General features: G+C 68.3%; 80 protein-coding genes, 1 rRNA gene and 5 pseudogenes. 43 read left to right on the plus strand and 43 right to left on the minus strand.

The genetic code is table 11. The features are described 5' to 3' along the window. Positions 1-75, plus strand: a 5S ribosomal RNA gene (rrf, locus tag G4D85_RS13335); the annotation flags it as partial. Between the two features lie 140 nt (positions 76-215). Here the strand turns inward: rrf and G4D85_RS13340 are convergent. Beyond that, the gene (locus G4D85_RS13340) at positions 216-1,184 is read right to left on the minus strand and encodes a quinone oxidoreductase family protein (protein ID WP_164011836.1); all 969 of its coding nucleotides are present in this window, start codon (positions 1,182-1,184) and stop codon (positions 216-218) included. A 274-nt stretch (positions 1,185-1,458) separates the two neighbouring features. Here G4D85_RS13340 and G4D85_RS13345 point away from each other — a divergent pair, with 274 nt between their 5' ends. Next, a complete protein-coding gene (locus G4D85_RS13345; protein WP_164011838.1) occupies positions 1,459-1,911 on the plus strand; it encodes a hypothetical protein in 453 nt (150 codons plus the stop codon). 3 nt (positions 1,912-1,914) lie between these two features. On the opposite strand, the gene G4D85_RS13350 is transcribed toward G4D85_RS13345, so the two are convergent. Beyond that, on the minus strand, positions 1,915-2,115 hold the full coding sequence (locus G4D85_RS13350; RefSeq protein ID WP_164011841.1) for a SlyX family protein: 201 nt from the start codon (positions 2,113-2,115) through the stop codon (positions 1,915-1,917). Between the two features lie 65 nt (positions 2,116-2,180). Between G4D85_RS13350 and G4D85_RS13355 the strand changes: the two genes are divergently transcribed. Further along, a complete protein-coding gene (locus G4D85_RS13355; protein WP_164011843.1) occupies positions 2,181-2,480 on the plus strand; it encodes a hypothetical protein in 300 nt (99 codons plus the stop codon). A gap of 13 nt (positions 2,481-2,493) precedes the next feature. On the opposite strand, the gene G4D85_RS13360 is transcribed toward G4D85_RS13355, so the two are convergent. The 3 genes from G4D85_RS13360 to G4D85_RS13370 all read right to left on the minus strand — a co-directional run bounded on the left by G4D85_RS13360 (position 2,494) and on the right by G4D85_RS13370 (position 4,453). Further along, positions 2,494-3,522 carry a tetratricopeptide repeat protein gene (locus G4D85_RS13360; RefSeq protein WP_164011845.1) on the minus strand — a complete coding sequence of 343 codons (1,029 nt, stop codon included), beginning with the start codon at positions 3,520-3,522 and terminating at the stop codon, positions 2,494-2,496. Positions 3,523-3,568: 46 nt separating this feature from the next. Next, complete coding sequence (locus tag G4D85_RS13365; protein ID WP_164011847.1) at positions 3,569-3,913, minus strand: putative signal transducing protein; 345 nt, start codon at positions 3,911-3,913, stop codon at positions 3,569-3,571. Between the two features lie 114 nt (positions 3,914-4,027). Beyond that, a complete protein-coding gene (locus G4D85_RS13370) occupies positions 4,028-4,453 on the minus strand; it encodes a hypothetical protein (RefSeq protein ID WP_164011849.1) in 426 nt (141 codons plus the stop codon). A gap of 204 nt (positions 4,454-4,657) precedes the next feature. Here G4D85_RS13370 and G4D85_RS13375 point away from each other — a divergent pair, with 204 nt between their 5' ends. After that, positions 4,658-4,870 carry a hypothetical protein gene (locus G4D85_RS13375; protein ID WP_164011851.1) on the plus strand — a complete coding sequence of 71 codons (213 nt, stop codon included), beginning with the start codon at positions 4,658-4,660 and terminating at the stop codon, positions 4,868-4,870. A gap of 129 nt (positions 4,871-4,999) precedes the next feature. Here the strand turns inward: G4D85_RS13375 and G4D85_RS13380 are convergent, their stop codons facing one another. From G4D85_RS13380 to G4D85_RS13395, 4 genes are all read right to left on the minus strand, one after another. After that, complete coding sequence (locus tag G4D85_RS13380) at positions 5,000-5,839, minus strand: hypothetical protein (protein WP_164011853.1); 840 nt, start codon at positions 5,837-5,839, stop codon at positions 5,000-5,002. Further along, complete coding sequence (locus G4D85_RS13385; RefSeq protein ID WP_164011855.1) at positions 5,836-6,606, minus strand: hypothetical protein; 771 nt, start codon at positions 6,604-6,606, stop codon at positions 5,836-5,838. The genes G4D85_RS13380 and G4D85_RS13385 overlap by 4 nt, the downstream gene beginning before the upstream one ends. Then, positions 6,603-8,753 carry a TonB-dependent receptor gene (locus tag G4D85_RS13390; protein WP_420821705.1) on the minus strand — a complete coding sequence of 717 codons (2,151 nt, stop codon included), beginning with the start codon at positions 8,751-8,753 and terminating at the stop codon, positions 6,603-6,605. The genes G4D85_RS13385 and G4D85_RS13390 overlap by 4 nt, the downstream gene beginning before the upstream one ends. Positions 8,754-9,023: 270 nt before the next feature. Beyond that, positions 9,024-9,425 (minus strand): hypothetical protein, encoded by a 402-nt coding sequence (locus G4D85_RS13395; protein ID WP_205525536.1) that lies wholly within the window; start codon positions 9,423-9,425, stop codon positions 9,024-9,026. Positions 9,426-9,620: 195 nt separating this feature from the next. Here G4D85_RS13395 and glpD point away from each other — a divergent pair, with 195 nt between their 5' ends. Both glpD and G4D85_RS13405 read left to right on the plus strand, forming a co-directional pair. Then, positions 9,621-11,315: a glycerol-3-phosphate dehydrogenase gene (glpD, locus tag G4D85_RS13400; protein WP_164011859.1), complete on the plus strand. Its 1,695-nt coding sequence runs from the start codon at positions 9,621-9,623 to the stop codon at positions 11,313-11,315. Between the two features lie 182 nt (positions 11,316-11,497). Further along, a complete protein-coding gene (locus G4D85_RS13405; RefSeq protein WP_164011861.1) occupies positions 11,498-13,300 on the plus strand; it encodes a S8 family serine peptidase in 1,803 nt (600 codons plus the stop codon). 136 nt (positions 13,301-13,436) lie between these two features. On the opposite strand, the gene G4D85_RS13410 is transcribed toward G4D85_RS13405, so the two are convergent. Then, complete coding sequence (locus G4D85_RS13410; RefSeq protein ID WP_164011863.1) at positions 13,437-13,916, minus strand: anti-sigma factor family protein; 480 nt, start codon at positions 13,914-13,916, stop codon at positions 13,437-13,439. Beyond that, complete coding sequence (locus G4D85_RS13415) at positions 13,913-14,527, minus strand: RNA polymerase sigma factor (RefSeq protein ID WP_164011865.1); 615 nt, start codon at positions 14,525-14,527, stop codon at positions 13,913-13,915. The genes G4D85_RS13410 and G4D85_RS13415 overlap by 4 nt, the downstream gene beginning before the upstream one ends. 463 nt (positions 14,528-14,990) lie before the next feature. Between G4D85_RS13415 and G4D85_RS13420 the strand changes: the two genes are divergently transcribed. Next, a complete protein-coding gene (locus tag G4D85_RS13420) occupies positions 14,991-16,223 on the plus strand; it encodes an acyltransferase family protein (protein ID WP_164011866.1) in 1,233 nt (410 codons plus the stop codon). Positions 16,224-16,291: 68 nt separating this feature from the next. On the opposite strand, the gene G4D85_RS13425 is transcribed toward G4D85_RS13420, so the two are convergent. After that, entirely contained in the window at positions 16,292-16,585 is a 294-nt protein-coding gene (locus G4D85_RS13425; RefSeq protein WP_164011868.1) for a FruA-associating protein, FapA, read from the minus strand. 144 nt (positions 16,586-16,729) lie between these two features. Next, positions 16,730-18,802, minus strand: a complete 2,073-nt coding sequence (locus tag G4D85_RS13430) for an ATP-binding protein (protein ID WP_164011869.1) — start codon at positions 18,800-18,802, stop codon at positions 16,730-16,732. A gap of 229 nt (positions 18,803-19,031) precedes the next feature. Here G4D85_RS13430 and G4D85_RS13435 point away from each other — a divergent pair, with 229 nt between their 5' ends. The 6 genes from G4D85_RS13435 to G4D85_RS13460 all read left to right on the plus strand — a co-directional run bounded on the left by G4D85_RS13435 (position 19,032) and on the right by G4D85_RS13460 (position 30,433). Continuing rightward, positions 19,032-20,621 carry a bifunctional 3-(3-hydroxy-phenyl)propionate/3-hydroxycinnamic acid hydroxylase gene (locus G4D85_RS13435; RefSeq protein WP_164011871.1) on the plus strand — a complete coding sequence of 530 codons (1,590 nt, stop codon included), beginning with the start codon at positions 19,032-19,034 and terminating at the stop codon, positions 20,619-20,621. Between the two features lie 93 nt (positions 20,622-20,714). Further along, positions 20,715-21,113, plus strand: coding sequence for a BlaI/MecI/CopY family transcriptional regulator (locus G4D85_RS13440; RefSeq protein WP_164011873.1), 399 nt, complete (start codon positions 20,715-20,717; stop codon positions 21,111-21,113). Next, a complete protein-coding gene (locus tag G4D85_RS13445; protein WP_164011875.1) occupies positions 21,110-22,726 on the plus strand; it encodes a transglycosylase SLT domain-containing protein in 1,617 nt (538 codons plus the stop codon). Before G4D85_RS13440 ends, G4D85_RS13445 begins: the two co-directional genes overlap by 4 nt. An 81-nt stretch (positions 22,727-22,807) precedes the next feature. Beyond that, positions 22,808-26,320, plus strand: a complete 3,513-nt coding sequence (locus tag G4D85_RS13450) for a hypothetical protein (RefSeq protein WP_205525537.1) — start codon at positions 22,808-22,810, stop codon at positions 26,318-26,320. 327 nt (positions 26,321-26,647) lie between these two features. Beyond that, the gene (locus G4D85_RS13455) at positions 26,648-28,213 is read left to right on the plus strand and encodes a metallophosphoesterase (protein ID WP_164011879.1); all 1,566 of its coding nucleotides are present in this window, start codon (positions 26,648-26,650) and stop codon (positions 28,211-28,213) included. 198 nt (positions 28,214-28,411) lie between these two features. Continuing rightward, a complete protein-coding gene (locus G4D85_RS13460) occupies positions 28,412-30,433 on the plus strand; it encodes a TonB-dependent receptor plug domain-containing protein (protein WP_164011881.1) in 2,022 nt (673 codons plus the stop codon). 76 nt (positions 30,434-30,509) lie between these two features. Here G4D85_RS13460 and G4D85_RS13465 read toward each other — a convergent pair whose 3' ends face one another. Next, positions 30,510-31,400 carry a LysR family transcriptional regulator gene (locus G4D85_RS13465; protein ID WP_164011883.1) on the minus strand — a complete coding sequence of 297 codons (891 nt, stop codon included), beginning with the start codon at positions 31,398-31,400 and terminating at the stop codon, positions 30,510-30,512. 76 nt (positions 31,401-31,476) lie between these two features. Between G4D85_RS13465 and G4D85_RS13470 the strand changes: the two genes are divergently transcribed. The 3 genes and pseudogenes from G4D85_RS13470 to G4D85_RS49380 all read left to right on the plus strand — a co-directional run. Then, the gene (locus G4D85_RS13470) at positions 31,477-33,696 is read left to right on the plus strand and encodes a S9 family peptidase (protein WP_164011885.1); all 2,220 of its coding nucleotides are present in this window, start codon (positions 31,477-31,479) and stop codon (positions 33,694-33,696) included. Positions 33,697-33,891: 195 nt separating this feature from the next. After that, complete coding sequence (locus G4D85_RS13475) at positions 33,892-34,668, plus strand: hypothetical protein (RefSeq protein ID WP_164011887.1); 777 nt, start codon at positions 33,892-33,894, stop codon at positions 34,666-34,668. Between the two features lie 253 nt (positions 34,669-34,921). Further along, positions 34,922-35,329 (plus strand): annotated as a pseudogene (locus G4D85_RS49380) (hypothetical protein); the annotation flags it as partial. Between the two features lie 256 nt (positions 35,330-35,585). Here the strand turns inward: G4D85_RS49380 and G4D85_RS13485 are convergent. Beyond that, positions 35,586-37,904, minus strand: coding sequence for a KAP family P-loop NTPase fold protein (locus G4D85_RS13485; protein ID WP_164011889.1), 2,319 nt, complete (start codon positions 37,902-37,904; stop codon positions 35,586-35,588). 676 nt (positions 37,905-38,580) lie between these two features. Here G4D85_RS13485 and G4D85_RS13490 point away from each other — a divergent pair. The 3 genes from G4D85_RS13490 to G4D85_RS13500 all read left to right on the plus strand — a co-directional run bounded on the left by G4D85_RS13490 (position 38,581) and on the right by G4D85_RS13500 (position 40,395). Continuing rightward, complete coding sequence (locus tag G4D85_RS13490; RefSeq protein ID WP_164011891.1) at positions 38,581-39,339, plus strand: M57 family metalloprotease; 759 nt, start codon at positions 38,581-38,583, stop codon at positions 39,337-39,339. Positions 39,340-39,467: 128 nt separating this feature from the next. Continuing rightward, positions 39,468-39,851, plus strand: coding sequence for a hypothetical protein (locus tag G4D85_RS13495; protein WP_164011893.1), 384 nt, complete (start codon positions 39,468-39,470; stop codon positions 39,849-39,851). A gap of 232 nt (positions 39,852-40,083) precedes the next feature. Beyond that, positions 40,084-40,395, plus strand: coding sequence for a hypothetical protein (locus G4D85_RS13500; protein ID WP_164011831.1), 312 nt, complete (start codon positions 40,084-40,086; stop codon positions 40,393-40,395). 437 nt (positions 40,396-40,832) lie between these two features. Here the strand turns inward: G4D85_RS13500 and G4D85_RS13505 are convergent, their stop codons facing one another. Then, the gene (locus tag G4D85_RS13505) at positions 40,833-41,234 is read right to left on the minus strand and encodes a YybH family protein (RefSeq protein ID WP_164011895.1); all 402 of its coding nucleotides are present in this window, start codon (positions 41,232-41,234) and stop codon (positions 40,833-40,835) included. A 353-nt stretch (positions 41,235-41,587) separates the two neighbouring features. Here G4D85_RS13505 and G4D85_RS13510 point away from each other — a divergent pair. Further along, a pseudogene (locus tag G4D85_RS13510) lies at positions 41,588-42,151 on the plus strand (DUF2381 family protein); the annotation flags it as partial. Positions 42,152-42,212: 61 nt separating this feature from the next. Continuing rightward, positions 42,213-42,533, plus strand: coding sequence for a serine/threonine protein kinase (locus tag G4D85_RS13515; RefSeq protein ID WP_240359249.1), 321 nt, complete (start codon positions 42,213-42,215; stop codon positions 42,531-42,533). A gap of 258 nt (positions 42,534-42,791) precedes the next feature. Here G4D85_RS13515 and G4D85_RS13525 read toward each other — a convergent pair whose 3' ends face one another. Both G4D85_RS13525 and G4D85_RS13530 read right to left on the minus strand, forming a co-directional pair. Then, positions 42,792-43,667, minus strand: coding sequence for an NAD(P)-dependent oxidoreductase (locus G4D85_RS13525; protein ID WP_164011897.1), 876 nt, complete (start codon positions 43,665-43,667; stop codon positions 42,792-42,794). 34 nt (positions 43,668-43,701) lie between these two features. Beyond that, the gene (locus tag G4D85_RS13530; RefSeq protein WP_164011899.1) at positions 43,702-44,463 is read right to left on the minus strand and encodes an SDR family oxidoreductase; all 762 of its coding nucleotides are present in this window, start codon (positions 44,461-44,463) and stop codon (positions 43,702-43,704) included. Between the two features lie 144 nt (positions 44,464-44,607). Here G4D85_RS13530 and G4D85_RS13535 point away from each other — a divergent pair, with 144 nt between their 5' ends. After that, positions 44,608-45,480: an AraC family transcriptional regulator gene (locus G4D85_RS13535; protein ID WP_164011901.1), complete on the plus strand. Its 873-nt coding sequence runs from the start codon at positions 44,608-44,610 to the stop codon at positions 45,478-45,480. 3 nt (positions 45,481-45,483) lie between these two features. On the opposite strand, the gene G4D85_RS13540 is transcribed toward G4D85_RS13535, so the two are convergent. Then, on the minus strand, positions 45,484-46,206 hold the full coding sequence (locus G4D85_RS13540) for a hypothetical protein (protein ID WP_164011904.1): 723 nt from the start codon (positions 46,204-46,206) through the stop codon (positions 45,484-45,486). Between the two features lie 191 nt (positions 46,207-46,397). Here G4D85_RS13540 and G4D85_RS13545 point away from each other — a divergent pair, with 191 nt between their 5' ends. Together G4D85_RS13545 and G4D85_RS13550 are read left to right on the plus strand one after the other, a co-directional pair. After that, a complete protein-coding gene (locus tag G4D85_RS13545; protein WP_164011906.1) occupies positions 46,398-47,366 on the plus strand; it encodes a hypothetical protein in 969 nt (322 codons plus the stop codon). A gap of 246 nt (positions 47,367-47,612) precedes the next feature. Further along, the gene (locus tag G4D85_RS13550; protein WP_164011908.1) at positions 47,613-48,539 is read left to right on the plus strand and encodes a hypothetical protein; all 927 of its coding nucleotides are present in this window, start codon (positions 47,613-47,615) and stop codon (positions 48,537-48,539) included. 180 nt (positions 48,540-48,719) lie between these two features. Here the strand turns inward: G4D85_RS13550 and G4D85_RS13555 are convergent, their stop codons facing one another. The 3 genes from G4D85_RS13555 to G4D85_RS13565 form a co-directional block, all read right to left on the minus strand. Then, on the minus strand, positions 48,720-49,889 hold the full coding sequence (locus tag G4D85_RS13555) for a hypothetical protein (RefSeq protein ID WP_205525538.1): 1,170 nt from the start codon (positions 49,887-49,889) through the stop codon (positions 48,720-48,722). Between the two features lie 145 nt (positions 49,890-50,034). After that, the gene (locus tag G4D85_RS13560; protein WP_164011911.1) at positions 50,035-50,802 is read right to left on the minus strand and encodes a hypothetical protein; all 768 of its coding nucleotides are present in this window, start codon (positions 50,800-50,802) and stop codon (positions 50,035-50,037) included. Between the two features lie 193 nt (positions 50,803-50,995). Then, positions 50,996-51,949, minus strand: coding sequence for an MBL fold metallo-hydrolase (locus tag G4D85_RS13565; RefSeq protein WP_164011912.1), 954 nt, complete (start codon positions 51,947-51,949; stop codon positions 50,996-50,998). A gap of 90 nt (positions 51,950-52,039) precedes the next feature. Here G4D85_RS13565 and G4D85_RS13570 point away from each other — a divergent pair, with 90 nt between their 5' ends. Beyond that, positions 52,040-52,924 (plus strand): LysR family transcriptional regulator, encoded by an 885-nt coding sequence (locus G4D85_RS13570; RefSeq protein WP_164011913.1) that lies wholly within the window; start codon positions 52,040-52,042, stop codon positions 52,922-52,924. Between the two features lie 48 nt (positions 52,925-52,972). Then, the gene (locus tag G4D85_RS13575) at positions 52,973-53,791 is read left to right on the plus strand and encodes an SDR family oxidoreductase (RefSeq protein ID WP_164011914.1); all 819 of its coding nucleotides are present in this window, start codon (positions 52,973-52,975) and stop codon (positions 53,789-53,791) included. A 49-nt stretch (positions 53,792-53,840) separates the two neighbouring features. Here G4D85_RS13575 and G4D85_RS13580 read toward each other — a convergent pair whose 3' ends face one another. The 3 genes from G4D85_RS13580 to G4D85_RS13590 all read right to left on the minus strand — a co-directional run bounded on the left by G4D85_RS13580 (position 53,841) and on the right by G4D85_RS13590 (position 58,196). Beyond that, entirely contained in the window at positions 53,841-55,034 is a 1,194-nt protein-coding gene (locus G4D85_RS13580) for a hypothetical protein (RefSeq protein ID WP_164011915.1), read from the minus strand. A gap of 2 nt (positions 55,035-55,036) precedes the next feature. After that, positions 55,037-57,595, minus strand: a complete 2,559-nt coding sequence (locus G4D85_RS13585) for a TonB-dependent receptor domain-containing protein (protein ID WP_240359250.1) — start codon at positions 57,593-57,595, stop codon at positions 55,037-55,039. Between the two features lie 241 nt (positions 57,596-57,836). After that, a complete protein-coding gene (locus G4D85_RS13590) occupies positions 57,837-58,196 on the minus strand; it encodes a hypothetical protein (RefSeq protein WP_164011916.1) in 360 nt (119 codons plus the stop codon). A gap of 235 nt (positions 58,197-58,431) precedes the next feature. Here G4D85_RS13590 and mltA point away from each other — a divergent pair, with 235 nt between their 5' ends. Next, positions 58,432-59,634, plus strand: a complete 1,203-nt coding sequence (gene mltA, locus G4D85_RS13595) for a murein transglycosylase A (protein ID WP_164011917.1) — start codon at positions 58,432-58,434, stop codon at positions 59,632-59,634. On the opposite strand, the gene G4D85_RS50275 is transcribed toward mltA, so the two are convergent. Next, a complete protein-coding gene (locus tag G4D85_RS50275) occupies positions 59,624-59,746 on the minus strand; it encodes a hypothetical protein (protein ID WP_275900287.1) in 123 nt (40 codons plus the stop codon). The genes mltA and G4D85_RS50275 overlap by 11 nt on opposite strands. Positions 59,747-60,016: 270 nt before the next feature. Between G4D85_RS50275 and G4D85_RS13605 the strand changes: the two genes are divergently transcribed. The 7 genes from G4D85_RS13605 (at position 60,017) to G4D85_RS13635 (ending at position 66,330) form a co-directional block, all read left to right on the plus strand. Next, positions 60,017-61,096, plus strand: coding sequence for a 2-oxoglutarate and iron-dependent oxygenase domain-containing protein (locus tag G4D85_RS13605; RefSeq protein ID WP_240359251.1), 1,080 nt, complete (start codon positions 60,017-60,019; stop codon positions 61,094-61,096). 566 nt (positions 61,097-61,662) lie between these two features. Further along, a complete protein-coding gene (locus G4D85_RS13610) occupies positions 61,663-62,835 on the plus strand; it encodes a hypothetical protein (protein WP_164011921.1) in 1,173 nt (390 codons plus the stop codon). 189 nt (positions 62,836-63,024) lie between these two features. Beyond that, positions 63,025-63,732, plus strand: coding sequence for a hypothetical protein (locus G4D85_RS13615; protein WP_164011923.1), 708 nt, complete (start codon positions 63,025-63,027; stop codon positions 63,730-63,732). A gap of 36 nt (positions 63,733-63,768) precedes the next feature. Then, entirely contained in the window at positions 63,769-64,923 is a 1,155-nt protein-coding gene (locus G4D85_RS13620; RefSeq protein WP_164011925.1) for a hypothetical protein, read from the plus strand. After that, on the plus strand, positions 64,920-65,624 hold the full coding sequence (locus tag G4D85_RS13625) for a hypothetical protein (RefSeq protein ID WP_164011927.1): 705 nt from the start codon (positions 64,920-64,922) through the stop codon (positions 65,622-65,624). Before G4D85_RS13620 ends, G4D85_RS13625 begins: the two co-directional genes overlap by 4 nt. Positions 65,625-65,640: 16 nt before the next feature. Then, positions 65,641-65,958, plus strand: coding sequence for a hypothetical protein (locus tag G4D85_RS13630; protein WP_164011929.1), 318 nt, complete (start codon positions 65,641-65,643; stop codon positions 65,956-65,958). A 42-nt stretch (positions 65,959-66,000) separates the two neighbouring features. Further along, entirely contained in the window at positions 66,001-66,330 is a 330-nt protein-coding gene (locus G4D85_RS13635) for a DUF2845 domain-containing protein (protein WP_164011931.1), read from the plus strand. 15 nt (positions 66,331-66,345) lie between these two features. Here the strand turns inward: G4D85_RS13635 and G4D85_RS49385 are convergent, their stop codons facing one another. From G4D85_RS49385 to G4D85_RS13675, 8 genes are all read right to left on the minus strand, one after another. After that, complete coding sequence (locus tag G4D85_RS49385) at positions 66,346-67,038, minus strand: hypothetical protein (protein ID WP_240359252.1); 693 nt, start codon at positions 67,036-67,038, stop codon at positions 66,346-66,348. A gap of 44 nt (positions 67,039-67,082) precedes the next feature. Next, positions 67,083-67,754, minus strand: a complete 672-nt coding sequence (locus G4D85_RS49390; protein WP_240359253.1) for a double-CXXCG motif protein — start codon at positions 67,752-67,754, stop codon at positions 67,083-67,085. Further along, entirely contained in the window at positions 67,744-68,994 is a 1,251-nt protein-coding gene (sitA5, locus tag G4D85_RS13650) for a SitA5 family polymorphic toxin (protein WP_205525539.1), read from the minus strand. Before sitA5 ends, G4D85_RS49390 begins: the two co-directional genes overlap by 11 nt. Before the next feature lie 43 nt (positions 68,995-69,037). Next, positions 69,038-70,066: a restriction endonuclease gene (locus tag G4D85_RS13655; RefSeq protein ID WP_164011933.1), complete on the minus strand. Its 1,029-nt coding sequence runs from the start codon at positions 70,064-70,066 to the stop codon at positions 69,038-69,040. Then, positions 70,063-71,658 (minus strand): restriction endonuclease subunit S, encoded by a 1,596-nt coding sequence (locus G4D85_RS13660; RefSeq protein ID WP_164011935.1) that lies wholly within the window; start codon positions 71,656-71,658, stop codon positions 70,063-70,065. The genes G4D85_RS13655 and G4D85_RS13660 overlap by 4 nt, the downstream gene beginning before the upstream one ends. Next, positions 71,648-73,099, minus strand: coding sequence for a class I SAM-dependent DNA methyltransferase (locus G4D85_RS13665; protein ID WP_164011937.1), 1,452 nt, complete (start codon positions 73,097-73,099; stop codon positions 71,648-71,650). Before G4D85_RS13665 ends, G4D85_RS13660 begins: the two co-directional genes overlap by 11 nt. 4 nt (positions 73,100-73,103) lie before the next feature. Further along, entirely contained in the window at positions 73,104-76,490 is a 3,387-nt protein-coding gene (gene hsdR / locus G4D85_RS13670; RefSeq protein ID WP_164011940.1) for a type I restriction-modification system endonuclease, read from the minus strand. Positions 76,491-76,668: 178 nt separating this feature from the next. Further along, on the minus strand, positions 76,669-78,228 hold the full coding sequence (locus G4D85_RS13675; RefSeq protein ID WP_164011942.1) for a DUF6119 family protein: 1,560 nt from the start codon (positions 78,226-78,228) through the stop codon (positions 76,669-76,671). Between the two features lie 240 nt (positions 78,229-78,468). On the opposite strand from G4D85_RS13675, the gene G4D85_RS13680 reads away from it, so the two are divergent. The 4 genes from G4D85_RS13680 to G4D85_RS13695 all read left to right on the plus strand — a co-directional run bounded on the left by G4D85_RS13680 (position 78,469) and on the right by G4D85_RS13695 (position 84,189). Beyond that, positions 78,469-79,698: an FAD-dependent monooxygenase gene (locus tag G4D85_RS13680; protein WP_164011944.1), complete on the plus strand. Its 1,230-nt coding sequence runs from the start codon at positions 78,469-78,471 to the stop codon at positions 79,696-79,698. Between the two features lie 93 nt (positions 79,699-79,791). Further along, positions 79,792-80,763, plus strand: a complete 972-nt coding sequence (locus G4D85_RS13685) for a hypothetical protein (RefSeq protein ID WP_164011947.1) — start codon at positions 79,792-79,794, stop codon at positions 80,761-80,763. Positions 80,764-81,138: 375 nt separating this feature from the next. Continuing rightward, complete coding sequence (locus G4D85_RS13690) at positions 81,139-83,766, plus strand: ADOP family duplicated permease (protein WP_164011948.1); 2,628 nt, start codon at positions 81,139-81,141, stop codon at positions 83,764-83,766. A gap of 42 nt (positions 83,767-83,808) precedes the next feature. Next, complete coding sequence (locus tag G4D85_RS13695; protein WP_205525540.1) at positions 83,809-84,189, plus strand: PadR family transcriptional regulator; 381 nt, start codon at positions 83,809-83,811, stop codon at positions 84,187-84,189. 42 nt (positions 84,190-84,231) lie between these two features. On the opposite strand, the gene G4D85_RS13700 is transcribed toward G4D85_RS13695, so the two are convergent. The 4 genes from G4D85_RS13700 to G4D85_RS13720 all read right to left on the minus strand — a co-directional run bounded on the left by G4D85_RS13700 (position 84,232) and on the right by G4D85_RS13720 (position 92,357). Then, the gene (locus G4D85_RS13700) at positions 84,232-85,800 is read right to left on the minus strand and encodes a serine hydrolase (protein WP_164011951.1); all 1,569 of its coding nucleotides are present in this window, start codon (positions 85,798-85,800) and stop codon (positions 84,232-84,234) included. A gap of 183 nt (positions 85,801-85,983) precedes the next feature. After that, positions 85,984-87,477: a zinc metalloprotease gene (locus tag G4D85_RS13705; RefSeq protein WP_164011953.1), complete on the minus strand. Its 1,494-nt coding sequence runs from the start codon at positions 87,475-87,477 to the stop codon at positions 85,984-85,986. Positions 87,478-87,597: 120 nt separating this feature from the next. Then, complete coding sequence (locus tag G4D85_RS13710; RefSeq protein ID WP_164011955.1) at positions 87,598-88,872, minus strand: SMP-30/gluconolactonase/LRE family protein; 1,275 nt, start codon at positions 88,870-88,872, stop codon at positions 87,598-87,600. Between the two features lie 725 nt (positions 88,873-89,597). Next, on the minus strand, positions 89,598-92,357 hold the full coding sequence (locus tag G4D85_RS13720) for a fibronectin type III domain-containing protein (protein WP_164011957.1): 2,760 nt from the start codon (positions 92,355-92,357) through the stop codon (positions 89,598-89,600). A gap of 189 nt (positions 92,358-92,546) precedes the next feature. Between G4D85_RS13720 and G4D85_RS13725 the strand changes: the two genes are divergently transcribed. From G4D85_RS13725 to G4D85_RS13740, 4 genes are all read left to right on the plus strand, one after another. Continuing rightward, positions 92,547-94,814 carry a hypothetical protein gene (locus G4D85_RS13725; protein WP_164011959.1) on the plus strand — a complete coding sequence of 756 codons (2,268 nt, stop codon included), beginning with the start codon at positions 92,547-92,549 and terminating at the stop codon, positions 94,812-94,814. A 146-nt stretch (positions 94,815-94,960) separates the two neighbouring features. Continuing rightward, positions 94,961-95,470 (plus strand): DUF1993 domain-containing protein, encoded by a 510-nt coding sequence (locus G4D85_RS13730; protein ID WP_164011961.1) that lies wholly within the window; start codon positions 94,961-94,963, stop codon positions 95,468-95,470. Positions 95,471-95,536: 66 nt separating this feature from the next. After that, a complete protein-coding gene (locus G4D85_RS13735; RefSeq protein WP_164011963.1) occupies positions 95,537-96,334 on the plus strand; it encodes an endonuclease/exonuclease/phosphatase family protein in 798 nt (265 codons plus the stop codon). Positions 96,335-96,453: 119 nt separating this feature from the next. After that, complete coding sequence (locus G4D85_RS13740; RefSeq protein WP_164011965.1) at positions 96,454-97,806, plus strand: esterase/lipase family protein; 1,353 nt, start codon at positions 96,454-96,456, stop codon at positions 97,804-97,806. An 84-nt stretch (positions 97,807-97,890) separates the two neighbouring features. Here G4D85_RS13740 and G4D85_RS13745 read toward each other — a convergent pair whose 3' ends face one another. The 4 genes and pseudogenes from G4D85_RS13745 to G4D85_RS13760 form a co-directional block, all read right to left on the minus strand. Next, complete coding sequence (locus tag G4D85_RS13745) at positions 97,891-98,466, minus strand: GAD-like domain-containing protein (RefSeq protein WP_164011967.1); 576 nt, start codon at positions 98,464-98,466, stop codon at positions 97,891-97,893. A 236-nt stretch (positions 98,467-98,702) separates the two neighbouring features. Then, positions 98,703-99,863 (minus strand): annotated as a pseudogene (locus tag G4D85_RS13750) (IS4 family transposase). Between the two features lie 619 nt (positions 99,864-100,482). Then, positions 100,483-101,163, minus strand: coding sequence for a hypothetical protein (locus G4D85_RS13755; RefSeq protein ID WP_164011969.1), 681 nt, complete (start codon positions 101,161-101,163; stop codon positions 100,483-100,485). After that, positions 101,129-107,299: an NACHT domain-containing protein gene (locus G4D85_RS13760; protein WP_205525541.1), complete on the minus strand. Its 6,171-nt coding sequence runs from the start codon at positions 107,297-107,299 to the stop codon at positions 101,129-101,131. Before G4D85_RS13760 ends, G4D85_RS13755 begins: the two co-directional genes overlap by 35 nt. A 461-nt stretch (positions 107,300-107,760) precedes the next feature. Between G4D85_RS13760 and G4D85_RS13765 the strand changes: the two are divergent. Further along, positions 107,761-108,998, plus strand: a pseudogene (locus G4D85_RS13765) (IS3 family transposase). Between the two features lie 427 nt (positions 108,999-109,425). On the opposite strand, the pseudogene G4D85_RS49395 reads toward G4D85_RS13765, so the two are convergent. Then, positions 109,426-109,973: pseudogene (locus tag G4D85_RS49395) on the minus strand (IS1182-like element ISStau7 family transposase); the annotation flags it as partial. Positions 109,974-110,199 lie beyond the last annotated feature (226 nt).

Consider the following 110,199-nt stretch of genomic DNA (forward strand, 5'->3'; position numbering starts at 1 on the left):
AACACGGAAGTTAAGCCCTCCAGAGCCGATGGTACTTCGCGGGAAACCGCGCGGGAGAGTAGGTCGCTGCCGGATTCTTTTTGAGAACCCCCGTTGCCCTCGTGGCAACGGGGGTTTTCTTTTTTCTGCGTCCTGCCTCGGGACGCGGACACGGGAGGCGTGGTTTCCCGCCGTCTCCCGGGCCTGGGCCTGACACCTGTGAGGCCACCGCGGCGCTACGGGACTCGCAGCACCACCTTGCCTGCCGTGCCCCGGCCCTCCAGCTGGCGGTGGGCCTCGGCGGCTTCGGCCAGGTCGAGCACCAGTCCCGCTCGCACCTGCAGCCGTCCTTCGGCCAGCTCCCGCCCCAGGGTCTCGCGTGCCTGGCGTTGCAGCGCGGGCGGGTGTCGGGTGTGCAGCCAGTAGGCGCTCACCTTCAAGGACTTCTCATAGAGCGCCTCCACGTCCACCGGGGGCGGTGCGCCACTCGCGCTGCCGTAGCTCACCAGGTGGCCGAAAGGCGCCAGGGCTTCGAGGCTGCTCTTCCAGGTGCTTGCTCCCACCGAGTCGAGCACCAGCTCCACGCCCTGTCCTCCCGTCAGCGCGCGGACCTGTTCCGCGACGTCACCTTCGCCATACAGGAGGACTTCGTCTGCCCCGAGCTCCCGTGCGAGCCGGGCCTTCGCCTCCGTCGACACCGTTCCCAGCACCCTCGCTCCCGCAGCCTTCGCGAGCTGGATTGCCAGCAGGCCGACTCCGCCCGCGGCCGCGTGGATGAGGACGGACTGTCTCTCCGTCACCCGGCCCACCGTGTGGACGAGGTGCCAGGCCGTGAGCCCCTGGACGAGGAGTCCCGCGGCTTCCTCGAAGGAAACGCGCTCCGGAAGCGCCAGCAACTCCTGCTCCGGCGCCGTCACGAGCTCCGCGTAGCTTTGCTTCGCCAGCGCCACCACCCGGCGACCGACCCAGCTCGCGTCGACGCCCGCGCCCACGGACTCCACCACTCCCGCCGCTTCGCTTCCGAGGATTCGGGGCAGCGGCACCTTGGAGTCGTAGAGCCCCCGACGGCGCTCCGTGTCCGCGAAGTTCACTCCCGCGGCCCGGACCCGGATGCGCACCTCTCCGGGGCCTGCCACCGGCTCGGGGACTTCCTCGAGCCGGAGAACCTCGGGCCCGCCCACCTGGTGATAGCGAATGGCTTTCATGCGGCGTCTCCTTGACGTCCCGCTGTCTAATCGCGCCCTGTCACGCTCGCCCACCTCGTGAACTGCGCGGTGGCGGCCGTTGCGCGTGGCGCGCCTCCGGGCCTCGTCTCACTGGGACTCCAGCGCTTCGTCCGCTGGGAGTGTCCCCCTTCCGCTGAGACTGACTGTGTCCGAGGGAACTTCGTGTTTCACACGTGCTGAAGCCACTGTGTGACTGGCCTGCCTGCTCGCGGCTTGATTGAGTGGCGTTCCCCCTTACTGAGGAGCCTCTCGCATGAAGCTGCTTCGTCCCTGCCTCGGTGCGCTGTTCGCGGTCGGCCTGTTCTTCGCCCCTACGACTTCCGAGGCCGCTGGCGTCCGCGTCGGGCTCGGAGCCGACTACTGGATTGATGACAGCGCCGCGTTCAACTTCACGCTCGGTGTGGAGACGCGCATCACGGGCCCGCTGTCCGTCGGTGCCCGGTTTGGCGCCGCGCTCATCACGGATGGAAATGACGTCGGCATCCCGCTCGACATCATCCTGCGCGCCAACCTCGCCCGGAACCGCATCTACATCGAGGGCATGGCCGGCCCCTGGCTTGTCTTCGGCCGAGGGGACGACGACGTGTTCCGCGCTCACGCGGCCTTCGGCTTCGGCCTCCAGGGCAAGGCGGCAAGCATCGGCATCGAGGTGGGCTACCTCAGCCCCAACCCCATCATCGGCCTGCGCCTGGGCTACAAGTTCTGAGCCTCAGTAGTGGGGTGGACGCTCCTGCTGCCGGGCGTCCACCAGGCCCGGGTCTCCCGCGAGCTTCTGCTTGAGCACCTCCATCTCCGCACGCAGCGCGGAGAGGACCTTCTGCTGGTCGTACAGCACGTCGCTCAGCTCCTGCAGCAGGTCCTGCTGCTGCATGTAGCGGAGTTCCAGCTCGGCAATGCGCTTCTCGTCCATGGCTGGTTACCCTTAACGCGGAGCGGCCCTCCACGTCCCCTCCCGGCCGCCGATTCGTCCAGGTCATGAACGTCCAGGAATACATCCAGCGCTCCCGAGAGCTCCTCGCCCGGGGGCAGCCCGAGCTGGCGGAGTCCGCCCTCAGCGACGCCATCGACGCCGCCGTCGCGGCCGAGGACCTCATATTGCTCACCCGCGCCCGCTTCGCGCTCGGAGAGCTGCTCTTCCATCAGGGGCGCGACGACGAGGCGCTCCCCTACCTGCAGGCCGTCGTCCGCACCGAGCGGGTGGATGGCTCCGTGGACGCCGAGGTGAAGGCCTCCGCGAAGATGCTCCGTCAGCTTCGCGGCACCGAGCCTCGCTGACGCGGGCTCCACCTCAGGGGATGCTGCACGACTGGCGGATGAGCTCCGGCTTGCCGGAGAAGCGCCGCTCCAGGTCCATCCGCGTCAGCCGGGCGTCGTTGATGCGCCCGCCCTCGAGCTGCATCGCGCACAGCGCCGCCAGGGCCTTGGGGTCCTCCAAATCCAGCCGGTCCGCCTGGCGCAGCGCCTCTTCCGCCGCCTCGACGTTTCCCAGCCGGAACCACGCGAGCCCGAGCTCGAAATAGCCGACGCCCAGCCTCGGGTCCTCCTCTACCGCCTTTCGGAAGAGCTTCACTGCCTCCGCGTCCCGGCCCTCGCGCGTCCATACCCGGCCCTGCTCCACCAGTAGCCTGGAGCGCGGCAGCCGCCCCTGGAGCCCGTTCAGCACGGACCTCGCCTCGTCCCCTCGCTTCGCGGCGCTCAGCAGCCTCACGTAGCGCAGGGCCACCAGGGGGTCCGCCGGTGCCTTGACGTACGCTCGCCGCAGCGACTCGGCCGCTCCCTGCACGTCGCCGTCCTTCTCCTGCAGGTCCGCCCGGAGCAGGTCCGGCCGGGCGTCTCCTGGAGCCACCTGCGTCGCGCGCTCCAGTGAGGTGCTCACACACCGGTCCATCCGCTCCACGTCGCAGATGCGCGCGAGCAGAAGCTGGTTCTCCACAGCGCGCGGGTCCCTTCGCTCCGCCTCCTTTGCCAGCTCGCGGGCCTCGGCCGGAGCACCTTCGAGCAGCAGCTCCGCGGCCTCACGCAACTCCGCGGGCGTGGCCTTCGGGTGCTCTCGCAGCGGCATCAGGAAGCGCACCCGCTCCTCGGCGGTCGTCGCCACGCGGGCGATGGCCAGCTCCTGCTCCGGCATGTTCCGAGGCAGGAAGAGGGGAATGAGGTGGATGAGCAGGGCGACGATGCATATCGCCAGCAATCGACGCAGCCCCCGGTCCAGTCGACGCCAGCGCCGCGCGATCGGCCCTCGCGATTCGGCCCCTGCCGTCACCGACGAAGGGTCCACGCGCTCCTCCTGCTGCCGCTCTTCCAGCCCCACTTCCATGCCTCCCCGAAGAGGACGCCGCCACTGCTTCCCGTGCGTGCCACGTCTATACCGCTCGTAGCCGGGGCCGCAGCCCGGAAGGAAGCTCCAGGCCGCAGCTCCAGCACAGCTCGAAGTTGCCCGGGTTCTCCTCACGACAGCGGGGGCAGTCCACGCTGCGCTCCGCCGCCTCCTGGTTCTCCCGCAGCTCCGCGAGCAGCCCCCGGGCCTGCTCCACGTCGGGCGGCCAGAGCCAGAGCTCCACCCACGTCTCTCCGCTCGGAATCTCTCCGCTCAGCGGAGCGAGCGATTCGCCGCGCACCTCCACCGACACGCCTGTGGCCTCGAGTGCTCCCGCCAGCAGCCGCGCTTCTCCCACCGTGCGATGCACGGAGAACTGCACGCGCCTCATCCCCCTCTCTTCACAGAACACCGCGCCCCCGGCAACCCCACCTGGACCTACGTCCTGGCCCGCCCGCTAGCGCTTCGAGCGCGCCGTGTCCGGCGCCCGGGACGTACGCCGCGGTCATTCCTCCTCGCGCAGCTCGTGCGGCCAGACGACGTGCGCATGCCTGGGCGCACGCGCGTGAAGCTCGGACGTCAGCAGGGCATCCAGCTCCGCGAGCAGCGTGTCGTACGCGGGGCCCGCTCCACGCGCGGGGAGCCGCTTCGTGGCCAGTCGCACGCGGGGGGACTCCTCGTCCTCGAAGGCCAGCGTCACGGCCAGCCCGTCGTCCAGCCCGCCCGACTGGGGCACCAGGACGGCGGGCACCGGGCCACGTCCGGCCTCTTCGAGCAGCGGGCCCAGCTTCTGGACCTCGTCCGCGGTCAGGGCGCGCTCGGTCACCACCTCGCCCTGCTCCAGCACCTTCAGCAGCTTGAGCCCTTCCAGCCGCAGCGCCTGGGCTCCGGTGTTCGTCCGCCCGCTGCGTTCATAAGTCACCATCCTCACGCGTCCATCACCTCCTCGGGCAGGAGGTAGGCACCCCGGCTCGCGGCGGCATCCCGGTCCGCTCCCGCCTCGTCGCGCAGGCCTCGGGCGGGCGTGCGTTTCCCGACACCGCGCGGGCCCTCCGGCCGAGTGTCCCGCCCGAGCGTCCTTCCTACTTTGCGGCCCTCCCCTGGCACTTACGCCAGGGGCTCCCGAGGTAGGTCCATGAGCAAGGACAGCGGCAAGACCCCCAACCCCAACGATCAGCGCTCCGACACCAAGAATCCCAACAACCCTGCGCAGAAGGCCTCGCAGGACAACCGCTCCAACCAGATGAACCCGAACCGGCACCAGCAGAACACCCCGCAGGACGGCAACAGCTCCTCGCCGAACACGGGGAACTCGTCGGGCTCGGGCGGCAACCAGCGCAAGAGCTAGCGCCTGGCGCTTCCGCAGCACCTCCAGGACCGGGGAGGGTCGGCCCCAGGTCCTGGCTCGCTGGCGCGGTGAGGCCTCGCGGCGCTCCCTGCCGCGCTCATCGCGCCAGCGCGGTTCCGTCGTCCCGGGTCAGCGCGACTTGGGGGAGCACTCGCCTTCGCCGCGGTAGTGGCCCACCGTCCGCACCAGCGCCGTGACGAAGTCGCGCAGGTTGCGCACGCCACCCACGCCGCCCGTGCCGTACTGGCCCGACGGCAGCTCCGTCAGGTCCACCGCCTCCAGCTCCTCCAGCAGGATTTCCCCATCCGCACCGGCGATGCCCAGCTTGTCCGCCGCCGCCAGCGCGTCGAAGCGCATCTTCGCGTCCGGCGACTGGAGGTCGTCGAAGAAGAGGTGGTCGCCGTGCATGGTCAGCTCCACCGTCTCCTCTCCTCCGTCCGGCACCGTCACGCCCTCGCCCAGGTCGGGATTCTCACAGCGCTCGTACAGGGTGTTCGTGGGGAAACCCCAGGCGAAGCGCTTCGTCACCGAGCCCTTCGTCGCCGTGCCCTCCACGTAGACGGAGTAGCCCTCCGTCTTCATCAGCGCCACGTCCTGCGCGTCCGCGTTGGCGGCCACCGCCTCCGGCCAGGGAGCAATCGCATAGCTGACGTGGTCCCAGTCCTTCGACGGCAGGTCCGTGAAGGTCTCCACCACCACCGGCCCGGGCTTGTGCACGTCGAACACCTTCGCCTGGCCCTGCTGCGCGGCGGTCTCGTCCTGCGTGGCCACCTTCACCTCGCCCAGCATCACCAGGAACTTGCCGTACTTCACCGTCCAGCCGTCCACGAAGCCAGCCCCGCCTCCGACGGCCGCGGGGATTTCCTTCTCGATGTAGTCCTCTCCGTACGTGGTGAAGGTGACGGTGCCCTTGCCCTCACCGCAAGCGGCCAGCCCGAGGAACGACAGTCCCAGCATCCAGTTCTTCATTGCGCGGCTCCTTCTTCCCACGTCACGACGTAGGTGGTGGTGTCTTCCACGCCGCGCACCAGCGCATTCTGCGCCTGGCTGCCAGCGGGGAAGGTGTAGACGCCATCCGCGTCCGGGTCGGTCGCGGTGGCGAAGTCGATGCGGCCCAGCCACTTCCCCAGGTCCACGGCGATGCGCACCCGGCCCGCCTCCATCCCCAGGGACTTCTCGAAACGCACTCCGGCCACCGGCGCCGGCAGGTCCGCCACCGCGTCGAAGCGCACCGTGCCGCCGTCCGCGTTGCGCGCAGTGCCCCGCACCCGCACCGCGTGGCCCCCCAGTGCGCCTGTCGCATCCGTCGAGGCGGTGGGCGGCTGCAGCGTCAGCTCCAGCGAGCCGTACTCACCCGTCACCGCGTTGGCGTCTCCCAGCGGCGCTCCGGCCAGCAGGTCCACGGTGGAGGTGGTCAGCACCTCGCCCATCGCGTCCCCTGGCAGGTAGTGGCCCGGGTGCGCGTGCGCCGTGCCGCCGATGAGCGAGTACCAGTCGAAGCGCGGCGTGCTCCGGGACGACAGCAGCACGCGGCCCTCGAAGAAGCGCACCGGGCCCAGGCAGGCGTGCGCGGACTCCACCGTCACCGTCCAGCCCCGCTCGTTGGCACCGCTGGGGCGCGTGGCCGTCACCTCGACGGGGAAGGTGCGGCGCTCCGCCTCGCTGCCACAGCCGCTCAGGGCCGTGGACGCGGCGGCCAGCGCGAGTGCGCCCGTCAGCACGTGTCTGCGAATCACAGGTGAACCTCCAGGGTGAGCGAGGCCTGCCGAGGCGACCCCGCGGTGAAGTGTCTTGCCGGTACGAGGCTGGGCGCGGACTCCGGGTCGAAGCGCGAGCTGTAGACGAACTCGCCATCGCGCCAGCGCGAGTCGAGGGCGTTCTTCACCTCCAGCCGCAGGCCCAGCTCGCCCCGCCGCACCGCCGTGTACGCGTCCGCGAGGAACACGGTGCGGCTGCGCTCGTCGAAGGGCAGCGGCCTGGGGCCGAGCAGCGTGAGGCCCGTGCCCACCGAGAAGGTGGCGCCCGTGCCGCCCAGCCAGGCCCACGTCACGGGACGCTCCCAGCCCACGTCCGCGCGGGCCACCAGCGGCGCGAAGTAGGGGAGCAGCGTGTCCGTCTTCGTCACGTACGCGTGCGCCAAGGTGGCGCTCAGCGCCGCGACGAGGCCGGGAAGTGGCCGCGCCTGCACGGCGGCGGACACTCCCGAGCGCAGCGTCTCGCCCGTGTACACGGTGCTGCCCACCGTGTGGTCGAAGAAGAAGTCGTTCTCCACCTGCGAGCCGAAGAGGCTCACCTGCGCCGCCCAGCGCTCGCCGTCACGGCGGGCGCCCAGCTCCGCACCCCTCACGGCGACGAAGGGGGCGCGCTCTCCTTCCGACAGGCTGCGCGCCTGCGGCGAGCGGAAGCCGTCTCCGTAGCTGGCGAACAGGCGCCACGCCTCCGCGCCGTCTCCGAGCGCGTACTCCACGCCCGCCTTCGCGCCCAGGTGCATGCCGAAGGCGCTGCGCGAGTAGCCCCGCCCGTCGTAGAAGCGCGGGTCGCTGAAGGCGAGCGCGTCGAAGACCTCCACGCCCAGCGCGTCCGCCCGTCCGCCCAGGCGCAGCGCCCAGCGGCCCAGCGACATGCGCCCCTCCGCCCAGCCCCACACGTCCGTCTGGGTGATGCGCGCGTCCACTTCGTCCGAGAAGAAGGTGCCGTCGGACTCGCGGTAGCGGCGCTGCGTCTGCTCCACGCCGTCGCGACGGGCGCCCAGGCCCAGCTCCAGCGCGACGGGACGGCCGAACGCCGTCACATTCCGGCGGTGCTCGGCGCGGGCGCCCAGCGTGCTGCCGTCGTTCGTCTGCTCCAGCCCGTCCCCGCGCACGTCCACGCGGTAGCCGGTGAAGTTGTTGCGCAGCCGCAGGTCCGTGAGGATTCCGAAGACCTCCAGCTTCGTGCGTCCCTTCCCGGTGCGAGGCAGCTCCACGCCCAGCAGCAGCTGGTGCCGCGAGACGTTGCCTCCCTGCCGCGACGTGGAGGGAGAGAAGAAGGTGCTGCGGCCCGCGAGCAGGTCGTCCTCGCGCACCACGCCCGGCGAGTCGAAGCGCGTGACGTAGCTGCCTCCGAGCGCCCGCACCGTGAGCCCCTCGCCGAGCTTCGCGGTGGCCTGCGCGAGGAGGGACGCGCGCCCGTAGCCCCGCTGTGAGCCGTAGCCCCGGCCCTGGCCCAGCTCCACGGCGGCGAAGGTGCCCTCGTCGTCTCCCGGGCGCACGGTGGCGACGAGCCGCCGCTGTCCGAACTGGCCCAGCGTGCCCGCGAGGTGGACGCCGGGCTCCTCGACTCCCAGGTCCATGCGCACCGTGCCGGCGACGGCGAAGTCTCCCTGCGACGCGCGGTAGGAACCCTCCGTGACTTCGAGCGCCTGGACGACCTCGGGGATGACGAAGTTCGTGTCCGCGTAGCCGAGCGCGTGGATGTGGCTTACCTCGTTCACCGGCAGGCCGCCCACGTCCAGCTCCACGTCCTGCCCGTGCAGCGCATCGAAGCCGCGCAGGAAGAGCTGGTGCGCCTTGCCCTCGCCGCTGTGCTGCGAGGCCACGAGCCCCGGCACGGCGCGGAGCAGGTCGACGGCGCTCGTTCTCGGCGCAGCGTCGAGGATGTCCCGGCCGAGTGTGACTTCGGAGGCGCTCTGCGTGGGCCGGGTGCCTCGCACCACCGTGGTGCTGGTGGGCTGGGGCTCGGAGGTCGCGGTGGCCTGGGCGTCGGTGGCCGCAGTGGCCGGGGCTTCGGTGGGCGCAGGGGACTGTGCGTCAGCGGGTGCAGTGGCCGCTGCTTCGGCGGGTGCGGTGGCCGCTGCTTCGGTGGGTGCGGCGGCCGAGGAGTCGGGCGCAACGGCCGCAGGCACGGCCTCGGAAGCCTCTCCCCCGTCCTGGGGGATGGCCGGTGACACAGCAAGTACACACACCGACAACGCGGTAACGAAGAGCACGGGCACGCAATGGCAGACAGCGGCGCGAGCCACGTCCCGGAGCACACGCACCCATGGCACGTGTCGCTCCAGTGGACGGCTCCACCGGCAGGACGGATTCATGGCGCGGACGAGTAAGCGAGCCCGAGGACTCCGCTTCGACCGCGCGACACCTACGCTTCTGGAATCACTTTGGATGTGTCGCCGCTACGGGCCCTGCGGCATCGCCGTCAGGCGCGGCGCCGCTCCGGGGGCTCGCGCGGGCCCCCGGAGGACTTCCGCCAGCCACGACACGGCCCGGACTCGCGGCGCTTCCACCGCCGCCCAGGTCGCCGCCACCGCGTGCAGGTGCTCCACCGAGCCCGTCAGGTGCCGGTGCCCGTCCGGCCCGTGCCCCTGGCCCGGCTTTCCGTCCTCCGGCGCGTCAGGGCTGTCCCGAGGCGCGTCGTGCGAGTGCGCCCGTTCTCCGGACACATGGGCGTGCTCATGCCGAGCACCCCCGCCGCCGTGGCCCACCACCGCGTGCAGCACCGGCGCCATCGCGAGCCCGTACACCAGGACCATCAGTCCCAGGCACGCCAGGTCTCGTCGGTCATGGGGGTTCAGCAAGGAGGCTCGGCCCGGGAAAGGGGAGGGTCGGTCGCCTCCTAGCCGTCTTCCCCAGGACAGGCAAGGACGCCTCCCCCGCGAGTTGACCCGCGCTCAACACCCACAGGCCCGAAAGAGCCATACGCCTTGTGTGGCTCTTGACGCGGCGCATTGAATAAACCTGCCGTAACGGTGCCGTCGCATTAAACTCTGTGCGTGCGTTCCGAATCCGCCGCGCTCCGCCAACCGTCTTCCGAGGGCGAGGTCCCGCCGCCTCCGTCCCGCGCGGATCGCCTGCGCGCCCTGGCCACCGAGGAGTTCGACCTCCTCGTCATCGGCGGAGGCGTCACCGGCTCGGGCTCGGCGCGCGACGCCGCCCTGCGTGGCCTCAAGGTCGCACTCGTCGAGCGCGAGGACTTCGCCAGCGGCACGTCGAGCCGCTCGTCGCGCCTCATCCATGGCGGCCTGCGCTACCTGGAGCATGGCCACCTGGGGCTCGTCTTCGAGTCCAGCATCGAGCGCCGCCGGCTTCTTCAGCTCGCTCCACACCTGGTGCGCCCCCTGGCCTTCATCTGGCCCGTCTACGCCGGCGCGCGCGTCCCCAAGTGGAAGCTCACCGCGGGGCTCATGCTCTATGACGCCCTCTCGCTCTTCCGGAACGTGAAGGGCTACCAGAGCCTCAGCCTGCGCCAGGTGCGGGAGATGGAGCCGGGCCTGCGCTCGGAGGACCTCAAGGGCGGCGCCCGCTACTACGACGCCGCCACCGACGACGCGCGCCTCACCCTGGCCAATGCCGTGGGCGCGTCCGAGGCCGGGGCCACCGTCCTCAACCACGCCTCCGTCCGTGGCCTCGTCCTGCACGAGGGAAAGGCCCGGGGCGCGGTGGTGGTGGACCACCTCACCGGCCAGGAAGTCACCGTGCGCGCCCGCGCCATCGTCAACGCCACCGGGCCGTGGAGCGATGAGATTCGCAAGCTCGATGCGCCCGCGATGACGGGCCCCGCGGTGCGCGGCAGCAAGGGCGTCCACATCGCCGTGCCGCGCGAGCGCCTGGGCCACCGTGACGCGCTCACGCTGCTGTCCCCCAAGGACGGCCGCGTCATGTTCGTGCTGCCCGCCGAGGGCTTCACCATCATCGGCACCACGGAGACGGCCACGCGCGCGCACCCCGCCGAGGTGCGCGCCAGCGAGGCCGACGTCGCCTACCTGCTGGAGTCCGCCAACGCCTTCTTCCCCGCCGCCCACCTCACCCGCGAGGACGTGGTGAGCGCCTGGGCCGGCATCCGGCCCCTCGTGGCCAGCGGCTACCACGGCTCTCCGGACGCCGGCAGCGCCAGCCGCGAGCACGCCATCGACGTGAGCCCCGCCGGCGTGCTGGCCATCAGCGGCGGCAAGCTCACCACCTACCGCGTCATGGCCCGCGACGTGGTGGACGCGGTGGAGCGCCACCTGGGCCAGCCCCACCGCAAGTCCTCCACCGAGACGCTGCCCCTGCCCGGCGGAGACATCGCCGACCTGGAGGCGGAGTTCACCGCCGCTCGCGCCGAGGTGGGCGACGACGCCACCGCCGTCCATCTGGTGCGCGCCTACGGCAGCCGCTGGCGCCGCGTCTGGGCGCTCACCCGCGACGAGCCCGCGCTGGCCCGGCCGCTCGCCGAGGGCCTGCCCTACCGCGCCGCCGAGGCCGTGTGGGGCGTCACCCATGAACTGGCGCTTACCTTGTCCGACCTCCTCATCCGCCGGCTGAAGGTGGCTTTCGAGACGAGGGATTTGGGCCGCGCCGCCGCCCGCGTGGCCGCCGAGGTCATGGCGCCCCGCCTGGGGTGGGATGCCGCGGAGACGCAGCGGCAGCTCGCCACCTACGAGTCCGACGCACTGCGCATCTTCGGCGTGGACAGCGCGGACGCCTGAAATCCGACGGGTGTCAAAAGCCCGTTGTCCGCCGGACATGCACCCGAGCAGCCGGCCGGCCGGCGTGCTTAACTTGCGCGCCGGGAACGGGACGCGCTGTCCTCTCGTTCACTCCGGCCCTGAGTCGCGTGCCGGAAGGACCGCCGCACCACCCGCTGGCCGGGGCGTGTAAGGAGAACGACATGAAGCGTTGGGTCTGGCTTGGGCTGGTGGGAAGCCTGGTGGCCTGTTCCGAGAAGAAGCCGCCGCCCGTGGATGACGTCGAGCCCCAGGCCTGTCCGGGCACCTCCGAGGTGTCCCTGCCGGACATGCCGCGCGAGCAGGCGCTGACGGACGGCACGGAGGAGGTGCTCATCACCTTCCGGCCCCGCGTCTCCGCCAGCGCCAAGGCCAGCACGGACGCGTTCGCCACCGAGGTGGTGCGTGCCGGAGGCCAGGTGAAGCGCCGCTTCCCGAGCCTCAACCTGGTGTCCGCCCGGGTGACGCCCGAGGCCCGCGAGGCGCTCGCCCAGAACCCGGACGTGGTGTCGGTGCGGCCGAACCGCGTGGTGCGCGCCTTCGGGATGATGCCCCGCCTTCCCGCCAGCGCGTGGCTGGGCGGCGTCCCCAACACCGTCGGCTCCGTGGGCGAGTACACCCAGGGCCTGCGGATGGTGCAGGCCCCCGAGGTCTGGGATGCCAATGGCGATGGCGTGCTCGACCCGGGCAGCCCGTCGGGCACCGGCATCAAGGTGTGCGTCGTCGACAGCGGCTGGGATGACAGGCACCCCGAGCTGAAGGCGGCCTACATCGGCGGCAAGGACTTCGTCGACGATGACGACGAGCTGACGGGTGGCGACGGGCCGCTGGACCGGTCCACGAACCGGGAGGGCGTCGTCGTGTGGGGCGGCGGCCATGGCACGCACACCGCGGCCACCATCGCGGCGCAGCTCGGCGCGGGGGGCAAGGTGCGCCCGGGCCAGGAGGTCAACGGCGTGGTCGGCGTGGCGCCCACGGTGTCGCTGCTCATCGCCCGCGTGCTGGACGTGACGGGCAGCGGCTCGACGGATGACGTCATCGCCGCCATCGAGTGGTGCCAGTCGCAGGGAGCGCACATCGCCTCGCTGTCGCTGGGGTCGGCGGAGGAGGACGCCGCCGAGAAGCAGGCCTTCGCCACGGCGCTCCAGCGCGGAATGCTGTCCATCGCCGCGACGGGTAACTCCGGCGCGAGCAGGATTTCCTTCCCCGCGGCCTATGACTCGGTGATGGCCGTGGGCGCGGTGCGCTTCAGCGGCGAGTGGGCCGATTTCTCGCAGTTCGGCCCACAGACGTCGCTGGTGGGGCCCGGCGTGAGCGTGCTGAGCGCCACCATCGTCGGCACCTCGCCGTTCGCGAACATCGTGGCGGCGGGCGCGGACATCGCGACCACTCCCCTGGAGTACTCGGGCATCGGCACGTACACGAATCGGCTGGTGAACTGCGGCCTGGGGGACAGCGTCCTCTCCTGCGGCGAGGGCGTCACCTGCGACGGGTTCGTGGCGTACGTGGACCGTGGCGGCGGCATCCTCTTCTCGGAGAAGGCGCGCAACGTCATCCGCGCGGGCGCCAAGGCCATCATCATTGGCAACGACAAGGCCGAAGAAGAGGATGAGAGAGGCTTCACGCTCACCGACCCGTCACCCCACTGGGTGCCCACGACGGCCGTGACGCTGGCGCTGGCCGGCGTCATGAAGGGACAAATCGGGCAGCAGGTGACGGTCGATGTCAGCGGCTCGGACTACCTGTCGCAGACGGGGACCTCCATGGCCACGCCGCACGTGGCCGGGGTGGCCGCGCTCGTGTGGAGCTCGAATCCCAACCTCACCCCCCTCCAGGTGCGCGAGTCGCTGGAGAAGAGCGCCAGGGAGCTGGGGCCTGCCGGCCGCGACGTCCAGTTCGGCTTCGGCCTGGTGCAGGCCGCCGATGCCGTCGGGTACGCGAGGCAGAAGTTCCCGCGCGTGCCGTGACGACGCGCTGGCCCTCCGCCGTGTGAGGCGGGTGGGCTGAAGTCGAGTGGAGCGAAGGCCCCCGGCGCCGCGTCAGGCTCCGGGGGCTTTGCGTTTCAGGGGGCGCGGGCTTGCTGGCCCTCTCGACAGGCCAGGGTCAGCGCGGCGTCGCCACGAGGCACGCACCCACGGCGGCCTCGAGCGCGTCCACGGCCTCGCGCGAGGGGTCCACGCACCAGGCCTCGGTCAGCAGGCTGCTGGGGCGCGTCTCGCGGCTCCAGGGCTCGTCCCCCATCGTCGTGGGGCCCACCTTCACCATGCTGAGGGCGACGAAGGCCACCACCGCGGTGGCGCCCATCAGCATCTTCCCCCAGTTGGCCCAGGTGCCCGGCAGGGGGACCCACTGGGGCACCGCGGGCCGGGCCAGCCGGGCCTCCAGCGCGGAGAAGCTGAGGGCGGGGCGCGAGGGCGTCCGGCGCGCGCGCTGCGCCATCCACCCGCGCTCCAGGCGGAGCCACGTCAGGGCATGCCGGCACGCGGGGCAGGCGTCCACGTGGGCATCCACCCGCGCGGAGTCCTCCGCCGACAGCTCGCCGGCCAGCAGCGCGTCCAGCTCCCCTTCACGGCACGCGCTCATGGCCGACCTCCGACGTGGGCGGCCAGCTGCTCGCGGAGCTGCAGCCGGGCGCGGTGGATTTCGTTCTTCACCTTCTGCAGGGACCAGCCCATCACCGACGAAATCTCCTCATACGGCAGGCCGTGGTCGATGCGCAGCAGCAGCGCCGCGCGCCGCTCCTCGCGCAGCATCCCCAGCGCTTCGGCCAGCAGGCCCTCCAGCTCGCGGTCCAGCAGCAGGTCCTCGGGCGTGGGCGTGGGGAGCACCGCCTCCACGCGGCTGGCGTGCTCCTCGTCGTCCACGTCCACGTGGATGCCCCGGTGGCGCCGGGACTCCAGGTACACGTGCCGGGCGATGCCCAGCAGCCAGGAGCCGAGCCGGTCCTCGTCGCGCAGCGCGCCGAGCCGCCCGTGGGCACGCACGAAGGTCTCCTGCGTCGCCTCGTCCGCGGCGGCCTCGTCCCGGAGCAAATCGCGCAGGAAGCGCCACACGCCGGGGGAATGGCGCTCGAACAGCGTCCGGAACGCGGCGGGGTCTCCGGCGCGCGCCCGGCGCAGCAGGGCCCGCTCCCGGTCCATGTCGGACGGGGGCGCACCTGCCAGTACCATCTTCACCGCGGAAAGAAGGGCCACGGCCCCTCCGTGTCACGAGCCGGCCTGGAGTTTCACCGGCCCGTGCTTTTTTCCCAAGTCCCCCGGGTGGGGCGGGCACTGGACGTTCCGCGGAGGGCTCACTCAATGCAAGTCATGGGGCTGGATTTGTCTTGGGTCATCCTGGTGCAATCGCTTGCGTTCTGGCGGTCCCTCCCGAGGGGCCGGCTGCTGCTTGCGCCGCTCCGGCTCGCGTCGCGGGATGGCCGCGAATGCGGGGGCCTGGGGCTCGGGTGAGCGTGAAGCACGCCTGCCTGGCCGCCGGGGTGACGAGGCGACGCGGTGTCGAGGTGAAACCTCGCCCGGGGCCCACGTGCCCCAGGCCCCCGGTCTTGTTGGAAATTTCACGGGTTGGTAGAAGTCAGGCGTCGTGCGCGGCGGTGAGGGACGTGCACCGTGTCCTCCCGCCATGCCGTGCGGGACATCCCGAGGAGAGCCGACCGTCATGCCCGCCAACCCCGCTCGTCCGGATGCCGCGGCGGCGCACGTCCCGCTCCTTCGGGGGCACCTGCCCGTACTCGACGGTGTGCGAGGCTTGGCCGTCCTGCTGGTGGTCTTCTTCCACACCACCCACGTGAGCGCCGACAACGCGGTGGGCAAGGCCACCTGGTGGCTGGCCGGCATCGGCTGGACGGGCGTGGACCTCTTCTTCGTCCTCTCCGGCTTCCTCATCACCGGCATCCTGTGGGAGGCGAAGGGCCAGCCGTACTTCTTCCGCAACTTCTACATGCGCCGCTTCCTGCGCATCTTCCCGCTCTACTACCTCGCCCTCGCCGTGTCGTTCCTGGTGCTGCCGGCGCTCGCCGGCCGCCTCCACCTGGATGAACGCATCACCACCGATGGCGCCACCTGGTACCTGCTCTACCTCTCCAACTTCTACCAACTGTGGGTGGACACCACGCACCCCATCCTCGGCGTGGTGTGGTCCCTGGCGATTGAAGAGCAGTTCTACATCGTCTGGCCCTTCCTCATCGCCGCGGTGTCGTACCGGGGCGCCATCCGCCTGTGCCTCGGCACCATCGCCCTGGCCATCCTGGTGCGCGTGGGGCTCACCCTGTCCGGCGCCAGCCACGAGAGCACCTACGTGGTGACGTTCTGCCGCGTGGACTCGCTGGCCGTGGGCGCGCTGCTGTCCCTGGCGCTGCGCCACCCGGAGGGCCTGGGCCTCAAAGCCTTCCGCTGGATGCGCCCCGCCGTCTGGGCCTGCGTGCCGGTGGTGCTCGTCATGGTGGTGCTGCCCCCGGGCGACACCTACGAGGCCGTGAAGCGCACCGTCGGCTACACCGCCATCGCCGTCGTGTACGCGGTGGCCGTGTACAAGTCCGTGGCCGTCGCGCCGGGCACCTGGGTGCACCGCTTCTTTTCATCAAAGCTGCTGCGCACCTACGGCAAGTACAGCTACGCCATCTACCTCATCCACTCGCCGCTGGACGCCATCCTCCGCCGCGCGCCGCTGGTGGGGACGCCGCTCCGGACGGTGGGCGGCTCAGACATCCCCATGCAGCTGGTCTTCTATGTCGTGGCGGCGGCGCTGTCGCTGGGGCTCGCGCTGGTGAGCTGGAACCTCTTCGAGAAGCACCTGCTCAAGCTCAAGGACTACTTCCCCTACGGTGAGCAGCGTCCCCGCGCCGGCGGAGCAGAGCCGCTGGCGGGTGGCTCCCCGGGCGCCGCGAACTGACGCGCCCGCTGTCTGTCTTTGTGCGGAAGGTGGCGTGAAGCGGGCAGGGCCCGCGCCGTCGCCAGCGCTCAGTCCCGGAGCCGCGAGACGGCCTCGGCCACGCGCAGGGCCCAGGTCTCCGCCGAGTCCAGCTCCGCCCGCGCGCTGGCAAAGCGGTCCAGCCCTTCGTCGGAGCCGTCACGCGTGAAGACGGCGTCGTGGAACTCCTTCTGTGCGCGGGTCAGCCAGTGGCTCGCCTTCTGCCTCAGCTGTGCGGCGGCCTGCGGTGTGAGGGCTGCCTGTCCCGGGTCCATCAGCTCCTGTTCCTCCGGGTACAACGACGTCACCTTGTTGAAGGTGACATGCTCAATGGTCGTAGTCATACGCTGAGAATTTGCACCGCGGGGCGGGCGAGCACCTGACCACCAGGGCGATAGCGCGTGTGATTCCAGACAGAGCCTCGTCCCCTGGGGCAGTGGGCACACGCCGGGCGGAAGTCCGCCCCGGCATGCCTGCCGCCCCCGGCCTCAGGCGCTGGGAATGCGCCGGGCGCGGGCCCTGACGCGCGCGGCCTCCTCGGCATTGCCCGTCTCATCCAGGAGCGCGGCGGCGCGGTGGTACAGCACGGCCGCCTCCATGTGACGCAGGGCCGAGGCCTCCGAGTTGGCGGCGGCCACCAGGAAGGGCGCGGCGCGGCGCGGCTCGTTGCCCTCCAGCCAGTGCTGCGCCACCACCGCCGGCGCGGCCTTGCGCAGCTCCAGCGCCACCGCCAGCCGCCGGTGCAGCAGGGCCTCCAGCGAGCGCGGCACGCCCTGGCGCACCACCTCGAAGAGCAAGTCGTGAGTGAAGCGCTCACCCCGGAAGATTTGAGCGCCCTCCAGCTCCGCCACGTGCGTGGCGAGGGAGAGGGCCGGCATCTCCAGCACCTCGCTGGCCAGCTCCAGCCCGAAGTTCGTCCGGGCCAGGGCCGCCAGCCGGGCGACCTGCAACGCCGCCGGGGACAGCCGCTCCAGGCGCTGCTGAATCAGCTGCTGTCCCCGTCCGGAGGGCGGGACGTGCTCGGGCCAGCCACGCTCCAGCCCGCCCGTCTCCAGCAGGTGCTTGAGCGTCTCGGTGATGAAGAGCGGGTTGCCGCCGGTGTGTCGCGTGACGTCGCCCGCGAGCCGCTCCGCGCCGGGCAGGTCCAGGCTGTTGAGCAGCGCGCCCACGGCGTCCGCGGGCAGCGGCTCCAGCTCGATGACGACGGCGAGCCCCGTCGTCACCAGCTGCTGAATGGCGGCTTCAGCCTGGGGTGACAGCTCGTCGCTCCGGAACGTGTCGATGAAGCGCGGGTGGCGTCCCCCTGGCCCGGGCGTCTGGCGGCGCGACAGCATGAGCACCGCGAACTCGGCGGTGGCCGAGTCCATGAACTGCAAGTCATCCGCGACGAGCGCGTCCACGTTGGCGCAGAGCTGGTAGACCAGCTCGCAGTTCGCCTCGACGAAGCGGCTGCGGTCCGCCTCATCCGTCATGGGCGGGGGCGGCCCCTCGGGCCCGGCCAGGTCCGGCAGCAACCGCGCCAGCTCGCGCCGCACCCAGGGCTCCAGCTTCGGGTCCGGCACCCGGGCCAGCAGCTGCCGCACCAGCCGGACGTGCGAGGCGTAGGGCACGTTCAGCTCTCCCGGCCGCGCCTCCAGCAGGAAGTGCGTGCCGCGCGACGCCGCGAAGTCATGCGCCAGGCGCGTCTTGCCCACCCCGGGCTCGCCGCCCAGGAAGATGGTCTGCCCCGCCTCCCACGCCACCTCCATGAGCGCCCACTCGCGCTCACGGCCCACCAGCACCGGCGGGCGGAGCACGGACAGCGGCAGCTTCGGCTTCGCGGAGGGGGAGGGCTTCGCCGCCGACGGCCCGCGCTCGATTTCCCGCGCGAGCGCCACCGTCTCCGGCAGCGGCGTAGTGTCCAGTTCTTCACGCAGCAGGCGGCGGCACCGCTCGAAGGCGTTGAGCGCGGCCATGCGGTCCCCGGACACGTAGTGCAGCCGTATCAGCCGGCGCCACGCTTCCTCCGAGTATGGGTCCATGGCGATGAGCCGCTCCGAGAGTGCGAGCGCGCCGGACAAATCCCCGCGCCGCTCCCGCGCCTCGGACTCCAGGCCCGCGGCCCGGCGCCGCAGCTTGTCGAGCCGCTCGCGCGCACCCTCCAGCCACGCCTGGAACTCGGAGCAGTCCTCGTACTCCAGCGTCCCGAGCAGCACGCCGTCCAGCTCCAGCGCCTGCGTGTGACGCCCTGCGAGCACGTGCGCCTGCAACTCCGAGGCATCAGTGACGACGCGCTCGCACAGGGAGAGCACATCCGTGCCCTGCACCAGCTCCGCCCCGCAGGCGAGCCGGAGCCGGCGTAGCAGCTGTCGCATGTTGTTTCGCGCGGTTGTCTCGCTGGACTCGGCCCACAGGAGTCCCGCCAGCCGGTACTTGGGGTGCGGGCCCTCCAGGGCCAGCCACGCCAGCACTCCGGCTGTCCGCCGCTCCAGGGGCATGAGGGTGCTGCCGCTCCGGAGCCGGGCTTCGCCAAGCACCTCCAGGCGGAACCCTTGAGTGTCTGCTACGTCGTCTGCCGCCATGTCCTCCCCGGTCCCCCCGAGTTGGAAGGCGGCGGATGTTAACACGACGTACCGGGGCGTCCGTCACGGGTAGGGTCAGCCCCAGGAGTGACAATCCTTGGCATGTGGGTTTTCCGCCATACGGCAGCTCGCCGCTCTGGGCGGACGCATTTTTTACCTGTGAACGCGGTCACAGCGTGGTCACACCCTTTGGTTATTCAATGTGCGAGTAATTGCCCGGGAGGCGTCAATGGGTTGCGACAACCAACAGGCCGACATGCAGGTGGATGTCATCATCAGCGGCTGCGGTCCGGTGGGGGCGCTCACGGGGAATCTGCTGGGGCTGCTGGGGGTGCGGACGCTGCTGCTGGAGCGGGACGTGGCCCCGCACGCCGAGCCCCGCGCCTTCTCTTGCGACGACGAGGGGCTGCGCATCTACCAGTCCGCGGGGCTCCTCGAGGTGCTCCAGAAGGACATGAAGCAGACGCACTTCGCGGAGTACGTGGGTGGCTCCGGCAAGCGCTTCGCCGAGCTGCACACGGGCGCGACGGACTTCGGCTTCGGGCACACGCCGCTGTGGTTCTTCCACCAGCCGCTGCTGGAGGCGGGGCTCCGGGACGGGCTGCGGCGCTTCCCGCACGTGGAGCTGCGGCAGGGCGTGACGTTCACCACCGTGGACCAGCGCGCGGGCGGGGTGACGGTGCGCTACCGGGAGACGGCCACCGGCGAGGAGCGCACGGTCCGCGCGCGCTACCTGCTGGCGTGTGACGGCGCGCGCAGCTCGGTGCGCAAGGCGGTGGGCATTCCGATGTCCGGGAAGTCCTACGGCGAGCCCTGGCTGGCAGTGTCCGGCACCATCGACGGCGGCGCGCCCGACATCTGCCGCTTCGTGTGTGACCCGAAGCGCCCCGCCTTCGTGGCGACGGGGGCGGTGAATCAGCTCCGCTGGGAGTTCATGCTGATGCCGGGCGAGACGCGCGAGCACATGGAGAACCCGGAGACGATTGCGAAGCTCATCGCGCCCTACGTCGACCCGAAGCGGGTGAAAATCGAGCGCGCGACGGTGTACACGTTCCACTGCCTCAGCGCGGAGCGTTGGCGCGAGGGCAACGTCTTCCTGCTGGGGGATGCGGCGCACACCATGCCGCCCTTCATGGGGCAGGGGCTGGTGTCCGGCCTGCGTGACGCGGCCAACCTCGCGTGGAAGCTGAAGCGCGTGCTCAACGGGCAGGCGTCGGATGCGCTGCTGGACACCTACGAGCTGGAGCGCCGCCCGCACGTGAGCGACGTGCAGCAGCTGTGCGTGCGCGTGGGGCACCTCTTCCTGGCGCGCAACCCCATGGTGGCCGCGGCCCGGGACGTGATGATGCGGACCCTGCAGAAGATTCCGCGCGTGCGCCGCTTCATCCAGGGCTTCGAGTTCAAGCAGGCCCCGCTCCACGCCAAGGGGTACTACTTCGGCGGCAAGGGCGCCGGGGCCAAGGACGCGCAGGGCACGTACTTCATCCAGCCCAAGGTGCGGCTGGAGTCGGGCAGGGAGGTGCTGCTCGACGACACCCTGGGCAACGACTTCACGGTGATGTGCCGGGCGGACGCTCCGGCCGCGGAGCTGGCGGCGGCGCGCGAGCTGGCGGAGTCCCTGGGTGGCACGCTGGTGACCTTCAGCCCCACGGCGGAGAAGGCGAACGCCCCGTCCGCGGTGGAGGACGTCACCGGGAAGCTCTCCGAGTGGTTCTCGCGCCACACCGCCGACGTGGTGGTGCTGCGGCCGGACCGCTTCGTCTTCGGCGCCGTGAAGGCGGGCCGCCTGCCGGAGCTGCGCGAGGCGCTGGGCGTCTGAGGCCCCGCGCCGGGCCACCCCGAAGAATCAACTAAGGGCTTAGTTGACGAACAACTAAGTCCTTAGTAGTTTGCTGGCCACGGAGGTACTCACGTGGCCAGCAAACCCGAGCCCGAAGCGCCCCGGCCGTTGACGCCGGTGGAGCTCGAGCTGATGCAACTCGTGTGGAAGCAGGGCGAGGTGAGCGTGGCGGACGTGCTCGCCGCGCTGCCGCCTGAGCGCGCTCTCGCGTACACCTCGGTGTCCACCGTCCTGCGCATCCTCGAGCAGAAGGGCGTGGTGCGCAGCCGCAAGCAGGGGCGGGGACACCTGTACTCGGCGGTGCTGCCGCGCGAGGCGTACGAGGCGCAGAGCGTGCGCCACCTGGTGGACACCCTCTTCGAGGGCACGCCCTCCGCGCTGGTGGCGCGACTGGTGGAGGCCCTGCCGCTGGCCCCGGACGAGGTGGAGCAGATCCACCAGTTGCTCAAGGCGAAGGGGGGCAAGCCATGAGCGCCGCCCTCCGGGAGCTCGCATCATTATATGTAGCCGTGGCGCTGCTCCTGCCGGTGGCGCTGCTGCTGGCGCGGCTGGCGCTGGAGCTGCTCGCGAGGCTGGGCGCGCCGCTGTCCTCGCGCCAGTCGCTGCGCGTGGGCCGGGGGGCGCTGCTGCTGGCGCTCGTGCTGCCGGTGCTGGCCACGGCGGCGCATGCGCTCGCTCCGGCCGGGCCCCTCTTCAGCTTCGAGCGCTCGGTGGCGCGCCACGCGGGGCGCCTGCCCGGGCCCACGTGGGACGCTCCCGCCGCGAGGCCCGCGCCGCGTCCTCGTGACACGGCGCCGGCCTCGGTGCCGTGGCTGCTCCTCGCCGCGTCTGTGATTGCCATGGGCGCGTCTGGCTTTACCGCCCGTGCGCTCGTGCGACACCAGCGGCTGCTGCGGAGGCTGGAGTGCCTGCCTCGCGTGCGGGCCGTGGGCCGCGTCTCGGTGGTGCTGGGCGAGGAGGGCATGCCTGCCTTCTCCGCGTGGTTCCCGCGTCTGGGGAGCGGAGCGTCCGCGTGGGTGGTGGTGCCTCCGTCGGTGCTCGGTGACGCGGAGTCGCTGCGCCTCACGGTGCTGCACGAACTGCAGCACCACCGCCAGCGAGACACGCACCTGGCCTTCGCGCGCCTGGTCCTCACCGGCGCCTTCTTCTGGCATCCCGCCGCGCACGTGCTGTCTCGCTGGCTCGTCGCGCTGCAGGAGCTGGCGTGTGACGAGGCGCTGGTGGTGGGCGGCCGGGCCCAGGCGCACGCCTATGCACGCTGTCTGCTTCAAGCGGCGCTCACCGTTCCGGGCGCGCCGCCCCTTCCCGCCGGAGCCACCGGCATGTCCCACCCCACCGCGAGGAGAATCCAGATGCTGTTCCAACCCCGTCCCTTCCGCGCCCACGGCGCCGCGGCGTTGCTGGCCGCGCTCTTCCTGGTGCTCCTTCCCCTGGCGACGCTGGCCCAGGGCGCGGCGCGCGGCCGTACGGTGACGCTCGCCGAGGCGAAGGCGCTGGCCGAGTCCAGCCAGCCCTCCGGCGACCTGCCGGTGGTGGTGGACGCGAAGGTGGTGGAGCAGCTCAACCGGCTCATCGGCACGGAGAAGGGCCGCGCCTTCATGAAGCGCGCCCTGACGAACCTGGGCACGCAGCGGGACGCGCTGGTGACGGGCCTGCGCTCCAAGAGCCTTCCCGAGGGCCTGCTGGCCGTGGCGGTGGTGGAGTCGGCGGTGGCGAACCTGCCGGAGACCTCCACGAGTCCGTCGCTCGCCCCCGGCATGCGCGGCGCGGGCGTGTGGATGTTCATCCCCGAGACGGCGCGTCGCTACGGCCTCGAAGTGAGCGCCACCCGCGACGAGCGGCTGGACGTGACGCGCGAGACGCAGGCCGCCGCGGCCCTGCTGTCGGACCTGCACGCGCGCTACAGCGACTGGCGGCTGGCGCTCGCGGCCTACAACCAGGGCGAGAAGAAGGTGGACGAGGCGCTGGCCCAGGGCGGCAGCCGCGACGTGTCGGCGCTCATGGCCGCCGGCCGGCTCAACGACTACACCGCCACCGTGCAGGCCGGGCTGCTCATCGTCCGCAATCCGCACCTGCTGGACTGACTCGCGACGGCGGCTCAGGTGCCCGGACCGTTCGGGTAGGCAGGTTGACCTGGGGTGTAGCGGCGCTGATACACAGCCCGGATGCTCCTGGAACCCACACCCCGTGCACCCTGGCTGCTGTCTGTCTGTCTTTTCCTCCTCGCGGTGAGCGGCGCCTGCGACTCGCGGGCGCCCGCTCCCGCACCGCCTCCCGGGCCCGTCGGCACCGTGGAGGCTCCGCTGGACCCTCCCACGCAGTTCGGCGAGGTGGCCTTCGTGGCGACGGGGCCGTGCTCCGCCTACGACTACAGCACCATCGACAACTGCTTCAACGACGAGAACCCGCAGCGGCCCAGCATCTTCCGCGAGCTGTCCGCGGCCTCGCGGCCCTACCGCGCCTCCTATTGGGATCCGCTGTCCCTCCAGCCCGCCGTGCTCTCCGGGGTGATGCAGCCCTTCCCGCCGACGGAGTACGACAACGGCTGGAGCACCCCGCGGCTGCCCGAGGAGAGCGACGCGGCCAACGCCATCCAGGTGCTGCCCTTCAACCGCGGCACCAACGACGGGCGAGTCTTCGTGCGCGGCGGCTGCCGGGGCTGCGCGGAGGGCTCCACGCTGTACACGTTCCGCCCCGAGCGGCTCGGCCACGACTTCCGCTACGACTTCGCCAGCAAGGGCACCGGGCTGGTGCAGCCCTCGCACGCCGTGGGGCTCCACCCCTTCGTGTACTTCAACCCGATGGCCACGGCGATGACGGCGAAGAACAACGGCGACTTCCCCGACGCGCTGCACAGCACCACGTGCGAGGACTCGATGTCGGCCCTGGAGAAGGGCCTGCACGGGCGCAACCCCGTGGCGTGCAGGGCCCGCTACGACGTGGGCTCTCCGTTCGTCTCCGGTGACTGCTACGAGATGTCCCTCGTCTACGGCATGGCCGAGTCCACCGGCAGGCGCTGGGAGCTGCGCTCGGTGGACCTCACCGTCTTCGTGCGCGCCCCGAAGTCCCTCACCGCGGGGGACCCGGTGGGCGGCGGCACCGCGGGCTGGGGCCTGTGGGTCTACCCGCGCAACCCGGAGGGCGAGGTGAAGTCGCTGCCTGCCTGGGATTTGCCGCCGTTCCGTCCCTTCAACCCCCACGACTCGCCGTGGGGCGACATGAACTCGGGCTCCACGTACAGCATCCCCGGGACGCCGGACACCATCGACTGGCGGCGCCTGTTCACCACGAATCCCGGCTTCCAGTGCTACACGGCGGTGCCGGTGTGGCCGTACCCCACGCCGCTCTACGTGCGGAACACCTCGGCGTCCGCGCCGAAGTGGTGCCAGTTCTTCGACCGGCAGAGCTACCGGTCCTCCTTCCAGGTCGAGGACGACGAGGACGCCGTCATCGGCAATGGCGGCACCTGGAATGGCGCCACGGGGTGGGGCGCGGGTGAGAAGCCCTACGCCCTCTTCGAGCCCGCGGTGAGCGGTGACGGGCGCATGCTCATCGTCAACATGAACGGCCTCTACTACGCGACGGCGGACGACATCTGCCGCGCGTCCAGCTGGGGGCACTTCAAGCCCATCAGCATGCTGCCGATGGATTCGACGGCGAACTCCCGCTACGAGCTGGCGAAGTCCCAGGTCGTCAACGGCAGGCCGCAGCCCTTCCGGGACACGATGGGCAACGCCATCCCCTTCGGCGTGCGCAACCAGGGCGCCTATCCCTGGCTGGACCGCGAGGGGAAGAACCTGTTCTTCGCCGCGAAGAACAACCCGCATGACGGCTACTACGCGCGCCAGGTGTTCGGCGTGAACCGGTTCACCAATGCCTCCTACCTGGACCAGTTGATTGGCGCGCCCGTCTACGATGCCGACCGCGCGAAGTTCAACCCGGACCGCGCGCCCGCGCAGTCCGTGACGGTGCTCGGCGCGTGGACGCGGGGCAAGGCCGTCATCCTCGACAACGGCCTCAGCATCAGCGACCTGGGTGGCAACAACGAGGACCAGTTCCAGCGCACCTACGACTTGCGCCTCTACGCGGGCGCCGACGTGAAGCTCACGCCCCACGGGGCCTCGCAAATCTTCTCGTTCGAGAACCAGCTCAACCACTTCGACGGCCTGCGGCCCACGCTGCCCTTCGACGTGGTGTGGAACGTCCAGGCCAACACCCAGCGCAACACGGAGGTGGCCTTCGACGACTACCTCAACAAGCGCGCCTTCGTGGTGGCTCACATGAACGCGGCCATGCGCATGGACGTGTCACCCCACGGGCCGTGGCGGGCGGAGACCTTCCCCCAGGACGGCTTCGTGCCCATGCGTGACGCCTGGGCCTACGTGCGCGGCGGCGGCGTCGCGGACTTCCGCTTCAAGCGCAACCCGCTGGCCCAGAACGCCGCCACGGGCCACCCGCTGTTCGGGACGGATGGCCCCCAGCCTCCTGGCTCCGTGCGGCTGCGCGGCGGTGCGCGCATCGAGCCCGTGGCACTCGGCGGCGTCAGCGGCAAGGGCGTCTGGCTCGACGGCCGCAACGACTTCATGGACATGGGCTATCCCGTCGATGCGTCGCGACGCGACTGGCTCTTCGGCATCTGGCTGGACTCGCGCCAGGAGAACAAGCTCAAGCCCGGCATGACGCTCGCGCGCAGCCTGCCGCGGACCATCTTCTACTTCTCGGACAACTCCTGGGTCGGGCTCGTCCAGGTGAAGGACTCCGGCGGCAACGTGTGGCACGAGCTCGCCGTGTACAACGGCTCGACGAGCACCTCGTACACCGTCAACCTGGGCTCGCTGGTGCAGGCCGGCCGCTACTTCCACTTCGGGATGAAAATCTATACCGAGGCCGGCCAGCGCACGCTCGCGTTCTACATCAATGGCACATGGCACTCGACGCTGACGGTCTCCTCGCGCGACGTGGGCTTCGACCCGATGTGGAACTCGATGAATGGCTGGACGTGGATGACGGTGGGAGACCCGGGTCCCGCCTTCGTCCCGGGCCAGTCGCGTCTGCCCTTCTACGGCTGGGTGGACGAGCTGCGCATCTACGCGCTGTCTTCATCGGATGTGCGGCAGCCCTGGACCGAGGAGCTCATCTGCAACCAGGCGCTGGGGACGACGGTGGACCTGTCCATCCGCGACTCCGAGCAGTGGCACCCGGCGCTCGACGAGCTCCGCTGGCGCTCGTACCAGTACCCCGGCCCGCGCCGTGCCATTTGCGAGCAACTGCGGCTGGCCTCGTACGTGGAGCCGCTCGACTACCCGGCTCAGTACGGCCAGCACCTCTGCATCGACCGCGTCCACAAGAACCCCCGGGGCTCGACGAGCCTGTCCAACCGTTGCATGCGCTCGGGGATGATGGGGCTGCCCACGCTCCAGGCGGTGGTGCCCCGGCCCGACACCAGCGCCACCGCCTTCTGCCTGTCCTGCCACACGGGGACGGCGCCCCTGCCGGGCCTGCGGCTGGGCGCGCTGACGGCGGGGACGGGCCCGCGCTTCCAGGACCGCCGACGTCAGCCAATGAACGTCCCGGCGGTGCTGGGCGGTGTCGTTCCGCCGTGGCTGACCACGGGCCTCAACCAGCCGGACGGCACCCGCACGCTGGACCACTACTTCGACCACTTCCCGGCGCCCTGACGCCAGGAGGCGCCGCGCCTCCACCGTTCCGCCGGGACGCGTTCGCGTTCCGCGCGGACGCCACGGTGTGGGGCGCCGCTCCCTCTGGACCCATGGCTCAGGGCTGTCTCCCTCGGACGCGTCAGGCAGGGCGTGTGTGGCCTGCGGCTTGCTCAGCGGCGGTGCGGCTGACCTGCAAGCCATTCCAGGGAGATGGACAGACACATGCGGCTCTCACGGAGAAAGAATTTCAGTGACGTTCGTGCCGGCTGGCTTCAGGGCCTCCTCGTGGCCGCCTTGCTGGTGCTTCCTTCGGCGGCGCGGGCGGACTCGAGGAGCAGTGCGTGGGTGAGCTCCACCGGCCGCTCGTATGAGAACCCCCGCTTCCGGCTGGAGCTGTCGGCGCCCGCGACGGTGACGCTCGACCTGATGTCCTCGGTGGACACCTATCTCTACCTGCTCAACCAGGATGGCTCGCAGCTCCTCGCCCAGGATGACGACAGCGGCGACGGCTACAACAGCCGGCTGACGGTGTCGCTGGGGGCAGGCAGGTACATGCTCGTCGCCGCCACCTACTCGCCGGGCCAGCTCGGTGACTTCACCCTCAACACCAGCCATGGAGGCCTGGCGTACTGCTTCACCGCCTACGTGGACGTGAACTTCAGCGGCGCCTCCAACACCTTCTGCGAGGGCGGAAGCCAGCCGTTCTATAACGACGCGTACTCGTCCCTGCGTGTTCCCAAGGGCCTGCGCGTGCGCGCCTTCGAGCACAGCGGTGGCGTCGGCCGGGCGCGCACGTACTTCCAGGACGCGCCGAACCTGGGCGGGTCCTACAACGACATGATTTCGAGCTTCTCCTGGTCCAACTTCCAGGTGAACGACTTCTTCATGGTGTTCGCCTCGGACCCGCAGTTCTCCTGGAAGCACTGCAACGACGACAGCGGGAGCGCGCTCTGTGCCCGGGAGCAGCAGGCCTTCGGGGGGTGGAATGACGACGACCTGGCGCGCTACTACAACACCAACGTCGTCAACGGCATCAACCAGGTGAAGAACCTGCTGGGCGAGTACCGGTTCGGCGGCACCGTGGTGAACGGCGACCTGACGGAGTTCGGCAATCAGGACGTCGACCTGGGTGACTACATCAACATCTACGAGCGCGGCGTGCAGTCCAACGTCTACCTGGGCCTGGGCAACCACGACTACGACAACAACGTCAACGACTGCTACGAGAACTACTGCGCCACGAACATGGTCTGGTACTTCAGGGACCAGGTGTGGACGCTCAACCCGAGCCGCTTCGACTACTCGGAGAGCGGCGTCTATTACGAGTTCCCGAGCAACCGGAAGAACCACGCGGGGAGCCTGGGGTACTCGTGGGACATCGGCAACGTCCACTTCGTCCAGCTCAACAACTACCCCACGTACACCCGAGACTGGAACGGCTGGAACTTCGGCGACGCGCGCCGCGACTACTTCTACATCCAGTCCGCCATCGCCTGGCTGCGCAATGACCTCCAGAACGCCGTCAACAGCGGCAAGGAGCTGGTCGTCAACCTGCACGACTGGGGGATGGGCGCGAGCGGCGAGCTGATGGCGGTGCTGAACGACTTCCCGGTCTCCGCCGTGTATGCGGGCCACTGGCACGGCACCTATGGCCGGTATGAGACGCGGGCGATGAACGACGGCAGGGGGATGCCCGTCTTCCTCGGGGGCTCGGCCCACGTGGGCAGCTTCCTGGTGACCCGCTTCGTGAACAACAAGATGTACACATGGGTCATGTCCGTGGACCAGTTCAACGGCGGCGGGCTGCGCGTGCTGTACAACGGCAACGCCTACGCGGCCTCCACGCCGGGCCTGTTCGACGTCTGCACCGGGTGCTCGCGGTACTACCAGGACGTGTTCGACATGCGCTGAGCGGCACGTCGCGCGGCGGGGCCATGATGCAACGATGATGAAGTGAAGAGCCTCGCGTGAGGCTCACGCGGGACGGCGCCGGAATGATGGACACCTCCTTCACCGAGGTGTCCCAGCATGAAGCGCAACGGGCGTCTGCCGTTCCGAGAGAGGAAGGCCCACGGGCCGTGGAAGTGCGGAAGCGGGCCGCTCGGCCGCATGCGCGGGGCATTCCGGTTCGCTGGAGCCCGGGTGCTGGTGCTCGGGCTGTGCCTCGGCCCCGTCGCGAGTGCCCGGGCCTCCGACGTCACCGAGTATGTCGCGGTGAACCGACCAGCCCCCGACGGCAGCGCGGTGCGCTCGTCCGAGCGGCTCGCGGAGAGCGTCCCTGGCGTGCAGCTGGATGTGAATGGCCCCGCCATTCACGGCGCCACCGCGTTCGAGAACAGCTACCTGCTGGACGGGCTCTCCACCAATGACTCTACCACCGGAGCCAATGCGCTGCCGCTGAGCACCGAGTTCCTCTCGAGCCTGAACTTCATCACCAGTGGGTACATGGCGGAGTACGGCCGGGCCACCGGCGGCATCATCGAGGCGGACCTGCGGGTGGAGCCGTCCGAGCGGCTCCAGGGCTCCATCTTCGGGTACTGGGTGCCCGGTGCGCTGGCAGCCAGCGACGTCTCCGGCCGCGGTCCGCTCAGGCACCTGGGAGACTTCGGCGCCACGCTGGGCGGCTCCCTGGTGAGACATCGGCTGTCCTTCTTCGCAGGAGTGGCCCCGGCCCTCGGCCGCGTGGAGCAGACCCGCACCTTCCAGGGCGCCTCGCGGACCTCCTTCGCCGACCAGCGCACGCTCCAGGCCGTGGCGAAGCTGAGGTACGCCGTCAACCTCGACCATGAGCTGTTCCTGTCGTTCATCACCACGCCTGGCTTCTCACGAGGGGACGGGAGGCCCACGTCGGAGGACGTGTCCCCCGAGTCCGAGGCACCGCGCGAGCTCGACAGCAATGCCTCCTCGGTGAGGCTCACATACGCGGGCGGGTTCCTCGACAAGCGGCTGCTGCTCAACCTGCGTGCCGGCTGGCAGTGGCAGCGCGTCTCCCCGGGGGACGAAGGCGCGGGACTCGAGCCGGGCTCGGTGCGCGCCCAGGACCAGCTCCAGGCGAACGCCCGGCTCACGTACCTGATGTCCTGGGCGGGCTACCACGTCTTCAAGACGGGCGTGGAGGCGGAGCGTGTCACGACGGAGCTGTCGTCGACGGCGAGCCGACAGGTCCTCGCGGGCTACGTGCAGGACAGCTGGTCCTTCTCCAACCGCTTCACGTTGAACGCCGGCCTTCGCTACGAAGCGCAGTCGCTGGAGGCGGGTGAGGGTGAGGGCACCTTGCGGCTCGGAGGCGCGCTCCTCCCGCGCCTGGGCCTGGTGCTGGACCCGCTGGCGAATGGCAGGACGCGGATGTTCGCGCATGTCGCGAAGTACCAGTCCCTGGTGTCGCCCGCCCTGCTCACGAGCCCGGTGCGGAGCGTGACAGTGGACCCGGCCCTGGTGCCGCCCTCCTCCCGCGAGCTCGTCGTGGGAATCGAGTACGAGCTGCTCAGCCAGGTCCGGACCGGCGCGAGCTACACCGGCCGCAGGTTGGACTCGGCCCTCCAGTACCTGCCCCACGGCGAGGGGACGGAGGTCCTGCTCGGCAACCCCGGAGAGGGCCTCGCCTCGGGCACTCCGAAGGCGGAGCGCGCGTACGACGCGGTGACGCTCTGGCTGGATGGGAACTTTGGTGAGGAGTGGCTGTCGCGGCTCAGCTATACGGCGTCGCGGCTTCGCGGCAACAGCCCGGGGCTCCAGCCGCTCGCGGGTGCACCGGGCCTCGCCGTCGACACCACGCCCGCCGAGCTGTCGGACACCCGGACCGTGCTGCCGGCGGACCGGACGCACACGGTGAAGGCCTATCTCTCCCGGGACTTCTCCCTCACGCGGAGGCTCAACACCAACCTGGGCCTGTCGTATCTGGGCGCCTCGGGCACGCCGCGGGAAGAGGGTGGGCGCACGTCGTGGGCCCACACGCTGGATGTCCATCTCGGCGCGGGCTACTGGCTCGCCCCGGGCTCCCGCCTGGAGTTCAGCCTGGACGTGTTCAACCTCCTCGACGTCCAGGAGGATGCGCGGTGGGACGGAAGCACGCCCCTCCGGCTCCAGGCTCCGCGACAGGTGCGCCTCGGCGCGCGGTACCTGTTCTTCTGAGGTCCGCCGGAAGGAGCGTTCCCCTACGCCCGCGAGGACGGCTTCGTCCGAGCGGGCGGCAGCGCCTCCCCGCCTGTCACTGCCGGCGTGAGGCTGCTTCGTGCGCAATGGCGCGGAAGTGCGTAGCGGCGGGGGAGGGCTGGGGGCTCGGGAAGGCAAGCTCCAGCTCCGCGTGGCCCGAGGCGCCACTCAGTGCGCGGAAGACGACGCCCTTCGGCCGGAGTGCCTGGGCCGAAGCCGGGGCGATGGTGAGCCCGAGCCCCGCTTCGACCATGCCGATGACGGAGGTCCACGAGTTGGCTTCCTGCACGACGCGAGGAGAGAAGCCCGCGGCGAGGCACATGCTCGTCACCGTGTCGTGCAGACCGGGCGCCGCATGGCGGGGGAACAAGACGAAGGGCTCGCTCGCGAGCGACGACAAGGAGACGACCTTGCGGCGGGCCCGTGGGTGCCTCGCGGGAAGCCCGAGCACGAAGCGCTCGCGGAGCAGGCGTTCGACTGTCACGCCCTCGTGCTGGAACGGGGCCCGGATGATGGCCAGGTCCAGCTCCCCGCTGACGAGCGCGCCGCCGACATTCATCGTCTCGCTGTCGTCGATTTCCAGCTTCACCTCCGGGAACCGCGTCCGGAACCGGAGCACGATGTCGGGCAGGACGCCGAAGGCCGAGGACGCGGCGAAGCCGACGCGCAGGGTTCCCGTCTCTCCCCGGGCCGCCTGGCGAACGGTGGTGATGATGTCCGCGCGCTTGGCCAGCAGCACCCGAGCATCCTCCAGCAAGCGACTTCCCGCGGGAGTGAGGGCCACGCGTCGGCTCGTCCTGGCGAGGAGCTCGACGCCCAGCTCCGCCTCCAGCCTGCGTATCTGCTGACTGAAGGGCGGCTGCGCCATGCCGACCCGAGCGGCGGCCCGGCCGAAGTGCAGCTCCTCCGCCACGGCGACGAAGAGCTGGAGTTGACGGAATTCCATATCCAGACGATATCCGTCTCAATGCGCGCTGAAAGATATATTGGTCGTGCATGATGCGGCTCCCTAGCATCAGGGCATGCGACGCCTTCTTTCCGCTGTCGGTCTCCTGATGACGGTCCTCCTGGTTGCGCCCGGCGTGGGGCTCGCGCAGGGGGCCACTCCGGACGCGAAGCTCCAGGAGCGACTGGACCTCGCCGACCAGCTCAACCGGCTGCCGCAGTTCATCCGCGACAGCCTCGTTCCTCCAAGATGGTTCCGCGACGGAGACCGGCTGGTCTTCTGGTCGGAGGCGGGGAAGGACGGGGGGACATGGGTGCTGATGCACGCCCGGACGGGAGCGATGAAGCCGCTGCTGTCTGGCACCGAGCTGCGCGCCCAGCTGGCTCGGCTGCTGGGCAAGCCGGTGCAGTCGCTCCGCTTCTTCGACGTCGCCATCGCCCCCGACCAGCGGAGCATCGTCTTCGCCTTCGGGGGGAAGACGTTCGGGCTGGACCTGGAGGCTGGCCAGGTCACCGCGCTCACTCCGGAGGACCCGGCCGCGCTGTTGCTGTCCCGGAGCCACTTCGTATCTCCACGGGGTGGGGCGGTGGCGGAGCAGCGCGAGGGTGGCTTCGTGGTGCGGAGCGCTGACGGGAGCAAGGTGGTGGAGCGCGGGGGAGAGGAGCACCTTGGCTGGCGCATCCCCGAGGCCCCGTGGTCTCCGGACGGCCGCTTCCTGGCGGTCTGGCGCGAGGACCTGCGCGGCGTCCACAAGGTGCCCGTCGTGGACTATTCGAGCGCCCTGGAGCGGGTGACGTGGACTCCCTACGCGAAGTCGGGAACGCCGCTGCCCCGCTCGGAGCTCCACCTCGTGGAGGTGGCGACGGGCCGCGTGACGCAAATCGCTCCAGGGAAGGAGGAGACGCACGACTGGTTCCTCGGCTGGCGTCCGGATGGAAGCGAGGCGCTGAGCCTTCACCTCACTCGCGACGGCAAGAGGATGGACCTCATGGCGGTGGAGCCGGCATCCGGCAAGCGTCGGCGGGTGCTGCGCGAGGAGCGGCCGGAGACCTTCGTCGCGGGGCTGGACCTGGCCGTGGGGGGCTGGGCGAAGCAGGTGAAGCTGCTGCCGGACGGCAAGGGCTTCCTCTGGATGTCAGAGCGCGACGGCTGGCGGCACGCCTATCTGTATGACCTGGAGGGCCGGCTGGTGCGTCAGGTCACCCGGGGCGCCTTCCCGGTCCACGAGGTGGTGAGCATCGCGCCCGAAGGGGACGCGCTGTTCGTGCTGGCCTCGGCCGACAGCGGCGCGCCCTACGAGCACCTCTTCTATCGAGGGAGCTTGAAGGGCGGCGCGCTGAAGCGGTTGTCTTCGGGCTCGGGCATGCACCGAATCACGCTGGCTCCGTCAGGGAGGTATTACGTCGACGCGTGGTCTTCGAGGACGCAGCCCCGGCTGAGGGAGCTGGTCTCCACGGATGGCAAGACGCGCGTCCGTCTCACCACGGCCGATGTGAGCGCGGTGGAGGCGCTGGGCTACAAGCCTCCGGAGGCGCTCACCGTCGTGGCTGCTGATGGCGTCACGCCCCTGCACGGAGTGCTCTACACGCCGCGCGACTTCGACCCCGCGAAGCGCTACCCGGTCCTGGCGTACATCTATGCCGGACCCTTCACCACGGCGGTGCCCTGGAACTACATCGGCAATGCGATGTCGCTCGATAGCGTCGCGCTGGCGCAGTTGGGGTTCGTGGTGGTGATGCTGGACCCCCGGGGCGGGCCGGGCCGGAGCAAGGCGTTCCAGGATGCGCACTACGGCCGGGTCGGCCAGACGGAGATTCCCGACTTCGTCGCGGGCCTGAAGCAGGCCGCCGCCACGCGCCCCTGGATGGACCTGGAGCGCGTCGGCATCGTGGGCCATTCGTGGGGCGGCTACTTCGCGCTGCGCGGCATGCTGACGGCGCCGGAGTTCTTCAAGGCGGGCTACGCGGGGGCACCGGGAGCACTGGAGGAGGAAGCCATCATCAACGAGCCCTACCTCGGGCTGCCGAGTGTGAATCCCGCCGGGTATCAGGCTGGCTCCAACGTCGCGCTCGCGGGGAAGCTGCGCGGGCAGCTCAAGATGATGCACGGGACGAGCGATGTGAATGCGACGCTCTCCACGACGATGCGCATGGCCGAAGCGCTCATCCGTGAGGGCAAGCACTTCGAGCTGCTCATCATGCCGGGACAGCCCCACAGCCCCGAGCCACCCCTGGACCGCTACTACCTCGACGACGTCGGCCAGTTCTTCATCCGGACGCTGGGCGGTCCGAGGTGAGCGAGGCCACGGAGGCAGGTTCGATGCCCATCAAGCCTTCGAGGTGTGACGCGGCGTGCCCACCTGTGCAGCGCTCCGCACAGTGCCACGGGCCACTCCGCTGGCGAGCCCCACGAAACCTCGCGGCATGTGGGTTGCTGAGGGGCCCGGCCGTATCGGTCATGTGTGCCCACCTCGTGGGCCAGGAGAGACGGGATGCGCTGGATGTGGGGATGGATTGCCGTGCTGCCTTTGCTCACGGCATGTGGAGAAAATGAGCCGTCGAAGCTGGCGGACCTGAAGGGGCTGCGGCTCGATGGCGACGTCAACCCCTTCGAGAGGTCGTACGTGCAGCGCTACGTCTACCTCGAACTCGAGCACGACGGAGCCGAGTGCGTCACGATGTCCAGCGACGTGAAGGCCTTCGTCAATGACATCGAGGTTCCCCTGGTCATCCCGGGCGGAGTCGATGCGGACACGGGTGGCTGTCACATCATCCTCTTCGCGCTGGAATCGGATCGGGACGCCCTCCCCTTCCCGGTGTTCGACGATGGGCTCACGCGCGTCCGCATCACGGATGGAGACACGCACCTCGAAGCCGATATCGCGAGCCTGTGTACCCCTCGCACCTTCGCGCTACGCACGCCCGCGGACGGAGTCCTCCGCGCGGGGACCGAAGTGGATATCGAGTGGCTGCCGGCGACCGACGAACTGCTGGTGGAGACGGTCCAGGTCTCGCGCTCTGTCGAGCGTCGCATCGACTTCCGCGCGGCTGAAGGGAAGCTCCAGGCAGCGGGCAACCATGTGCGCCTCACGTGGCCTCAACTGCCGGAAGACTGGACGGGTCCGGCGACGCTCTGGCTCGAGGGTGGACTCCATCGGGAAACCCAGCCGTATCGCAATCCCGCCCAGCGGTGCGACGGGTTCGTGAGCTGTCAGGTCGACTGCGCGCCGCAGATGCAGCTCAATCTCCAGGTACAGCTGGCGGGCTGAGCCCTGTGTCATGACCGTAGCCCAGGCCACCGCCACCTGGGCCAGGCTGGCGGCATGGCGATAGAGAAGGCGCTGCTGCTCATCGCGGACATCGGCGGGTACACCCGCTTCATGAAACAGCACCGCTTCAGCCTCGCGCACGCGCAGGACACGGTGGCGCAGCCGCTCGAAGCCGTCATCGACGCCGACCGGCCGGTTCAAGCTCGCCAAGCTCGAAGGCGACGCGGCCTTCTTCTATGCCGTCGGGGACGATGTCACGGCCTTCGCCCGGCAGATCTCGGACGTCCGCGGCGCCTTCGTCGCCCGGCGCGAGCAGATCATCCTCGACCGGATGTGCCAGTGCGATGGGTGCATGCAGGTCAGTGCCCTGACGCTCATCGACCTGAACGATGTTCGCACCTCACTGCCCGCAGCGCTGGGCCCGAGCGCCCCCAGGGAAGCGCGAGGCGGCATGCTGCCCGCGCACGGCAGCGGTGTACCCGGGGAGCGTGATGCGGGCCTCCTCAAACGCCCTCCCGCACCACGGCAGGCGTGCCGAGCGGGCCCCTGGCGGCCAAAGGACCCCCCTAGCGCGCGCCCAACTGGGCCTCCATCCTTCCTATGCTCTCCGGCTGGCTTAGTGGCGACTTGGCCCCGAGCAGAGCGCCACGCCGAGCCGTAGAAGCCACCCGGGCTGAGTACCAGCTCGGCGCCGCGTGGCCTATCCGGCGCTCAGCGGCAGCCGAGCATCACCTGCGCTGTGCGGCGGAAGCCTCTTATGCCGGGCGCCACCTCGGGCCGTGGCGCCCACCCGGTACATAACGCCGTCCAACACCTGTCCGGCCGGTCGCTATTGGATACATTCGTGAACCACTGCATTGAACCAGCCCAGCAGAGCAAATCCTGCCAATCAACCACTCAAAATACAGGTCGGGTTCTCATGATGCATCGTTCGACACCAAAGCGCCAAACTGCTCAATGATTCGACCCAAACGCCCCGCGTCGATTCCTCTAGAGCGGAACACCATGTATACAGATTTCAGTCTTTCGTACTCTCCAAAAACATCACCAATAATTCTAATGAGATCGCTCTCCGATTGTCGTTTGTTCAGTAATCCAAACGCATCGCCCGCTGAATACCCTACCATCAAGAGCAGATGCGGCAAGCGTTCGGGCATTCGCTCTGCATATCTAACTAGGCTTGCCTTGTAGTGTTCTCTCGATACAGGCGATTCAGAACCACGCTCCGCTATCATCTGCCCTGCAACGACCAAGGCCTCAGCAGCATCCTGCACGTCCTGCCCTTCGAATGGGTCTCCCTCTTCAACTTGCTTCGCAACGGACTCAATCCACTTGAAGGCAGCTCTAGTTATGACCTTTTCTGAGACTTCCCCTCGCTGCGCGCGCCGTATCAATCCATGGACGTCAACAATAGTGAGTCGAGAGCCGACAGCAGCACCAACGAGCCTGTTCACTTGCTCCTGAAGCAACTCTGGCGACCACCCCCGCTCATTTCCATAGGAAGGTCGCGCAGCCACGCCAATCAGCTTGACCAGGAAGTGAACAACCAGATCTTTATCGAGCTGTCCCGCCGTTGATGCCACTCCCGAGACAACACACTCAAACTCTGGCGGGCCAATATCGGGAATCCAATACCCGACCTCCTCGGCGATCAGTTTCGCATCGGGTAGCGCCCGTCCTTGAAGCTCCACGATCATTAAACTCGCAATCCCGCCCACGTCTCGCGACCGGGCCAGAGCCACTAGTCTATCACAAAGCAGTTTGACTTGACCTCTTGTCATTGCGCCAGTCGGTGGCGCATGGCGAAAGTAATTATCAAAAATCCTAGGACTACGAATCCTGCGCCTTGCCGCTTCGTCGTTAGGGTTCCTCAAAGAATCCGGCCTCACGATGCTCCCAAAAAGATGCTTAAGAACACCGCGAACAAACTCCTCGACATCCGGACTAAGCACAGAGGCACTTCCGCGAACAATCGCATCTAATTTTGCGTCTCGCGACGCGTGCCGCTCCTCTTCATTATTCTTGTCCACCCTAGACATCGAAAGCTCATTCGAACTTAGCAGCTCAGTCAAGAATGCCTTGTTGCGACGAATCCTGTCATAAACATCAGGCTGAAAAAAACGCAAAGCCTCCAGAAGCACTGCATCAACAACATCTACGTCAGGATCGTCACCTGCGACAAAAAGCGCACGAAGGCCATTGACGTACCGTTTCAAGTCACGTGGCGTTCGGATGGCAGATGTAAGCAGACTCAATGGCGAATCGCGCATCCAGAATTCCAGCGGGACAAGTTCCGATGGCAACGACTGCCGAACAGCAGCAAGCACGGCTGCGATCTGTTCAGAGATGTTCTCCATCATCACTCTGTCATTTGGCAGAGGGATATGCATTGGGACCTGAACAATTTTGTCCAGATATCCTTTTCCATATCCTTCCAGCACAGACCCTTCAAGCACGTCTCGAACGCGCCTATCATCCATTGCCACAATCAGGGACACAAATGGAAGATCAGCCACGATTCGCACAAGACGAAGAAGGCCTAGTAATTCCGTCTTGTTCAGTCGATCAACGTCATCCAACTCGATAATCAAGCGTCCGCCAGCTTTGCCCAATTCTTTCAGTCCTGCCTCCACCGCCATGCGGTGCTCATCAAGTTTCTTATGGCCCGATCCCGCGAGATCGGCGAGGCCGGCTAGGCCGCCTGATAACTCTGCCGTTTGATTGAGAGCCTGTGCGGCTATGTCGCTAGCTTCCTTCAATTTTCCGGCATCTACATTGACGCCGAATACAGTGACTCCCTTGGATGCCACGGTAAGAAACGTTCCCATGGCTCTAAGGGCAGACGCTGCCCTTGCCCATGGCTTTTCTTGGTCAACAGCAATCTCTGCGGCGATTGTCGCAAAAAATGCCATTACCAAGGCGCCAGCATCCTCGTAAAACCAAGGGTTAAATGCAACAAATCGGACATTGGGGCGCCCTTGCATGTGTCGGCGCACATGGTCGCGAAGCATGTTAAGGACGGTCGTTTTCCCAATGCCCCACGGCCCGAACAATCCTACAACCAGCCCATCCTGGGTGGGCCATTCAACCGCAATGCGAGCCAAACGAGGGATGAAGGAATCTCGGAGTTCGTATCGGTCCTCTTCAAGCGTTTGGCCTGGCCGGTCTGAAGATATTTTTTCCTTCAGAGACAGCGTCGTCAACCCAGTCGGTTCCTGGCTGTTGTTCACGCTCATGATCGCTCTTGTCTTTCTGGCGGCTGGCGATTGGATGTTGCCATCCTTAGACTTTGAAGTACCCCAAAATCGCAACAATCCCGAAGGCAACCCTGCTTGAAGTGCGTGGCTCCAGAACTTCAGAATCTTTTCACCTACGCGCGTTTGGAGCACCCGGTTTTCCTCCGGCACTGTGCAGCGACGGGACCCGGACCATACCTAACCTGATCTTCACCGCGCTAGGCGGGTACTACGGTCCCAGTGTGGCTCGGGCCACGCTAGCGCTACGTGTCGGGCGAGCACCACGCGTAAGACTGTGCAGGGGACGGACTCACGCGGAGCACCACCTTGGATCTGTGGGTCCCGCCCGGTGCACAACAGCCACGGCCCGTGCCGAGCACCGCCGCTCCGGTGGACGAGTGAGCGCTACGAAGAGACGTTGAGCGGCTCGATGCGCGCGGTGAGGACGGGAAGCGGTATCTCGGTGTTCCCGATGCGCGCATGGGCCTCCCGTCGGGTCGCGATGGGAAGCCCGATCACGGTCTCTCACTCCGACCGGTATTTCGCATTTAGGCGACTAATCTGAATTGGATGGGATTCTGCGGGTGGGATGTCCTAGAACGCCCATGGTCAGCTCCGCCGCTCCTAGGGCGGGAGCGTGGGAAGCACCGCTTCAGGACAAAAGGGGAGAACGACAATGTTCAAGAGAGCGGCAGTGCTCGTGGTCAGCTGTGGCGCGTTGCTGGGCGGGTGCGGTGGCGACCCGCGGGGCGACACCGGGGAGATTGTCTCCAACCTGCTCGAGGCCGGGTTTCCGGCTGACGACATCGAGGTCGTCGAGGATGCCGTCTACGTGGGGCGCGACGCTCAGGTGACCCTCGAGGCGTCACGGCAGATGCTGCAGCCCGGCGAGGGGAGCGCGGAGCAATACGGGAGTGCCGGTGTCGGCACCGCCGTGACGAAGATCTGCGTCAACCCCACCTCCGCGTTCAAAAGCTACACCCGGCTGAGCCAGGGGCTCGACATGGCCATCGCCAATTACAACTCCCTGGGGCTCAGGATTACCTTCGCGTGGGGCCCGACCACCGGCTGCACCGCGAACATCACCGCCCAGACCACGTCTGGCACCGGCGGCTCTGCTGGCTTCCCCTCGGGCGGCCTTCCCTACGGAGTCATCAACATCGGCACAGGACTGAACAGCTTCAGCGTCGACGTGAACGAGCACGTCATCACCCACGAACTGGGCCACACGATTGGGATGCGGCACTCGGACTTCTACGATTCCAGCATCAGCTGCGGGAGCGGCGGCAGTGGAGTGCCTCCCCCGTTCAGTCCCATCCCCGGGACTCCATCCGCGGCCACGCCGGGCGGGTCGCTCATGAACACCTGCCCACCGCCCACCCCGACCGGCGAGTTCACCAGCTCTGACCGCACTGCGTTGCAGTACCTCTACTGAGCCAGACTGGCGCCAGGACGAGGAACATGGGGGCGGCCCGGGTCGCCCTTCTTCAGCTCCCTCCTTGATTGCATGAAGCAGTCCGTTCACACTGTCCGAGTAAACAGCTAAAGCCGGGAGTGAGAGCCATGATGAAGCAGACCTTCCTCGCAGGTGTGGTGGCGCTGGTGCTGTTGGGCTGTGGCTCGGTCGGCAACGAGCCGCCAGAGGCGGGCGCGGAGGCGCTCGGCGCGGACGAGGCGGCCCTGACGACGTATCCCAGCTGTTGTTCCGCCATTCCCGGCTCCGGCTACACCGAGGCCTTCTGTGACTCGGTGGCGTACTCGCCCGGCCGCTGCAACCAGGTCTGGAGCGGCACCGCCTGCCAGTGGTCGAACACGGCCTGCCCGGTGACGTGCTGCCAGCCCAAGAGTGGCAGCACCGTGCCCTGGAACTACTGCAACCCGTATGCAATCTCCGCTGACCGCTGCAACCAGGTCAACGGCGGTACCACCTGCAACTGGACCTGCTGAGCAGGAAGCACCTCGAAGGGCTCGGCGCGCACCGAGGTGTTTCTCGTGTGCGTGCCGAGCAGGCGCCAGCCGGAGGGATGTCGTTCAGTAGCCCAGGTCCCGCGGATGAGCAGCCGCTCGCCCTCTACCCGGTCTTCGCCGCGGCGAGCGCCTCCGCGCCCGCCACCTGGGCTTCACCGCCGGGCTGACGGCACGGGCTCCCCTCTCTCGCCGTACCTCAGGAGAAGCGACGATGAGCAGACTCCTCCCCTGGAAGTCCCCACTGATGGCGCTCGGTACCGCGGTGATGCTCGCCGCATGCGGAGGCGCCGAGCCGGAAAGCGCCATTCCCACGGCGGATGAGCCGTCCGCGACGGCAGAAGTCCAGGCCATGGGCCCCACGACGTGTGACCCGGCGAGCTACTGCCGGGTGCCGACCCAGCACGTCCGGTGCGCGGACGGCTTCATCATGTACGCCTACAGAACCAGCGATGGCTGGTGCATCGAGCAGGACATCTGCGTCGGGCACGGCGGCCCCCTCATCTGCCCGCTGCGCCCGGACTGAGCCTCCCTGCCCGCGCGCCCGGACTCCCGGGCACGCGGCACTCGCACCTGGGCCGCCCGGCGTCACTTCCCGGCGCGATGGGCCGCCTCCAGCGTGGGCAGCATTCCGGGTAACTTGAGGCCATCGAAGTTCTCTTGAGACTGACTGTCATCGAGATGAACGCACATCTTCGGCCAACGCTTCAGGCACCGCTTCAAATACGTACTCACGACGGCGGTGGAGTTGTAGAGCGACAGCAAAATTGACCCCCTCCCCGGGCCTGAAAACCAGGGAGGGAGTCAGCAATGGGAGAGACGGCAGTAGTAGCCCTTCGCTCGACAGCGGAGGAGTCGATGGTCGAGCAGGAGGTCGTGCGGCGGATGCGCGCATTGGCGGAGGCGGGCTGGGGCCACAAGTGCATCGCGCACGAGGTGCGCCTGGCCGCGCTCGCGCACCGACTATCGGGTGCCTTTCGTCCACGCCCAGGCCGCCACGCGCCACCCTTCCGCGGTCTTCCGCAACGCGACCGTAAACACCGCTCCGGACTGCGTGACCTTCGTGCCGTTCAGGTCGAATGTCATGGTCGCCGGCAGGACGACATAGGCAGTATCGCCGGTGACCTCGTTGTGTAGCGGCTCCCCAACACTGACGAAATAGCCGGAAGCACCGTGTCCCTTGCCTTCGCTCAGGACGTCCCTGTACCAGTCCTGAGTCGCCGTCGGCCCCTGCCAGACGTGCGGCGCCATGCCGTCGAGAATCTGGCCAGGGACAGAGAACGTCGCTGCCATTGCCTGCACGTCACCTCGGTTGAATGCATCGAGGTATTGGTGCACCGCCGCCCATGGAGTCTCTGTGCCCATGTGTTTGCCCTCCCGTTTGCCCCTCCGCGAGGCCGAGTTCTACGGAGCCAGCGCTCGCAGAGGCATCGCGAAAGGCCGCCACGATTTGCGTGTCGTCCGCTGTCCGGAAGATGCCGGAGAGACGGACCCCATCTCCCGCGCGTTCGGTCTTCCATTCAGGAGCGGAGTTCGAACGAGGCATGCGGGCTGACCTGTCCATGGACGGGTTGGCTCGCGATCGCGCAGAGGCCAACCTGACCCATCATACGCAGGCGGCCAACCGAGACAAACTGCACCGGGGTCGCAGTGGACGCCGACAGGAAAACACTGGCCTACGCATCGGGCGAATGGGAGGCCAGTTGAGCCTGCCCCCAATGTGGGGGCAGCAGGCGGGTGCTGGCGTACTTGACTGCACCCGGTGGGGTGCGCGCCATTCCGCAGTCACGGCCAGAGAGCCGGATGACAAGGTCGTCATCAGGACGCTCGACATCTCGAAGCGTCCGGCCGACGCGACCCACAACATCTACGTGTCCGGCCAGGTGACGACGGTCCTCCGCTTCGAGGAAGACATGGACCCGGCCAGGACACAGTTCATGGGCTGGGAGGGCTGCTTCGAACCCCTTCTCTTGGGTAAAAGGAAGGTGGTGCTGGAGCCGCTCCGCGACCTCGGCGAAGAGGTGGGGCTGCCACTGCTTGTGACGCTCTCAGATGGAACCACGATTCCGTTTCTCGTCAGGCCACCGCGCCGTGAGCCGGGCGGGTGGACGGACCATCAGGTGAACGTGTTCAGGAGCGGTAGCAGCTACAACGCGGTGCTCTCCTCGCTTCACGACTCAATCAAGCGGGAGCGTGAGCTCAGCCAGGAGAATGAGCGACTCAAGGCGGAAGAGAACTCGGTGGACCACGCCTTGGCGACGCTGCTCGCCAACGGCGAGGTGAAGAAGACGCCATTTCGCAGTGCGAAGACCTTCCGCTCGAAGAACCAGGACATGGACATGGTTGACTGGTGGAGTGTCGCTGCGCCCGGATGGCACTCCGGGGCCGCAGGAGTGCTCCTCGGATGCCAGGTTGGTGATGCGGGCGCTCAAGCTCCAAGTGGGGGATGCCGCCCTGGTAGAGCTGGGGCAGGTCTGGACCGCGGGGCCGCAGGTCGTCATCCGGTACTACGAGGCCCACCCGCCGGACAGCGAGAAGCTCGCCATCTGCGCGGTGGCCCGGCTCAGCTACGACCAGATGCGGAAGCTGCCCGAGTCGAAGCCTGGAACGGCCATTCTCGAAGGCTCCTTCGCCTCCGCCTACGTCGTGGACTCCTTCCGGTAGCAGATTGCGAGGGTAGCGCTGCCCAAGGGCCCGTCACCCCCGGTGCACATCCCGGAACGCGAGCATGGCTCCCAGCCGCTGCTCCCGTTCCGGGTCGAAGCCGCAGGTGGCATCCCAGGTGGGCGGGTTCTCGTACGTTCCAAAGGGCATGGCCCTTCGCGCGCATCTGCTCTTCGAGCCGCTCGCCGAGCGTGCCCGGGCCGAGGTCGCGCTGCTGGAGCGGCTCGAACGCAAGCTCACCCGCGCCTCGCTCCCCGCTCAGCGCATGAACCGGCTGAGCACAGCGAAGTCGTCCTGCGCGTGTCCCGCCTGGAGGGCCTTCTGGAAGAGCCGGTCGAAGGCCTCGGGCATCTCGCGATGAAGCCCCCGCTCCCTGCAGAGCTCCAGCAGGTGTCGCAGCGCCCCATGATGTATTTCGAGCGTCGCCAGCGTCGTCGCGTCGCTGCCGAAGCGGCCCTGCTGCACGCGCATCAGGACATCCGTCACGGCGCCCTCCACCACGGGCGAGGTGGCCTTCACGTAACCCATGAAGGACTCCAGGGGCACCTTCTCCGCCTCGCAGACGGCCGCGCCCTGGAGCACGCCGAACATCGCGCCCCACAGGTACACGAGCAGCGCGCTGTCGAGCGCGGCGGCGTGGCCCACGTCGGCGCCCACGTGCTGCGTATTCCCCCCGAGCGTGAGGAGGACGGGCTTGTACTGCTCGAACAGCTCGCTCGGGCCCGAGTAGAGGAGGGTACCCCCGGGCTGGCCGATGAAGTCCGGCGTCCCCATGATGGCGCCATCCAGGTAGGGGATTCCGTGCTGCCGCGCCCACGTGGCCTGCTCCCGCGCCTGGCTCGGTGAGCCGGACGTGAGCTGCACCAGCAGCTTCCCACGCAGGGCGCGCGTCACCTCATCCGGCCGGAGCAGCGAGTCACTCGTGCCGTAGTCATTCACGTTCACCACGACGATGTCCGCGGCGGCCACGGCATCCCGCACCGTCGCCGCGATGCGGGCTCCCTGCGCGGCCAGGGGCTCGCACTTCGCCCGCGTGCGATTCCAGATGTCGACACCGTACCCCTGCTTCAGGAAGGCACTCACGAGCGCGGAGCCCATGCGCCCCACGCCCAGGACAGCGATTGCTGGTTTCATGTCGGTTCTCCTCAATGTGTGAATGAAGTGCTACCTACGCGTGCGGCGTGGCGACCTGGGTGAGTCCCCCATCCACGGGCAGCTCGGCCCCGGTGGTGAAGGTGGCCTCGAAGGCGAGGAACAGCGCCGCCCGGGCGACCTCCTCGGGCGTGCCGATGCGCCTCATGGGCGTGGTGTCGTTCCCCTCCTTCTCGAAGGCCGCCAGCTCCTCCGGGGACGCGCCATCGACGCCCATCGTCGGCGTCTTGATGAAGCCCGGGCTCACCGCGTTCACCCGGATGCCCCTCGGCAGCAGCTCCGAGGCGAGCCCTTGAGCGAACGACCGGAGCGCTGCCTTGGAGCCCGAGTAGACGCTCATGCCGGGAATGCCCGTCACATTCGCCACGGAGGTGGTGAAGACGAACGAGCCGCCCTCCTTGACGAGCGGGGCCAGGCGCTGCGCCGTGAAGTACGCGCCCTTGGTGTTGATGTCGAACGTCTGGTCGTACACGGCCTCGGTGACGTGCTCGAACATTCCCAGCCGCGCGAAGCCGGCGTTGATGAACACGAAGTCCACCCGGCCGAGCTTCTCCTCCACCGTCCTTGCCAGTGCGTCGATGTCGGCGAGGCTCGCCGTATCCGAGCGCACCACGTGCGCCCGGGGCCCGAGCTCACGCCGCGCCACCTCCAGGGTCCTCTCGTTCCGCCCCGTGAGGAGCACCTCGGCGCCGCCGTCGAGGAGCGCCTTCACGGTGGCCAGTCCCATTCCCTGCGTCCCGCCGGTGACGACTGCCTTCTTGCCTGCGTACCTGCCCATGGACTTCTCCTTGGTGACGCGGCAATGAATAGGGAGGACGCCCGCGGCGGTCGCACACGTTCGGACGCGCGGTGAGCACGTTCGGACGGCGGCAGCGGCCACCCGGCGCTATGTCCCGGGCGGAATGTGGAGGAGGGCAAAGGCATGGACAGGGAGAAGCAGACCGCGAGCGTGCTGGACTCCGTCGACCCCGGTTTCCTGCTGGCGTCAGGAGGGGACGGGCCACGCGCCCGGCTCGGGCTGCGCGTGGAGTTCCAGACGGCCGGGCCCGGGGAGATGTCGCTCGAGGCCGAGCCCGACCACTGGCTCAAGATTCACGCCGGGACGCCCCTACGGGGCGCCTGCCGCTTCCACCGCTTCGTCTACACCCAGGGCGACATCGACCTCTGCCCGGCCGGGACGTCGGACGTGTGGGAGACCCAGGATGCGAGCGCCTCCGTGCTCATTCGGCTCTCCCCCGCGCTCCTGCGGCGCGCCGCGGAGGACATGGGGCTGAACCCCGACCGCGCCGGCCTGGAGCCGCGCCACCAGTTCAGGGACCCGCAGATTGAGCACATCGGCTGGGCGCTCGACGCGGACCGCAGGGCCGGCCATCCGGGCGGGCTGCTCTACAGCGAGTGCCTGGGCCTGGCGCTCTCCGTCCACCTGCTGGGCCGCTACCCCGCGCCCCTCGAGCGCGAGCGTGGCCTGTCGAAGCCGCAATTGCGCCGCGTGACGGAGTACATCGAGGAGCACCTGGACCAGAACCTCTCCCTGGCTCGGCTGGCCGGAGTCGCCAGCGTCAGCGCGTCGCACCTGAAGACGCTGTTCAAGCGCTCCACGGGGCTGCCGGTGCACGAGTACGTCGTGCAGCGCCGCGTGGAGCGCGCCCGGACCCTGCTGCAGCGGGGTGGACTGTCCGCCGGTGAGGTGGCGCTCGAAGCGGGCTTCTCGCACCAGAGCCACATGGCGCGGTGCATGCGTCGCGTCCTCGGGGTGACGCCCACGGCGGTGATGCGCGGCGCGCGCGCACGGTGAGCTTCAGAACCGTCCTTGCAGTCCGAAGCTCGCACCGCCGGAGCCCACGGAGACCGCTGGAGTCACGCCAACCGACGTCGGAGCCTTCGGCGCGGAGTCGGTCAACTCATAGCCTATGATGGTGAACACGGGAGCAGTCGCGAGCAGCAAGGCGCCCAGGTCCTTGGCCCCCAGCAGGTGCGCGGCTCCGGCGGAGGCGACCGACACGCCCAGCCCACCAAAGGCCGCCGCGAGACTGCCATTGCCTCCCGCCTTGCCTCCGCCCCACGCCACGCCCAGCGGCAGGCCGACACCCAGTCCCGCGCTGCCTCCTACGATGGCGCCGAACATGAGGCACAGGCCCGATTCGTTCTGGTGGGAGCTATTCCCTTCACACAGCCCGAAGCCCAGCAGCCCCCCGCCCAACGCACCCGCCGCCCCCAGTCCCAGCGAGGTGAGCAGTCCGCCTCCGAGCTCGGCCCCCACGCGGACCACTCCGTGACGCCGCACGGGCGCGGGGTCGGCTGTCCCGGCATCGAGAGCGGTGGTTCCGCCTTCGACCACGAGCGGAGGGTCCGTGGGCGCCAGGACCGGCCACTGGGAGAGCGGAGTGCCTTCGGGCACCACGTCCGACGGATGTGAGGACTGGGCGGAGGCGGGCACGGCGAGGAGCAGCAGGAGCAGGGGCGCACATCCCAGCCAGGTGAGCGGGAAGGGGCGCCGGTGGAGTTCCACGTTGGAAGGCATGCCCCGGCGGACTGCAAGCAGGGCGCCATGCACGTCCCCGCGCCAGCCGCGTCTCCTCCCGTGAGGCGCGCTGCACGCGCTGTGAATCCCCCTGCACAGTCCCGGGCCGGGAGCGGGGAGGGGCGCGAAAAGCTCCGCGCATAGGATGCTCGGGCGGGCCCTCCCGGCACCGCTCACACCCCGAGGAAGCAATGCGCTCGAAGCTCTTGATGTCCTGTCTCGCGTGGCTGTGTGTCGCCACCGCCTGCGGTGAAGTCTCCGAGGGGAGCGCCACGGAAGCGCCCTCCACCGGAGAGAGCACCCAGGCCGTGCTGTACCCGCCGCCCGTGCCCGCCAGCGGCAACATCCTGGACAGCACCACGTACATGGGCCCGCTGGCGCTGCCCGGCTCGGTGCAGACCCAGTTCACGATGAACCCGCAGTACTTCTCCTTCAGCTTCCAGGCGCAGGCCGGTGCGCAGGTGAAGCTGGAGGTGACACACCTGGGCAGCAGCATGTACCTGGACACGGGCCTCTTCGTGTACGGGCCGAAGCAGGCCAATGGCAGCTACGGCACCCTGGCGCTCGCCCAGGATGATGACGCCGGCTACGGCCAGCTGAGCAAGATTGCCGCGCTCGCGCTCACCCAGGGTGGCGAGTACCTCGCGGTGGTGAGCACCGGCACGGGCGCGGGCAAGCAGTTCCGCCTCCAGCTCGACTGCCTCAACGGCCTGTGCCCGCCGTCGCCCGCGCCGTCCAGCTACACGCTCGCGCTGAATCCCCTGCCGTACCCGCCCGGCGTCCAGGCCATCATGGACTTCGCCTACGACGCCTGCGAGGGCGCGTGCACGGGCTGGCTGCGCATCTACGACTTCCCCTGGTACTTCACGGGCGAGCCCACGCTGGAGATGGCCCGCCGCGCGGTGGAGCGCCAGTCCTACTTCGATGACTTCGCGTACGCGCGTGGCACCACGCTGCCCTATGCGCAGTGGGAGCCGCGCATCGCCCCCGCGTACCGCGACCTGCACCTGGAGTTCCTCACCACGTACTGGAACGGCACGGAGACGGTGACGGTGGCCGTCTACGAGGGCGGGAGCATGTACTCGAACCACGACCTGTACGTGGTCCTCTTCCCTCAGTCGCACAAGGTCATGGTGTACGAAGAGGACTACTACCTCTGAGTCACACCCCCTGAGCGGAAACTTCCCGCCAGGGGCTCGCGGTCCACACGGCCCGCCGTGCTGGACCGCGCGTCCGTGCGCCGTCGGAGCCTTCATTTATCAGGTTCGGGGAAACTTCCGGTCCGCGGTTCCCGACAACCCAGGTGCAAAAGCAGTCAGACGTCCGGCGCCCCACGCCGCCGTGCTCGTGCGCCTCGCCGCGCGCGTGTCCCCCCCTCGCGTGACTGACACCTGGAGTCCCCCCTGATGCGCCCGACAAGGATGATGTGGAGCACCGCGCTGCTGTCCGCTGGCCTGCTGCTGGCCTCGTGCGGTGGCAACCCCGAGGAGACCCCGCTCGCGACTCCCGAGGTGGACGCCACCGAGCTGAGCACCTCCGCCGCCGAGCTGAACTCGCCCATCTATGACCGGGCGCGGGCCTACGCCGCCGCCAACCCCACGCGCGACGGCGGCACGTGGGACCAGTGGTGCGGCTCGCTGATGTGGCGCTTCGGTCAGCTCCCCGAGTCCTCGGCGAGGCCCTCCGCCATCCAGGCCTACTACGCGTCCACCATCGTCTCGACGGACGCCTCGCGGGCCCTCACCGGTGCCTTCCACTGGTGGGACATCGGCTCGTTCGGCCACGTCGGCGCCGACCTCAACGGCGGTGGCTCGGTGGTCTTCATGGCCACCCGCAAGCTCTCCCAGTCCTGGGGCGACGCCATCGGCATCAACAGCGTGTCTGGCTATTCGAGCGCGTCGGGTGCGCGGTATCTCGGTTGGTCCATGGACTACGCCGGTGGCCGCATCGCTGGCGGCGGCTCTCCGCCTCCTACCGGTGGCTCACTGCCCTGGACGACGACGGAGCAGGACGGCATCCCCGGCGTCATCTATTACAAGCGCATCCAGACGGTGGGCCGGCGCGACTTCGGTTACACGGGCCCCATCGACGGAATCACGGGCCCGAACACGGAGAAGGTTCGCGTGCGGATTACCGCGCGGGAGCTGAACCGCCGCGGCGGGCCGCGCACCTCCGCGCAGGAGGATGGGATTCCGGGCAGCATCTACTGGACTCGCGTGCAGACGGTGGGCCGGAGCTTCGGCTACACGGGCCCTATCGACGGCATCCCCGGCCCGAACACCTACAAGGCCGAGCACAAGATCTGCGCGTACGCGGTGAACCGGGCCTTCTAAGGTTTCGAAGGGCATCCCGGAGGAGAACCCTCCGGGACTCTTCAGTGCCTTACCTGAACCCCTTGGAGACAGAACCCGGGGTGCATCCTGGCCATGCTGGCGTCTCCCATGGGGTATGCCTGCGGCGCCCAGGCTCCTGCTCGGCGCTCCATGCCCGGTCGCACGCAGGTCGAGACGGTTCTATGGGAGGTGCCTGGTCAGGGAGATGTTCCGGATCTGGAAGTCATCCAGATTACTGGTTCCTCCGCAGTAGATCTCGATGGTGTTCTGCCCCGACTGGAACAGCCCGCTCTCGAACACCATGGACCGGCTCTGCCAGGACTCCGCGCTCTGCGTCGGAAGGGAGCGCGAACCTGCTCCGTTGATGACCACGCGGTTCGTGGAATTGTCCACGTCGAACAGGTCAAAATTCAGTTCCACGAAGGGCCCACGCGGGGCCTCGGTCAGGTTGAGGCTCAAGGTGAGCTTCCCGCCGGTGGGAGAGGGCACCTCCCAGTACGTGACGAGATCGTCACCCATGTGCTCGACCTGCGGGTGGATGCTGGTCGTGGTGGACGGGACGTGCACCATCTGGAGCGGACTCTCTCCAGTCGAGTACCGCACACTCACGGCGTACCAGAGGTCTCCCACGGGCTGGGCCGAGACGCTCTGGATGGTCGTGGTGGACTGGTTGTCCAGGAAGGCCATCTCCAGGTTCGAGAGAGTCCAATTCGCCGTGCTGTCGAAGCGCACTCCGTCCGTGCTTCTGCGGACGGCGTAACCGAGCACGTCCGAGCCTGTCGCAGGGGTCCACGACAGTCGGATGCCGTTGTTCGTCACCGAGTACGACAATCCGGACACCGGGGGACGGGAGTTGTTCGTCGCGTGCACCGAGGTCACCGACTCGATATCGGAACCTGGGGTGGAGGTGCTACTGGTCTTCGTGGACAGGTCCTCAATGCGGACATACCGGGCAGATGAAAGCCCCGTCCCGGCGATATCCAGAAGGCTGAAGGCCGAGCCGATGCCGACCAGTACGAAGCTGGCCGGGTCGGTACTATCGGAGATGAGGACGCGGAACTCCTCGTCGACTCCACCTGAGGCGCTGCCCAGCTCACGAATCTCGATATCGGGTCCGGTCCCATTCACAATGGGCGTATCACCCATGTCCAGCAGGATGTAGGCGCCAGGCCCTCCCATCGCGAGGTACTTGGAATCAGGTGCACCCAGCACGTCCAGCGGGTTCGCATTGCTATTGCCCGAGGTGCCATTCAGCACCACGGAATCGATTACCTGTTTGGCATAGGGCTCGGCGGCCAATGCTTGCCCTGCCATTCCCAGAAAAAAGACAAGGCCCGTGGCTGACTTCATCCACCACATTCGTTTCCCTTTCATTGAAGAACCGCTGGTTGAGAATAGTCTAGCATTGATTAGCGGACGTCGCTGCCTCCGGAGTGAAGGCACCCGGGGCCCGCTTCTTCGCGTATGCGTCGAGAGCAGGCCCCGAAGTCGTCTGTCAGTCCTGCACCCAGCGGAAGGTCACCCGGTCACCGCCGGTGAGCCGCTCGGAGAGGCCGTAGAGCGCGTACTTGTCCTCGTGGGTCGCGAAGATGCCCTTCGCCTTGCTGAAGACGAAGCGCGTGCCGGGGCTGGTGACGATGCTGGCCCACTGCGAGTTGGTGTTGCAGTTGTTGGTCGACGGGTAGGGCCAGTCGCACCACGAGCTGCCGTCCTGGTTCCACACGCGCCACGTCTCGCCACCGCCGATGATGGTGACCTGCTTCCACCAGGTCACGTCCGGGCCGGACTCAAGCCGGAACTCGACGCCATCCGACGCCGTGACGCCGTGCTCGATGGTGACGTTGATGATGTCCCCGTCCGGCAGCTCGACGCGGGCCGTGTACGGGACGACCTGCTTGTCACACGTGTAGCACATGTGCTGCGTGTCGCTCGGCGAGGTACAGCCGCTGCTGATGTACTCCGAGTAGTAAATGCCGTCGTATGCGCACTGGCTGCAGAAGTGGTTGTAGTAGCCGGTGACGCACTGGGCGAGATAGCGCGTGGTCGTCCGCTCCATGTCCGCCCAGGTGATGGTCGACACGGCCATGGCCGTGACGGTCCTTCCCTCGTCCTCCTGCTCCTGCTGGGGCTGGGGCTCGGGGCGCGTCGCCTCGGGGGTGGGGGCGGGAGTCGGGAGCTCCTGCTCGGGAGCGGGAGCGCACCCGGCGCCTCCCACGAGGCTGAAGCCGAGCACGGTCGAGACAAGCCAGTTCCGCATCTGCATGATGAGTGTCCTCGCTGAAAGCGCCTGAAGCAGGCGGCGCGCGCGGCTGCGCACGCGAAGGGGAGTCGAGTGATTCCGTTTTGGATACGTAGGCCTGAAAAAAGCTGGCTACGCGTCCCGCTGATTTTCCGGATGCGCACGGAATCAGCCCGGTCCCCACGTTCCCCGACTTCAGGCGCCCCGCCCGCGCGCCTCAGTGCTGGTGTCCCATCCGCACCTCGACGCTCGGGTGCGCGGAGGCGAAGGCGCGCAGCTTCTTGAAGCTCTCCGCGCCGCGCGGGCCGTCCAAGGTGAAGGTGCCGGGCTCCACGTCGTGCTCCCAGCCCCAGCGCGTGTGGCTGGCGTCACCCACCAGCAGCACCGGGCCCTTGGTGGAGCGCACCAGGTACGCGGTGCTGCCGGGCGTGTGGCCGGGCACCCAGAGCGCAAACACCGAGCCGTCTCCGAAGATGTCGACCGCGCCGTCGAAGAGGCCGTTGGCCTCGGCGGCGTAGGTCCACTCGGACAGCGCGGGCTTGCCCTCCAGCGCGCGGTCGGTGCTGCCCTGCACGGCGGCATGGAAGACGGCGCGGGCCGATGTCTCTCCCGGGCCGGAGTACACGGGCGTGCCGCGGGGCACGTCGGCCATGCCCATGACGTGGTCCAGGTGCAGGTGCGTGAGGAAGACGCCCGCCAGGGGCTGGGGCTGCTTCGCCAGCCACTCGCCGAGCGGCGCGTGCACCTTCAGCTTCTCCATGTGCATGGCGCTCCGGACGAGCCCGCTCAGCGCCGACTTCTCGGGCGCGTCGCGCAGGGCCGTCTCCACGCCGGTGTCGACGATGAACAGCCCCCGCTGCGGGTGGCGGAGGGCGTGGAAGAAGACCTGCACGGGCTCGTCCCCGTCCTGGAGCCCCGCGGACTTCGCGGTGGGGTGCTTCAGGTTGACGAGGCCGCCGCGCTCCACCGCCCAGTCGGCGGAGTTCACCGTCTCCAATTCCACGGGGCCGGGCTGGCCCAGCAGGGCGACCAGGTCCGTCGTCGGGCGGGCCTCGCCGAGCGCGGACTTCTGGGTGTCGTGCGAACTGGCGGCGAAGCCCGCGACTCCGGCGATGGCGAGGGAGCCGGCGAGGACGGCGGCGAGGGAGAGGGCGAGGTTCCTGGGGCGCATGGGGCTTGGCTCCGTTGCTTCGAGACACCCGGAAGGTAGCGATGTCAGAATGCATGGAAAACGGCGAAGAAGGCATGGGGTCATGCATTCATGGATATCTCCTGGGATGACGCGCGGTTGTTCCTGTCCATCGCGGAGACGGGCAGCTTCAGCGGCGCGGCGCGGCAGCTACGCATCGGCCAGCCCACGGTGAGCCGGCGGCTGGCGGCGCTGGAGTACGCGGTGGGGGCCACGCTGTTCCGGCGGAGCGTGGACGGCGCGGCGCTGACGGCGGCGGGGGAGCGGCTGGTGCTGCCGGCGAAGAAGATGGCGGAGTGGGCGGGCGAGCTGCACCGGGTGGCGGAGTCAGCGGACAACTCGCCGCGCGGCCTGGTGCGGGTGACGGCGAGCCCGTACGCGAGCTTCGACTTCCTGGCGCCCTTCGGCGCGTTTGTCGCCCAGAAGCACCCGGGGCTGCGGCTGGAGGTGCTGTCGGCGATTCAGTACCTGGACCTGGCGCGCGGCGAGGCGGACCTCGCCCTGCGCTCGAAGCCGCCGACGAACGCGGACCTGAAGCTCGTCTACACGCTGGAGACGCACAACGCCGTCTTCGTCGCGAAGTCCCTCAAGGCGAAGCTGCCGAAGAAGCCGACGCTCCAGCAGGTGCCGTGGGTGGCGTGGGCGCCGCCGTTCGAGGCGGTGACGCCCAACCCGCAGCTGGAGTCCCTCATCCCGGGCTTCTCACCCGTCTTCACCGCGGACAACTACCTGGTGATGCTGGCGGCGGCGGAGGCGGGCGTCGGGGCCATGGTGATGGCGAACCTCACCCATCGCTTCAGCCGGGACAGGGGACTGGTGCCGCTGGACCTCGACCTGGGGCCGTACTCGAAGGGCCAACTGCACCTGGTGTGCGCGAAGTCGGCGCTGGACATTCCCCGGGTGCGCAAGGTGTCGGAGCTGCTGGTGGACGAACTGGAGCGCACGAAGCGACGGTGAGCGGCCCCGGCACTGGACCCGGCGCCGCCGCGGCGCTAGGAAACCCTCATGCCTACGCTCAAGGGAAAGACGCTCTTCATCACTGGCGCCAGCCGGGGAATCGGCAAGGCCATCGCGCTCCGGGCCGCCCGGGATGGCGCCAACATCGTCATCGCCGCCAAGACGACCGAGCCGCATCCGAAGCTGCCCGGCACCATCTACACGGCCGCCGAGGAAATCGAGAAGGCCGGCGGCAGGGCGCTGCCCTGCATGGTGGACATCCGCGACGAGCAGCAGATTGCCGCCGCGGTGGCGAAGGCGGTGGAGACGTTCGGCGGCATCGACATCCTGGTGAACAACGCCAGCGCCATCAGCCTGACGGGCACGCTCGAGACGCCGATGAAGCGGTACGACCTCATGCACGGCATCAACACGCGCGGCACCTTCGCGTGCTCGCAGGCGTGCATCCCCCATCTGAAGAAGTCCAGCAACCCGCACATCCTCAACAACTCGCCGCCGCTCAACATGGAGGCGCGCTGGTTCGCGCCCCACGTCGCGTACACCATGGCCAAGTTCGGGATGAGCATGTGCGTGCTCGGCATGGCGGAGGAGCTCAAGTCGGACGGCATCGCCGTCAACGCCATCTGGCCTCGCACCGTCATCGCCACCGCGGCCGTGCAGAACCTGCTGGGCGGCGAGGAGACGATGCGCGGCAGCCGCTTCCCTGAAATCATGGCCGACGCGGCCTATGCCATCCTCACGAAGCCGAGCCGCGAGTTCACCGGCAACTTCTGCATCGACGAGGAGGTACTTCGCGCCGAGGGCGTGACGGACTTCTCCAAGTACCAGGAGCCGGGCGCGGAGCTGCTCCCCGACTACTTCCTCTGAGGCCTCCGGACGCGGCGCGCTCGCGGGCCCACGCCCGCGAGCGTGGGCCTCAGTCGATGGCGGGCTCGCCGAAGACGGACACCTCTCGCAGGCGCGAGAACTGGCCGACGCCCGTGCTCCCGTCCGAATACCTGGCCGTCAGCCACAGCCGGAGGCGACTCACCGCGGGCGCCTCCGCCGCGAGCGCCACGTCCAGGTACAGCTCCTCCGCGGCCTGCTCGGCCGGGTCGTCGACGTAGGGGGCGGGCACGGAGGTGCCGAAGGGGGGGAACGGCGCGCTGTCTCCCAGCGGCAGCCAGGTCGTTCCGTCCACGGAGCCCTCCACGTGGAGCACATCGCCAAGGCTGTCGAGTCCCCGCAGGATGACCCGCCGGGGCCGCACGGGCTCCTTCAGCAGGATGAAGAGCTCCTCGGGCAGGCTCTCCTTACGGGTGCCCACCCGGGCAAGCGTGAGCCGGCCATCGGTGAAGGGGCACGGCTCGAGCGGGCCTGACTTCAACGCGCAGCCCGCGCCACGGCTGGCGGGCACCTGGCCGGCGAAGGGCAGCGGCACCGGAGGCGACTCGGAGACGGCGTTGTAATACAGCGTGTTCTTGAACCAGACGCGGGCGCCCTTCGACACGGCCTGCACTCGGGCCTGGGTGGTGAAGTCCTCCGCCAATTCCGGCGTCAGCCAGGGCGCATCGCTGCCCGCGAGGACCTTCCAGGCCACCCCGTCCTGGCCTTGAAGCAGCACGAAGTACTCCGGCTCCGGAATGTCCGCCGTGGGGACCACCGGCTCCCAGTCCAGCCGGACGCCGCCCGCCTCGTCCACGGTGCGCGCGTGGCTCTCCCAGGGGCGCAGGGGCGGCAGGTCCGCGTCCAGCGTGGCCTGGAACGAGAGAAAGTCCTTCCCGCCATCCTCGCGCGGCAGGTGGAGCTGGAAGGCGGTGACGTCCGTCCACGGGTGCGGGTGGTCCAGGCCGTCCGCGCCCACGTCGCGTGCGTTGAGCCGGTGGAGGAAGAGCCCCTCCGCGTCCGGCGTCACCCCGGCCCACGGCTCGTACCGGGTGGAGAAGACCTCGCTCCCGAACTCGTTGAGGCGGAAGTCCACCTTGCGCGGGCGCAGCAGCGAGAGCGGCCCTCCGCGCCAGGGGCTTCCGTCGGCCTGCAGCACGGTGCCGGACAGGTAGATGGGGTCATCGGGCTCCAGCGCGCAGCCCCCCAGGGCCACGCAGAGCGGAAGCAGTCGGTGAAGGCGCATGGTCAGAAGGTCCCCTTCACGCCGAGGGTGGGCAGAATCACGGGCAGGCCGATTTTCGACTTCTTCAGCCCCACGGGCTGGCCGGGAGGCGCCTCGTAGCCGTACTCGTAGGAGACGACCTCGCTGCGCGCGGTGATGTTGAAGACGTCCAGGTACGCGTCGAGCACGAAGCGGTCGAACACCCAGCTGTGCGAGGCGCGCACGTCGAGGCGGAAGAAGGCGGGCAGCCGGTCCACCGACTCGCGGTCCACGGGCATCCACTCCTCGTTGCCCTCGGCGTCGTTGCCCGGGCGGCGGGTGCGGTAGCCGAACTGGCCGCTCTCCGGCCGGCCGGTGTTGAAGTGCGCCACCGCGCCCACCGTGGCGAAGGCGAAGCGGTAGCTGAGCGCGGCGTTGACCGAGTGCGCCTGCTCGAAGACATAGGGCAGGTAGCCCTCCGCCTGCTCCAATTCCTCGCCCTGGGGCCCCAGCCGAGAGTAGCGCTCGAAGCGACGGCTCTGGTTGAAGCCATAGGTGAGCCAGCCGAACCAGCGGCGCCCGAGCGGCCGGCGCACCATCAGCTCCACGCCGTAGGAGTAGCCACGGCCCTCGACGTCCTCGGCCTCCAGGCCGCGGCGGCGCACGTTGCTCACCACGTCCTCGAAGTTGAACTCCAGCGTGCGCGACAGCCGGTTGAAGTAGGCCTCGGCGGAGACCTCCAGCTCCGGGTCCGGCCGCCACTCCGCGCCCGCGGAGAGCTGCACCGCGCGTTGCAGGCCCCGCTCCAGCGCGAGCATCTCCCCCGCGGGCACCGGCAGCAGCACCGTCGCGGGCTGGTGGTAGAGGCCCGTGCCGGCCTTGAGGGTGAGCGCGTCGGTGAGCAGGTGCCGCACCGCGAGCCGGGGCTCCACCGCGACGTGCGTGTCGAGCCCGAAGCCGTGGTAGCTGTCCAGGCGCAGGCCCGGCACCAGCGTCCAGCGCGCGGCGGGCCTCAGGGTGAGCTGCGCGCCCACGCCCGCGAAGGTGGCGAGGATGCCCGGCCGGCTGAAGGCATCCCTGCCGTCGACGGGGCCCACGGGACGGAGGACGCCGGTGGCCACCACGTCCGCGCTCCGGCGCTCGAGCTGGCCGAAGACCTCCAGCGTCAGCGCGGAGGACAGCTCGCGCGTGTAGCCCGTGCGCAGCGTCACGCCGCCCTGCCGCAGCTCATAGGTGCCGGGGTTGTCGGCCCCGGAGGCGAAGTGCAGGCCGAGCCGGTCATACCCGAGCGTCAGTCCCACCTCCGCCTCGCCCCCGGCGAAGGGGTGCCGGCCGCGCAAGTCCAGGCGGTGGAAGAGCAGCGCCACGCCGCCGGCATCCTGCTCGGGGATGCGCGCGGACAGGCCCACCGCGTCCGACGTGCCCAGCGCGAGCAGCCGCACCCGGCCCTCGCCCACGCGCTGCTCCACGCGGGCCTGATAGTCCCAGTAGTCGGCGTAGAGCTTGGGCTCGCCCGGGTCCGTGTAGGTCGTTCCGTCGGAGGCTGTATAGGAGGAGGGGCCGTTGACGCTGTTGGCCACGCGCGTGACGACGAGCCCGGTGTAGCTGATGCGGGCCGCGGCGGTGATGGTGGTGCCCGAGTCCGGAAGCGGCACCTCCAGGAAGACGCCGCTGTTGATGAGGTCCACGTACGCGCTGCCGCGCACGCCGTCCTCGCGAGGCCGGCTCACGTGCGCGTCCACCGCGCCGCCGAGCAGGCTGCCGTAGCGGGCCGAGGGCACTCCCACCTGGAAGTCGAGCGTGTCGATGAAGTCTGGATGGACGACGGCGTTGCCCACGAGCAGGTGGTAGAGGAAGGGCACGCGCACGCCGTCCACGAAGAAGGCGCTCGCGGAGGGCTGCACGCCGCGCACCACGGGGTAGGAGAGGCCCGAGGCCAGCGTCGTCACGCCGGGCATCAGCATGACGACGCGGAACGGGTCGCCCATGGTGCCGGGCACCTCGCGCAGCTCCTGCTCATGGAGGGTGATGCGGGAGACCTCGGTGCGGGGCCGGTCGCCGCGCACCACCGTCTCGTAGGGGTTCACCGACAGCGGCGCCAGCGCGTAGAGCACCTCCAGTTGCTGGCGCTCCTCCAGCGTCTCCTTGAGGAACAGCAGCTGGTGGCCCGGCGCGGTGACCTTCAGCTCCGAGGTGCCGGGGGGCAGCTCGAGGCGGAAGCGGCCCTGGGCGTCTGTCTCCGCGGTGGCCTCGCCCGCGCGCACGGTGGCGCCTGCAATCGGCTTGCGGGTGCCCTTCTGCCGCACGCGGCCGGTGAGCAGCGCGCGAGGGCCGGGCGCGGCGGGAGGCTCGAAGCGGTAGGAGTAGGGCAGGCGCACCGCGACGGGCGTGCCTCCGGAAGTCGCGGGGTGGAAGCGCAGGCGGCGGGCGGCGTCCAGGGCGGCCGTGGCCAGCTCGGGAGGCGCGTCCCCGATGACGAGGGTGGCTTCGGTGACGTCGCCGGCCTCGCTGACGGTGAGCTCCAGCTCCACCACCACGGGCACGGTGAAGGCGAAGCCGTCCGGCACGCGTGCGGGAGCGTCCTCGCGCAGGGTGGGCGGCACGAGCGGTGGGGTGGCGTCCGTGGGCGTCTCAGGCCGTGCGTCGTCGGCAAGGGCCTGTCGGGCTGCGAGCGCTGGGGAGGCGGAAATGCCAAGGGCAAGCGCGAGGAGAAGGAGTCTGGGTCGCGTCATCATCGGAGGCGGGGCGAAGGCAGGGGCATAGGACGCTGGCCGCCGTCCTGGTGATCAATCTTCTTTCCAGTCCCGCTCCCCGCCCCCGGACGCTGGGTGAAGCGGCGAGGGCTCAGGTGGGACGGGTACCGAGGCGCCGCGCGCAGAAGGCATCCATCGCCGTGGACGCGAGCACGGAGCCGAGCGCGAGTCCCACGTGGCCCTTCCGCGGACTGCCCTTGAGGGCACTGCCCAGGCCGGCCAGGTCCATGAAGTCTCCGCCCACGCGCGACCAGGCTAGCGGGGCAGCGCGCGAGGGCCACAGCAGGAAGCCCACGCCCACGGCGATTTCCCGCAACCCGAAGGTCCGCAGCACCCGGGTGTGCTTCTCCATACCCAGGAAGCGGGCGAGCGCCTGAGGTGCAATCAGCTCCGACAAGCCCACCGCGATGCTGAACCAGCCCAGTCCCCGTGCCAGCGTCTTTGCTTTCATTGCGTGCTCCTCCTCCCAGGGTGTGCGGGCCCGCCCGCCTTTGCGGGCGCGGGCCACGCCAGGGAAAGATGGGGCTGGTGCCCGTGAGGGGTGAGGGTCTCCCCTGATGGGTGGAAGGGCAGGCGAGCCGCCGTCCGAGGCACCTGCCGGTGACGCCCCCAGCCGTGGCCGGCCCGAGGCGAGCATGGCGGGAGGGCTTCGACCGGCGCGGCAGGTGAGGTAGGTACAGCGGGCCATGTCCACGCCGTACGCCCGACTCCTCCTGCTGGCCTGTGCCCTCCTCGTCACGGCCTGTCCGCGCTCCACCCGCGCCCCCATCACGAAGCCCGAGGAGGCGCTCGTTCCCGTCTCCCGCTCGCTGGAGCTGCGGGACGACGGCGAGCCCGCGGCGCTGCGGGCCGCCATCGCGCAGAGCGTGGTGTGGCTGCGGGCGAGGCCGGCGGACCAGCGCTTCGTCTACGGCCGGCGCGAAGTCACCGCCGCCGTGCTGCGGGCCGCGCTGGAGCGCCTGCACTCGCGCCTCCGCGACGGCATGACTCCCGAGGAGCTGTCGGCGCGGGTGCTCGAGGACTTCGAGCCGATGGAGGCCGCCGGAGGCGAGGACGGGCAGGTGCTGTTCACCGGCTACTACGAGCCCTCGCTCGACGCGAGCCTCACGCGGACGGACGAGTACACGGTGCCCATCCACGGGCTCCCGGAGGATTTGGTGGAGGTGCCGCTGGAGGCGTTCGCGGAGCGCTTCGCGGCGGAGCGCGTCTTCGGGCGGCTCGACGGGAAGAAGGTGGTGCCCTACTGGACGCGCAACGAGATTCGCGGCGGGAGGCTGCAGGGGCGGGGGCTGGAGCTGGCGTGGGCGAAGGACCCCGTGGCGCTCTTCTTCACGGAGGTGCAGGGGAGCGGCACGCTGCGGCTGCCCGACGGGAGCCAGCGCCGCATCGGCTACGCGGCGTCGAATGGCAGGCCCTACCGGAGCATCGGCTCGCTGCTCATCCAGGAAGGCGTCATCCCCCGCGAGGCCATGTCGATGCAGGCGCTGCGCTCGTGGCTGGCGGCGAACCCGGCGCAGTGCAGCCGGGTGCTCGACTTCAACGAGTCCTATGTCTTCTTCCGCTTCCTGGCGGGCGCCTCGGAGGGCTCGTTGGGGAGGCCGGTGACCCCGGGCCGCTCCATCGCCACGGATGCGCGGCTGTTCCCGAAGGGCGGGCTGGCCTTCATCCAGACGGAGCGTCCGGTGAAGCTGGCGGACGGCACGGTGCAGTGGAGGCCGCTGACGCGCTTCATGCTCAACCAGGACACGGGCGGCGCCATCCGTGGCGCGGGCCGGGTGGATGTCTACTGGGGCCCCGGCCCGGAGGCGGAGCTGTCCGCGGGGATGATGAAGCAGCAGGGCCGGCTGCTGTTCCTCGTCCCGCGCGCGGTGCCGGCGACTACTCACTGAGCTTCATGCTGAGGTGGACGGGCGTGGCGTTGGCGAGGTTGTCGCTGACGGGGCAGCGCGCCTCGACTTCGCTCTTGAGCTGCGCAATCGGGTCGGCGTTGGCGGTGCTCATGACAGCCTCTCCTTGTGAGAGGGATACGCGCCCGGCGCGGATTCCTGGCTGTCCGCTGTGTGGGATTACCCCGTTGGGCGGGGCGTGCCGGTACGGCCGGCGGGTGGAATCAGGACGCACCCGGCGAGGGGAGCGAGCAGGGGAGGAAGCACGGCCTCCGGGCGTGGCGGCACACGTAGGTGGCGGGCACACTCGGAAACCGGGCAGTATTGGGGGGTCTCCAGGGTGTGACGCCGTGAGGGGACAGAGGCAACCGGGATGAGCAGCGAAGTGGCTGAGACGAAAGACGGAGTGGTCCTCCTCGACTACGCGAAGCTCGCGGCGGGGGTGGACCTGTCGGCCGCCATCGAGCGTGCGTACGGGCACGACGGCATCGGCCTGCTGGTGGTGAAGGGGATACCGGGGCTGGTGGAGCTGCGCAGCGGCCTGCTGCCGCTGGGGTTCCGCTTCGCGGCGCTCCCCAACGAGGTGAAGGACCGGTACGTCCACCCGCGGAGCAGTTACTCGTTTGGCTGGAGCCACGGGAAGGAGCTGCTCAAGCCCGGCCAGTTCGATGAGTTCAAGGGCTCGTACTACAACAACCCCCAGTACGACGTGCCCCAGGCGGACGCGTCGCTGGTGGAGAAGTACCCGGAGAACTACCACCCGAACGTCTGGCCGGACGCGGACTTCCCGGAGCTGCGCCCCGCCTTCATGACGCTGGGGCAGCGGATGGTGGACGTGGGCGTGCTCGTCGCGGAGCAGTGCGACAGGTACGTGCGCTCGCGGCTGGGGGAGCGGCTGACGCCGGACGCGCAGCTGGCCCGGACGATTCGCGAGTCACGCGCGTGCAAGGCCCGGCTCCTCTATTACTTCGCCATCAACGAGGACGCGACGCCGCGCACGCGGGACTCGTGGTGTGGCTGGCACAGCGACCACGGCTCGCTGACGGCGCTCTGCCCGGCGATGTACTTCGAGGCGGAGCCCGGCGCGCGCGAGCCGGCGCGGGCGGACCTCCCGGTGCCGGACCCGGAGGCGGGCCTGTACGTGCGCACCCGGACGGGCCAGGAGAAGAAGGTGGTCATCCCGAAGGACTGCCTCGCGTTCCAGATTGGCGAGAGCTCGCAGATTGTGACGGGCGGGCTGCTGCGGGCGACGCCGCACGCGGTGCAGGCGCTGGCACACCCGGCGAGCCGGAACATCTCTCGCTCCACGTTCGCGGTGTTCATGCAGCCGGACAACGACGCGCACCTGCGGGCGCCGGCGGGGACGGACGGGCAGGAGCAGCGCGTGGGCGCGTTCCAGCCGGGGATGACCTTCGGCGACTTCGCCCGGGCCACGTTCGCGAAGTTCTACAACCCGTACGCCTGAGCCTCCGCTCGGGGCGGCCCCCGCCTGGCCGCCCCGCGCCGGAGCCCGGAGCTGCTGCCCGGATGTTGTTGCAGCTGTGTGGCGACAAATGGCGCGCCGCGTCTGGTGGTTTCCCCTCATGCGCGCCACGAGTTGGCGGTCTCTCCTGCGGGAATCCCTTATCTATTTCATGGTTGGGATTGGGGCTCGCAATGACAAATTCGCAAATCACATACCCCAAGAGCCCTGAAATCTAGCGTTGGTGGAAAACTGTCCAGCGATGTCGGGTTTTCCCGAACTGCACTTGCAGTCGCAGTTGCCATCCGTAGGATTCCCGACCATCCAAGGCAGGCATCGCCGCGCTTTCTGGCTTGGATGCATGAGGGGGTTCCATCACGTCATCACCCAGGCTGACCAGGCTGGCCGAGGCCGGCCCGGTCACGCGTGTGCGTTCGCAGTGCCGTAGCCCGGTCCCCGCCGTCTGAGGGGCCGGAACGCCATGGACGGGTCTGCCTGCTCTCGAGCGGGGAGGCACGGGAGTGATCTGCCCTCTGTACACGACCCGCTGTACGAAGAGGTGGAATGAAATGAAGAAGCTGTTCCTGAATTCGTGTCTGGGCATGGCCCTCGCCGGCTCGCTGTGTAGCGGTGTGGCGGCCGCGTATCCCATCTCCCCGACGAAGGCCCCTGTCACCGTCATCCAGGACCCTTCGCTCCTGAGCACCTTCACGCTGGCGTATGACAATGCCAACACCAGCACTGTGTATTACGCCCCCAAGGGAGGCCGCACGGCGACGATGAACGGCATGCCGCTGATTGGCTACGCCGTGCTCTCCAACGGCGAGGGCATCCTGAACGCGCAGATGGAGTACGGCGTGTTCGGCTCGGACAAGACGAAGCTGTTCAACGCCATCCGGGCCGCCGGCAAGGTGCCCGTACAGTGGCCGTTCCGCAAGACGAAGATCATCCCCCTGACGCCCGGCATCAACCTGGATACGGGCGAGGAGTTCTGCGAGACCTTCGAGGACCCGGTGACGGGTGAGATGGTCGAGGAGTGCAGCGGCACCATCTACCGTGAAATCGAGTACTCGCAGAAGGGGCCCGCGCTCGGGGAGAACCTGGCCATCACCGCGCTCCTGTCGCGCAACGGCTCCATCGTCTTCGAGACGCTGCTCCGTCAGGGCAACGCGCTGCAGATGAACGTGGAGGCGGAGTTCCTGGAGGCGGGCACGGCCTTCACCGCCACCGTCACCGTGAAGTACGAGAAGCTGTTCCAGAACTTCCACGCGTACGCCGGTGCCAAGGGCTTCCTGTGGAAGGCGGAGCTGGAGACTTTCTGGCGCCGCGAGGGCCTGTGCGTCGGCCGTCCGCCCACCGACTGCGGCATCTGGGTGGAGTACCGGGACCAGTTCGGCAACGTGGTCACCACGCCGACCATCGACCCGAACAACGCCGCGCAGCAGACCGCGGTGTTCCAGTCCATCGAGCGGTTCGTCCAGAGCATCTCCGAGCAGATGCTGGCCCCCATGACGCCGCAGCTCGCGCCGGTGACCACGGGCACGCCCTCTGTCGGCTTCCGGGTCAGCGCCAAGTTCGAGAGCCAGCACAAGAGCGTCAACTTCACCCGCACGTTCACCAGCCCCAACGCCGTCAACGTGGGCTACACCACGTTCCCGGTGTCCATCGGCTGCGTGAAGATTACGCCTGAGCGGGACGTCATCCGGCACCTCGGCGGGGACTGCGGCCTGTACTGGCAGTAGGCAACGCGCGTTCGACGTTCGCCCCGGGGGCAGCGGCGTGAGCTGCCCCCGGGGCTTTCGACCCACCCTTTGCTGTCCATCCTCTCGAGGCAATCAATGAGTTTCTGGGGCGCAGTGGCACTGGTTGTGACGGTAGGTTCGGCGAGCGGAGCCGCGCCCGCGGGCCGTGTCGTCAATACCGAAGATGCGGTGTATTTCGAGTCGACCGCGGCCGGGCAGCAGGGAATCGTCTGGGTCTACCCGAAGACGAAGACGGTGGTGAAGCGCTTCCCGGCGGACACCACCTACCTGCAGGTCGACCGGCTCCTCCGGGACGTGCAGCTCCCGGCGAACCCGGGCACGGTGCACCCGAGCTGGGAGGGCAAGCAGGCCCTGTTCTACCAGGTGGTTTCGCAGAACGAGTGCGTCCTCAAGCTCAGGACGGAGATGCGCTTCGTCCAGCAGATGTTGATGGCGAAGGGCGTGACGGTTCAGGGCACGCAGCGAAGCGCCATCTGCACCTTCACCTTCAAGCTCCGCAACGAGACGGCGGACATGGTGCGGCAGCTGGAGGCGGAGGCAGCGGCGGGCACGCTGGTCCAGCATGTCTTCGGGTTGGAGCTGAGCACCGCCTCCGGTGCGCCGCTGCCCTGGGCGTCGCTCCACTCCTCGCTGGTGGGTGGGGGCGTGGGGGTGGGCGTCTCCAGGAACACCGAGCTGGCGGCCTTCGAGCTGGGCCTGCTCGGCGCGGTGTCGCCGCTGGTGCAGCAGCCCGCCGAGGTGCGGCAGGCGTTCCTGACGAGCGCGCTGCAGACGCTGTTCGACTGGGACCAGGTCTCGCTCGAGGTGCAGCTGCGCGCGACCGCTCCGACGGGGCAGTACGAGTTCCCCGGCACGACGCAGACCATCCCCCTCTAGGCGCGTGGTCCTCACTCCCTCCCCGAGCGCACTCCCATGAGTCGAAACCCCCTTCACCGAAGCCTGGGCTTCCAGGCCCCGCGCATGCTGCTGCTGGCCGGACTGGTGCTGGCCACGAGCGCCGTCGCGCAGGTCCAGGTCGCTCCCGTCAGCCCCATCCACAACGAGGACGGCAAAATCGTCGGCTTCAACACGAACGAGCCGAGCACCTACTTCCTGCTTCCCAGCGCCTACCTGAAGGCCGAGCGGCAGACGCCGCCCGCCGCGTACCTGTCGGCCGCAGGGCTGGGGCCGGATGGCAGGCCGCAGTATGACTTGCGGGTGGTATTCACGCCCAGCTACGCGCATGCCGCCGCGAACGTCGTCGGCATCCGCACGGAGGACCCCCACGCGCTCTTCTTCCCGCTGCCGATGTTCATCGACCAGGTGCGCGTCTTCCTTCCCTCGGCGCTGGGGTCGGTGGCGGCGCAGCTGACGCCCGACGGTGGCATCAGCACGCCCTTCGCGCTGTATTTCCGGCTGCGGCTGACGGAGGCGCAGGTGGGTATCTTCCGGCAGCTGGCCCGTGGTGGCCTGGTGCTCCAGGGCTTCGTGGGGACCATCTACCAGGTGCCGGACGGCTATCAGTACTCGAGCGTCCCCCTCACGCTGCTGCTGCCGGAGAGCACCTTCACCAGCACGCTCCCGCCGGTGACGGTGCGTCCGGAGCAGTGGATGAAGGACCTGCTGGAGCAGACCGAGCTCTTCGTGGAAGGGCCGCTGGACGGTCAGTACTCCCTGGGCGGAGGGATATTCGTCACGTTCCAGAACTCCGTCGTGCAGGGCAAGCTGCGCACGGGGACCTTCGACGTGCTGTCGCAGGGGGCCGGGGTGCTGGCCGCGGTGGCGACCGCCTCGCCCAACCTGGATGGCGAGGTGCAGGTCTTCATCCCCGAGCTGGGCCTGCCCATCGTCATGAAATACCAGGCCGTCTTCGAGGCGAAGCTGGACCTCTTCATGATGGAAATCGAGCTGACCCGGTTCGACATCTCCGCCGTGCAGGTGAATGGGACGAGCTCGCCCTTCCATACACAGCTGCTGGCGAACCTGATTCAACAGCCCGACGTGAGGGCGGAGCTGGCGGCGGCGCTGTCCCGCGAGCTCCAGGAGCGAATCCTCGCGCAGACGCTGTTCGGAGTGAGCCTGCCATGAACGGACACGCAGCGCGCTGGGGGCTGGTGGGGTTGCTCGGGGTCGCCGCAATCGTCGCGGTGGCCGCGAGTCGAGGGGACGCTCCGGAGCCGGTGGTGGGTGTTTCGCCCCGGCCCGCGGCCATGCCGGAGCGCGCCCCGGCCCCCGATGCCGACAGCGCGCTGCGTGAAGCCGCGCTGGCCCGCTTCAAGAACGGGTCAACGGGCCTGCGGCTGAACGACGGGACGCGGATTGCTCCGCGTGACGCCGAGCACGAGGCCCACATCAAGGTGAACCTCTTCAAGAAGGTCCTGGCCCGGGAGCTGGCGCAGAAGGACCCCACCTTCGTCCAGGCGGCGGAGCAGTCGCTGCGGCGCAAGCGGCCCGCGGAGCTCGTCGTCGAGTGGGACGAGCTCACCGGCAACCCGTGGGTCCGCTTCGTCGTCAGTGAGACGGCGGACTGCGCGTTCCCGGAGGGGCCGGAGGCGCGGGTGGAGGCGGGCGGACTCTCGCGGCACCCCTGCCTGCTGCGAAGCAGCCTGAAGTCACGCTGGCCGGAAGGGAATCCCGCCCTGAGGGTGGAGGTGCTTCCGCTCGCGCCTGACAGCCGGGACTGGAAGCGGCTGATGGAGGAGGAGATGAAGGAGCTGGCCGCGCTTGACTTCCTCCGTGCCCGGGGCCACAGACTTGCAGCCGTCCCTGCGGCCGGCAGGACGGAGTGAGCGGGATGGTGATTCGGTGATTCGAGCACGAGATGCGCGAGCCCTGGCCGCGGCGCTGCTGGGGTTGAGCGGGGTTGCCTGTTCGGAGCCGGACCCGGGGCCAGGGCCGGGGCCGGGCACACCGGAGAAGAAGGTCCATACGCAGGCGGAGCGCACGCTGGCCTGCGATGGCCATGAGCTGCGAATCCCGGCACTGGACGAGTCGATGACGCTCGCCTGGGCCTCCTTCCAGGTGGCGCAGCAGAACCAGGAGGCGCTCGCGTCGCTGGGGGCGGAGGCTCGCAAGTCGCTGTTCGACGCCTGCGTCATCCCGGCCATCGTCGGAACGAAGTAGAGTCGTGACGGTGGTGCTCACGCTTCTCAGCGAGGACGTCTGATGCGGTCTGCTCGGTGGCTCCTGGTCCTTCCGTTGTTGTGGCTTCCCTCGGCCGTGCAGGCGGCCTCTCTTCGCTGTGGCACGGCGCTCGTCGCGGATGGGGCGTCGAAGTCGGACGTCATCGCGAAGTGCGGCGAGCCGCTGGCGAAGGAGACCCGCTCTGAGTCGGAAGAGTTGAAGACTCGGGACGGGGACACATCGGCGAAGCGGGTGGTGCAGAAGACGTTCGAGGAGTGGACGTACAACTTCGGCCCCAACCGCCTGATGCAGGTGGTGGTGTTCGAGAACGGCAAGCTCATCGACGTGAAGAGCGCCGGGTACGGGCGGTAGCGGCGAGGTGACGCGCTAACTGCTGCTCGGCGGCTGCGATTGAGGCGGGGACCCGAGGATGCGCAGCGGGTCCCAGATGTACTTCTCGATGGGAACCATGGCCATGTGGCTCATGGCGTGTCTCTCGGCGAAGCGCCTGAAGCGCTCGGAGACGAGGATGACACCCCACATGCCGCGCGGCCGGAATACGTCCTCCCCGTTCCAGGTGCCTTCTTCCAGGGTGAGGCCGTCGATGGCATCCGGGCCGACGTAGCGGCACCAGGAGCACGCCATGGGCTGCTTGCTCAGGATGCGGCTGCGCTCCGTGTCCAGGGCCGGGTGGCCGTAGTCGGGGGTAACGTAGAGGTACGTGGGCAGTGGCCCGAGCTTGGGGCCACGACGTTTGCGGCGTACCCGCTTCACCTCGACGGGATGGAAGCCACTGAGCCCCGTCAGTCCCTCCGCCTTGAAGTCCTCGGCGAAGCGCTCGGTGACCAGTAGTCCACTTGGACCTTCCAGGAGATCTCCGAAGGCCTGACCGTAGAACTCCAGGTCGCCCTGGTAGGGGGGCTCCCAGCTCAGCGCTCCGACGGTATCTCCACACTGTGGACAGCGCAGCGCGGGGCCGACATTGGTGATTGTTCCGCTGAACTCGGTGTCGTGCGGGCCGTCGAGCAGCCTGTCCATGACGAAGAAACGCGTGGGGTTCAAGGAAAGGTCAGAAGCCATTCTGGGAGTGCCAATCCACATCGAGGGTCCACACGCCCGCTAAATCAGGTCTCGGCCCGCGGCAGGAGGCCTAGCGGGTCCTTGATGTAGTTTTCGATGGGGATCATGGCCATGTGGCTCATGGCATGCTTCCCGGCGAAGCGCTTGAAGCGCTCGGAGACGAGGACGGCGCCCCACATGCCGCGCGGCCGGAACACGTCCTCCCCGTTCCAGGTGCCTTCCTCCAGGGCGAGGCCGTCGATGGCATCGGGGCCGACGTAGCGACACCAGGAGCACACCATGGGCTTCTTGCTCAGGATGCGGCTGCGCTCCATGTCCAGGGCGGCGTGGCCATAGGCCAGTGTGACGTAGAGATACGCGGGAGGCGGACCGGGCTTGGAGCCACGGCCCTTGCGGCGGACCCACTTTATCTCGACGGGATGGAAGCCGCTGAGCCCCGTCAGCCCCTCCGCCTTGAAGTCCTCGGCGAAGCGCTCGGTGATGAGGAGCCCGCTCGGACCCTTCAGGAGGTCCCCGAAGGCCTGGCCGTAGAACTCCAGGTCGCCCTGGTAGGGGGGCTCCCAGCTCAGCGCTCCGACGGTGTTCCCACACTGAGGACAGCGGAGCGCGGGGCCCATATTCGAGCTGGTCCTGCTGAACTCGGTGTCGTGCTCGCCTTCGCGCAACTTGTTCAAGACGAAGAAGCGCATGGGGTTCGAGAGGGCTTCAGAAGCCATGCGGAAACCTCGCGCGCATCTCGGGGCGGCTGTAGATCCGTCGCAAGAACGTCTCGAACTCCAAGGGTGTTGCGTTGTCAAAATCATCAAGCCAGCCGATGACTTCATCATCTACATCACGGTGCCACTTCTGATAGCCGTTGTGGGCTGCCCTGTCGGCGGCTCGTGTGACGAAACGTGGATCTCTCGCGGTGTAGTGGCCCTGGAGCGTGGCATGCTCATCAAGCCTTGCCGCTATCCGCCTGGAAATCACATGGTGTAGCTGCCCGCTCGGCGCCGAGGCCGCCTGGCCTCCTTTCATGCCCTGCGCCACCATGGCGATGGCCGTGGCGGGCAGGGAGATGACGACGGTGCTTCCCATGACGGCCACCGCGCTCACCTGCCCCACGTTGGCCAGGTTGATACCCACCTGTGAGGCCCCCAGCGCCGCCGCCTCCGGGAAGCGCGGCATCATCGACAGCCGAGAGGCCATCCACGCGGCGCTTCCGGCCATGCCCTGGCTCATCACCACCGTCACCGCGAGGACGACGACGCGTGCCACCTCCGGCCCTACCCGGTTCGCGAAGCGCTGGCCGGCCCGCTCCAACTCCAGGGGCGTGGTGGCGACGTCGGTGGTGCGCTTCAGCTCCCTGCTCGCCTCCACCACCTCCAGGAACGTCTCCACGCCCAGGTAGATCAAGAGGACCGCCGAGACGATGGCCGCCGCCTTGGTGAAGACAGGCTCGGGGTTCGCCGCCAGGACGGCCCAGCTGATGAGGCCCGTCGAGATGACGGCGTAGAAGAGCTGGGGGGCCAGGGTGTCCTCCACGGCCTTGGAGATGCTCTCCTTCATGGGCTCGAGAGACAGGCCCAGGGCCACCCCCAGCTTGTCCCACTCGCTCATGCCCATGGCATCGTCGAGCAGCGACAGGCAGTCACCCCGGCGCCGGCCCTCCTTGCAGAGGCCGCCGAAGCTCCTGCTCATGAGGCGCCGCCATCCAGGGGCCTCGCCGCTGGCAGGGTAGGAGGCGCGCACCAGCCAACCTTGCTGGGGGGCGCGAAACGTCAGCGGCGCATTCAGCACCAGCCGCGTCAGTGCTTCCTCGAACGCGTCCGCATCCACCTCCACGGTCCTGCTCGGAGTGGGCGGCCTGTACTCCCGTGGCGCACCGTGCCCCGTGTCCAGGCGCACGACGCGCGGGGTGCCGCACCCGGTGAGCAGGGCCAGCAGCAGGACTGCAACAGTCAGACGGGGGGCCATGAGGCGACCTTGAGCGAGGAGGGCGAGTTGCCGTCAGGCCGTGCTACCGGGCCGGCCAGTAGAAGCGCTGGAGTGGCACCATCGCGCGCGTCGGCGCATCGAGCTGCTCGTAGCGTTCGAGGAGCAGCTCCCGCAGGCGGGGCAGGGTGATGAGCGTGAGCGCGATGTTGGAGCGCTCGGCCTCGTAGTGGGCGTCCTTGGTGAAGCCGCCGGTGCTCACGTACAGGCACTTGTCGTTGGCCTTGCGGCCCCCGAGGAAGGAGCGGAGCTCCTTGGTGCCCATGGGAGTCCCGGGCCGGTGCTTCACCTCGACGAAGATGCGCGGCTCCTGGAGGCCCAGGCCGTCCGGCGACGCGAAGATGTCCACGCCACGGTCCGGGCCCGGCTCGGACACCCGGGTCTGGTAGCCCATGGAGCGCAGGATGCCGGCGACCAGGTGCTGCAGCTGCTCCCAGTCCAGGCGGCTGATGGCGTCCTCGACGAAGGCGCCGGCCTTGTCGAACATCTCCGCGCTCAGCTCCGCGTCCGAGCGGGGCTTGCCCTCGACGGGACGGGCCACGGGTGGGGCGACTGGCGGGGTCTGCTCGGGGGCCGTATCGAGAGCAACGGCCTGCTCGGCCAGCTCGGCGGCCACGTCCGGGCCCAGCTTGAAGAGGCTCTGGATGGCGCCGAGCGAGTTGCGCGCCGACGCGCTCAGCCCGTCGCGGGAGACGCGGCCGGTCCACTTCACGCGGCGCATGTGGGGCTTGGAGTCGATGAGCTGGGGCGCCCACTCGTACTCCGAGGACAGGGTGCCCACGAAGTAGAGGCGGCGCTCGCTGTCGTAGGTGATGACGCCGTCGCCGGACTTCATCTCACTGACGAAGCGGGCGGACTGGCTGGCCCAGGTGGCGCGCGTGCCCTCGCCCTCCTCGGGGTATTTCTCCGCGTAGAGGCGCAGCATGTCCGCCTTGGACTGCGAGGGCGACAGCGGGCCGAGCCTCGCGTCTCCCATGGCGACGATGCCGTGCCGCAGGAATTCCTCGATGTTCTCGCTGCCGCGCCCGGCGCGGACCATCCACGTGGTCTTCATGTCGGGTTCCCTGTAGCGCTCTTGCGGCCGGTGGCCTTGGTGGAGCGTCGCTGCTTCGGACTGGAGGCGGCGGCCTCGCGCTCGGCGCGGATGCGCTCCAGGAGCACGGAGGCGGGCTCGTCGTTCGGGTCCTGCGGGACGAGTTCGCCGCAGAATGCTCGGCTCAACATTGATTCGTTGAGCAAATCAAGCTGCTCGCTTGCCTGCTTCCATCGCTCGTGCACTGTGGAGATTCGCGCGAATGCTTGCTCGATGAATTTGACAATTTCGTTCTGCTCGGCAGTCGATGGCAGCGGTACGGGGAAACTCCGGAGATCATCAAGGTTGACCCCCGATTGAGCCACGCCCTTCGTGTGCCCAGCGAGTATCCGCACTGCTACCGGACTTGCTAGGAGATACATGAGAAAGCGCGGCTGTACGCCCGGAAGGCTTGGCACCATTGCTACTTCACGACTGATATTCATGCCAGCCATGGCGAGTGATGCTACGGCAACACCTCCAACGGTGCCGCGAATAGCGACAAGCACTTCGCCACCTTCGAGCCGAGTACGCGAGTACTGACTGGCAATCTCCGGGTTAACGCGTTTGAGCGGGTCGAGTTCTATTGAGAAGTTCTTGATGTCTCCACACCTCACTGTTGGAACTCCCGTAGGGTGCGGGTCGCCAGTTATTACGATACCGTATGGAATGCCCCGCACTGGGTCGGCGAGAAGTTCTAGCGGAGCTGCATTCCAGCCTAGGGAATCTAAGTCCCCGAACCATTCTGCTTTTGGAGCATCAGGGTCTATCCTAAGAGTTGGTTCGTCGTACTCTGTTTTCCAGGACTCAGCCTTGGGCGTCTTCGCTTTGAGACGAAGTCGCTCCTGCACGACATCTTCCCAGCGGCGGCGCCGCTCGGCGCGAATCTGCTCAAGCAGATCCGAGGTGGGCTTGGTCTTACGAGTCTGAGAACGCCAGCGTTCCGTCAGAGCGCCACGGAATGCAGCGGCGAGCACGGCTTGTCGGAAGCGCTCCAGCAGGGCTGGGATGGCGTCCAGTGCTTCCTTGGCGAGGCGGCTTCGGGACAGGAGGGCTTCGAGTTTGGATACGATGCGCCGTTGCTCTGCCAAAGGTGGGACAGGAAACTCAAGACTGGCGAATCGATCTGCGCCAAGGTGAGCGATGCTGGTGGTCCATTTTGAAATCGATTGAAAGCGACCTGAATGGAGGTAGGTTCGGAATACAAGTAGTGCAAATTCTGGAATGACCGATTGGCGAGCTCGGAATCGAATCAGGGTGTTTTGAAAGCATGCACCAGGCATCTCGTCCCGGTAGATGGCAGGGCGGCCGACAAGTTCGCGGGACTGGCCTTCATTTAAGAGGATGTCACCGGGAAGTAGTTTGTAGCGCTCATATTCTTCGGGCGTGAAATTCATCTCGAAGACATCGCTTGTGTCGATTCTGTCTTCGAATACATTTGCGACCCGCAGATATGGACGCATGTGCGTTCCGGTGTGGTGTTCGGGAGCGCGCTGACGACCAAGTCGCACCTCGCCAACCTCGTCAACGCGAGCCCAGGACCATCCGGGAGGCAACTGTTTTTCAAATATCATGAGCGGCCTCGCGCGGCTCCTTGAGCAAAGAGGAGATGGCATCAATTTCAGCGAGAGCTGCTTGTAGTTGAACGCGCAGTTGCACGGCGATGGCATCAGGCTCGAGCGGCGAGGAATTGCTGTCGCCACTGTTGTCCTTTAGCCAACTGAGGTCCAGGTTATCGCCACGTGCCTTGATGTCTGCGCGCGTGAATTTCCGGAACCGGCCTTCCTGGCCATCGTCCTTGCGTGAGCCCTTCCCATTCGGGTCCGCGCCAAAAGCGTCCTCGAACGGCTTGAAGTGCTCCCGCTTCAACGGCGTGCGCTTCCCGAAGGACGGCATGTTGGCCCGCAGGTCGTAGACCCACACCGCCTGCGTATGGCCCTTGTCCGTCTTCCCGCGCGTGAAGAACAGCACGTTGGTCTTCACGCCTTGCGCGTAGAAGATGCCCGTGGGCAGCCGGAGGATGGTGTGCAGGTCGCACTTGTCCATCAGGTCCGCGCGGATAGCCGCGCCCACATTCTCCTCGAACAGGACGTTGTCCGGCACCACCACCGCCGCGCGTCCCCCCGACCTCAGCCCGCGGTAGATGTGCTCCAGGAACGCGAGCTGCTTGTTGCTCGTGGGGAACGTGAAGTCGTCCCGCGTGGGATGGCCGCCGCCCTTCTTGGTGCCGAACGGCGGGTTCGTCAGGATGACGTGCGCCCTCTCCAGCCCCGCGCCCAGCGGAGACAGCGTGTCCCCGAGCAGCAGCTCGCCTTCGATGTCGTGGAGCATCAAGTTCATCAGCGCCAGGCGCCGCGTGTCCGGAACCAGCTCCACGCCGTAGAACGCCTGATTTTTCTGGAACTCCTGCTGCTTGTCCTTCAGGTCGAAGTAGTCGCTCGTCTGTTCGCGAACATAGCGGTCCGCCGCGATGAGGAAGCCCGCCGTGCCCGCCGCCGGGTCCTGCACGAGCTCGCCGGCCTGCGGCTTCACCACTTCCACCATGCACTCCACCAGGGGGCGCGGCGTGAAATACTGGCCCGCGCCGCTCTTCACCTCGGTGGCGTTCTTCTCCAGCAGCCCCTCGTAGAGGTCGCCGATGTGCTCGCGGTCCTCGCTGTACCACTGGAGGTCATCAATGGCCTTCACCAGCGCCGTGAGGCTCTTGGGCTGGCGCAGCGTGGTACCGGCGTCGGTGTAGATGTCCTTCACGCGCCGGGAGCCCTTCGCGCCTAGGTCCAGCAGCAGCCGCTTGTAGAAGTCGAGCTGCGCCACGCCGTCCTTCTTCGCGAGGTCGTCCCAGCGGTAGCCCTTGGGCAGGACGTCCTCGCGCCCCGTCTCCTTGAGCATCTTGAGGAACAGCAGGTAGGTCAGCTCCGTCACGTACTCGTGGTACGTGACGCCGTCCTCGCGCAGCAGCGAGCACAGGTTCCAGAGCTTCTGGACGATGTCGTTCGTGGTGTTGCCGTTGCCCATGCCGTCAGCCCGCGTTCTTCCAGAGTGAGTCCGTCAGCTCCCCGAGCACCTGCTCGAGTCGCCCCTCGAACACCTTGTCGATGGCGGTATACCCGCCCTTGTCCTTGAAGACGCCCGCTTCGAACGACTGCCGGTCCAGCACCTCGTTGGCCACGAGCTGCTTGCCGATGCGCTCCAGCCACGTTCGCTGCGGAGGCGTCCACGGCCGGCTGGATAGCACCTGCTTCACGGCTCGGTCCACGCGCTGCGCGTAGGGCATCAGCGGGTCGCCCACGGCCCGTTGGCGGATGAAGCCGATGATGGAGGCCGCGATGTCCTCGTTCGTCGTCTCCCGCCACGCCGACCGCAGCGCCGTGTCGGTGAAGCCCGCCGCGTCCAGCTCCAGCTTCAGCGCCTTGAGCGCCTCCCGCGTCAGCTCGCGCGGGCGCTGCGCCACCACCGCCAGTGCCGGCATCCGGTTCAGGTTCTCCCGGACGAACCGCTCGAAGGCGTCCAGGTAGTCCTTCGGACGCTGCCGCCCGAGGCCGTACCCCTGCGAGAGTCCCAGCAGTCGGTCCTCGTGCTCGGACACGTAGACCTTCGGCCCCGAGCCGCTCACCCGGTCCAGCAGCTCCGCCACGCGCGGGTGCGCCGCGAACCAGGCAGCGACCTGGGCCGTCGTGCAACCCTTCAGCCGCGCCACCGCCTGCGCCGCCGGCTCACCCGCCGCGGCCTCGAAGGGCTCCGCGTGCTTGCCGCCCAGGGCCTGCTTCTTGCGCTGGAGCTTCGCCATCAGCTGGTCGAGCACCACCTGCCGCGCCCCGCCGTCGGGCAGCGCCTGCAGCTCCTGCACGAGCTGGGCGAAGGGAATGAGCGGGTCCTTCACCACCGGCTTCATCGAGGTGACGGGCTCCAGCAGCTTGTAGAGGTCCACCGCGTCGAAGATGCGGAAGAGCTCCTTCACCGTGCCATCCCGGTACGTGCACAGGCGCGTGGCCCGGCCGAGCATCTGCTCGTAGAGGATGCGGCTCTTCACCCGCCGCAGGAACACGAGGTTCTCGATGGGCGGCACGTCGATGCCCGTCGTCAGCAGGTCCACCGTCACCACGACGCTCGGCAGGCGCTCGTTCCGGAAGTGCCGGATGAGCTCCAGCCGCCGGTCCACGCTGCCGGTAATCTTCTCCACTGTCTTGTCCTCCAGGTCGCCGTACCGCGCGTCGAAGGCCTTCTTGAGCAGGTCCACCACCATGTCCGCGTGAGCGTCCGTGGCGCAGAAGACGAGCGTCTTGCCCTCCAGCGTCGGGTCTATCTGCTCCGCCAGCGCCCGGGCCACCTCGCGGTTGAAGTTCTCGGTGAGGACGCGGGTGTTGAAGGCATCCACCTCGAAGCTCAGCTCGTCCGGGAGGGTGATGAGGTCCAACTGCTGCGAAGAGGTGTTCAGAGTGGGCACCTCCTCTCCGGCCTCCCACTTGATGCCCCGGGTGCTCAGCTCCGTGTCGATGCGGGTGGGCGGGGCATGGTCCACCAGCCACCCCTCGATGACGGCCTCGCGGTAGCTGTACTGGTACACCGGCGCGCCGAAAATCTGGGTGGTGTGCAGCGCGGGCGTCGCCGTGAGGCCAATCTTCACCGCGTCGAAGTAGTCCAGCACCCGCCGGTACGCGCTGAGGTAGTCGTCCTCTGCGCGGAAGGTCAGCTCCGCGTCGGACATGTCCTTGTCGAGCGTGTACCCGCGGTGGCACTCGTCCACGACGATGCAGTCGTAGTCGGAGACGGCGGGCCGGTCCGCGTCGGACTCCGCGCCGAGGATGCGCCGCACCATGCCCTGCACCGTGGAGAAGTGCAGCTTCGTCTCCGGAGCCGGCTCCAGGTCTCCCAGCTCCTTGAGGTCGTAGATGTCCGCGAAGGCCTTCACGCCGTCCACGTGGCTCGCCTTGAAGGCGTCCGTGGCCTGGATTCCGAGCGCGGTACGGTCCACCAGGAAGAGGACGCGCCGGAAGAGGCCCGACTCCACCAGCCGGTAGATGAGCCCGATGAAGGTGCGCGTCTTGCCGGTGCCCGTGGCCATGGCCACCAGGCAGTGGCGCCGGCCGTCCTCCAGCGCGGCCTCCACGGCGCGGATGGCCTTCACCTGGTAGTCGCGCAGGCCCGGCAGGTCCACGGGCTTGGCGCGGAGAGCGGCCCGGGCCGCGTCCTCGTCCTGGCGCAGCAGCTCCCGCAGGCCCTCCGGTGTGTGCCAGCCCACCAGCGCGCGCGGGTGGTTCGTGGCGCGGCGCACGTCCTGGAACCAGATGCCGCTCTTCGTCTTGAGCTGCTCCAGGTACGCCCGCCCGTTGGTTGCGAAGAGGAATGGCACCCGGTACTCGCCCCAGGGGCCGCCCGGGAGCTTCTCGTCACCGCGCACGGTGTAGCCGCAGCTGTAGCGCTTCGCCTGCTGGATGGCGCCGGGCACGTCCTTGCTCTGGCGCTTGGCCTCCACCACGCCCACGGCCTCCAGGCCGACGAAGAGGACATAGTCGGCGCGGCCATCCGCTGTGGGCCACTCGGCGATGGCCCGGTGCTTCCCCGCCTGCGGCCGGGCGCCACGCTCGTAGGTGAGCGCCTGCGAGTCCACCTCCCAGCCCGCCGCGCGGAGCTGCGCGTCGATGAGGTGCCGGGTGTCCGCCTCGTCCAGCTCCAGCTTCTCGCCGGCCAGAAACGCCACGGTGGCCCGCTGCTGGAGCTGCGCGGCCGGCTGGGCCTCGGCCCTGGCGCGCAGGGCGGCCAGCTGGCCCGCCAGCTTGCGCTCCGCCTCCTCGGCCAGCTCTCGCCAGACCTCGCGCTCCTCGGCGTCGCGGGTCGCACGCTCCTCGGCCGCCAGCCGCTGGCGCTCGGCCTCCTGTGCCGCCGCCTGGGCTGCTTCGTGGGAGAGCTGCACCTTCCCCAGCTCGCCCCGCAGCCGCTCCAGCTCGGCCTTCAGGGCCGCGCTTTCCTTCGCGGGGTCCGGAGGTGGGATGAATGGGCCCGGCTCGAAGTTCTTCTGCCGTCCGAAGGCGCGGTGGAACCAGATGGCGATGTTCCGGGCCATCTTGAGCTGGTGGAGCGCGTCGCCGTGGGTGCCCTGCGCCTCATCAGTGGCATGGTTCCCGACTTCCCGCAGGTCGTGGAACAGGCGCTTCATGTCCGGCGTGAGGACGCCACGCGGAGGCATCGCCAGTCGCTCGATGAGCTGGAACTGGGGCGTCCGGTCCGGGACGGTGATGCCCATGCTGGCCGCAGCGTGCTGGGCCAGAACCTCCCCCAACTGCCGCAACTTCATCAAGCAGGTGACGGGGTCGTCCGCGAAGAAGCGCTCGGCTTGCGCGCCCAACGCCACCAGGAGCGGGTCATGCCCCGCCAGGAATTGAAAGTTCGGAGAGGTCAGGGAGGCCATCAGTCACCGGCATTACTGGGTGCCTCTCCGGTATCGCCGCGTCGCGCTTTTCGCGCAAGTCGGGGACTTGGTCCTCCTTGGGCACAGCCGCACCACGGGTGAAGCAGTGGAAGGCCTTGGCGTCAGGGCGGATGTCTTTGATGTTCGTCAAGACCCCACGCGATGCCGACTGCGAGGCCTACGCGACTGCCAACTGCTCGACCCGGCAGACGGCGACCTCGAAGCCGGCGGTCTGGACCCGGCGGGCGTGGTCCAGCAGGTTGAGGGCGCTGAAGAAGAACAGGGACTGGTGCAGGGGGCCGGGCTTGTCGGTGAGGATGGCGTAGACGAAGGTGGGGCGGGGGCCCTGGTCGAGGACGAGCTTGGGCCACTTCTGCTTGAGCAGGCGCTCGAAGTGCTGCCGGTACTCGGGATTCTGGCGCAGGAGGGTGGCGGAGACACTGGCCTGGGCGAACAGGTGGCTCAGCGTCGCCGAGTCCTTCATCTTCTTGACGCAGATGAGGTGCTTCTGCGGCGTGACGAGGTCGCAGATCTCCACCTTGTCGCGGCTGTGCTTGATCTGGAAGTTCTTCTTGTCGAGGTTCAGCCAGGAGCGCTGGGTGGCGACGGCCTGATTGTACGTTCCCTCTGCCTCGGCTCCCACGGGCGGCAGGTTCAGGAGGAGCGTCATGTCAGTGAGCCGGGAGAGATCCTCACGCACCTTCGCGACGTGGTCGCGGTCCGCACGGAACCAGGACCGGGCCAGGTGGATGAACGTGTCCTGCCCATCGTCGAGCTCGCACACGAGCAGCTCGAAGAGCGTCCACGATTCCCTCACGGTGTGGTTGGGGTCGTAGCTGTAGATCCGGAGCTTGTCGGCGTTCTTGACGCCATGCGCATCCATGAACCGGTAGACGGACTCCAGGGTGACGTCGTCCACCGGCTCCGCCGTGCGGCCAAAAGAGATGTGGTAGCCCTCGATGTCCTCCTCGGGCGGCCGAGGGTAGGCGATGGCCATCCGAGTCGTCTCCCGGCGGAGGACCTTCTCCCGAAGCTTCGCGTGGAGCTGCGCGACCCGCGGGTCCTTCCGGGAGAGCGGCTGGACGTGGTCGATGAAGTGGAAGGCCTTCTTGTAGTCGGCGGCCAGGTAGCGCTCGAGCAACTGCGCGCACTTGTCCCCCAGCTTCTCCAGGGTGCACTCGCAGTTGATGGAGAGGGAGTCCGCCCCGGAGATTCGGGTCCCGAGGTCCGTGGACGAGGGCTTGCCGGCGACCTGGTAGACCCAGTCGAGATTGAAGTTCAGGTCGAACTCGTGGGGCGGGCTCTCCACGTTGACGTAGGTGCTCTTCTGCCGCGTCACGAGGTCGATGTTGCGGCTCTCCATCTTCCGGACCGCGTTGGGGTCCAGCGCGTTGAGGGAGGCCAGCAGACCGAAGCGGGGCTCCAGCTTGCCGCGGTTGAGGGCGGTGAAGCCGTAGCCGAAGGTGACGGCGAAGAACCGCTGCTTCACCTTGAGCAGGAGGATGAAGGAGGCAAACGCGTTCGTCGCGCCGCTCTCGGTGAGGTCGAAGTGCGAGCCCAGGAAGGCCATCCACTTGGGGGGCTTGCCCCGAGTGGTCAGCAGGTAGCCCTCGCACGCGTACCCGAGCTTCTTGGGGCCGGGGAACTTCTGGAGGTTCCCCGCGCGCAGGTACTTGGGGTCGATGAGCTCCTCGAAAGAGGAGACCGTGTCATTGGCCAGGTGGATGGAGAGCTTCATGGTCGTCGAACTCCTCGGGGGGGCTGGTGCTCAACGATGCAGGACGTAGGGGCCGATCAAAGCTGACGGGGTAGTCTTGAGGCAGGAGCGTCATGGTCCGCTTTTGAAAAGAAGACCTCCCTGACAGTGCTGACGCGCACCTCGTCAGACACCTTCGTGGGGTCAACGGCGAGGCGTGAGCTGCTCGTTCCTCCGACACGCGGCCTCCCTGCCTCCGCTATCAGGGTAGAAGAAACCCCCATGAAGCTCCCTCAAGTCGTCATCGTCGGTGGTGGACCCGCCGGAATGGTCCTCGCCTACCAGCTCGTCTCGAACAACGTGCCGGTCCGCGTCCTGGAGCGCCACCCGGACTTCGAGCGCGAGTTCCGCGGCGAGCTCCTGCAGGCCTCCGTCGTCGAGACGTTCAAGCGCGCGGGGCTCTTCTCCGTGCTGCTCGAACGGAAGCTGGCGCTGCCGGACATCGAGCGCCGCATGTACGTGGGCAAGCGCCGCACGGTCCGCGTGCCCGGTCCCCAGGAGCGTGGCGCGGTGGTGTCCCAGCCCGGAATGCTCGCGCTGCTGCACGAGCTGTGCAGCCGCTACCCCCACTACCAGCTCGATTTCGGCACCACCGTCCTCGACGCCATCCAGGAGAACGGGCGCGTCGTCGCGATGAAGACCCGGCACAACGGCGTGGAGGGCCGCGTTGACGGGGACCTCTTCATCGTCTGCAACGGGCGCAACAGCCACCTGCGCAAGTCCTGCGGGCTGGAGACGGAGGAGTTCGAGTCGACCGCCGACGCGCTCTGGCTGCGCTTCGACCTCTCCGACGCACCGGAGGCGCTTCCCGAGTCGCTCCAGGTCCACATGTTCGGCAAGGGGCTCGTCGTCGTCTTCCAGCCCTCCACGGGCCACCGGCTTCACCTGGCGTACAGCGAGCCGGGAGACCTCAACCGGCTGCGCAAGGACCTCCCGGAGCTGCGCCGACGGCTGCTGCCCACGCTGCCGGAGACACTGCGGCCCCACGTGGAGCGCAAGCTCGACGAGCGCACCGAGTGGCAGGTGCTGAAAATCCTCGTCGACCGTGTGCGCCGCTGGCACGCACCCGGCGTCCTCTTCCTCGGAGACGCGGCGCACACCATGTCGCCGTCGGGTGGGCAGGGGTTGAACCTCGCCATCCGCGACACGTTCGTGGCCGCGAACCACCTGCTGGATGCCCTCCATGTGGTGAGCACCCCGGACGAAGCCGTCTTCCAGCGGATTCAGGAGGAGCGCCAGTCGGAGATAGACCGGGTCCAGGCAGGCCAGACGCGAGCGGGACAGATGGTGCTCAAGCCCCTCGGCGTGCTGCATGTGATGTTCACCATGCTGGGCGCGGTGATGCGGCTCGCGGGCAAGAAGATGCAGGGCACGGGCGGCGTGCCCACCGTCGAGCCGCGCTACCTCATGCCGCTCGCGCGCGGTGACTCCCGCGCGGACTCCGGCGGGTAGCGGCAGCAGCCTCGCTCCGCTCTACCGCGCCCATCCTGTTGCGCACTTCTTCAGCGAACTACAACCGCACCCTCAATGAAGGGAGCGGACTCCATGCAAGAGCTGAAGAAGGAACGCGGCTGGAAGTCGAGCCTCAGGCAGGCCGTGGTGCTGTCCCTGTCCCTCGGGAGCGTGGCCTGCGGTGTCGAGGCGCCCGCCGAGCAGCGCCCTGAAGCGGTGGCCGAGAGTCAGGCCCCGGCGCTGGCGACGTTCTCCTGTCCTACGACTCGCACCACCGTGGACCGCGCCGACGGCAACACGAACTACAAGGTGAAGTTCCTCTACGTGCTGCCTTCGGACGGAGTGGACCTGGCGCTCGACACGAACGGGGCGCTCTGCCGCTCCGTCCAGGCGCAGTACAACTGGTTCACCTCTCAGACGACGAACGGCGCGGCGCTGCGCTACGACGTGTCCGGTTCGGTGCTGGACATCCAGTTCGTGCGGCTGACGAAGACCAATGCCCAGATGCGGGGCACGGGCAACACCGGTGACGTCAACACCGGCTACGCCTACGTGAGAGACCGCATCGAGCGGGAGCTGAAGGCCCAGGGGCTCCTCAACGACACCCGGAAGCTGTACGCCGTCTACTACGGCGGCACCAGCGAGTGGGCCTGCGGTGGCGCCGCGTGGCCTCCGCTCCTCGTCGGCAAGGTGGTGGCCCTGTATCTCAACGGCCTTCCCAACGGCGCCGTGCCATGCAGCGCCAACCCGGTGGGTGGCTCGAGCACGACGCCCGGATACATCGAGTTCGCCATGCTGCACGAGACGCTGCACGGGCTGGGCGTCGTCGCTGATGCCGCGCCCAACGAGCACTCCAGTGGCCACGTCTTCGATACGGCGAGGGACTTGATGTACGCGCCCCGTCCGGGGACGGCGGACCCGTACTGGGACATCTACTCCGGAGCCATGGTGCTCGATTCCGGGCGCAACCAGTACTACGCGCATGGCGGGACGCAGCTCGACCTGGCTCGGAGCGCGTTCCTCAATCCGCTCCCCGCCAACGCCCTCGCCCCGCCGGGGTGGTGAGCCCGTCAGGGTGGTGAGTCCGCCAGGGCTGACGCCTGGCTGATGGGGTTCCTCGCTTCTTCGGGCGCAGTCCGCTTGCCGGGCTGCGCCCTTGTTCGTTTCGCGCTCCGGAAGCCTCTCTCGCCCGTTCGCTACGCCAGGCTCCTTCATCCCCTCGCTGATGCGCCGTGGAGCAGGGCGACGCTCGGTGTGCCCACCGTGTCCCTCCGCGTGAACTCCACGGGAGTCCCGGGCGCCCCACACGGCACGGAGCCCCCGTCCGTGAAACCCCACGCAATCGCCCGTCGCTGGCTTCGTATTCTACATTGTAGTAATTCACCCCGTCAGCGAGCCGAGGTGCGCGTGCCGCAGTCCGAGCCGAGGAGTGGAGGCCCCGTGACGGTCCCCCGTCTGCCTCTGCGGCTGTTGCGGGCGTGGCTGCCGTACGCCGAGCGGGACGAGGTGATTGCCGAGCTGTCCGCCGAGTTCTCGGCCCGTGCGGCCCGCGAGGGCCACGGCGCCGCACGCGCGTGGCTGTGGCGGCAGGCGCTCGGCTCGTTGCCGCCGCTGGCGCGGCGGACGTTCTCCCGTGGTTGGACCGGCTTCGAGCCCGCCTCCAGCCGTCTACGCCCTGGAGGCCCCCCGATGGAGAGCTTCATCATGGACCTGCGGTACGCGGCGCGCCGGCTGCGCACCCGCCCGAGCTACGCGCTGCTGGCCATCCTCACCCTCGCCATCGGCGTGGGCGGGACGGCGGCGGCCTTCGGGCTGGTGCGAGGGCTGCTGCTGACGCCGCTGCCGTACCCCGCGGAGGAGCGGCTCGGCCTGTTCTGGCAGCCCGGGGACTGGTCCGAGCGCGAGTACCTCCACCTCTCGTCCGACTGGGCCGGCTTCAGCGGCGTCGCGGCCTTCCGCACCAAGGAGCTCCCGCTCCGTCGCGGCCCGCAGGCGTCCCCCGAGCTGGTGACGGCCGTCTCCACCACCGCCACGCTCTTCGACGTCCTCGGAGTCCGCCCGGTGCTGGGCCGCGGCTTCGAGCCCAACGAAGACCGGCCGGGCTCCGCGCCCGCGGTGGTCCTCAGCGATGGGCTCTACGCGGACCTCGGCGGGCAGCCCTCGCTCGTGGGCTCCACGGTGGAGCTCGACGGCGCGACGCACACGGTGGTGGGCGTCATGCCCAGGGGCTTCTGGTTCCCCGACCCGACGGTGCGCGCCTGGGTGGCGGAGCCGATGAACCCGGAGGACGGCTCCGGCAACTACGCGCTGGTGGGACGGCGCGCGCCCGGGACGGACGGGCCCGCGCTCGACCTGGCCCTGAAGCGGTTCGGCGCGCGGCTCCTGGAGCGCTTCCAGTACCCGCCGGCCTGGGACAAGTCCCGCCGGCCCGCGCTGACACCGCTGCGCGAGCACCTGCTCGGGCCGCTCCAGGCGCCGCTGCTCGCGACGCTCGCGGCCATGGCGGTGCTGCTGCTCATCGCCTGCGCCAACGTCGCCGCGCTGATGCTCGGGCAGGTGGACAGCCGCGCCACCGAGCTCGCCGTCCGCATGGCGCTCGGCGCCGACAGCCGCCGGATGACGCAGCAGCTGCTCGCGGAGGCGCTCCTCCTGGGGCTGGCCTCCGCCGGAGTCGGCGCCGTCATCGCCGCCCAGGGCTTCCGGCTGCTCACCGAGGCGCTGCCGCTGGGGCCGCTCGCGCCCCGGGGCTCGCTGGACTGGGGAGTGTTCTCCGCGGCCCTCGTACTGGCGCTCGTCGCGGCGTTCGGCGTGGCGCTGCTGCCGGCGCGCTCGCTGCGGAAGTCGGACCCGCAGCGCGCGCTGTCGAAGTCGCGCACGGGCGGCGTCGGCGCGCGCGGTGGAAGGACGGAGGGTGCGCTGGTGGTGGGGCAGGTGGCGCTCGCGGTGCTGCTGACGGCGGGGGCCGCGCTGCTGGTGCGCTCGGTGGCGAACCTGCGTGGCATCGACTCGGGGCTGGATACCGGCCGTGTGGCGGTGCTGGACGTGGTGATGGAGGGCAACGTCGCTCGCGAGGCGCGGCCCCGGCTGCTGGCGGACCTGGAAGCCACGCTCGCGACGCTGCCCGGAGTCCGCGCGGTGGGCATCACCCAGAAGCTGCCGCTGCGAGGCGCGGGTGAGGACTGGGGCCTCGCGATTGAGGGCAAGCCGGACCTGCCTGCCTCCACCACCTACGTGCGGCTGGTATCGCCCGGGTACTTCGAGGCCATCGGCATCCAGCTTCTCGACGGGCGACTGCTCAGTGCGAGCGACAGGGTAGACACGGAGCGCGCCGTGGTCATCAACCGCGCGCTCGCGAAGAAGTACTTCCCGGGAGAGAACCCCATCGGTCAGCGCATCAACATGGGGCTGGAGGGACTGGAGCGCATCGTCGGAGTGGTGGAGGACGTGGCGGAGGCGGGCCTCACCGACGGCTCCGTCCCCGCGCGCTACATGCTCCACGCGCAGGTGGCGGGCATGACGATGACGCGGCAGGCCCTGGTGCTGCGCGCGCAGCCGGGACATGACCCCGCGTCGCTGCTCGAGGCGGCCCGCCGCCAGCTTGCCGCCGCGGCGCCTTCCGTGGCCGTGCAGCGCGGCACCACGCTGGACGCGGTATTCGCGCAGGCCATTGGCCCCGCGCGGCAGGTGATGGCGGTCCTCACGTTCCTCACGGCGCTCGCGGTGGTGCTCGGCGCGGTGGGCGTCTATGGCGTCACCTCCCACTTCGTCCGCCGGCGCCAGCGAGACTTTGGCATCTGCATCGCGCTCGGGCTGCGGCCGTCGCGCGTGGTGGCGCAGGTGGTGGGGCGGGGTGGGAAGCTGGTGTTGCTCGGCAGCGCGCTCGGCACCGTCGCGGCGCTCGTGCTGGCGCGGCTGCTCTCCTCGTTCCTGTACGGGGTGAGCGCGGTGGACCCGCTGTCGCTCGTCGGCTCCACCCTGGGGCTGCTGGCCGTGGGGGTCGCCGCCGCGCTGCTGCCCGCGTGGCGCGCCAGTCGACTGGACCCTGCCGTCGTGTTCCGCGAAGGGTAGAGTCCCGCCCGTTCCAACCTGTCGTTCGAGAGGAGTGCTTCCGTGCCGTCCCCAGCCAGCTCGACATCCGACGTGCCACTCGGCACCTTCGAGGAGCAGGTGATGCTCGCCGTGGTGCGCACCGGGCGTGCCCCCGACGAAGGCGGCGCCTACGGCATGGCCGTCCGCCGTGAGCTGGAGCTGGTGGCCGGGCGCGAGGTGGCCATTGGCGCGGTCTACGCCACGCTGGACCGGCTCGAAGCGAAGGGGCTGGTCGCCTCGGAGCGTGGCGAAGCGGGCGCCGGGAGCTCCCGCCGGGTCTTCACCCTCACGCCCCGGGGTGCACGGGCGCTGGTGGACTCGCGCGAGATGCGCGAGCGGCTGTGGCGCGGGGTGGACCTGGTGCCGCTGCTCGCCGGAGCGAGCACCGGCCGGAGCTCCTGAAGTGGCTCCCTCGACGCTGCTGCTGGAGCGGGCCCGGACGGCTCAGGGCTTCGCGCCGAGCTTCTCGAGCATCTTCACGGCGTTGGTGTTCTTGGAGTCCAGCTGGAGCGACTTCTTGTAGCTCGAGATGGCCTCCGCCTTCTGGCCCGCCTCCATGTAGCCCTCGCCGAGGCTGTCATGGACATTCGCATCCTCGGGGTACAGCTCGACGTTCGCCTGGAAGACCTTCACGGCGTCGGTCTTCTGTCCCTCCCGGAGCAGCCGGTAGCCGAGGTTGTTCAAGTCACCCGGAAACAGCTTGCCGGCCGCGCCGTTCCCCTTCATCGACCGGTACCAGGCGAGCGCGGCGTCCGTGCCCTTCATCCGCGCGTACAGGTCCACCCGGACGAAGGGCAGCTCGGGGCGGGGGACGTAGGACTTCCAGCCGTACTCCGCGGCCACGCTGGCGGCGAGCCGGTCCAGCAGCAGATAGCCGTTGTCCGAGTTGGTCATGATGGCCACCCCGCTCCCCGAGTCCGCGAAGGCGGTCAGGTTGCACTGGAAGCCCTCGTTCGAGCCGCCGTGCCCGAAGCGGTCGGCGTCACCCTCCAGCTGGAAGCCGAGCCCGAACGACTCCGACTGCTTCGTGAGCATCTGCTTCGCCATCGCCCGTGACACCACCCGGGTGGACTTGCCCGCCCGGGCCTTGGACACCTCGATTGCGATGCGTGAGAGGTCGGACGGCGTCGTCCACAGTCCCGCGGCCCCCATCTCCGGGTAGACGTGCCACTGGCCCTCGACGCTCACGCCACTGGCGAGCGTGCCGGAGGCGGCCCTGGAGGCGAGGTCCGGGGGCAGGGGCTGCTCGTAGGTGCTGTGCTTCAGGCCGAGCGGCGCCAGCACCGTCTCTCGCATGATTTGCGGAAACGGCTTCTTCAGCTGATTCATCAGCATCAACTGGACGATGGTGGTGCCGCCGCCGCTGTACCGCGTCTTCGTCCCGGGGACGATGTCCACCCGCACCGGGGCGGTGTTCGCGGGCGTCACCCCGTCGAGCACCTGCTCCACCGTCGGCATCGGCCCCGCCACGTTGTAGCCCGGGAAGCCGTGCACCGTCGTGCCCGCGCTGTGGCTGAGCAGGCGGCGCAGCGTCACCTTCTCCGTCTTCGTGAAATCATTCTCCGGGAGCTTCCACGACACCAGCGAGTCATTGATGTTCGCGTCGAGCGACCACTTCCTCGCCTCGGCGTGGTGCATCGCCGCCAGGGCGGTGACGGGCTTGCTGATGGAGGCGGCCTGGAACAGCGTCTCGGGCGTGACGGGGGCCTCGCCGCCGGCCTGCATCACGCCATAGCCCTTGGCCCAGACGAGGGCGTGCTTGTTGAAGACGGCGATGCTCAGGCCCGGAATCTTGTAGAGCTCCATCCAGCGCTCGAGCGTCATGTTGATGGGCGCCTCGCCCTGGATGAGGACCGGTGCCAGGCCCGCCTCCACTCGCGCCATGCGGGCCGCTTCGGACGGACGGGCCAGCCACTCCGTGGCGGGCTTCCGGGTGTCGGCTCCGGTGAGGAGCGCGACTCCCGTACAGCTCGCGAGGGCAACGAGAGCAAAGCGGCGAAGCGTGTGACGCATGACAACCTCCAGGAGGGGCCGGGTCTATCGTACCGGGGAGCGCGGGGCTCCTACGAAGTGGCCGTGTCCTGATTGCAGGCAACGACTGGGAACGCGGCGCGTCACCTGGAAACACGACCGCCGGGCCCCTCTCGCGAGGAACCCGGCGGCGTCTGCTGCCTTCAGCGTGGGGCGCTCGGCCGCTTAGCGGCGGGGCTCGTGCTCGGTGATGCACTGCTCCGTCTTCTCGGGCATGACGAAGAAGGGCTGCAGCCGCTTCAGGCTGGCGCTGGAGCCCAGGGCGGCGTCACCGATGGTGCCGGCGCCGTCGTACACCAGGGCCGTCCAGTCATTCTGCGAGGCGGCGATGAAGTCCAGCGCGTCGCCGTCGTTGTTCAGGTCCTGGGCGACGAGCGCGGCCTGGACGACGCCATTGCCGTTGAAGTCGAGGTTGGCATGCGCGGCGCCGATGCGCAGGACGGTGCCGACGCGCACGCCGTAGTGCGACAGGTCCGCCTCGGTGGTGGGCGCGAGGGGCGCGAAGGCGGAAATCTCGTTGAGGGACGCCTCGCTCACGGAGCCGATGCGCACCCGCGAGTAGTCCAGCACGCCGTCCACCGCGTCCACCGTCAGGCCGCGCAGCTGGTACGAGTAGCTCATGAGGCTCAGGTAGTTGGCCTTGTAGTTCATGCCCTCGTTGCCGCCGTGCTGCAGGCCGATGTTGTGCCCCAGCTCGTGCATGATGGTGCCGGCCTGCTGCTGCTCCGTGCCACCCGGGGTGCTCCAGTTGCCCAGCGACACGATGAAGTCATGGCCGGGGACGCCGCGCGACAGGCCGCTGGAGCCGCCAGCGTTGTACTGGTTGGCAATCAGCGCGTAGTGGAAGAACGGCGCCCGGCGCGCGGGGAAGTACTTGTTCTTGATGACGTCGAAGTCCACCCATGCCGGGTTCAGGTCCATGTCGGCATCGGCGGCGGCAATCTGGTTGCTCAGCACCAGGTGCAGCGCGACGCCCGTGCTGCCGTCCGGGTTGCTCACCGGCGCGTTGGCGAAGGAGGCCGTCACGCGGTCCAGCGCGGCCTGCATGGGCTTGAGGTTCGGGTAGTAGTCGAGCTCCACGAAGACGTCCTTCTTCTTCGGGTTGGCGCCGTAGTAGCGCAGGTCGACGCCGCCGGAGCCGTACAGCTCGGCGAAGTCGCTGATGCTGTCGCCGTCCGTGTCGGAGCTGAAGGCATTGGTGCCGTAGCGGTTCTCCGCGGCGTCGCAGATGCCGTCCGTGTCCGAGTCGGGGGCGAACAGCGCGCAGAGGTACACCGTCTGCACTTCGGAGATGTCGTAGTTCTTCCCGTCCTGCGTGACGTTCTCGTAGTCGGGCTTGTGGTAGACGCTCACAGACCGGTAGCCCGGGCGGCTGTAGAGAAGGCGGATGGCCTCCTCGCCGGACGCGGGCATGATGATCTGCACCTGGTCCTCGCCGTGCCGGTCGCCGTAGGCGTCGAAGACATAGAGGCCCGACGTGTCCGTCGTCTGGGTGGTGGGCGAGGCGCAGCCGGTGCCGGAGCAGGTGCCGGAGGCGACAGTCACCGTCACGTCCTGGATGGCGCTGCCCGTCGCGGCGTCGTGGATGTAGCCGTAGACACAACCATTCAGTCCCACGACGGCCACGGAGGCCGTCAGGGCGGTACGAAGCTTGAGCATGTGAATCCCCCTCTAAGAGTTCAGGTGTTGGGGCGGAGCGCGCCCGCCGACACTTGAACGAGAGGGGGCGGAAATCTTCCTCACGGGGATTGTCGATTTCCTCCGCCCGGGGCTGTCTTCCTAACGGGAGGAATTGCCCAGCGGGAGCCGGAGGATGAGCGGCGGTGTCAGGACGGCGCCTTCCCGGAGCCGGCCCGCGTCGTCGTATTGCTCCCACTGGCTGTTGGCGACATAGCGCAGCTCATCGCCGACCACCGCGCCGATGGTGGGCTGGTCCGCTTCCGGGAGGTGCCGGTCCATCACTTCCACGGCCTGGATTCGCAGCGGCTCCGTGGCGAGCCGCATCCGGATGACCCGGGCGGGCTGGAGTCCATTCTGGATTCCGATGAGGGTGTCTCCGTGCCGCGCGAGCCCGTCGATTCCGAGCACCGTCGCGCCTCCGGTGGGCGGTCTGACTTCGGCGACCTTCCGGCTCGCCCTGTCCACGGCGAGGATGCCGTGGGAGTAGTCGGCCACGTAGAGGGTGCGGCCGTCCGCGCTCTCCGCGACGCCCTGGGGTGAGCGGAAGAGCGGGTCGCTCGCGAAGACCTCCAGCGTGTCGCCGGTGGGAGGCACACGGTAGAGCACGGGCTGCTGGCTGTCCGAGACGAACACCTCTCCCTTCGAGGTGACGTGGACGTCCCCTGGCGCATGAGGCCCCGTCCCGGCGGGGAAGCCGAGCCGCCGCTGGAGCCGGCCGGACGCGAGGTCGAAGGCGTGAACCCAGGCGAGGTGCTCATCCCCCTGGGTGAAGCCCCGCATCTGGGGAATGGCGGCCGACGTCACCCACAGCGTGCGCCCGTCGCCAGACAGGGCCACGGCGAGGGCCGCGAGCACTCCGTCCTGGCCCGGGGGCACCACCTCCGTGGCCCGCCCGTCGCGCCCGACGCGCACCACCTTGCGGTGCCTCACGCTGGCCACGTAGCACGCCTCGCCCCGCGCCTCGCACGCGAGGCCCTCGGGGAAGAAGTCCGCCTCGTCGAGCCGGAACGCCACGCTGCTGCGTGCCAGCGGCTCCAGGTTCCGGGCCAGCCGCCCGGCGGCGGCGCGGACGGGGGCGGCGTCGAGGACCCTGGCGAAGCTGTCATCCCGCCCGAGGTCGACGCCCAGCCCGAGGTCGGCGCTCACGTCGAGCCAGCGTGCCGTGGCGGCCGCATCGCCAAGCCGGGCCGATAGCGCGGCGAGCCCGTAGGCGTAGGCCGCCTGGGTGGGCCACACCGCCTGCGCCTCCGTGGCGAGCGCCTGGGCCTTCTCGAGGAGCCCCTCTTTGCGGGCGACGGACGCCTCCCGCCAGCGCGTGCGCGCCAGGTCGGCGCGCGTCCGGGCCGTGAGGGGCGCAACCGACGTGTCCTCCATCCCGGGGGTGGGCGTCCCTGGGGCGACGGCCTGCGGGACGCCTCCGTCAGCAGCGGTGTCGGCCGTGGGGGCCTGGGCCCCACTCGCGCCGCCCCGGCAGCCGACGAGGAGGAGGAGCGCGAGGCCCGTGAGTGGAAGACGCCAGCGAGCAGGTGGGGCGCGCGGGAAGCCCCCGCCTGGAACCTGCGATGGGAGACGGCTCCCCGGGTGGGCAGGCTCCATCACTTCACATCCTGAAGGGGCGTCGCTCATGGTGCGAGCCAGCTTCCAGGTTCTCTTCGCCCATTGCCAGACGCGGGCCCGAGTGGCCGGTCCGCGCCATTTAATGCGGCTTAATTCATCCCCGGGTCAACCCCGCCTGGGGTCTCCCGATACTCCAGGTACACGCAGGGGGAGGACTGTGCCATGGGGAGCAACACGATTCAGTCAGGACGGGGCCAGGAAGCCGCGCGCATCGCCGCCGAGGTCGCCGCACGTCAGGCCGCGGAGACCGCGCGGCTCGAGGCCCTGAGGCAGGCGCTCCAGACGCCGGCAGCGACGCCGAGGCCCACGCTCCCGGAGGCTGGCCTCGCCGGAGCAGCAGCGGCGGCTGGACGCCGGTAGCGTCGGGGGCAGGTCCACCCTGGAGAGGCCAGGCGCGTCACGGACTCCTCACCTGGCCTCATGCAACCTTCTCGATTGGCGCCTGTCTTGTCGCGGTTGGGTTACGAGGCCCGCGAGGTGACTCAGGGCTGGAAGCGGCCCGTGAACGCCGGTGCGTTGGAGCTCCACGGCGCGTCGAGGTTCGGGCTGCTCACATCACCCCCGACCCGCCGGTTGGCCTGCACCTGGAGGTGGTAGTGCCGCCCGGGGATGAGGAGGCCTGGCGGGAGACGGAGCTGGGGGTCGGTGGTGATGAAGGACCTCATCAGCGAGCGGAGCGTCCCATTGGTGCCCGACACGGAGAGCCGGTACAGGCGCACCATGTACGAGGTGGGCACGCCCAGGACCGGCGCATCCCAGGTCACCAGGGGCGACTCCCCCAGGCCCTGCAGCCCGTCCACCGTCGCGTCCTGGCCGTTGAGGCGCAGGTTGCGCGGCGGGCCCACCTGGGGGCTGAGCAGCGCCGAGCCATCCTGGAACGGCCCATGCGTGTAGACGGTGAACCGGAACGACGCCGGCACGGAGTTTCCGCCACCCGCCAGCGGCACCGAGTAGGACATGGAGCCCGCCGCGACGTTGCTGGCGAACCGCGTCCACGACGCGGGGAAGGGATCGGAAACCTCCAGCTCCTGGGTGACGAGCGGCTGGCCGGGAGTGAAGAGCGAGCCGCGAGCCAGGTCGAACCAGCCGGCGTAGGTGCCGAACCGCATGAACTGCGGCAGCGCGCCGACACTCATGTCATGGGTGTTGCGCAGCGTGGCGCGGGGATGGGCGGCGAGCAGCAGGGCCTCGAACTCGGAGGCGTTGATTTGCACCGTCCGCGAGGAGGTGGGCTGGGGCGCGAGCGTACCGGTCAGGGTGACCGCGCCGCCTCCGGAGACCACGCTGCCTCCCGGGCTCCCGCTCGAAATCTGGAAGCCCCGGCGGGCCTCCCGGACCACGTCCAGCCCTCCCACGGTTGAAGGGCGCGTCGTCAGCTGGGCGACGTGCACCGTGTCCCCGCGGGCCAGGTCGATACGTCCGACGCGGTTGCCACAGTTGAAGAGGGACGCGTCGTACCCGGTGCTGCCGGTGAAGACCGTCGAGCCCACCACGGGCTCCAGGGGCGGAGAGGCACACTCCCGCGCGAAGTAGGAGAGGCCTGCTCCGAACGCGCTCACCTGCAGGTCATCCTCCGAGTCCCACGGATTGAGGCCGTCCAGGTTCAGGTTGAAGAGCGTGTCGTCCGGCTCCGGCTCCAGGTCGGCGCGGCCCGGCAGCGGCGAGCTGAGGTCCGGCGTGCGGCCATGGGTCCAGTAGTAGGTCGAGCCGAACTGCAGGAGGTAGGGCGTGCTCTCCACGTCGTGGATGACGAAGGTGCCGTCCCTCAGGCCCTGGCCGTAGTGCTCGGTATAGGAGCCCTCCGCCGTGGGCACCCAGGCGATGATGAGCGTCACGCTCAGGTCGGTGGGACGCGAGACGACGGACCCGTCGTCCTGGACGAAGTAGGTGGAGCTGCGGCCGAGGACCGTCTGCGCGCCGCAGGAGGGGCCGGGCCACGGGAGGACGGTGAACGTCACGTCCGTGGCGGCGCCGCTCGCGTCGGTGATGATGGCGGTCACCTCGGCGGGGCTGTCGAAGCAGGCTGGGGCCAGCCAGTCCGCGGAGGCCGAGCCACCGCTGCCGCGAGTGGCCAGGAGGATGCCCTGCGAGGCCACCCAGGAGACGCTCAGCGCCGTGCCTTCCGGGTCATGCGCGGTGAGTCCGAGCGTCACGAGCTCGCCCACGAAGGCCCGCTGGGCGGACTGGGAGACGCTGTCCACGACGGGGACCCGCTGCATGTTCACCTGGGGGCCGGAGCCCACCTGGAGGGTGAGATTGCCTACGTGATATCCGCCCAGCGTGTCCGAGGCGTAGACGGTGAAGATGCACCGGGCGTCGGGCGGCGCGGCGCTCAGGGTGAACGTCGGGGTGCGGGAGTCGAAGTCGTCGAAGGTGCCCTCACAGGAGGAAGCCCAGAAGAAGCCCACGGTGTCTCCATCCGGGTCGGAGACCGAGGCGGCCAGCAGCGTCGTCCGGCCCACGGAGAGCACGGAGGGCGCCCCCATCATCGCGCTCACCTCCGGCCAGGTGTTGACGCGCACCGTCACCGCGGCCCGTCCCGACAGGCCCACGTTCCGCACGGTGAGGTCGACGGTGATGGTGGCGGCGGCGTTCTTGGAGTCGCGAACCTCGAGCTGGATGCGCTGCACGCCCTCGGTGGCGGGCGCGGTCCACGAGGTGGACGCGGCGGCCGGGGCGCTGAACGTGCCCCCGGGCGCGCTCCAGGCGTAGGTCAGCGTGTCACCCGGGTTGTTGTCGTGCGCGGCGGCCGTGAGGGTGATGGAACCGCCCGGCTCCACCTCGTTGGTGGACACCGTGAGCGAGTCGATGATGGGCGCCTCGTTCTCGAAGGGAGGGGGAAAGTTGGCTTGCTGCAACAGCAGGAAGACCGCGGCCACGCGGTCCGCCTGGATGGCCATCGGGCCCGCCTGGCCCCAGTAGAGGGCGGTGGACGCCGAGTCGTACGCGGTCGCCGTGAAGACGCGGTCCGCACCGACGGGGATGTTTTCGAGCGTGCCGTTCCACGTGGCTCCGTCGCGGACGAGGTCCATCCCCAGCGCGGTGGAGATGCCCGGGCCCTGGACCTCCACGCGGATGCGCGCCACGTCATCGGCCGACAGGGCCTGGCCGAGCATGACCTTGATGTCGGCGCTCGCCGAACGCGAGGTGCTCTCGTCTCCACCACAGGCCGCGAACACTCCCAGGGCAAGCACCGCCGTCACCACTGACGCGGCGCGCCCGAACCAACGCAACACAGACATGAATCCCCCTCGGGATGAGAGGGCTGGCTATAGACCGAAGGTAGACTCACCGCAAACACGCCGCGTGGGGCCAGTTCATACCCAGAGGCCCATGGGCCGCATGGCAACGGGGCTCGGTGCCAACCGTGGGTATGGCCGTGTCCGACCTGGATTTCACGCGGCGGCCAGTCGCGCGCTAGTTTCGAGGCCATGGTCAAGGTCACCCGCCCGCCCGCTCCGAGACTCGCGAAGGTGGATGTTCCCGTCACGCAAACGCCTCCGGCTTCCGCGCCCGCCACGTCAGCGCGCGCCAGACCCGACTCGTCGATGGACGCTCCGCGCGCGCCGGTGTCGAAAGCACCGGTACAGCAGAAGCTGGAGCAGCAGCTTGCCACCCTCGCCGAGGGCCCCATCCGTCAGGCGCTGCAGCACGCGCTGTCCGGAGCGCTCCCCGCGCCCACCGTTGGCGCCGCGGGCAGGGCCATCAGTGGGTTCAGCCCCGCCCAGCAGAAGGAATTGGCGACCCTGCTGTCGAAGGCGGGCCTCAGCGCCACCGCATCGCCCCGCGCCGATGCCAGCGCCGAGCGCGCCTTCCTGCTCGGAGCCATCGCGGGCGGCGCGACGGGAGCGACGCTCAAGCGTCTGGCCGAGCAGATTCGCGGGCGCCCGCCTGGCAACCAGGCCTTCGCCTTCAACCCGATGGCCGGAGCGGCCTCGAAGAGCAAGGCGACCTCCAGTCCGGTGGACACGGCGGCGGCGAAGCTCAAGGCCGCGATGGACGACATCTGGGGCACCGACGAGGCCGCCGTCTTCGAGGCCCTGGAGGGGATGGACGCGGCGCTGCTGCCGCAGGTGGCACAGAAGTACGAGAAGCTCACCGGCACCTCGTTGCGGGATGCGCTCGCCCTCGAGCTCGAAGGGCCCGACCTGAAGCGCGCCCTCGCGGCGCTCGACCGGCCGGTGTCCGCCGCTCCCACTGCGCCCGCCGCGCCGGTGCAGGCGACGGCGAAGGCCGCCGCGGCGGGGAAGACCTCGGCCGCCGACGTCCAGAAGAACCTGGACTCCATCAAGGTGACCACGCACGACGAAGGCACCTTCAAGCGAGGGAACGCCGTCGAGCTCAACCTGTTGATTCCCATCAACGTCGCGACCTGGAAGCCTCCGAAGGCGAAGCTCTACAACCCGCTCAAGGCCGCGGTGAAGGCGCGCAACGAGGCGCAGCAGGCCGTCGACACCGCGAAGACAGACACGGCGAAGAAGGCCGCGCAGACCCGGCTCGAGGCCGCTGACAAGAAAGTCGTTGCCGAGGGTGAGAAGGTCAAGGCGTGGCTGAAGACACACATCGGCTCGAACCCCGAGCTCCAGCGGGCGAGCGCGGACGTGAAGAAGGCAGAGACCGCACTCAACACGCTGAAGGCGCAGCACCAGAAGGCGAAGGTGCCAAAAGACCCGCTCGCGGCCGAGACGCTCAAGAACGCGCAGAAGACAGCGCTCGAGGCGGCGAACACCCGGCTCACCACTGCCCAGGCCAACGAGAAGAGCGTCAAGGCCGCCGTGCTCGCGAGGATGGAGGCCTACCAGCCGATGGTCGACGTGCCGCAGCTTCGCTCTGACGTGACGGTGGGCGGCACCACCATCCGGATGCGCGACGGCCGCGAGACGGCCTACACGAACTCGTGGAAGGCGGTGGACGGGGGAGCCCTCAAGGGCGACTCGCGCGCCGACGTCGACACCCAGCTGGAGAAGAGTGGAATCAGCGAAGACAGGCAGAAGATTCTCTCGTCCATCTCAGGCCTCGAGGGCACCTTCAGCAAGGTCAACACCTGGGACATCGGGCGCGTCTCCTGGGGCTTCACCCAGTGGACGCTGGGAAAGAGCGGCAACGGCACGCTGGCCGACTTCATGCGGGGGCTGAAGAAGTCCGACGCGGCGCTGTACGAGAAGCACTTCGGCAAGTACGGGCTCGACATCGACGACAAGGGCGTGGTGCTCACCCGCGGCGACGGCACGGTGCTCAAGGGCGTTGCCGCGGCCGAGGCCATTCGCACCGACGTGAAGCTGGCGGCCATCTTCATGGCCGCGGGCGGTGACCCGGAGCTGCAGCAGGCGCAAATCAAGTTCGCCAACCAGGGGAAGATCTCCAACCTCCGCAACCAGTCGGTGTCGGTGACCGGCAAGGATGCGAAGGGCGCGGCGGTGAAGGCGCAAGTCCAGCTCAAGGACGTCCTCACCAGCGAGTATGGCAACGCCATCATGACCGACCTCGCGGTCAACGCCGGCTCGGGAGGCAGGAAGGCCGCCGCCGCGCTCAAGAAGTACGTGAGCGACAAGGGCGTCGACCCGGCGAAGGTGAAGGACTGGGCCGCCGACGCCGAGAAGGCCATCATCGCCTCGCTCGAGCAGGCCTCCCGCTCCGAGCGGCTGGCTCACCACACGGAGGCGGGCTTCAGCAAGGAGCCCGGGTCGTTCACCGACTGAAGGCGGAGGGCCAACCTCCGCGCGGGCGGCCCTCCCGGTAGCCGGTGGAAGGAAGGTTCCTTCCGTGGACCTGCGCGCGGGCGCCGAGGAAGGTGCGCCGACCGCAGCCACGGGTTAGACCAGGGCTCCTTTTCTGGAGACTTTCCATGACGATTTCCATGTCCTCGGCCAGCGTGCCGATTTTCGTGACGATGCTCGGCAGCCTCTCGAAGTGTCTCGGCAAGGCCCGGGCCCACGCGGAGGCGAAGAAGTTCGACCCCAACGTGCTGGTGACGGCGCGGCTCGCGCCCGACATGCTGCCCTTCAAGAGTCAGGTGCAGATTGCCTGTGACTCGGCCAAGCTCTGCGTGGCGCGCCTCTCCGGGGTGGACGCACCGGTGTTCGAGGACAACGAGGCCTCGCTGCCCGAGCTCGAGGAGCGCATCGCGAAGACCCTGTCCTGGCTGGAGTCGGTGCCGCGCGAGAAGCTGGACGGCACCGAGGAGAAGCAGGTCAGCGTGCCACGGCGCGGCAAGGAGCCGATGCAGTTCGCCGGAGAGCAGTACCTGAAGCACTTCGCCCTGCCGAACTTCTTCTTCCACGTCACCACTGCGTACGCGCTGCTGCGCCACAATGGCGTGGACCTGGGCAAGGCGGACTTCCTCGGCGGGCGGTAGGCCGCCACCGCGACGCACGCGAGACCGGCGGCGCGTGCGGGGGCGCATGCGCCTATACTTCCGCGGATGGCGGTCGAGCTTCGAGTTGCCTCGTACAACATCCTGGCTGACGCCTACGTCAAGCCCGAGTGGTTCCCGCACACGCCCGCGGACACCCTCCTGCCGCGGAGACGGCAGGAGGCGCTGGCTCGACGGATAGCGGGGCTGGACGCGGACATCGTCTGCCTGCAGGAGGTGGAGCCCGACAGCTTCGCCGCGCTCCAGAAGGCGCTGGAGCCGCGCGGGTACGTGGGCGTGCTGGCCCTGAAGCAGCAGGGCCGGCCCGACGGCTGCGCGGTGTTCCACCGCCTGGAGCGTTGCCTGGGCCACCAGGCCCATTACTTCAAGGACCGGTTGGAGGACGGGCGCATCTCCGGGCACCTGGCGCTGGTCGTGGACTTCGATGTCGGAGGAAACCGGCTGCGCGTGGCGTGCACTCACCTGCGCTGGGACCGGCCGGACCGGCCCGTGGAGCAGCACCAGGGGATGCAGGAGGCGGCCGAGCTGCTCGAGGAGTTGGTCCTGCGGGACGCGGAGGCCCTGTGGGTCGTGTGCGGCGACTTCAACGCGCAGCCCGGGGAGCCGCTGGTCCGAGCGTTCTCGGAGGCCGGGCTGATTGATGCCTACGAGGGGCGGCACCAGCCGACCTGCAACGCGAACGGCAGGGCCAAGGCCATCGACTTCCTCTTCCACTCGCGCGCGCTGCGGGCGCAGCCGGTCCGGCTGCCGGAGCTGGACGACCGGACGCCGCTGCCGTCGGAGACCGAGCCCTCCGACCACCTGCCGATTGCCGCGCGGCTGCTGCGCGTCGAGCCCGGCATGTGAGGAATCGAGCCGTTCCATGCCCTTCCATACGAGGTGCGCTCTCCGCGCCGACGCAACACCCTAGCGGCGGAGCAGGGGGGCTCGCGCAGGGCCCTCCGCCCACACCGTTGGAGGTTGCGATGAGGACGGGACAGAAGCGTGTGTCGGGCGACGGGGCCGAGGGCCGCGACCACCTGGTGCTCGTGCCAGGCTTCGGCGGCTTCGATGCGCTGGGCTCGCTGCGCTACTACCACGGGGTGACCGAGGTGCTGCGCGAGCTGGAGCCCGGCGCGGAGCTGTCCGTGCACTACTTCCCCAACCTGCCCACGGCCAGCGTCCAGACGCGAGCCCACCAGCTCCAGCGCTGGCTCGCGGGGCTGTGGGACCGGCTGAACGTCCTTCCGGCGGACCGCATCCACCTCATCGGCCACTCCACCGGCGGGCTGGACATCCGCCAGCTGCTCACCGACTACCGCGTGCAGTACCAGCAGCACGCACGAGGCCAGGGCGGCGCCTGGCCACCAGTCCTGGACCGGATTGCCTCCGCGCAGTTCCTCTCCACGCCCCACCGAGGCACCGCCCTGGCATTTCACCTGAGCCGCACGCGGCTTCGCCGCACGGCGTGCCGGGCCCTCCTGTTCGGCGCCTTCCAGTCCCTGCGGATGTCCGGCGAGCTCGGCAGCGGCCTGCTGGGCCGGTTCGGCAAGGTGCTGCTGCCCTCCGCCCAGGCTCCAGACTGGGTGGACGCCCTGCTCGACACTTTGAGCGGTACGTACATCACCCGTGGCAGCCTCGAACGCGCCATCGCGCGCAGCTCCTACTTCGAGCTGCTGCGCTGGCTGGTGGACATGGGGACCGACTTCAACGCCATCACGGACCTGGACCCCTGCAAGCCTCCACCCGGTGCTCCCGCCAGCCCCGCGCACCAGGACGTGGAGGACTACGCGGCGGACACGCGCTTCCTGCGCGAGCGTCACATCCGCGTGCGCTCCATCGTCACCGTGGCGGGTGAGCCTCCGCCGCAGGGACGCCTGCCGACCCTCTACGGGATGATGTACGGGCTGACGGCCCTGAATCCTCCCGAGCGGCTCCAGCCCCGCAAGGTGCGCACGTTGATGAACCCACGGAGCGAGCGCACCCTGCGGGCTCCGGAGAATGACGGCCTGGTCAACTCCGTCTCGCAGGTGTGGCCGGACGAGGCGCACAGCTTCCTGGTCGAGGGCGACCACGCGGACGTCATCGGCCACTTCCGCTCGACGCCGGGCACGAGCAACGGGGACGTCTTCGCGTTCCGCCAGTACGACCTGCTGGGCTCGAACTCGGGCTTCGACGAGGAGGACTTCACGGCGCTCTGGCGGGAGGTGGGCCACTTCGCCCTGCGGCGGGCCGGGGTACGCCAGGCGCAACAGGAGCCACGGAGCGCTCCCTCCGTCACCGAGTCCACGGGGTACTCGAGGCCCTCTTCCAAGCAGCCCACCTTGCGGCCCATATGACGGCCCCGCCCCGAGCCGCCGCTACTCGATGGGCAGCGGCTCCGTCCGTCCCTCATCGCGCAGCCGGAGCGCGCGGTCGATGGTTCAATCGTTCGATTGAGTTTGGGCAAGGAAATTCAGATACACGCGCAGCTTTGCCTTCTCCAGATTGTCGGCCGTAATGTCGCCACCCATTGCCGGGGCCGGCACCAGCGCATACACCTCGTCAGCCGCCGGCGCACCAAGCCGCTTCAACCCCTTCTTGAACATGTTCAAGAAAAATATAGCGTCGAGAAACCTCTTCTGGCCGAAATGCAGTTCCAAGACAGATTCGAGACGGTCGGGCAGGGAATCGCCACGCATGGTGACAGCAGACAGGTGATACAGCTTTCCTTTGTGCGAGACGATCAGATCGCCGAAAGCCGTGCGGAAAATGACATCGATGAGTTCAGTCTGGAAGTTGTTGGCGAAGTCCGCGGCGACATCGCGCAGTTCGTCCGGATCGACCGTCCACAGAAATCCATCCGAAAACTCCTGGAACCCGGACACTTCCCAGGTATTGACCAGCACGTCAGGGAGTCGTCCCCGATACTTCGCAATCAGCTCCGGAGTACATGCCTTGTAAGTCCGCTGCCGTTTATGCGCTTTCGAGAAGTCCTTGGAATCTGCAAGTGTCGTCATTTTTTGCCGGTAGGTGGGTTGCTTTTACAACTTATATGAGGAAAGCCGTTGGAGCGACTACGGCGACAATCTTTCCCCGGAGTTCTCTTGCCCGTGAGGGCACGCTGCGCCGATCGAAAAAATCGATACGGCTGTTACCCAGGTAGGCTTCATCGTCGGCGCCAGGATCTCCATTCTGGATCTCCTTGCCCAAGAATCCTGTGCCGCTGCTGCCCTGAGGCATCCCCTCATTTGAGTCAGATGAGCCCGAAGGCTTCGCGGAACACGGCGTGCTCGCGGACAAACTGGCCAAATCGCTCCACCAGCGGGCTCAGTCGTTCATCACTCATGCGCGGCATGGCCATGAAGTAGTAGGCCCCCTGGGTGAAGAGCGAGTGGGTGCGCTTCTTCGCCGTATTCACCTTCAAGTGCTTGTCGTAGCCAAGCGCCTCGCCCGCAGCGCCCAGCAGCGTCAGCAACACCTGCGCGAAGGCGGAGATGAGCAGGAGCCTATCTCTGCGCTCCGGCGTCTTCACACGCACCTGCTTGAGGCCCATGCCGAACTTGAGGTCCTTCACGTCCCGGAAGCTCTCCTCAAATGGTGAAACGCCGGGCGTAGGCGTCCAGCACCTCCTGGGCAGGGGCCTAGTTGAAACTGGTGGCCAAGCACCAGGACTCTTTCATGCCCTTCCTCCTCACGCACACCACCGCCCCACCTGGGCCCCGGCCGTGGTGACGCGCGCGCTCCGGAGCAGCTTCGCGCGGCCGCCCTCCGGTACCCATTCGGCCGCGGGCTTCGTCTCTCCTTCTTCCGACGTGACGAGCACGTCCGAGCGCAATCGCACCACGTACTCGAAGTCGAGCTGCTTCAAGAGCGCATAGAACTTCGCATCCGCGAAACCCCGGTCCGCCAGGACGGTCACCCGCACCTTCGCGGGGATGAGTTCTCGCAACCGCTGGAGCACTAGGTCCTCGGCGAGTTGTCGGTTGCCGGCGGACGCCGATTTCACCAGCGTCATCCACAGCAGCGGTGTCGCTCTGCCATGGCGGGTGACGAGGCTTGCGACGAGCGACTCCTGGTCATCCTTCTCGAAGTCCGTCCAGTCCAGGGCGATGACGGCCTCCGTGCGCTCCGCCAGCACGAACGGCACCCAGGCCCCGAAGAGCTTCCAGATGTCGAGGCCCCCATTGGAGAGCAGCCGGTCCTCCTGCTTCACCGCGTGCTTGGAAGTGACGTCCTCACCCCGCGCCCACGCCATGGCCTTGCCGATGGCCGCCACCGACAGGCTGGTGGCCTGCACCGCGCCCAGCGTCGCCTGCGAGAGGGACAGGATGCGTTTGACGTGCAGATCGTCCTCGAACACCTCTGTCAGGAACGGCCGCACTTGTTTTTTATCGATGGCCACCTTGCGCGTCATGGTGGCCTGCCTCTCTGGCCGCGCGCCAGCGCCGTCGCACGCAGCGACCGAGCGAACGCACGCTGATCAACTCGCTAAATGAGGGGATCCCTCAGCTCCCTCCCGGCTCCGTCCTCCTGGCGTCCCGCTCTACCCCAGCCGCCTCCACCTAGTTCGAAACCGGCCGTCTCGCGGCGCGCTCCTGGGGGGCTCTCGCGCTTCGTCCGCCCTGGTCCCAGCTCTTGGCCTCGCCGCTCTGGACGAGGGGAACCCGCTCCGGACGGGGAGCTGCCCATCATCCAGTGCGCCTCATTTGGTGCCCTCCGGCATCATCCTGGGCGCTCGGTAACACACAGGTGACCTCTGAAGTTGCTCCGGTTCCGCCCCTGTCTCGCACTTCGTGGGGTTTCCTTCAGGGAAGTAGGCAGGCACGTCAAGATGTAGTCGGAGTCGCTTCATCCTCAGGAATCGAACCGCTGGGGCGAGTTCCCGATTCATGGGAGATTCAGGCTCGCCTCGCTAGGGAGGAGCACACCGAAGGACGTTTGCGTCTGGCTGCTGCGAAAAGGAATGAGGATCTCAAAGTTCTATTGAGATGCATCAACGCCGAAAGCCACGGTGAACTCCTGCTTCCCAACATCTATTCCTTCTCGACTTTTTCGACGCTCAACTGAGTTCGAAGGTTCTCCATGAGAGAGGTGGCCATTTTCACGAAGGCATCCATCTTTGACAGTCTATTTCTTAGCACAGCGTCTCGTGCGTTCTCATCCGCTTTGCCCTCATCGTCGCCTTGTAGTGCGAACTTGACGATAAAAGCTTCGGCGCCTTCTTCCGCGCCCGCTTGTGCAGCGAGTTTAACCCACGGTTCGGCGTTCACTGCGGCGCGCAGTGAGGCGGAGCGAAGAGCGCTCTGAATCAGGAGGCGTGCCGCAAAGTCGACTCCAGTCGCGAATTCGAGCCACTGCTTGGTGTCTTTGTCGATGTTCGCAGTCTCTGCTTCGCGAAGCGCCTGCGGGTAGTACCGATAGTTAGTTTGCTCCACATCCAGAGACGCGAGCGTCCGAAGTACCGACTCAAGCTCCGCGAAAGGGCGAAGACGATCGGGCAAGATAGATCGATATCGCCAGAGCTCCAGGATCGATTTTGCGCAGGCTTCCTGAGCTGTAGCCTTGGCCTCGGCAGGGGCCCTCTCAGCCGCTTCAATCAGTTGCGAAATATAATGAGCCATCCAGGATGCCAAGAGATCATCAGCGGCATCAAGTTCGGAAACCAGTCGGCTTCCAAGTTCAAGGACGGCTCTTGAGCGCGTGAGCGACACCATCTGCTCCCATCATGTAGTAACGGATGTAAAGCGGTGGAAGGGTTTCAACATCATCATCCTCGGTGCTCGCCTGTTGCGGGTACTCACGCCGGATTTCGACGCTCAGAACCAAGCTGTCCTCGGAGTCGCCGCCAAGCAGATGCTTCAGGAACTCTCTATTCGCGCTGAGCCTCACGCCCGAATCCGTTTCTACTTCCCGCCCATAACCTTTGAGTTGGGTCCAAGACTCGCTACGGAGCAATCCATCCGAGTTGTTCGTCCAAGTGCGCCCATCCGCTAGTTGGAGCAAATCAAGCTTTACGATGGTGTCTACAGAGGGAGCGGGGCCCGGATATGATAGCCCAGTTGCCCAAGGATCACCCCTATCGAGCCGAGTCAAGGCATCTTTGTCCGACACCCACCCCTTTAGCTTTAAGGGGCCTGATTCTAAGCCGTCTTCCTCGCCAGCATAAGGAAGGGCAAGCCGGCCAAGCTCGGGCGCCGTTTGGAGCGCGGCCACCAGCGCCTCCACGCCAGCGCGAGATACGAGTGCGCTGCGTATGAAGACTGTTTCGGTGTGTTTTCTTTCGCCGCCAGTCCAATAGCCCCAGAGAACTGTCATGTCATCATCGGTCACCAGTTTCTGGTCAAGATAGTCTGCCGTTACACTCCAGGGCCACTGCGTGTCGCCGTAGCCGGTGGGGGCCGGAGGGTCCGCGACGAGCCGCGGATCACGCCGATCGGCGAGCCATCTCCCGTCGGGACGGGCCAGCAAGTAGTGCGACAGCCACTCGCGGAAATCGTCCAACGAATCTTCGGCACGACGTCGCACAGGCCGCTCGCTCAGAAGGGCGGCGGCAACCAGCATCATGGCGTGATATCCGCGGTAGGCGGACAGGTCATCCGTCTTGGGCAGGCTTCCATGCGAGTGAGAGGTCTCGCCCTCGTCGAAGATCTTCCGCGTGTGCCGAGCGTCCTCTCGCCTCTTGCGTCCACCGCTCCATCCCAAATGGTCGCGGATGGCGTAATGCGCACGCCGCTCGATGGCCCTTTGACTGAGCCCGAACGCATTCCCAAGTGGCCTGAGCCAGTACGGACCGATGTCGATGCCGAAGTAGTACTTCTCGTCAGCATCGAGCGTCCCGTCGGCGGACAACGCGTCGTCTTCCACAGGGGCCGTCCAGCCGGAGTAGACTTCAACAGGCCGGCTGGGCCGATTGACGGAGCCAAGGTCGCTCGCTTCGTCAAGGTTCAACTCGCCTGCGGCCGCCAAAGTTCTCAGCGTCTGGGCGGCAAGCTCCCGGAGCAGCACGTGGTCCTTGTGAAGCCAGTTCAGCAGGAGCAAGGCGGCTGGACGAAGTGCTCCAGGATTCTCAAGCGCGCCGCGGGCAAAGCCGATGAGCAGCCATTGGCGCGCATGCCAGATATAAAACTCAAGCCCTTTGTCGACGAAGGGATCAGCGGCGCCCGACTGTGCCATGTTGATAAGCGCATCGAGAAGCTCGCTCCATCCCAACTCGACTACGGACCTCACTACGTGTGCGCATTGCCAGCGCTCAGCCGCCACCGGAGAGCCTAGTCCGGCCCACACGTAGCCGGCCAGTGCTCCAATATGGGATTGAGGCGGCTGTAGCTCGGGGCGCCACGGCCCGTCGCCATCTTCGGGTCGAAGAACTCCTGCAAGAAGGTCTAGGCCGAAGTTCAGTGCTTCATCTGCCTCCTCAGGAGACAGGAAAGTCGCGAGAGAATCGATCAATTGAAAGAGTTCGCTTGCGCCCAGGCTATCCATCTGCTCGACAAAGCCATTCAGCGTGGCGTGTGCCACATCGCCGTCGGACACGAGGCCTTCCTCATGAAACTTCTCAAACGGCAAATGCGCTCTCCAGCCGCGCCGGTAGACGTGCCGAGGCTCACGTTGGCAAGCCAAAAGCACTGCGTCCCGGATAGCCTTGCGAAGCGACAGTTGAGTGAGCAGGGGCGATGGCAGCGCATCCAGCATGTGGCGCAGATCATAGAGCCCGAAGTCTGGCCAAGTGGCGATGGCGCGGACGAACTCCGATTGTCGGCCGAGCTTCACTCGCGCAAACGCTTCCTGGAAGAATGTCCGGAATTCGTATGGCGGATCGTACGTGCGGACTGCGGCATAGGCAGACCGGAGTGCACTAGCGTCGAGCAGGTCGACGCCTTGGAAGATTGCATTCCAGTCTGGGGCGCGACGTTCCCGCTTGGCAAGGGAAGGCTCGGGGGCCGATTCATTCTTCTCCTTTGGACCTCGGATAAGATCGGCAGCGAGGAGTCGGTTGACGTCCGGGAACTTGATTCTGTAGGCGTTGCCCAGGTCACGAAGCTTTGACCAAGTCTCATGGTTCGCCGGTTGCACCCGAATGTAGCGATAAGCGAGCTGGGCCACCAGTGAACGCCGAGCTGAATCGCCTTCGGCCGCGACGGCGCGTTGGAGGTCCGCGAGCCGATCCCATTCGGCTGTCAGCCCCCCGAGCGCAATGGGCGTCGTGACCGGCAGTCGGCCCTGCTCCACAAGGCGGTAGACCACGACCGGCAGCAGGCGCGCGGGATCGCCAAACCGACGGTCACGCCAACGGCTCAGAATGGCTAGGGCCGACGAAGCACAGAGGTCCGTTAAGGCCTTGACGCTGCCATTCCAGTCGAAATGTTTGTCACGGGCGACGTACTCATAGGTAAGTTCCGCGACGCGCGAGAGATTGTAGGCTGTGCGCGCGCGTGGTTTCTCGTGCTCTCCTGCGGTCCGGGCTAGGTGAAGGAGCGCCGCCCAGCGATCTAGGTTCTCGTCGCCGATGCGGCTAGCGATCTCTACGGCGCGATCGAAATAGGCGCGAGCCTCGCTAGGGCTCACCGTCAGAACCGCGCGCGCAAGGCTCACATACGAGGCTGCTCGAGATTCAGCGTCCTCGCGAGAGTATTCCAAGGCACGGTAAGCCTCTCCGGCAAGTTCCATTGACAGAGCCTCGAACCCCTCGGATCGCGCAGCGTATCGGCATAGGGAGGTTATTCTGTCGGGCCCGAGTGATTCACGCTGCTGCGCCAACCACGACCTGAATATCTCTTGCTGTGAGGACTTGTCAGCACCCGCGTCCCGCAGGATCCGAAACCACTCCAGCGCTACTGTCTGGCGAATACTGTGGAGGGGGCGATAGCTGCGGTCTTCTGCGGCGGAGGTCTCTTTTACGGCCTGCTGGATTGCGTCTGCTATGTCCGAGGGTGGGCGGCCGCAAGCGATCTCGGCCGAGAGGACAAGCCAAGGTAGAAGTGCGCCGGCTTCACGCAGGAACACTTCCGTCTCTTCACTGCGTCCGTACTGGCTACTTGCCTCCAGTTGCTTACGGATGTTTGGAGGCGCAATGTCGAGCAAGGTTAGCCTCTGCCCTCGCAGAGCAGCTTCGAGGGCGTAGGCCCGCAGAAGTGGTATCCGATCATAAGATTCGGAGCGAATACCGAGCGTGGATGGCGGATCGGATGGGAGATAGCGGCGAAGGGTCGCCGCCCATTTGTCCGGCTTCGGCGCCAGCACGCGCAATCCGAGTTCCACGGCGGACCGGACTGCGTCCAGCACTGTCCATTCCTTATTCCAATCTTGGGTTTCCGTCAGCTTGACGCGACGGTCGGCGAGGAGCCTCAGCAATCGCGCCAACGCTGGGGCGGGGAGAGATCGACCTATCGCTCTTGCCTCTGTGGTCACGCCCAAAAGCAACCACACGTCGTTCCCTGCTGCCTCGGCTAGTTCATCGAGTTGCTTATGCCGACCGAGGTCAATTAACCGCCTGCCGACAAGCCTGCCCGCTTCGAGCGTGTGGTGTCGCGGCGTCCACTCCCTTAGGAAGCGCGCTGCCGCCTTGGCGCCTTTCAGACGCAGCAGCGCCATCGCGAGTTCGGCCGTGTCTGCGTCGCTCACCTGCTCGACTTGGCGCTCCTCGGAGGAACGACGAGCCCACGCATTCAGCCAGTCTCCGGCCATGCGGAGCCGGCTAGAGGCCTCCGCTGAGAACTCATCGCGTCCAGAGAGGAGGCCCGCGTCATACGCGTGATGGGATCCCATCCAGCCGGAATGAAAGGCTCGGCGTGAAACGATCTCCTCGATGCGGTCTGGTGCCATGAGGACCGCTGCCACATCCGTGTTCTCCTGGATGACCTGGTTCTGACGCTGCTCCCCAGCGCACTCGCCTCCCGCTTTGAGGGCCAGCTTTGCCGCAGCCACATAGTGCCGCTGTTGCAGGCAAGCCTTTAGAGCGAAGATGAGTCGCTGCAGCTCGACGTCGCGTTTTTCGAGCGGATTCTCGGTCGGAAGCCCTTCCCCGGAAAGGGCAAGCTCCACCAATTCATCCAATTTTCCCGCCTGTAGTAGGAGCTGTGGGAGCGCGGCAGCTGCGTATGAACTCTGGGCAGTGAGCGGTCGCATCCGCTCGAGGAACGCGGTAAGCGCCGCCGCGTCAGGCTTGAATCGCTCGCGAAACCACGTTTCGCCGGGCTCATCGAAGAAGTGGAGGCTGTTGCCCTTCAAGAGAAGTGGACGCCCGAGATCCAAGGCGAAGCTTCGGACCGTGCTTTCTGAGGTCCCCGATAGCTGTGCAAGCACGTTGATGGGCACTAGCGGTCGAAGAACCGAAAGACCTTGGCAGATGAGCTCGATCTGTGAACTCTCGATGGCTCCCGACTGAAACCGCAGTCGAGCGATAGCGGCATCCAGCAGTTCGCCAATTGCACGCTCCACATTGCTGGGCTCTGGGCCCAACTGTTTCAGCATCTCTTGAAGCGAGAGCCCCCGTGAGAGGGCCAACGCCTGAACGCGTGGGTTGAAACTGCTCAGGAAGGCGAACTCTGAAACCTCGGCATCGCTGGCTGCAGAGTAGACGCTTCGGAGGTGCTGACCGCTTTCGATCTGGGTAAATGGACGAAGTTCAATTTCTTGGGCTTCGGGCGGAGCGCCTATTCGCCTGCGGCGGTGCGTTCGGCAAGTGAACGCTATGGAGACGCCCTCAGGCAACGGTGCCCAAATCAAGTCGCGGACGAAGCTGGTCGGTTCTTTTTGTTCCTCGGCCGCCATCTCCGCATTGTCGGCGGCATCGATGATCAGGCAGAGGCGCGCATCAGGGGTGCTCGCACGTAGCAACCCTACCGCTTGGGCGAGCCGACCGATGAATGCGCGCATGTACTGCTTCGCGTCCGCATGTGTCGTTGGGATAAGGGGATGGCACAGACTGCGGGCGGCGAGTTCGTTGGCGATCTGCACGAGCGCGTCCCGGTGGCGATGCCGGAATTGGAGCGCGTTCCGATAGAGGCCGTCGCCGAAGCAGTCGTAGAGGACCGCCTCTGAGCCTGGCGGCATTGACGACGCCAGCCGGGCGGCAAGCACTGACTTTCCCACGCCTCCTTCGGCATGGATAACGAGCGGGCTCTTGGCCGTGAGGAGTGCGCGCAGAACGGCCGGCTCTTGCTCCCGAGGCAGAGTGAGAGTGTGCGTGGCGTCCGGTATGAGGCAGGGTGCCGGTTTGAGTTGCTCCTCGGTGGCCTTAAGTGCGCGCAGGACATCGTGCCGGCGAATCGAAGGATCGGATTCGAATTCCGTCGTTGCCTTGCGGGCGACGAGTTCCTTCAATTGGACCGGACTGTCATAGTCCGCGTCTGGCAGGTAGGCGCTAACGTCTTGCGTCAGGAGGTTTCTTTGCGCCCAGAGGTCCTTCTCGCCGCCTGTCGCAGTGAACAGGCCGAAGAATTGTCGAGCCTGATCATGTGCGAGTCCCGTGAACTCGATGAGGCTTTGTTGCAGATCCGGATGTCGGGCCACGGCCCCTGACGCAAGGTCCGCTAGGGCTTCCTTCACGTTCGAATCTATCGGCCGGTTGGTGGTAAACTCGAAGCGGAACCGCTGCGCCACATCATTATCGAGCAGGGACCCGACGAGCTTCGCGTAGCGCTGCGCGAACCCGTTGATCGTCTTCTTCAGGCCGCTCGCTGTCCAAGGCTCGTGAGCACGTCGCGTCGAGTGCTTGAGCTGGATATATTGGATGAGCCGAGCGCGGTCGCGTTCCTCTGCGCCAAAATATAGGCCAACATCAATCAATTCCTCGCCGCCCTTGATGTCGTCGCCTTTGGCCTCTTCTGCCGACGCCCCCTCAATCGTCACCGCGATAAGGTCCCTCGCACCCGGCAAGAGTTGAAGGCACTTACGTGCAGCCCAGTGGTAATGGAACTGATCCCCGTCCCTGCTGGGACGGACCAAGTCTTGGCCGGCCACTACGCATCTCCCGTCATGCTCGCTCTCTCTTCGACCACGCCGTCGCTACAGCCGACGTTCATGCTCCACAGCCTAGTATACTCGCTGAGCTGTTAGTCGAGTCTGCTCTGCGGAGCCGGAGCAAGTTTACTCAGAATAAGATCCAGACCCTCCACAGGTGGGCGGGGCTCTCGCGAGTCGTCGCGGCCTACCGGCGCAGGAGTGCGCGCAGCAGGGGCTTGAGGGCCGGGTTCACCGCGCCATCCACGGTGATGGGGGTGATAGAGATCTCTCCCTGCTCCAGCGTGGTGGTGTTCCTCCGCCCCAGGGATTCCTGAGACCCCTCTCTGGGGATAGCCTCCCCTCGTGAGGTGGATGTGAGGAAGCAGCAGAAGCAGGACAGGACGGCGGAGCGCGGTCGGTGCTCGGCGAAGCGGAAGAAGGAGGCCGTGCTCCGGTTGCTCAAGGGAGAGGAACTCGACGCGCTCTCGCGGGAGCTGGGCGTCACCGCAGCAGTGCTGAGCGAGTGGCGGGAGAAGTTCCTGGCGGGGGCCGAGGCCAACCTCAAGAGCCGCGAGCCTGAGACAGCGGACGACGAGGTGCTGCGGTTCAATGCCATGGTGGGCGAGTTGATGATGAAGAACGAGCTGCTGGCCGAGTAGGCCCGGCTGCTGCAGGGAAGCGCGCCGGGTTTCCCTGGAGGAAGTCGAGAGGATGAGCGCCCAGCTCTCGCCTTCCAGCGGCAAGCCGTACGGACTGGCGCTCGTGACGGCCACCTGGCGCGTGCCTCGCGCCACCGTGTACCGGCACCGTGCCCGCCGTCAGTCTACGGCCCTTCCGGCGGCTCGCAGAGGCCCCAAGACTGCGCTGAACGACGCAGCGCTGCTGGAGGCCCTCCGCGGTGTGCTGGCCGCCTCGCCCTTCCTGGGCGAGGCGGCACCGCAAGGTGTGGGCTCGGCTGCGCGCCCAGGGCGTACGTACCTCGAAGGCCCGCTGCCTGCGGCTGATGCGAGAGGCGAGGCTGTTGGCACCGGGCCGGGCCCGCCGGGTGCTGGGGCCGCGCCACCACAACGGCACGATTACCACCGACAAGCCCAACGTCATGTGGGGCACCGACGCCACCTGCACCGTGACGACGCTGGAGGGCTAGGCCACCGTCTTCATCGCCGTCGACCATGGCACCTCCGAGTGCGTTGGCATCCACGCCGCCAAGGTGGGCACGTGCTTCGAGGCCCTCGAGCCCATTCGCCAGGGCGTCAAGGCCCGCTTCGGTGCGTACGGCCGGGGCGTAGCGAAGGGACTGTCCATTCGCCACGACAACGGCAGCCAGTACACCTCCGACGCCTTCCAGAACGAGCTGCGCCTCCTGGGGGCCGAGTCCAGCCCGTGCTTCGTCCGCAGTCCCGAAGGCAATGGCTGCGCCGAGCGCTTCATCCGCACCCTCAAGGAGCAACTGCTCTGGGTGCGCACCTTCTCCACTGTGGAGGAGCTCCGGCGGGCCTTGCTGGAGTGGGCCCACCGGTACAACGAGCACTGGCTGCTGGAGCGCCACAACTTCCTCCCGCCCAGTCAGGCCCGGCGGGAGCTGATGCAGAAGCAGGCGGCCTGATTACAACCAACCTGGTGTCTCAACAATCCGGTGCGGTACAGCCCACCGCCTGCGCCTCCTCGAGGAGGGTGGCCAGGCCCTCCCGCACCGCCCCGTGCAGCACCGTCTCTTCCGGTCGCCGGCGCGCGTACCCCCGACCGCACGGCCCCGCCTCTTGCACCCCCACCCCCACCACCGCCCCTCCCCCCGACGCCTACCCGGAAGGACGCTAACGAGCGAGGCCGACAGAGAGGGCCTCAAGGGCGAGCCGGGCCTGGAACGCATAGGACGGACAGGGGCACTGTTGCCTTCGAGGGAGGGGCATGGACCGGCAGCGGAGGGGGCTGACGGGGCCTCCAGTGTCGTGCGCTGGCGCACAGCTCGGCGGCACTCGTCAGCGGCCCTCCTCGGCCCCGGTGCACCCGCCCGCCACTTTCACACTCTTGCGCCCATGCCGCAGGCGCACTCCGCCTCCGTCCACCGACTTCAAAGCTTGCACCTTCACCTGCCCGAGCGCCTCGACGTAGCGACGCCGCGGCGCTTCTTCGGCCCGCGACACGTGACGCGCAACCCATGCCGCCAACCGGTCCAACTGCCGCACCAGAAGATTCAGGGCGTACTGCTTCTCTTCGGCATCGCTCCAGTCGATGTCCAGCGCCGTCTTCACGCTGGTGCCCAGCAGCAGCGGCGCCTGACGGCACCCTCCTCCATGTCCGTGCCCATCAGGCGGGCGGCGCCCTCCGCAAGCTTCTTCCCCGCCCGCCCGGCGCCCTCTAAAGGGCGGCTGTCCACCGCCAGGCACAGGGTGGCCGGCAGCTTCTTCCAGTCGAAGGCCTTCGTCCTCTTGGCCACCTCCACCGTGCGTTCCAGCAGGCGCCGGTCCATGTCCTGGCGGATGAGGCGCCCGCGGAACTGCTGCAAGCCGCCCTGGGGCGTGCCCAGCACCACCCGCCAGCACCGGTCTGTCGCCGACAACCGGACGGCCTCCGCATCAGCGGGCGGGGTTGCGCAGGCCCCCGCCAGCGATTGGCTGGAGCAGGGCTGCGCCGGCCCGCGCTGGGGCGCTTGACCTCCTCTCACGGGACTGGGAGAGGACTCCGCGCGTTGAGCCAGGCGACCATGTCCGCGATCACCTTGGCCCGCTCCGGCTCGTGGACCAGGTCGTGGTACAGGCCCTCGTAGCGGTTGAGGGTCTTGTCGGTGGTGGCGGCATTGGCGACCA

This window comes from Pyxidicoccus trucidator (genome assembly GCF_010894435.1).
GTDB classification, from domain to species: Bacteria; Myxococcota; Myxococcia; order Myxococcales; family Myxococcaceae; genus Myxococcus; species Myxococcus trucidator.

Coding starts and splice junctions, on each gene's coding strand:
- G4D85_RS13345 (WP_164011838.1), top strand. CDS start 1,459: ATGAAGCTGCTTCGTCCCTGCCTCGGTGCGCTGTTCGCGGTCGGCCTG.
- G4D85_RS13680 (WP_164011944.1), top strand. CDS start 78,469: ATGAAGCTCCCTCAAGTCGTCATCGTCGGTGGTGGACCCGCCGGAATG.
- G4D85_RS13535 (WP_164011901.1), top strand. CDS start 44,608: ATGGACAGGGAGAAGCAGACCGCGAGCGTGCTGGACTCCGTCGACCCC.
- G4D85_RS13500 (WP_164011831.1), top strand. CDS start 40,084: ATGAGCAGACTCCTCCCCTGGAAGTCCCCACTGATGGCGCTCGGTACC.
- G4D85_RS49385 (WP_240359252.1), bottom strand. CDS start 67,038: ATGGCTTCTGACCTTTCCTTGAACCCCACGCGTTTCTTCGTCATGGAC.
- G4D85_RS13340 (WP_164011836.1), bottom strand. CDS start 1,184: ATGAAAGCCATTCGCTATCACCAGGTGGGCGGGCCCGAGGTTCTCCGG.
- G4D85_RS13700 (WP_164011951.1), bottom strand. CDS start 85,800: ATGCGTCACACGCTTCGCCGCTTTGCTCTCGTTGCCCTCGCGAGCTGT.
- G4D85_RS13720 (WP_164011957.1), bottom strand. CDS start 92,357: ATGTCTGTGTTGCGTTGGTTCGGGCGCGCCGCGTCAGTGGTGACGGCG.
- G4D85_RS13710 (WP_164011955.1), bottom strand. CDS start 88,872: ATGGAGGACACGTCGGTTGCGCCCCTCACGGCCCGGACGCGCGCCGAC.
- G4D85_RS13530 (WP_164011899.1), bottom strand. CDS start 44,463: ATGGGCAGGTACGCAGGCAAGAAGGCAGTCGTCACCGGCGGGACGCAG.
- G4D85_RS13665 (WP_164011937.1), bottom strand. CDS start 73,099: ATGGGCAACGGCAACACCACGAACGACATCGTCCAGAAGCTCTGGAAC.
- G4D85_RS13475 (WP_164011887.1), top strand. CDS start 33,892: ATGCGCTGGATGTGGGGATGGATTGCCGTGCTGCCTTTGCTCACGGCA.
- G4D85_RS13740 (WP_164011965.1), top strand. CDS start 96,454: ATGAGGACGGGACAGAAGCGTGTGTCGGGCGACGGGGCCGAGGGCCGC.
- G4D85_RS13465 (WP_164011883.1), bottom strand. CDS start 31,400: ATGGAATTCCGTCAACTCCAGCTCTTCGTCGCCGTGGCGGAGGAGCTG.
- G4D85_RS13365 (WP_164011847.1), bottom strand. CDS start 3,913: ATGAGGCGCGTGCAGTTCTCCGTGCATCGCACGGTGGGAGAAGCGCGG.
- G4D85_RS13755 (WP_164011969.1), bottom strand. CDS start 101,163: ATGGTGTCGCTCACGCGCTCAAGAGCCGTCCTTGAACTTGGAAGCCGA.
- G4D85_RS13705 (WP_164011953.1), bottom strand. CDS start 87,477: ATGCTCAAGCTTCGTACCGCCCTGACGGCCTCCGTGGCCGTCGTGGGA.
- G4D85_RS13560 (WP_164011911.1), bottom strand. CDS start 50,802: ATGCAGATGCGGAACTGGCTTGTCTCGACCGTGCTCGGCTTCAGCCTC.
- G4D85_RS13580 (WP_164011915.1), bottom strand. CDS start 55,034: ATGCGCCTTCACCGACTGCTTCCGCTCTGCGTGGCCCTGGGGGGCTGC.
- G4D85_RS13635 (WP_164011931.1), top strand. CDS start 66,001: ATGCGGTCTGCTCGGTGGCTCCTGGTCCTTCCGTTGTTGTGGCTTCCC.
- G4D85_RS13620 (WP_164011925.1), top strand. CDS start 63,769: ATGAGTCGAAACCCCCTTCACCGAAGCCTGGGCTTCCAGGCCCCGCGC.
- G4D85_RS13540 (WP_164011904.1), bottom strand. CDS start 46,206: ATGCCTTCCAACGTGGAACTCCACCGGCGCCCCTTCCCGCTCACCTGG.
- hsdR (WP_164011940.1), bottom strand. CDS start 76,490: ATGGCCTCCCTGACCTCTCCGAACTTTCAATTCCTGGCGGGGCATGAC.
- G4D85_RS13610 (WP_164011921.1), top strand. CDS start 61,663: ATGAAGAAGCTGTTCCTGAATTCGTGTCTGGGCATGGCCCTCGCCGGC.
- G4D85_RS13505 (WP_164011895.1), bottom strand. CDS start 41,234: ATGGGCACAGAGACTCCATGGGCGGCGGTGCACCAATACCTCGATGCA.
- G4D85_RS13730 (WP_164011961.1), top strand. CDS start 94,961: ATGACGATTTCCATGTCCTCGGCCAGCGTGCCGATTTTCGTGACGATG.
- G4D85_RS13430 (WP_164011869.1), bottom strand. CDS start 18,802: ATGGCGGCAGACGACGTAGCAGACACTCAAGGGTTCCGCCTGGAGGTG.
- G4D85_RS50275 (WP_275900287.1), bottom strand. CDS start 59,746: ATGAGCACCGCCAACGCCGACCCGATTGCGCAGCTCAAGAGCGAAGTC.
- G4D85_RS13485 (WP_164011889.1), bottom strand. CDS start 37,904: ATGAGCGTGAACAACAGCCAGGAACCGACTGGGTTGACGACGCTGTCT.
- G4D85_RS13735 (WP_164011963.1), top strand. CDS start 95,537: ATGGCGGTCGAGCTTCGAGTTGCCTCGTACAACATCCTGGCTGACGCC.
- G4D85_RS13590 (WP_164011916.1), bottom strand. CDS start 58,196: ATGAAAGCAAAGACGCTGGCACGGGGACTGGGCTGGTTCAGCATCGCG.
- mltA (WP_164011917.1), top strand. CDS start 58,432: ATGTCCACGCCGTACGCCCGACTCCTCCTGCTGGCCTGTGCCCTCCTC.
- G4D85_RS13435 (WP_164011871.1), top strand. CDS start 19,032: ATGGGTTGCGACAACCAACAGGCCGACATGCAGGTGGATGTCATCATC.
- G4D85_RS13545 (WP_164011906.1), top strand. CDS start 46,398: ATGCGCTCGAAGCTCTTGATGTCCTGTCTCGCGTGGCTGTGTGTCGCC.
- G4D85_RS13725 (WP_164011959.1), top strand. CDS start 92,547: ATGGTCAAGGTCACCCGCCCGCCCGCTCCGAGACTCGCGAAGGTGGAT.
- G4D85_RS13470 (WP_164011885.1), top strand. CDS start 31,477: ATGCGACGCCTTCTTTCCGCTGTCGGTCTCCTGATGACGGTCCTCCTG.
- G4D85_RS13450 (WP_205525537.1), top strand. CDS start 22,808: ATGCTCCTGGAACCCACACCCCGTGCACCCTGGCTGCTGTCTGTCTGT.
- G4D85_RS13555 (WP_205525538.1), bottom strand. CDS start 49,889: ATGAAGTCAGCCACGGGCCTTGTCTTTTTTCTGGGAATGGCAGGGCAA.
- G4D85_RS13380 (WP_164011853.1), bottom strand. CDS start 5,839: ATGAAGAACTGGATGCTGGGACTGTCGTTCCTCGGGCTGGCCGCTTGC.
- G4D85_RS13350 (WP_164011841.1), bottom strand. CDS start 2,115: ATGGACGAGAAGCGCATTGCCGAGCTGGAACTCCGCTACATGCAGCAG.
- G4D85_RS13625 (WP_164011927.1), top strand. CDS start 64,920: ATGAACGGACACGCAGCGCGCTGGGGGCTGGTGGGGTTGCTCGGGGTC.
- G4D85_RS13655 (WP_164011933.1), bottom strand. CDS start 70,066: ATGAAGACCACGTGGATGGTCCGCGCCGGGCGCGGCAGCGAGAACATC.
- G4D85_RS13375 (WP_164011851.1), top strand. CDS start 4,658: ATGAGCAAGGACAGCGGCAAGACCCCCAACCCCAACGATCAGCGCTCC.
- G4D85_RS13570 (WP_164011913.1), top strand. CDS start 52,040: ATGGATATCTCCTGGGATGACGCGCGGTTGTTCCTGTCCATCGCGGAG.
- G4D85_RS13460 (WP_164011881.1), top strand. CDS start 28,412: ATGCGCGGGGCATTCCGGTTCGCTGGAGCCCGGGTGCTGGTGCTCGGG.
- G4D85_RS49390 (WP_240359253.1), bottom strand. CDS start 67,754: ATGGCTTCTGAAGCCCTCTCGAACCCCATGCGCTTCTTCGTCTTGAAC.
- G4D85_RS13420 (WP_164011866.1), top strand. CDS start 14,991: ATGCCCGCCAACCCCGCTCGTCCGGATGCCGCGGCGGCGCACGTCCCG.
- G4D85_RS13490 (WP_164011891.1), top strand. CDS start 38,581: ATGTTCAAGAGAGCGGCAGTGCTCGTGGTCAGCTGTGGCGCGTTGCTG.
- G4D85_RS13565 (WP_164011912.1), bottom strand. CDS start 51,949: ATGCGCCCCAGGAACCTCGCCCTCTCCCTCGCCGCCGTCCTCGCCGGC.
- G4D85_RS13495 (WP_164011893.1), top strand. CDS start 39,468: ATGATGAAGCAGACCTTCCTCGCAGGTGTGGTGGCGCTGGTGCTGTTG.
- G4D85_RS13410 (WP_164011863.1), bottom strand. CDS start 13,916: ATGAGCGCGTGCCGTGAAGGGGAGCTGGACGCGCTGCTGGCCGGCGAG.
- G4D85_RS13425 (WP_164011868.1), bottom strand. CDS start 16,585: ATGACTACGACCATTGAGCATGTCACCTTCAACAAGGTGACGTCGTTG.
- sitA5 (WP_205525539.1), bottom strand. CDS start 68,994: ATGGCCCCCCGTCTGACTGTTGCAGTCCTGCTGCTGGCCCTGCTCACC.
- G4D85_RS13675 (WP_164011942.1), bottom strand. CDS start 78,228: ATGAAGCTCTCCATCCACCTGGCCAATGACACGGTCTCCTCTTTCGAG.
- G4D85_RS13360 (WP_164011845.1), bottom strand. CDS start 3,522: ATGGAAGTGGGGCTGGAAGAGCGGCAGCAGGAGGAGCGCGTGGACCCT.
- G4D85_RS13355 (WP_164011843.1), top strand. CDS start 2,181: ATGAACGTCCAGGAATACATCCAGCGCTCCCGAGAGCTCCTCGCCCGG.
- G4D85_RS13445 (WP_164011875.1), top strand. CDS start 21,110: ATGAGCGCCGCCCTCCGGGAGCTCGCATCATTATATGTAGCCGTGGCG.
- G4D85_RS13660 (WP_164011935.1), bottom strand. CDS start 71,658: ATGATATTTGAAAAACAGTTGCCTCCCGGATGGTCCTGGGCTCGCGTT.
- G4D85_RS13745 (WP_164011967.1), bottom strand. CDS start 98,466: ATGACGACACTTGCAGATTCCAAGGACTTCTCGAAAGCGCATAAACGG.
- G4D85_RS13550 (WP_164011908.1), top strand. CDS start 47,613: ATGCGCCCGACAAGGATGATGTGGAGCACCGCGCTGCTGTCCGCTGGC.
- G4D85_RS13575 (WP_164011914.1), top strand. CDS start 52,973: ATGCCTACGCTCAAGGGAAAGACGCTCTTCATCACTGGCGCCAGCCGG.
- G4D85_RS13525 (WP_164011897.1), bottom strand. CDS start 43,667: ATGAAACCAGCAATCGCTGTCCTGGGCGTGGGGCGCATGGGCTCCGCG.
- G4D85_RS13685 (WP_164011947.1), top strand. CDS start 79,792: ATGCAAGAGCTGAAGAAGGAACGCGGCTGGAAGTCGAGCCTCAGGCAG.
- G4D85_RS13405 (WP_164011861.1), top strand. CDS start 11,498: ATGAAGCGTTGGGTCTGGCTTGGGCTGGTGGGAAGCCTGGTGGCCTGT.